Genomic DNA, 114,706 nt, shown 5'->3' with positions numbered 1-114,706 from the left:
TACGAGCGCTTCCTGCGGGCGGTGGGCAAGTTCCCCGCCTTCTGCGGCGACTACACGGACGGGCGCAATGCGGACGCCATCTGCAAGAAGTCCATCATCACCGCCTTCGCCCACTTTGCCCAGGAGACCGGCGGCCACATTGCCAAGGAGAATGTCTCCGACAACCCCCTGGGGCTGGAAGAGTGGTGCACGTGCGGGAGATGGGCTGGTCTGAGGGGCAGACCGGCTACACCACGGGGTGTGGCCAGAGTGACTGGCAGAACCGGCGCTGGCCCTGCAGCACCGGTCAGGGCTATTTCGGTCGCGGCGCCAAGCAGCTCTCCTACCACTTCAACTACGGCGCCTTCTCCGAGGCCATGTTCGACGGCGACGCCTCTGTGCTCCTCAACAACCCCGGGCTGGTGGCGGACTCCTGGCTCAACCTCGCCTCCGCCATCTGGTTCTTCCTGACGCCCCAGGCTCCCAAACCCGCCATGCTGCACGTCATCGACCGGACCTGGGTGCCCTCCCAGCGTGAGCTGGCGGCGGGCATCGGCTACGGCTTTGGCACCACCATCAACATCATCAACGGTGGCATCGAGTGCGGCGAGCAGAACAAGAACAAGGGCCAGCCGGTCAACCGCATCCGCTACTGGGAGGGGCTCGCGGCCCACTACGGGATCCCGCTGCTGGCGGACGAGAAGAACACCTGCTGGCAGCAGACCCCCTATGGCAGCCTCAACCTCAACGGCGCCACCGACGTGCTCTACACCAACTGGGACGGCAACTGGAAATACTACCCGGACAGACCCGGCGGCTACTCCTTCGAGTGCGATCTGGTGGGGTACCAGACCGCCTATTCGGCCCTGGTGCCGGGGGATTACGAGAAGTGCGTGACCAACTTCTACGGCTCCCACGCCAGCTGGCCCAAGGTACGGGTGGTGGCCGCGCTGGATCCGGCCCCGGTCGACCCCGGCACGCCGCCGGTGGACGGGGTACCGGCCTGGGAGGCAAGCAAGGTCTACACCGCGGGCAACAAGGTGAGCCACAAGGGGGTCATCTATCAGGCCAAGTGGTGGACCCAGGGCAACGAGCCGGGCAAGGGGGATCCCTGGGCACCGGTAACCTGAGAGTCAGTACAAGCGCAAGCACTCCGGGGAGGCCGCGCGCCTCCCTTGTTGATCGCCGCGCTGGCTTGCTGCGCCTCTTTTGGCACTGATAGCCTGCGGATTCACACCGAGGGAGGATGACCATGAACATCGCCATTCATTTTGAAATTCCGGTACAGGATCTGGAGAGAGCCATCCGCTTCTATGAGGGGGTCTTCGAGACGGTGCTGGAGCGGGTGCAGATCGATGGCAACGAGATGGCCCTCTTTCCCCTGGAAAGTGGCACGGCGGGCTGCTCCGGCGCCCTGGCGAAGGGGGAGAGCTATGTGCCGAGCCTGGATGGCACCCGGATCTATCTGCGGGTGCCTGACATCGAGGGGACCATGGCCCGGGCACTGGCATCGGGCGGGGCCTGTCTCTATCCCGTCACCCGGGTCGGGGAGGGCCTCGGGGTGGCGGAGTGTCGGGATTGCGAGGGGAATCGCATCGCCTTGCAGGAGGGAACCTGACCATTATTTATCCGGTGCATGGGATATGTTGAGTCATTCACGCGATGAATAAAGAGGGGGATTTTCCCGCTCCGGGAGTCTCAGACCCGCGGTGAGGCCCCGGAATGGTCAGTTGCCGCCCCCCGGATCCCGTGCTACTTCATCTGGTGCGGCAAGAAGGCGAGCACCCGTTCGCCCGGTCTGTCGCCCCAACTCTCAGGAGGCATCATGGAAGGACATTGTCTGTGTGGCGGGATCACCGTGTCGAGCGGCGATCACAAGGAGGTCAACCTGTGTCACTGCGCCATGTGCCGGCGCTGGTCAGGGGGGCCCATGTTCGCGGTGCACGGGGGCAAGGGCGTACGGTTCACCGGGATGACCCCGGTGGCCTACCGCTCGTCGGAGTGGGCGGAGCGCGGATTCTGCCCCACCTGCGGCACCCATCTTTTCTACCATCTGTTGCCGACGGACGAGTACATCCTCTCCGCCGGCCTGTTTCAGGATCAGGGGTTCGAGCTCACCGGGCAGATCTTCATCGACGAGAAGCCCGACTTCTATGCCCTCAAGAACGACACCCCGACCCTGACCGGGCAGCAGGTGTTCGAGCAGTTCGCCCCCAAACCCTGAGCCTGTAATCACCCCGAGGAGAAGCCATCATGGATGAACAACCGAAGGTGAAGGGGCCTGCCTCCTATTTTCCCGCCATCGAGCAGAAATACGGCCACCCCATCGTCCACTGGCTGACCCTGCTGGCGGGGCGGGAGGAGCGCAAACACATGGCCCTGGTGGCCTGGCTCAAGGACGAACACGCCATGGGTCACGGCCATGCCAATGCCCTGGTGGCACACTTTTTGGCGCAGCCCGATGCGCCCGGCGTGGCATGACAGTGCCACAGTGCAAAACGTGCAGGAAAGCCAGAGGAGCAGAGAGATGAAGATAAGCGTCAGCGTCTGGGTTGCCAGGCCGATTGCCGATGTGTGGCGGGGCTGGAACACCCCCGCCAGCATCATGGCGTGGAACGCCGCTTCCCCGCAGTGGCACTGCCCCCAAAGCCGGGTGGACCTGCGGGTGGGTGGGCGTTTTTGCCACCACATGGCGGCGCGGGATGGCAGCACGGGGTTCGATTTCGAGGGGACCTTCACCGAGGTCACGGCGCCGACGGGGCTCGGCTACGTCATGGCCGATGGCCGCGAGGTGAGCGTGCGGTTCGTGGCAGAACAGGGGGGCACCCGGGTGGAGGAGCGGTTCGATGCCGAGTCCCTGCACAGCGGCGAACAGCAGCGGGCGGGGTGGCAGAGCATCCTGGATAACTTTAAGCGCCATATGGAGGCCGCCGGCTGACCCCTGCGGGGTGCCAATAAAAAAACCACCGCAAGCTGGCGGTGGTTTTTTTATGGCGTTCGTCCGGGGCAAGGCGGGGCAGGGGGTCACTCCGCGATGTCCAGCAGCACCAGGATGGCGCTCTCGCCCCCCCACTCCCGCGGCGCCTGGTGAAAGGCGCGCACAGCGGGGTGCTGGGCCAGCCAGCTCGGGATGCGCTGCTTGAGGATGTGCTTGCCGATGCCGTGCATCACCGAGGCGACGTGGATGTTCTCTTTTCGGCACAGGGTGAGCAGGGCCGCCAGCTCCTGCTTGGCTTGGTGCTGGTTCATGCCGTGCAGATCCAGATAAATCTCCGGCGGGTAGCTGCCGCGCTTGAGCTTTTTCAGCTCGAATTTTGACACGTCGTCGCGCACGTAACGGGTCGGCCCGTCCGCCTCGAGATGGGGCTGGTACTCGTCGCTGAAAAAGTAGTCAACCCCAAGCTTTTCGCGGCTCTCGCGCACTTCGCGTTTCTGCTTGACCGGGTTTGAGGAGGCCCTTATGGTATCTTGCTTAATTTTCCGGGTACCTTTGACAGCATCACGAAACAGCAGGCTTTCCTCGTCTGTGAGTGAGGGCGTATTTTTCATCAGGTACTCGTCTTGCTCGCTGTATAAAATTCTCGGGCCGGATATTACTCGACTTGGAGGTGGATTTGGACAAGATATTTATCGATGAGGTGGTTGCCGAAATGCACACCATCCAGGACATGTTGCGCTGGGCCATGAGTCGTTTCAACGACGCCGGGATCTTCTACGGACATGGTACCGACAACGCCTGGGATGAGGCCGTGCAACTGGTGCTGCCCGCGTTACATCTGCCGCCGGACGTGGATCCGGGCATGCGCCACTCCCGCCTGACCACCAGCGAGCGCCACCGCATCGCCGAGCTCATCATCCGCCGCGTGCAGGAGCGCATTCCGGCGCCTTACCTGACCAACAAGGCCTGGTATGCGGGCTGGGAATTCTACGTGGACGAACGGGTGCTCATTCCGCGCTCCCCCATCGCCGAGATGGTGGCCAACCGCTTCGCCCCCTTCCTGAAAGACGAACCGACCCGGATCATGGACTTGTGCACCGGCTCCGGCTGCATCGCCATCATCATGGCCCACGAGTTCCCCCATGCGGAAGTGGATGCCATCGACATCAGCGTCGATGCCCTCAACGTGGCCGAGCGCAACATCAACGATCACGGACTGGAGCAGCAGGTTATCCCCATTCGCTCCGATCTGTTCCGGGATCTGCCGGCCGGTGACAAGTACGATCTCATCGTCTCCAACCCGCCCTATGTTGACTCCGAGGACATGTCGGATCTGCCGGAGGAGTTTCGCCACGAGCCGGAGCTGGCCCTGGCGTCGGGCTCCGACGGCCTCAAGCTCACCAAACGTCTGCTGGCCAATGCCGCCGACTTCCTGAAAGAGGATGGCGTGCTGGTGGTCGAGGTGGGCAACAGCATGATCCACCTGGAAGCCCAGTTCCCCGAGGTGCCCTTCACCTGGGTCGAGTTCGAAAACGGCGGCCACGGCGTCTTTGTGATGACCCGCGCAGAGCTCGAGCAGCACCAGGCCCATTTCGCCATTTACAAGAACTAAGCAGCAAGGAGCATTCATGGCAGGGAACAGTTTCGGCCAACTCTTTCGGGTCACCACTTTCGGCGAGAGCCACGGTCTGGCGCTGGGCGCCGTGGTCGACGGCTGCCCGCCGGGGCTGGAGATAAGCGAAGACGATTTGCAGGGGGATCTGGACAGGCGCAAGCCCGGCACCTCCCGCTACACCACTCAGCGCCGCGAGGCGGACGAGGTGAAGATCCTCTCCGGGGTGTTCGAGGGCAAGACCACGGGCACCTCCATCGGGCTGCTCATCGAGAACACCGATCAGCGCTCCAAGGACTACTCCGAGATCAAGGATCTGTTCCGTCCGGGTCACGCCGACTACACCTATCACCAGAAGTACGGCCAGCGTGACTACCGTGGCGGCGGCCGCTCCTCGGCCCGCGAGACCGCCATGCGGGTCGCGGCGGGGGCCATCGCCAAGAAGTACCTGAAACAGGTGCACGGCATCGAGATCGTGGGTTTTCTCTCCCAGCTCGGCCCCATCAAGGCGGAAGGGTTCGACGAGAGCCAGATCGAGCAGAACCCCTTCTTCTTCCCCGATGCGGGCAAGCTGGAGGCGCTGGATGAATACATGCGTGCCCTCAAGAAAGAGGGCAACAGCGTGGGGGCCAAGGTGTGTGTCGTGGCACGCAATGTGCCGGTGGGCCTGGGGGAGCCGGTGTTCGACCGCCTCGACGCCGACATCGCCCACGCCATGATGGGCATCAACGCGGTGAAGGGGGTGGAGATCGGTGACGGCTTCGCGGTGGTGGAGCAAAAAGGCTCCGAGCATCGGGACGAGATGACTCCGGCCGGCTTTGCCAGCAATCATGCGGGGGGCATCCTGGGGGGCATTTCGTCGGGTCAGGAGATCGTGGTGAGCATGGCCCTCAAGCCTACCTCCAGCATCACGGTGCCGGGCAAGACCATCACCACCAGCGGTGAGGCCACCGAGATGATCACCAAGGGTCGTCACGACCCCTGCGTCGGCATCCGTGCCGTGCCCATCGCCGAGGCCATGCTGGCCCTGGTGCTGATGGATCACCTGCTGCGCCACCGCGCCCAGAACCAGGGCGTGCACACCCAGACCCCGCAACTGCGCTGATCATGCTGCAGGCAGGGTGAGTGATCACCAAAAACCACAAGGCGACCCCAGGGTCGCCTTTTTCATGGTTTTTTGCCGGCGTCGGCGTCAGGGGGCCGATGGCGTCGAGAGCGATGACAGCCGGGTTGCGTCCAGGCGGCAGCGGGGCGGCGCAAAGGCGGGATCCGGTGAGGGCAGGGCGGCGATGGCGGAATCGATGCGGGCGAGCGCGTCCTCGTTCACGGCCTCTTTGGCAAACATCAGGCGCACCGGCTGCTGGTGCAAGAGCACCTGACACTGGATGGCATCGCTCGCCCCGAGCTGGCCGAGCCGGTAGCGGGCGTACTGCCACTCCATGATGACGCCGTCGAGGCGGCGCGCCAGCAAGAGGGTGAGCAGCCTGTCATCGCTGTTGTATTCGCTCGCCTGCCCGAGGGCGGGGCACTCCTCGCTCATCGGCAGGGGGCGGGTGCCTCGCAGCTTGCCAAGGCGCAGCCCCTTGGCCTGGCACAGGGTTGCCAGCTCCGTGATCTCTCGCCAGCCCTCGGGCTCCCCGGCCTGCGGGCGCTGGCTCAGCAGCACGAAGCTGGCGCGCCGATAGGGGGCGGAGAAGCGGGCGAACCGCTCCCGCTCGGGGGTTTTCAGGGCGCCCATGGCCACGTCCAGCTGCTGGCGCTCCATGAGGTAGAGGGCCCGGGCCCAGGGGAGGTTGCGAAAGGCGGGCTCCACGCCTGCCTTGCCCAGGATCTGGCGGGTCAGGGTCACGTCCAGTCCACCGAGGGTACCGTCGGCAGCGATTTGGCTGAAAGGGGGCCAGTGGCTCCAGGCCACCGACAGGGTCTCCCTGGCGGCGAGGGGCTGGGCGAAGAGCAGGGGCAGGACGAGGCCCAGCATGCGCCGGGCGGTGGGGGTGAACTTCCGTTTCAATCAAAACCTCCTGTTCCGTGTATCGCGCCGTCCCCGGCAGGCTGCGCAGGGGCATTGATACATACGGCGATTCGGGCCATTTTGTCCTGCCTTCGTCCCTATTTCCAGCCGTGCTGGGAGGCGCATCACATTTTCCTCGTCTAAGTGCGCCAACTCCGTTAGACTGCGCCTCTATTCTTTCCCCTTTGCTCTGCTCCCCGGGGAAATCGTTGTTTTCTCTATAGGCCCGGATCCTGTGAGATGGCATCGGCTCAGCAGAGGAGCCCCACCACGATCTTTGGCGCCCCTATCCCTAGCAGGTAACTATGAGTTTTACTTCCCTCGGTCTGGCCGAACCCTTGTTGCGTGCCGTTGCCGAGCAAGGCTACGACACCCCGTCTCCCATCCAGCAACAAGCGATCCCGGCGGTACTGGCTGGCCGTGATCTGATGGCCGCCGCCCAGACCGGGACCGGCAAGACCGCAGGTTTCACCCTGCCGATGCTGCAGCGTCTGACTGAAAGCAAGCGCAAGGTCTCCCCGAATCGCATCCGTGCCCTGGTGCTGACCCCGACCCGCGAGCTGGCCGCCCAGGTGGGCGAGAGCGTGCGCAACTACGGCAAACACCTGCCGATCCGCAGCCACGTGGTATTTGGCGGCGTGAGCATCAACCCCCAGATGATGGCGACCCGCCGTGGTCTGGACGTGCTGGTGGCCTGCCCGGGCCGCCTGATGGATCTCTACAACCAGAACGCCGTCAAGTTCGATGAAGTGGAGATCCTGGTACTGGACGAAGCGGATCGCATGCTCGACATGGGCTTTATCCGCGACATCCGCCGCATCCTGGCCCTGCTGCCGAAGAAGCGCCAGAACCTGCTCTTCTCCGCCACCTTCGCCGACGAAATTCGCGAGCTGGCCACCGGTCTGCTGGACAACCCGGCGGTGATCGAAGTGACCCCGCGCAACAGCACCGCCGAGCGCATCGAGCAGCTGGTACACCCCTGCGACAAGGCCAACAAGATTGCCCTGCTGAGTCACCTGGTCACCAGCAACGACTGGCAGCAGGTGCTGGTGTTCACCCGTACCAAGCACATGGCCAACCGCGTTGCCGAGACCCTCGACAAGAACGGCGTCAGCGCCGCCGCCATCCACGGCAACAAGAGCCAGGGTGCCCGTACCCGCGCCCTTGCCGGTTTCAAGGATGGCAGCGTCAAGGTGCTGGTGGCGACCGACATCGCCGCCCGTGGCCTGGACATCGACAAACTGCCCCAGGTGGTCAACTTCGAGCTGCCGAACGTGGCGGAAGATTACGTGCACCGTATCGGCCGTACCGGCCGTGCTGGCGCCGCTGGTCACGCCATCTCCCTGGTGGCCGCCGATGAGGGCAAGCTCATCAAGGCCATCGAGCGGCTGACCAAGCAGAACATTCCGTGCGAGCAGGTGGCCGGTTTTGAAGCCTCCCGCGAGACCCTCGACAACATCGCCCGTGGCATCGGCGCGCCGCTTCGCAAAGAGCCGCGGGATCCGAGCGAGCAGCGCCGTGCGCCGCGTCCGCAAGGTCAGGGCCAGCGTCAGGGTGCCGGTCGTTCTGCCAACGGTGGCAATGGCGGCGGTAACCGCTCCGGCAACGGTGGCAAGCCCAAGCCCCAGGGCGGTCAGCGTCCGGAAGGCGGCGCCGCCAAACCGGCCCAGGCCCGTCGTCCGCGCCGCGCCAGCCACAACCAGTAAGCGGTCAGGGAGCCAGGCTCCCCCACTGTTCGGTTGATACAAAAAGCCCCGCCAATCTGGCGCAATGCTGTTCACTTAAGCGGAGCCGCATTGCGATTTACCGGAAAACGGGTCTTTGATATCTTCACCGCCCTGGGTCTCGATGGCCTGGGGCGTTTTTCTATGAACATGACGCCTATGCAGCCCCGCAACTCCGCCAACCTCCGTGGCGTATGGGCTGGCGATAACGCGCCCGCCATCACTGCCATCTGGTTCGCGATGAACTGACAGGCAAACTTAAAGCTCACCTCATTGGGCGCTCGCTGATGGGCTATGGCGGCCTGGCTGGCCTCCCGCCTGACCAGATTGTATCCAAGCAGCAATCCCCACAGCTCCTGATAGACCAAGTCCACTTTCTTGCTTCTCAGCGTGATGGCGTTGTGCTGCATCGCGCTTTTGATATCCCGGTATCCCAGCTCGATTTCCCAGCGCTCGTGGTACAGGGTCGCCACCTGAGCTGCACTGAATCGCGCCACGGGCAGGGAGGTAAAGACCGTTTTCTCCTTGCCTGCCACCTCATAGGTCACTGCGCGAACTTGCCAGTGTGTCGGCAACGCCGGGTTTTTCTTGCGAGCCTGAGGCGAGACCGTCATTTGCAACAGACGGTCACCGTCGCCATAGCGCTCAAGTTCCGTGTATACCAGCCCCTTGCGTTCCGGGATGAGCCAGTGACGGTCGGTGTCTTCGGCCTGAATACGCAGCAACAGGTCGGCACCGAAGAAGCCTTTATCCAGCAGGGTCACTGACTTGTCCGGCAATGAGTGAATGAACTCGCTGGCCAGGGGGATTTCCCCTTTGCGGTACGGGCTGATGGCCGCGTTGGCAATGACATGCGAGCGGACATTCATGAGCGTGACCAACCGCAGCATCGGGTAGGGTGTCTGCCGGTTGGTTGAGGTGTTACCCGAGCCGAAATGTGCTCTGAGTTCAGGCATATCCTGGGTTCGGAACAGGGCCCCATCGATGGCAAAGACCTGTAAACCGTGCCAATGGTCTTCAGGATAACGTTCCCGCCCCCACACATCGGCGCACTGTTTGAACAGCCACTCGAGCGGCTGTTTGCCGAGTCGCTGACGGGCCTGAGACAGGGCACTGTCCGCGAGCAAGGCATCATTGGCCAACCCTTCTGCACAGATGTTGAGGCGCCGAGCGACCTCGGAGATGGGCTCATTGCGGAAAAAGGCCATCCCCACGACGAGCCACAAGACCATATCAGAAGGTAAGCGGCGTCGGCGGATAGTGGCCTTTTCAGACAAGGCGGCAGCGGCAGTAATCCATTCGTCGGGAATATGGTCGGCAAAAATGGCCAGCCGAGCCAGCATGTCGCCAGATGCCTCAACAACATCGTTCAGATCGTTTGCAATAGACATAAAAAATCCGGAACCAGTGATTGGTTCCGGATTGTCCTACAGCAGAAGGATCGGTCAATGGATCCTTAACTGATCAGCATTGCGCCAATCTGGCGGGGCTTTTTTGTCCTGGTAGACGCTATTCACCGTAGAGGCGGATCTCCAGCACATGGGTGATGGCCTCGCCGCTCCAGTGGTACTCCAGATGACGGGCGTGGTCCACCCGGCTGACCAGACGGGGGCGATAGAGCACGTGGCAGCCGTGACCGGGGTGGCGCACCGAGCGGTAGTGGATGCCGTCCGCCCCGGCAACCTTCTGCTCCCGGGCGAAGGCCTGGGCGGGGCCGTAATCGGTGGCGTGATAGAGGGGGCCTGGCAGAAACGCCGGGCCCGTGATGTCGATGAGGCTGGCGCTGAACTGCGCCTGGATCACTCGCATCTGCACCTTCTGGGCCGGCTCCCGGGTGTACCCGAAGATCCGCTCCCTGTGGTAGACCGTCTCCTTGATGCCGGTGTCGAGGGAGGGGGCACAATAGTAGCCGCCAAAGTCCCCCGTGGTGAAACGGCCACCCTCGGGATTGAGGTGGGTGAAGGCGGCCATCACATAGCTGCCGCCGGGCAGCCCCACCAGCCAGTCTTCCCTGGGCACCCGCATCAGCTCGCCCGCCTCTTCCCTCAGCCTGTCGTTGGTCAGGGCCTCGACGGCCCAGACCGCCTCCAGCTCGTCGGCGGTAGCGACGTCTTCATAGAGGCAGATGGGGGGAAAGCGGCTCGGGATGATGCGATAGGCGCAGGCATTGTGGAAGGTGCGCAAGGGCGGGGAGGACATCAGGCCATCTCCCCGCGCCAGGCGTGCAGCCGGGTGGCCACTTCGTAGAGATCGGCCACCCGCCCACCCTGCATGACCTCCATGGCGCTGCGCCCGGCGAAGAAGGGGTGGCTGTTGGGTTTGCGCACCCAGCCATAGATGCTCTCATCCAGGCTGAACAGCAGCCGCAGGCTCTTGTGGATGTTGAGCAGATAGCTCATCCGCTCCTGGAGATCGGCGCTCAGCCGAATACCGCCGCTAGCCTCCTTGTACTTGTTCAGGGTGGAGCGGGAGGTAATGCCAAGCAGCCTGAGCTGTTCATCCGTGCTGCACTGCCATTTGTCCAGGATGCGAAACACCACGGGCAGGGCCTTGCTGGGATCGACGGCGGGCTGTTGCCGGGGAAGAGATGCGGTGGCGGCCATGTTGCCTCCCGGGTTGGCGTGCCAGACGGGCACGGGATCGTGGGTTGTCTGCTAAGCAGTGTAGGGCAGGGGCGCAGTCATGTACATATCTATACATGGTTGTACTCAAATGTTCATTGTTGGATGAGCTTCGCGAGGAGGGGCGCGGGTCGGCCAAGTGAGCCCGTGCCAATGAAACGCCCCGCCAACTGGGTTGGCGGGGCGTGTCTCTTTGCGGCGTTTCTGCTTGTCGGGTCGGGGAGATCAGAGGGCGGGCAGCAGCCCCATGCTGACGCTGACCTGCACCCCGACGATCAGTACCCCCATGGCACCGGCCAGACCCAGGGCCAGTACGCCGCCCGGGACGCGGTAGTGGTTTGCCTCGGCCTGCTTGCGGCTCTGCCACACCAAGGCCACTGGCAGCAGCACCGCCAGCACCGCCAGCGCAATGGCGGCGTAACCGAGCGCCATGATGAAGCCTTGCGGGAAGTAGAGGGCGAACAGCAGGGGCGGCACGAAGGTGATGAGGCCGGTCTGGGTGCGGCCCTGCCAGTTGTCCTTGCGACGGGTCACCTTGGCCATGAAGTCGAACAGTCCCAGGGTCACCCCGAGGAAGGAGGTGGCGAGCGCGAGATCCGCAAACAGATGCATCGCCTGGTTGAAGGCGGGCCAGCTCACCAGGCCGCCGACGTTGGCCAGCAGGCTGTCCAGGGCGCCGCCGGTCTGGATCAGGGATTGCTGGCCCAGCAGCCCCAGTATGGCGACCTGCCACAGTACGTAGAGCACGAGCGGCAAGGCGGAGCCCCACACGAAGACCCGGCGCAACTGCCTGGGGTTGTCCCCGAGGTAGAGCATGACGCTCGGGATGGAGCCGTGGAAGCCGAAGGAGGTGAAGATGACCGGCAGGCCCGCCAGCAGCAAGCCTTCCCCGAGGGGCATGGAGAGCAGGTGCTGCCCCTGGGCGCGGGGCAGCAGCAGCGCCAGCACCGCCACCATGATCACCAGCTTCACGGTGAACATCAGGCGGTTGAGGTAATCCACCTGCCTGGTGCCGACGCACACCATGCCGCCAAACAGCAGGGTAAAGACCCAGGCCGCCTGCTCCTGGCCGAGGGGCAGGCCGGCATCGGCCAGTGCCTGGGCCAGCAGGCTGCTGCCGCCGCTGATGTAGGCGGAGGCCAGGGCGTAGAACAGCATCAGGATGCAGAAGGAGGCGATGCCCTTGCCCCAGGGGCCGAGCAGGTGATCCGCCAGCTGGTGCAGGTACCACTTGCCGGTGCTGAGGCTGGCTTCCACCTGCAGCATGGCGGTGAAGGCCATCAGGGCCCAGAGGCCGATCATCAGCATCAGGGTGGCGGGGCCGCCCAGGGACGAGGAGGCCAGCGGCAGGGCCAGCATGCCGGCGCCTATGGTGGTGCCGGCAATCAACAGGGTACAACCCAGGGTCTTGGTATTCATGTCATCCATCCGAAAGTGAGGGGCGCTGTTGCAAACAAGAGAGAGCCAGTTGGCTGTGTCGGGAGACGCCTCCGGGGAAAAGCCGGAGGCTAGCAATATCGGAGTGGAGACATCGTTACGAACAGCCGCAGGTTGTAAAACAGGGTTGCCACGTTAGCCGATTAAAATATCGAAAACAAGCGGGAGTGAGCGAAGGTTCTACTGTGAAAGGCGCTTGTGTGGAAATAAATGATGACAGTTGTCTGGAGTGGATGGCGTAAAAACACGCAAAGGCGACCGTGGTCGCCTTCGGCACGTCCGTTTCGCGTCAGCGGCGGCGTTTGAGGGTACGGCTCACATAGTGCAGGCCGCTCTGGTAGTCGCCATTGACCGCCTTGAGGGCCAGCGTCAGGGCCTGGCTTGCCAGGGCGTCGTGCTGCTGGGGCAGGGAGTTGATGCCAAAGGGGAGGAAATCGAGCAGGCGGTCATCCCCGAAGGTAGCCATGGCGAGCTGGCTCATGTCGGCCTCCTGCTCCAGCAGGTAGTCGAGCACCCCCTCCATCAGGATGTAGGAGGTGGTGATCAGCGCCTCGGGCAGTTGGCCGAGCTGCTGATGGAGCGTCTTGATCAGGCGATACCCTTCGGTGCGCGAGAAGTGGGCCCCTTCACACAGGTGGCGGGTCGCACTGTGACTGGCAATCGCCTGTTCGAAGCCCGCTTTTCGCTCCTGGCTGATCGTCAGTTCCGGCAGTGCAGTGATCAAGGCGATATGACCGATGGCCGGGGTGAGCAGGGAGGCGGTGAGGTCCAGGCTCGCCTTCTGGTTTTCACTCGCCACGGTGACGAAGTGCTCGGTGGCCATGGCACGGTCGATGGCGAGGATCTGCACGCCCCGGGACTGCTGCTCCAGGTAGAAGGGATCCGCCGGGGGGAGGCAGCTTGCCACCAGGAGCGCGTCCACATGGCGGCTCACCAGCATCCGGGCCAGCTCCTTTTCGGTGTCCGGATCGTCCTCCGAGCAGACGATGAGCAACTGATATCCCTGGGTGCGGGCCCCTTGCTCCAGGCGCTTGGCGAGCTTGGCGTAACTGGCGTTTTCGAGGTCGGGCAGGATGAAGCCGAGGGTGCGGGTCTGGCCGCCGCGCAGGGAGGCGGCGCGGCTGTCCGGCTGATAGTTGTGGGCATGGACCACGGCCATCACCTTGTCGCGGGTTGCCTGGCTGATGCGGTATTGATCGGCCTTGCCATTGATCACATAGCTGGCGGTGGTGCGAGAGACACCGGCCAGCGCGGCGATTTCATCCAGTTTCATCATGTTGGCTCTGTTTGAGTTGCAAGGCCCGCGCCGGTTCCTGGTTGGGGCGCCGAAAAGTGTGCGCGGGATCATATCATTGAAACGTACTTTCTGCGGGATCTTGAACAATGCGCTGAAACGATTCAGTCTGAGTGTAAGTGAAACGATTCAGCTTGTCAGTAACGGATGATTATCTGCACTTGGAAATGGGTTCCGGCTCACCAAAGCGAGAGATCACCGTCTATTGTCAGCAGGCAAGTTACCCGAAAATCGAGTTGAGTTGCGCCGGTACGCCGCGAGGCGAAGCCGGACCTGATGGAGAATCTCTATGTTGAAGTTGGCGCGACAGCAAATCCTGTTGGGACAATCGGTGACGACCAAGGCGGACGCCATCGCCCTGCTGGCAAGCAAACTGACCGACGCCGGTCTGGTTGAAGCAGGTTACGTGGACGGCATGCTGGCGCGGGAAGCGCAGCACGCCACCTATCTTGGCAGCGGTATCGCCATTCCCCACGGCACCACGGACACCCGTCATCTGGTGAAGAGCACCGGTGTCATGGTGGCCCAGTTCCCCCACGGCATCGAGTGGGACGAGGGGCAGATTGCCTACGTCGCCATCGGCATCGCCGCCAAGTCCGACGAGCACCTGGGGATCTTGCGCCAGCTCACCCACGTGCTGGGTGACGAGCAGGCCGCAGCCCAGCTCAAGGGGGCGACCGACGAAGAGACCATCATCAATATCCTGACTGGCGCGACTGCCGCCAAAGAGGTGCAATACCTGACCCTGGCGGACTTCCCGGCCGACGACCAGGACCAGTTGCTGCTGGGGGCTGCGGCCCGCGCCAAATCCGCAGGCTGGGGAGACGCCGCCATGGTGAGCGCCCTCCTGGCCAGCCAGCCTGTTCACCTGGGGGAGGGCATCTGGCTGGCCCGTGCGCAAGCGGCCCAGACCGGTTGGGTGCTGGCCACCCCGAGCACCCCGCTGAACGTCGGTGAATTGCCGGTCAGCGCCCTGCTACTGCTGTGTGCCGCAGATAGCGGCCATCTGCCGCAACTCGAGAATCTGGCCAAGCTGGCCGCAGCCGGCCAGTTGGCCACCCTTTCTGGCAGCGACGGTCTGGCCATGTTGCAGGCGGGTCCGGCGAGCGGGCTGTCCGAGACCTTCACCATCATCAACCCCCACGGTCTGCATGCCCGTCCGGGCGCCATGCTGGTCAAGGTGGCCAAGGAGTATGAATCCGACATCCGCGTCGCCAACCTCGATGGCAGCGGTGAAGCCGTCTCTGCCAAGAGCCTGATGAAGGTGATCGGGCTTGGGGTCAAGTGCGGTCATCGTCTGGCGTTTCGCGCCGAAGGAGCGGATGCCGAAGCAGCCCTCAAGGGCATTGGCGAAGCCATTGCCGCCGGCTTGGGCGAGGGGGCGCACTGATGGACATCGTCACCATCACCCTTAATCCCGCGCTCGATCTCACCACCCGTCTGGAGGCCATGCACCCTGGCGAGGTCAATCTGGTGAGCGAGGCCAACTTGCGCGCCGCGGGCAAGGGGATCAACGTCGCCATGGTCTTGAAAGATCTCGGCCGTGACGTAGGCCTGACCGGCTGGCTCGGCGAGGGTAACCAGCAGAGCTTCGTCTCCCTGTTCGAGGAGCGTGCCCTTGCCGATCACTTCGTGCGCGTGGCGGGCGACACCCGGATCAACGTCAAGATCTCCGAACAATCCGGCCGGGTGACCGATCTCAATCTGCCGGGACTCGCGGTGCAGGAAGGCGATGTCAGCGCCCTGGAAGCGGCGCTGGAGCGACTGGCACCCCACACTGACTGGTTCGTGCTGGCGGGCAGCCTGCCCAAAGGGGTGGCCCCCGATTACTGCGGCCATCTGATCCGTCTGCTCAAGGCCAAGGGCAAGCAGGTGATCTTCGATTGCAGCGGCGCGGCGTTGAGCGAAGGGATCAAGGCGGCGCCGACCCTGGTCAAACCCAACCTGGAAGAGCTGAGCCAGTGGGCGGGTCGCCCCGTGAAGACCCTGAGCGAGCAGGCCGAGTGCGCCCGCGCGCTGCAGGCCAGCGGGATCCCCAACGTGGTGATCTCCAATGGTGCCGACGGCCTCATCTGGTTTGCACCGGATGCCACCTGGCAGGCGATTCCGCCGCGCATGGAGGTGGTCAGCACCGTGGGTGCCGGCGACTCCCTGGTGGCGGGCCTGGTCCATGGCATGAGCCTGGACTGGACGCCGGAGCAGACCCTGCGGCTGGCCACCGCCGTCTCGGCACTGGCGGTGAGCCAGGTCGCGGTCGGCTTCAACGATATCAATGTGCTCAAACCGTTACTCGAGCAGGTGCGCGTACAGCGTCTGGATGATCTGGCACCGACTCAACCCCAACCCCATTTGATGGCTAACTCAGGAGATGCCCAATGAAAGCAATTCTGGTTACGGCTTGCCCGGCGGGCATTGCCACTAGCTTTCTCGCTGCAAAACGGATAGAACAGCAGGCCAAACTGGCTGGCTGGGAGCTCACCCTCGACGTCGACTCCAGCGTGCAGCCCCGTCAGGTTCCCTCGAAAGAGCTGATTGCCGCCGCCGACCTGGTGCTGGTCGTTGCCAGCGCACCGGTGGATCTGGCCGCCTATGATGGCAAGTCGCTCTATCGGGGCGACATGGATCTGGCGCTCCAGGATCCCGCTGCCCTGCTGGACGCCGCGCGAAGCGGTGCCAGCGTCTATCGCCATGAGGCGACGCCTGTGGTTGCCAAACCGGCCAGCGGTGCCAAGCGCATCGTGGCGGTGACGGCCTGCCCGACCGGGGTGGCCCACACCTTCATGTCGGCCGAGGCCCTGGAGACCATGGCCAAGCAGCTGGGTCACCAGATCCGCGTCGAGACCCAGGGATCGGTCGGTGCCCAGAATGCCTTGACGGCGGACGAGATTGCCGCCGCCGATCTGGTGTTCCTCGCCACTGACATCGAGGTGGACATGGCGCGCTTTGACGGCAAGCCGGTCTATCGCACCAGCACGGGGGCTGCCCTGAAGAAAACCCGGGCCGAGCTCGACAAGGCCTGGACCGAGGCGAAGGTCTATCGCCACAGCGGCGCGGCTGCGGTCAAGAAAGAGGAAAAGGCGGGCCCCTACAAGCACCTGCTGACCGGTGTCTCCTTCATGCTGCCCATGGTGGTAGCGGGGGGCCTTATCATCGCGCTCTCCTTCATCTTCGGCATTGAAGCGTTCAAGGAAGAGGGGACGCTGGCCGCGGCCCTGATGAAGATCGGTGGCGGCTCCGCCTTCGCCCTGATGATCCCGGTGCTGGCAGGCTACATCGCCTACTCCATCGCCGACCGTCCGGGTCTGGCGCCCGGCATGATCGCCGGTATGCTGGCAAGCTCGCTCGGCGCCGGTTTCCTTGGCGGCATCGTCGGCGGCTTCCTCGCCGGTTACAGCGCCAAGTTCCTGAGCGACAAGGTGCGCCTGCCGGTCACCCTGGAAGCCCTCAAGCCCATCCTCATCATTCCGCTCTTTGCCAGCCTGTTCACCGGTCTGGTGATGATCTACGTGGTGGGTGGCCCGGTGGCGGGCATCATGAATGCCATGACCGAGTTCCTCAACAACATGGGCTCTGCCAACGCCGTGCTGCTGGGTGTCATCATCGGCGCCATGATGTGCTTCGACATGGGTGGCCCGGTCAACAAGGCGGCTTATGCCTTCGGTGTCGGCCTGCTCGCCTCCAAGACCTATGCCCCCATGGCAGCGGTCATGGCCGCCGGCATGGTGCCTGCACTGGGGATGGGGATCGCGACCTTCCTGGCCAGCAGAAAGTTCATCAAGGCGGAGCAGGAGGCGGGCAAGGCCTCCTTCGTGCTGGGTCTGTGCTTCATCTCCGAGGGGGCCATCCCGTTTGCCGCCAAGGACCCCATGCGCGTCATCCCGGCCTGCATGGCGGGCGGTGCCCTGACCGGTGCGCTCTCCATGCTGTTCGGCTGCGAGCTGGTGGCACCCCACGGTGGTCTGTTCGTGCTCTTCATCCCGAACGCCATCAGCCATGTGATGATGTACATCCTGGCGATCGCGGCCGGTTCTCTGGTGACCGGGGTGGCCTACGCCATGCTCAAGCGTGGCGAGGAGCAGGCCAAGCTGGCGACCGCCTGAGGGCGTCACGGCGTGACACACTCTTAATGACAAGGCGGCCCTGGGGCCGCCTTTCTTGTTGGGGGGAGGGGCAACGTGGGATTTAAAAATCCCAGCCCGGCGGGGGCGGCGGATCGGCCGCCTCTGCGGCCTGCGCCTTGCGGCGAGCGGCCTCGACCCTGGCCTTGCGGCTGCGGCACAGGCGCATCACCTCCTGCTGCTGGGCAGGGGTCATGGCAAGCCAGTTGAAACGCTCCTCGCGACTTCGCAGGCATCCCTTGCAATACCCCTTGTTGTTCAGTTCGCAGACCCCGACACAGGGGCTCTGGAGCGGGAAGATTTCGAGCTGTTCCATCCATGACCTCTCACACCTTGTCACCTTGTTATAACCCAGAAGATCACGGCAGGAGAAATCCGTCGTCGGGGGCGTGAAGGCGTTTGCTTTCCCCGGGCAATTTTGGCATCTTCCCCGCCGTGCAAGACACTCGGTGTTATATGAGGACATATGAATAGACATGCGTACTGGTTGGCCGCCGCCGTGGTGGGGCTGGCCGGTTGTGCGGGCAATCCTGAACCGGTCAAGGTGCCCCAGAAGAAGGCGGAATCCGGATGTTTTCTGAACTGCGAGATCCCTGAGAATCTGGGCAAGCAGTATCTGGATGGTGCCCTGCCGGGGGATCTGGTGCGGGTGGAGCGGGTCAACAGCCGCGTCCGCGCCGATTACAGCAAGTTCGGTCCCCAGAGCCGGCTGGTGATGGAACGCTCCGGCCGCATGGCGAGCCGCTATGGGGAGCTCTACCGTCAACTCTCACGCTGGGTCGCCAATGGGGGCAATCCCGCCCATATCACCCAGTACGGCATCAGCCTGGCGCAGCTTGGCGGTGCCGACCGCATGGGCAACGTGCTTTTCACCGGTTACTACTCGCCGGTGCTGGAAGTGCGCCATCGCCCGGACGCCCAGTACAAGTATCCCATCTATGCCATGCCCAACTGCGGCGACCGCTGCCCGAGCCGGGCCGAGATCCACCGGGGGGCGCTGGCCAACCGGGGGCTGGAGCTGGGCTACAGCAAGTCCCTCATCGACAACTTCCTGATGGACGTGCAGGGTTCCGGGTTCGTTCACTACGGCGATGACGACCGGTTGCAGTACCTCGGTTACAGCGGCAAGAACGGCCACGGCTATGTCAGCATTGGCCGGGTGCTCATCGACCGTGGCGAAGTGCCCAAGGAGCAGATGTCCATGAAGGCCATCAAGGAGTGGGCCAATCGTCAGCCGGAAGAGAGCGTGAAGGAGCTGGTGGAGCAGAACCCCTCCTATGTCTTCTTCGAGCGCCGTCCCACCAATGACGTGGTGGGGGCCGCCGGCATTCCGCTCTTGCCCATGGCGGCGGTGGCTGCCGACAAGACCCTGCTGCCCATGGGCACCCCCATCCTCGCGGAAGTGCCGCTGCTGGACAAAGCAGGCAACTGGACCGGCAAGCACCAGCTGCGGCTGCTGATTGCGCTGGATGTGGGGGGCGCGGTGAAGAAGGGCCACCTCGATCTCTACCACGGTATGGGTGAGAAGGCCGGTGTCGCGGCCGGTCACTATAAGCACTTTGGCCGGGTCTGGAAGCTGGGTCTGCACCACGGGCCGACCGCCGCCCCCTGGTTGTAACGCAAGAGGGTCATGGCCCCTCATTTAAGAGACGGGACATTCCCATGAAAAAAGCCGCCGGAGCAATCCGGCGGCTTTTTGTTTGCGGGGCAGATCTGGCGATAAGGGCCGTCAGCCCTTTCGGATATCGAGCTTGATGGCGCCCACCGGCTGACAGCAGCAGGGGAGGCACTCCCCCTGGGAGACAAAGGCGAGCGGGACGGCGGCGTAGTGCACCTTGCCCGCCAGCAGCGGGGTGCGGCAGGCGCCGCAATAGCCGCTGCGGCACTGGAATTCCACGTGATGGCCGTGGCGCTCCAGGGTCTCCAGCACGCTTTCGCCGGGATGGGGGTGCAGCACACCGTCCAGGGTCTGTACCTGGAGGGCTTGCCCCTCCGACGCCGTGGTGGCGGAATGCAGGGGCGCGTTCAGGGTGGCGGTGGCGTCACTCACGGACGTCACTCTCCCGCATCATGGTCTGCCAGCAGAGGTTGCCTTGCATCACAGCTCGAAGTCACCCAGATCGTCGGCGTGCACTTCACTGTCGATCTGACCCACCAGATAGGAGCTCACTTCCACTTCCTGGGGCGCCACCTGCACGTTGTCGGAGGAGAGCCAGGTGTTGATCCAGGGGATGGGGTTCTGCTTGGTGCCGGCAAAGGCCGGTTGCAGGCCGACGGCCGCCATGCGCAGGTTGGTGATGTATTCCACGTACTGGCAGAGGATGTCCTTGTTCAGGCCGATCATGGAGCCGTCCTGGAACAGGTATTCGGCCCACTCCTTCTCCTGCAGGGCCGCTTCCTTGAACAGCTCGAAGCAGGCCTGCTCGCACTCGACGGCGATCTCCGCCATGTCGGGGTCGTCGTTGCCGCTGCGCATCAGGTTCAGCATGTGCTGGGTGCCGGTCAGGTGCAGCGCTTCGTCACGGGCGATCATCTTGATGATCTTGGCGTTGCCCTCCATCAGCTCGCGCTCGGCGAAGGCGAAGGAGCAGGCGAAGCTCACGTAGAAGCGGATTGCTTCGAGGGCGTTGACGCTCATCAGGCACAGGTAGAGCTTCTTCTTGAGCTCCCGCAGGCTGATGGTGACTTCGCGATCCCCGATCCGGTGGGTTCCCTCACCGTGCAGGTGATAGACGGAGGTGGCCTCGATGAGATCGTCATAGAAGTGGCTGATTGAGCCGGCGCGCTTCAAGATCTGCTCGTTGGTCACGATGTCGTCGAACACCTGGCCCGGGTTGTTGACGATGTTGCGGATGATGTGGGTGTAGGAGCGAGAGTGGATGGTCTCGGAGAAGGCCCAGGTCTCGATCCAGGTCTCCAGCTCCGGAATGGAGACCAGGGGCAGCAGGGCCACGTTGGGGCTGCGGCCCTGAATGGAATCCAGCAGGGTCTGGTACTTCAGGTTGGAGATGAAGATGTGCTGCTCGTGGGGCGGCAGAGCCTGGAAGTCGATGCGGTCGTGGGAGACATCCACCTCTTCCGGGCGCCAGAAGAAGGAGAGCTGCTTCTCGATCAGCCGCTCGAAGATGTCGTGCTTTTGCTGATCATAACGAGCCACGTTGACCGACTGGCCGAAGAACATCGGCTCCTTGAGCTGATCGTTTTGGGTCTGGCAAAAAGTAGAGTAAGCCATGGTTCGAATGCCGTGAAATAGGGAAAACAGGAGGGCGGGAGCTTGATGCTCCCGCCCGGTTTATCAGTGCGTTTCGCGGTTAGATCTTGCAAGCCCCGCCAGCGCAGCCGTCATCTTGCAGATCGGTCTGGGTGTCGTCGGCACCATCACGGGTGTTGTGATAGTAGAGGGTCTTGAGACCGTATTTGTAGGCGGTCAGCAAGTCTTTGAGCAACTGCTTCATCGGCACCTTGTTGCCTTCGAAGCGGGCAGGGTCGTAGTTGGTGTTGGCGGAGATCGCCTGATCCACGAACTTCTGCATGATGCCGACCAGCTGCAGGTAACCGTCGACGCTCGGCTGTTTCCACAGCAGTTCGTACTGATCCTTCAGGCGGTGATACTCCGGCACCACCTGCTTGAGGATGCCATCCTTGGAGGCTTTCACCGACACCAGGCCGCGGGGCGGCTCGATGCCGTTGGTGGCGTTGGAGATCTGGCTGGAGGTCTCGCTCGGCATCAGGGCGGTCAGGGTGGAGTTGCGCAAACCCACGGTCTTGATCTCTTCGCGCAAGGTTTCCCAGTCCAGGTGCAGGGGTTCATTGCACAGAGTGTCCAGATCCTTTTTATAGGTATCGATAGGCAGGATACCCTGGGCATAGGTGGTCTCGTTGAAGGCCGGGCAGGGGCCGAACTCGCGGGCCAGTTGCACGGAGGCCTTCAGCAGGTAGTACTGGATCGCCTCGAAGGTGCGGTGGGTCAGGGCCAGACCGGAACCGTCGGAGTAGCGGGCACCGTTTTTCGCCAGGTAGTAGGCGTAGTTGATGACGCCGATACCCAAGGTGCGGCGGTTCATGCTGCCCTTCTTGGCTGCCTTGAGCGGGTAGTCCTGATAGTCGAGCAGGGCGTCCAGAGCGCGCACGGCCAGCTCGGCCATCTCTTCCAGATCTTCCAGCTTCTCGATGGCGCCCAGGTTGAAGGCGGAGAGAGTGCACAGGGCAATTTCGCCGTCCTCGTCATCCACGTTGTTGAGCGGCTTGGTGGGCAGCGCAATCTCGAGGCAGAGGTTGGACTGGCGTACCGGCGCCACGCTCGGATCGAACGGGCTGTGGGTGTTGCAGTGATCCACGTTCTGGATGTAGATGCGGCCGGTACCTGCGCGCTCCTGCATCATCAGGGAGAAGAGATCCACCGCCTTCAGGGTCTTCTTGCGAATGGCCGGATCCTGCTCGTACTTGACGTAGAGCGCTTCGAACTTGTCCTGGTCCGCGAAGAAGGCGTCATAGAGACCTGGTGCATCGGACGGGGAGAACAGGGTGATGTCACCGCCCTTGATGAGGCGCTGGTACATCAGCTTGTTGATCTGCACGCCGTAGTCCATGTGACGGACCCGGTTCTCTTCCACGCCGCGGTTGTTCTTCAGTACCAGCAGGCTCTCCACCTCGGTGTGCCACAGCGGGTAGAAGAGGGTGGCCGCACCGCCGCGCACGCCGCCCTGGGAGCAGCACTTCACCGCAGTCTGGAAGTATTTGTAGAAGGGGATGCAGCCGGTGTGGAAGGCTTCGCCGCCACGGATGGGGCTGCCCAGACCACGGATGCGGCCGGCGTTGATGCCGATGCCGGCGCGCTGGGACACGTAGCGCACGATGGCGCTGGCGGTGGCATTGATGGAATCCAGGCTGTCGTCACACTCGATCAGCACGCAGGAGCTGAACTGGCGAGTCGGGGTGCGCACGCCGCTCATGATCGGGGTCGGCAGGGAGATCTTGAAGGTCGAGACCGCATCATAGAAGCGCTTGATGTAGTCCAGACGAGTATCTTTCGGATACTTGGAGAAGAGGCAGGCCGCTACCAGGATGTAGAGGAACTGCGGGCTCTCGTAGATCTCGCCGGTGACGCGGTTCTGTACCAGGTACTTGCCTTCGAGCTGCTTGACCGCCGCGTAGGAGAAGTCCATGTCGCGCCAGTGATCGAGGTAGCCGTTCAGCTCCTCAAATTCCGCCTGGGTGTAGTCTTCCAGCAGGTGCTTGTCGTACTTGCCCATGTCCACCAGTCTGGCGACGTGCTGATACAGGTGGGGCGGCTCGAACTGGCCGTAGGCCTTCTTGCGCAGGTGGAAGATGGCCAGACGGGCAGCCATGTACTGGTAGTCCGGGCTTTGCTCGGAGATGAGGTCAGCAGCAGCCTTGATGATGGTCTCGTGGATGTCGGCGGTACGGATACCGTCATAGAACTGGATGTGGGACTTGAGCTCCACCTGGGAGACCGACACGTTGTCGAGCTTCTCGGCAGCCCAGTCGAGCACACGGTGAATTTTATCCAGATCGATGGGTTCTTTGTGTCCGTTACGCTTCGTCACAAACAAGTTCATTGGCTGATGACCCCTTTCATTGATACCTGCCGGTATCGGTTGATTCCCGAAAAGCCATCGCACAATGGCGCAACCCGGCTCCGTCTGTCGAGGGAAACTGGGCAGGGATTGTGCGATGAATCACAAGATGTAGTGTTATTTTTAATGCGAACTACAAGATAGTGAGGTCGATGCGGTAATGCAATCTGTGGATAACGCATTAGCTGTGGATAAATTGTGGGTGTCGGGACGGGAGTTAGTGGACGCTCACAGCGAACGGGTTTTCATCCGTCCGATCCGTCAAATGCAAGTCCGGAGATCGAAGATGGAAAATTAAAATAACTTTTTTTGCTTGCGAAAGCAGGGTGTTTTTACTAGCAAATCCGGCCTGCTCATCCCTTGTGCAGTCAGGGTCAAAAGGTGTCCTGTTACGCCGTTCGGGGGGTTGCCAAGCCCGTAAAAAGAGGGATCGTCCGGGATCCCTCTGGTGCGCTGCTGGGGGAGCTGCGCGCCGGGGCAGATGCCCACATGGCCATCGGGACAACATCAAAGTTGCCCCGCAGATCCACCTCTATCCGGATGCCTTGTCGGTCATGGGCAATGAACGTGTCAGCTCAGTTCGTAACGCAGCCAGTGGTGCAGGGCCTGCACGGTATCAAAGTGAAGATCGGCGCCCCAGAGGGCCGGATCCTCGTCATCATTGAGATAACCCCAGCCAGCCACTGCGGTACGCATGCCGGCATTGCGGCCGGCCTCGATGTCGCGCACGTGATCCCCCACATAGAGACACTGGCTCGCCGCGATGCCGAGGCGCTCGCAGGCAAAGAACATGGGGGCTGGGTCGGGCTTGCGCACCGGCAGGGTGTCGGCGCTCACCGTCACGCCGCAACTGGCGAGTTCAGGCAGGGCTGCCAGGAGCGGTTCGGTGAGAAAGCCCGGCTTGTTGGTGACAATGCCCCAGGGCAGCTTTTTCTCGTCGAGCCACTCGATGAGATCCACCATGCCTTCATAGGGGCGGGTGCCGACGCAGAGGTTGGCGGCGTAGTAGTCGAGCAGGGCGGTGCGAAGGCGGGTGGCCCCCAGCTCCTCCAGCAGCTCGTCCCCAAGACCTGCCCTGAGCAGCCCGAGGGCCCCGTGGGAGGTGGTCTGACGGATGATGTCCTCAGAGAGCGGGGCAAAGCCTTCGCTTATCAGCACGTGATTGACGGCGGCGCCAAGGTCTGGGGCGGTGTCGAGCAGGGTGCCGTCCAGATCAAACAGCACGCAGCCAAGGGGCATCGGGTGAGGTGTGCTCATCAGCCTTGCTCCGGGCGCTCGAACGCCACCATGTAGTTGACGTCGACATTCTTGCCGAGCTTGAAGCTGTTGGAGAGCGGGGCGTAGTGAACGCCGCTCATGTCCCGCACCAGGAGGCCCGCCGCTTCCCCCATGCGACACAGTTCGGCGGGGGTGATGAACTTCTTGTGATCGTGAGTGCCCTTGGGGACCATCTTCATCAGGTACTCGGCCCCGAGGATCATCATCAGATAGGCTTTGGGGTTGCGGTTGATGGTGGAGACGAACACCTTTCCCCCCGGCCGTACCAGGGTGGCGATGGCGCGCAGCACCGAGGCCGGGTCCGGCACGTGCTCCAGCATCTCCATGCAGGTAACCACGTCATACTGGCCAGGCGCTTCATCGGCGTGGGCTTCGGCGGTGATCTGGCGGTACTCGAGCTCCACACCTTGTTCCAGCGCGTGGAGGCGGGCGACGCCGAGGGGTTCCTTGCCCATGTCGATGCCGGTGACCCGGGCCCCCCGGCGGGCCATGCTCTCGGAGAGGATGCCGCCACCGCAGCCGATGTCGAGCACGCGCTTGCCAAACAGGCCGCCGCTCTTGTCGGTGATCCAGTCAAGGCGCACCGGGTTGATTTGATGCAGCGGCTTGAATTCGCCCTCCATGTCCCACCAGCGGGAGGCGATGGCTTCAAATTTGGCGATTTCTGTCAGATCGACATTGGCATCACTATTCATGTTTTGATGATCCTGTGGCAAGGCGCGCAGCGGGCTGGGCGCGCGCAATCTATTGTCCTGGCGCGCATTATAACGGACCGACCTCGTCGCACCAGCCCGATGTGCTCATCGGATTTGTGGCTTAATGTATTTGGCTCAGTGTGTTACCATGTCGCGCTGTTTAAGCCAAAGAACAACTAATTAGGGATTAAGGCTTTCTATGAGCGATCTGGCCAGAGAGATCACGCCGGTCAACATCGAAGAAGAGCTCAAGAGTTCCTATCTGGATTACGCCATGAGCGTGATCGTAGGACGAGCTCTGCCGGATGTGCGTGATGGCTTGAAACCGGTTCACCGCCGCGTTCTGTATGCAATGAACGAGCTGGGGAACGACTGGAACAAGCCCTATAAAAAATCGGCCCGTGTGGTCGGTGACGTAATCGGTAAATATCACCCGCATGGCGACATCGCCGTGTATGACACCATCGTCCGGATGGCGCAGGATTTCTCCATGCGCTACATGCTGGTCGACGGTCAGGGCAACTTCGGTTCGGTGGACGGCGACAACGCCGCGGCCATGCGTTACACCGAAGTGCGGATGGCGCGCATCTCCCACGAGCTGCTGGCCGATCTGGACAAAGAGACCGTGGACTGGGTGCCGAACTACGACGGCACCGAGATGATCCCGGCTGTCATGCCCACCAAGGTCCCCACCTTGCTGGTCAACGGCTCCTCCGGTATCGCGGTGGGCATGGCGACCAACATCCCGCCTCACAACCTCACCGAGATTGTCAACGGTTGCCTGGCGCTGATCGAAAACGGCGACCTCACCATTGACGAGCTGATGACCCATGTCACCGGCCCGGATTTCCCCACCGGCGGCATCATCAACGGCCGTTCCGGCATCGTGCAGGCGTACCGTACCGGTCGCGGCTCCGTCTATGTGCGGGCCAAGGCTGAAGTGGAGGTGGACGAGAAGACCAGTCGCGAGACCATCATCGTCCACGAGATCCCCTATCAGGTGAACAAGGCTCGCCTGATCGAGAAGATCGCCGAGCTGGTCAAAGAGAAGAAAATCGAGGGCATCAGCGCCCTGCGCGATGAGTCCGACAAGGACGGCATGCGCATCGTCATCGAGATCAAGCGCGGCGAGTCCGGCGAGATTGTGCTGAACAATCTCTACAAGCACACCCAGATGCAGACCACGTTCGGCATCAACATGGTGGCGCTGGACAACAACCAGCCCAAGGTGATGAACCTCAAAGAGATCCTGGATGCCTTCCTGCTGCACCGCCGTGAAGTGGTGACTCGCCGGACCGTGTTCGAGCTGCGCAAGGCGCGGGATCGGGCGCACATCCTGGAAGGGTTGGCGGTGGCATTGGCCAACATCGACCCCATCATCGAGCTCATTCGCCACAGTGCGACCCCGGCGGATGCGAAAGCCGCCCTGGTAGCCAAGGGCTGGGAGCTCGGCAACGTGGCCGCCATGCTGGAAAAAGCGGGCGACGACGCGGCTCGCCCCGAGTGGCTGGAGCCTGAGTTCGGCATCCGTGAAGGGCAGTACTTCCTGACCGAGATCCAGGCCCAGGCCATCCTTGACCTGCGTCTGCACAAGCTGACCGGCCTCGAGCACGAGAAGATCCTGGAAGAGTACCAATCTCTGCTGGATCTCATCGCCGAGCTGCTGCACATCCTGGCAAGCCCGGAACGCCTGATGGAAGTGATCCGTGACGAACTGCTGGCCGTGCGCGAGCAGTACGGCGACGAGCGTCGCACCGAGATCAGCATGTCCAGTGCCGAGATCAACATCGAAGATCTGATCACCCCGGAAGACGTGGTCGTTACCTTGTCTCACCAGGGATATGTGAAGTATCAGCCGCTCTCCGACTACGAGGCCCAACGCCGCGGTGGTCGTGGCAAGTCGGCCACCCGGATCAAGGAAGAGGACTTTGTGGAGCGTCTGCTGGTGGCCAACACCCACGACACCATTCTGTGCTTCTCCACCCGTGGCAAGGTCTACTGGCTCAAGGTGTATCAGCTGCCGGAAGCGTCCCGTGGCGCCCGCGGTCGTCCGATCATCAACCTGCTGCCGCTGGATGAGGGTGAGCGCATCACCGCCATCCTGCCGGTGAAAGAATATGACGCCGACAAGTATGTCTTCTTCGCCACCGCCAACGGCACCGTGAAGAAGACCAGCCTGTCCGACTTCAGCCGTCCGCTCTCCTCCGGTATCCGTGCCATCAACCTCAAAGAGGGTGATGAGCTGATCGGGGTGGACATCACCGATGGCAGCAACGAGATCATGCTCTTCTCCGATGCGGGCAAGGTGGTTCGCTTCGCGGAAGGCAGCGGTCGCGCCGATGCCGATGCCACTGACGAAGTCGACACCGACGACGACGCCGGCAACGATGATGATGGCAGTGACAACGGCGAAGGCACCGAAAGCAAGGGTACCTTCAAGGGCGTACGTCCCATGGGTCGTACCGCTGCTGGCGTGCGTGGCATCAAGCTGGGCGCCGGTGACAAGGTGGTCTCCCTCATCGTGCCCCGTGGTGATGGTGCCATCCTCACCGCCACCGAGAACGGTTACGGCAAGCGCACCGCGCTGGACGAGTACCCGACCAAGAGCCGTGGTACCCAGGGCGTCATCTCCATCAAGGTGGACGAGCGCAACGGCAAGGTGATCGATGCGATCCAGGTCGAAGATACCGACCAGATCATGCTGATCACCAACGGCGGTACCCTGGTTCGTACCCGGGTGTCCGAGGTGAGCGTCATCGGCCGCAACACCGGGGGTGTGCGTCTGATCCGTACCGGTGAAGACGAGACCGTGGTCGGCCTGCAGCGTGTTGCCGAGAGCGACGAAGAGGAAACCGAGGCCCTGGCTGTTGAAGGGGAGGTGTCTGAAGGCACCGACACCGCAGCGGACGCTGGCGCCGTCGATACCGGAGAGGCGAGCGACGAGTAATCGTCCCCCTTTGTCCGGTGCAAAAGAGCGACCTTGATGGTCGCTCTTTTTTTGTCCGCCTCACCGCAGGCTCTCCCCGTCCTTGTGCTTGCCCTGGCGCTCTCTTCTCTGGTGCCCGGCTCCGTCTGCCGTGCATGCAGCCCTGCCTGCCACGGCGTCATCTTCCTGATATGCAGGGTTGACCCCATCGCATCAACACGATTCCTTCACTCGGCTGTCATGGCCCTGTCATGACTGCCAGCCATGCTGCCTGCGTTGAATGAGGCCACCACAGAGGCAGGCATCGCTTGCCAGGAGCACTGTTATGACGAGCTGGGTAATGTGGGAGATCTGGTGGAGCCGGATGTGGGGAGGGCAGGAGAAGGCGCGCCTTAGGGTGGATGAGGAGGAGGTGGCGCACGAGCCATCACGCCTGCCTGCGGAGCTGATTGCACAGCGCCATCCAGCGGGGAGCTGCCCGCCGAGACCACGGGGCTGACGGCGCTCAGAACAGACGCAACTGCTCGCCCGGGCGGATGAAGGCGGCTGTATTGAGTGCTACATGGCGCTTGCCCAGTTGCAGCCGCCTGCTGATCAGGCGAAAGCGCTGGGCGAGCAGGTCGGCAAACTGTCCTTCACCTCGCATGCGGCTGCCAAAGGTGGCGCTGTTGAGTGCGCCACCCCGGCTCGCCCGCAGCTGGTTGAGGATCGCCTCTTTCTGGCCGGGATAGTGCGTATCGAGCCAGTCGCAAAAGAGGGTGGTGAGCTCGTGGGGCAATCTCAGCAAGATGTAATCCGCACAGCCCGCCCCGGCGTCGACGGCGGCCTTGATGATCTGTTCCAGTTCCGGCTCGTTGAGCCTGGGGATCATGGGGGCCGCCAGCACCCCGACCGGCACACCGGCCTTGGCCAGTCGTTCGATCACCTTGATCCGACCAACCCCCGTGCTGGCCCTGGGCTCCAGCTGTCGCCTCAGCGTGTCATTGAGGGTGGTGACCGACACCATCACCTGGCATAACCCTTCTCGGGCCAGCTCGGTCAGCAGATCGAGGTCGCGCAGGATCATGGCGCTCTTGGTGATGAGCCCTACCGGATGGCGATGAGCCAGCATCACCGTCAGGAGTTCACGAGTCAGGCGATAGTGGTGCTCGATGGGTTGATAGGGATCGGTATTGGCCCCCAGCACGATGGTTTGTGGCTGATAGGCTGGCTTGGCAAACTCCCGTCGCAGCAGCTCGGCAGCATTGATTTTGGCAAACAGCTTGCTCTCGAAATCCAGCCCGGGGGAGAGCTCAAGGTAGGCGTGGCTGGGTCTGGCATAGCAGTAGATGCAGCCATGCTCGCACCCCTGATAGGGATTGATGGAGCGACCGAAGGGAAGATCCGGCGAATCGTTGTAGCTGATAATGCTGCGGGCGCTGATCTCCGTCACCTCGGTGCGGGGAGCGCTGGCGGCAAATGCCGCGTCCCAGTCGCTCTGACTCCAGCCGTCGTCAACGGTTTCGATTTGCGGGCCGCTGAAGCGGTGCTCGACATTGTGGTTCGCGCCTCGTCCTGCCATCACATCACCAATTCACTGTTTATATATACAGTTATTTTGCTGTGTAGCCCGTTAAACTGCAAGTTCGCAAAGAGCGACCCCATGAAAGAGGGTGAACCCGGGTGATCTCCTGCTTGATCTGTTGCTACATTTCGTTTACATAGACGAAATGCGAACCAGATCACGGAAAATGTCATGCAACCTACTACCGCCCGCTGGCTCTTCATCGCCCTCATTGCGCTGGTCATCTGGCGTCTGATCCCGCTCTCCACCGAGCAGGAGCTGGCGGCGGCCAACCGCGCCTGGCGGACAGGGCACTTTGATGAGGCGACCCGGATCTGGTCGCCCCTGGCGGAGCAGGGCCAGCCACGGGCACAGGCGCTGATGGGTTGGAGCCATGAAGTGGGGCAGGGGAGCGAGCAGGATATGGATCGCGCCATCCGACTCTATCGTCAGGCTGCGCAGGCGGGGGACGCTTTCGGCCAGTATCGGCTGGGAGAGGTCTATCTGCGCGGGGCCGGGGTGAAGCGGGATCTGCACGAGGCGTTTCGCTGGATGGAGCTGGCAGCCAGGAACGGTGATGTGCCCGCCATGCTGAAGGTGGGCATCCTGCACCTGATGGGGGTCAACGGGCGGGTTGAACTGGCCGAGGCGAAGCAGTGGCTCTATCAGGCCTCGCAAAAGGGCAACAAGATGGCACTACAGGTATTGCAGGAGATGGCGCTGGCCGAGGAGGGACGCAGCGCCTTCGATTTCAATGGCCACTCTTTTCTGAACGCCGGTTAGGGATCAACGGCTGGCGGTGACTTTGCCGGGCGTCACGTCCGTGACATAGAGGGTACTGCGCTCGGCACTGTGGACGATGCTGCATACCTCCCGCTTGCTGCCATCACCCAGGATCACCAGCTCACCGATATGGACGGGACAGTGAGTCGTGAGAAGGTGATCCGGATGAACCAGCTTTTCTGCATGCTCCGGAAATGAAATATCGTAGGTGTACATCATGCTCTCCTTGCTTTGGCTGACGCCTCAATCTGGTACAGGGTATGGCAGCAGAAGGGCGCCCTCGCAAGTAGGACAGGTTGACACCCGCGCTTAAGCGGTATGCAAAATCGCCAAGACAGCTTGTCTGGGTTGTCGCGTCTGATACAATCCCCCGCTGTACCTCTCAATGGATGGCCTTGCACACGCCATATGGTGTGCCACTGCCGTGTACCAACCGTATTGTGAACGGTGAAACTCGGGAGTGAACAGCTGGACATGAAAGGGTTTCTCCAACCTGCATGTGGCCTTTGGTAGGGGTCACCACTGTATAAGGAAACACCTAATGCCAATCATTACTCTGCCTGACGGCAGCCAACGTCAATTTGCCCACGCCGTTTCCGTCATGGATGTGGCCGCGGACATCGGTCCCGGTCTCGCCAAGGCGTGCATTGCCGGTCGGGTAAACGGTGAACTGGTGGATGCCTGCGAGCTGATCGAAGCCGATGCCTCCCTGGCCATCATCACCGCCAAAGACGAAGAAGGTCTGGACATTCTGCGCCACTCCTGTGCTCACCTGCTGGGTCATGCCATCAAGCAACTCTGGCCCCAGACCAAGATGGCCATCGGTCCCGTTATCGACAACGGTTTCTACTACGACATCGATCTCGACCGCACCCTGACCGACGAAGATCTGGCTGCCCTGGAAGAGCGCATGCTGGCGCTGGCCGCCAAGGATTACGATGTCATCAAGAAGAAGGTCTCCTGGCAGGAAGCGCGCGACGTGTTCGAAGCCCGTGGCGAGACCTACAAGGTCGAGATCCTGGATCAGAACATTGCCCGTGATGACCAGCCCGGTCTCTATCATCACGAAGAGTACATCGACATGTGTCGCGGCCCGCACGTGCCCAACATGCGTCATTGCCACCACTTCAAGTTGCAGAAGATGTCCGGTGCCTACTGGCGCGGCGACTCCAACAACAAGATGCTGCAGCGCATCTACGGCACCGCCTGGGCTGACAAGAAGCAGCTCAAGGCCTATTTGCAGCGTCTGGAAGAGGCCGCCAAGCGCGACCACCGCAAGATCGGCAAGCAGCTCGACCTGTACCATATGCAGGAAGAAGCGCCGGGCATGGTGTTCTGGCATAACGACGGCTGGACCATTTTCCGCGAGCTGGAAACCTTCATCCGCGGCAAGCTCAAAGAGTACGACTATCAGGAAGTGAAAGGCCCCTTCATGATGGATCGCGTGCTGTGGGAGCGTTCAGGTCACTGGGAGAAATACGCCCAGGCCATGTTCACCACCCAGTCCGAAAACCGCGAGTACGCCATCAAGCCGATGAACTGCCCGGGTCACGTGCAGATTTTCAACCAGGGTCTGAAATCCTACCGCGATCTGCCGCTGCGCATGGCCGAGTTCGGCTCCTGCCACCGCAACGAGCCGTCAGGCTCCCTGCACGGCCTGATGCGGGTTCGGGGTTTCACCCAGGATGACGCCCACATCTTCTGTACCGAAGAGCAGATCATGGAAGAGGTGTCTGCGTGCATCCGCATGGTCTATGACGTCTACGGTACCTTCGGCTTCGAGAACATCGTGGTCAAGCTCTCGACCCGTCCGGAGCAGCGTATCGGCTCTGATGAAGCCTGGGATCGTGCCGAGGCCGCGCTGGCCGAGGCGTTGGAACTCAACGGCCTGAAGTTCGACCTGCAACCGGGCGAGGGGGCTTTCTACGGTCCCAAGATCGAGTTCACCCTGCACGATTGCCTTGATCGTGCCTGGCAGTGTGGTACCGTGCAGCTCGACTTTGCCCTGCCGGGCCGTCTTGGCGCCACCTATGTGGGCGAAGACAACGAGCGCCACATCCCCGTGATGATCCACCGCGCCATTCTGGGCTCGCTGGAGCGCTTCATCGGGATCCTGACGGAAGAGTACGCCGGTCTGTTCCCGACCTGGCTGGCGCCGACCCAGGCCGTGGTCATGAATATCACGGATAACCAGGCCGATTATGCTGTGAAAGTTGCCAAGGCATTGAATGATGCGGGCCTTCGCGCAAAAGCGGACTTGAGAAATGAGAAGATTGGCTTTAAAATCCGCGAGCATACTTTGAAGCGAGTACCCTTCATGCTGGTCTGCGGCGACAAAGAAGTAGAAGCCGGCAAGATTGCAGTGCGTACTCGTAAAGGGGCTGACCTGGGCTCTTATCCTGTTGAAGAGCTGATTGCTCTGTTGACCCAGGAAGTTCAGACCCGCGGACAAAAGAAAGTGGAGGAATAAGCTATAAAAGGCGGAAAAAAACTGGGCAAGCAACCGCAAGCCCGCGCTCACCGGATCAATGAAGAGATCCGTCTGAAAGAAGTTCGTCTGACTGGTCTGGATGGTGAAGCCATTGGCATCACCTCCATTCAGGATGCGCTGAACTTGGCCCTTGAGGCTGGAGTGGATCTGGTCGAGATCAGTCCGAACGCTGAGCCGCCCGTTTGCCGGATCATGGATTACGGCAAATTCCTCTACGAAAAGAGCAAGACCACCAAAGAACAGAAGAAAAAGCAGAAAGTCGTCCAGGTCAAGGAAATCAAATTCCGTCCTGGCACCGACGAAGGCGACTATCAGGTAAAACTACGCAACCTGGTTCGCTTTCTGGAAGACGGGGACAAGGCAAAGGTCACCCTGCGCTTCCGTGGTCGTGAAATGGCCCACCAGGATCTTGGTATCAAGGTTCTCGAGCGCGTCAAGAACGATCTGGAAGAGCTGGCCGTAGTCGAATCGTTCCCGAAAGTCGAAGGCCGTCAAGCTGTGATGGTTCTCGCACCCAAGAAGAAATCTTAAGGCCCACAAGAAATTGACTCATGGGGCTGGCCCCATGAGTCGGTTCGCCTTGCGATTTTGTTGTCACTCACAATGCGGAGTATGAAATGCCGAAGATGAAAACCAACCGGGGCGCCGCAAAGCGCTTCAAGAAGACTGGCTCAGGTCGCTTCAAGTGCAAGCATAACCACCTGCGTCACATCCTGACCAAGAAGAGCAGTAAGCGTAAGCGTCAGCTGGGACCGAAGTTCTTTGTTTCTGCTGCCGACCACAAACGTGTTGTCGCTTGTCTGCCGTACGCATAAGGGGGGATGTGAAAAATGCCAAGAGTTAAACGTGGTGTGACCGCTCGCGCTCGTCACAAGAAAGTAATGAAAGCCGCCAAGGGTTACTACGGCGCCCGTTCCCGTGTCTACCGCGTAGCGGTACAAGCGGTAACCAAAGCTGGTCAGTATGCCTACCGTGACCGTCGCCAGAAGAAGCGTCAGTTCCGTCAACTGTGGATTGCACGTATCAACGCTGCAGCCCGTCAGAACGGCCTGTCCTACAGCCGTCTGATCGACGGTCTGAAGAAGGCTTCCATCGAGATCGATCGCAAGATCCTGTCCGATATCGCCGTTCACGACAAGCTGGCTTTCACCGCCCTGGTTGAAAAAGCTAAAGCAGCTCTGGTCTAATCCAGCTCTGTTATAAAAATAAAGGAGGCTCAGGCCTCCTTTTTTGTTGCTCATTTTTGAGCGTTGGCAGGTAGCATGCCACGTTCATGAATGCTTTATCCTTCCATATGCCAACAAACTAGAACAAACGACGCTTGTCTTAATCCTGTTGCATCTGGCTTGTGGCTTTATCCATATAACAAAATGATTTGCAGGGAGAAAAGCCCGTCATAACTATGGTCAGCCAAGGGGCTTTTTTTGTATTATTCCCCTCTTGACCTTATTTAGCCTAAAGGCTCCTGTTCCGGGAGTGGTGACGAGGAAGACATGCAACAGCTTGAAGAAGTAGTCGGCCAGGCCAAGGCCGAAATTGAGGGCGTGAGCGACATCGCCGCCCTCGACGAAATCCGGGTCAAATATCTGGGTAAAAAGGGCTTTTTTACCGAGCAGATGAAGGGACTGGGTGCCCTGTCCGCTGAAGAGCGTCCCGCAGCGGGCGCCGTGATCAACCAGGCCAAACAGCAGGTTCAGGATGCCCTAAACGCGCGTCGTGAAGCCCTCGAAGTCGCCGTGCTGAACCAGAAGCTGGCCGCCGAGACCATCGACGTCAGCCTGCCGGGCCGCCGCATCGAGAATGGCGGTCTGCACCCGGTGACCCGCACCATCGAGCGCATCGAGCGCCTGTTTGGCGAGATGGGCTTCAAGGTTGCCCGTGGTCCCGAGATTGAAGATGGCTTCCACAACTTCGATGCGCTGAATATCCCGGCTCACCACCCGGCGCGTACCGATCACGACACCTTCTACTTCGATCCTGATCTGATGCTGCGTACCCACACCTCCGGTGTGCAGATCCGCACCATGGAACATCAGCAGCCGCCGATCCGCATCATCGCGCCGGGCCGCGTCTATCGTAACGACTACGACATGACCCACACCCCGATGTTCCACCAGGTCGAAGGCCTGCTGGTTGACGAGCATGCCAGCTTCACCGAGTTGAAAGGCATCCTGCACGACTTCCTGCGCAACTACTTCGAGGAAGACTTGACGATTCGCTTCCGTCCTTCCTATTTCCCGTTCACCGAGCCGAGCGCCGAAGTGGACGTGATGGGCAAAAACGGCAAGTGGCTGGAAGTGCTGGGCTGCGGCATGGTGCACCCGAACGTGCTGCGTTCGGTCGGCATCGATCCGGAAAAATACTCCGGCTTTGCCTTCGGCATGGGCGTTGAGCGCCTGACCATGCTGCGTTACGGGGTCAATGACCTGCGTGCCTTCTTCGAAAACGACCTGCGCTTCCTCAAGCAGTTCAAGTAAGGGCGAGAGAACATGAAATTCAGTAAATCCTGGGTGATGGAGTGGGTCCGCACCGAGTTGAGTGACAATGCACTGGCCGAGCAGATCACCATGGCCGGTCTGGAAGTGGACGCCGTGGAAGCGGTAGCCGGCCAGTTCAACAATGTGGTGGTGGGTGAAGTGGTCGAGTGCGCCCAGCACCCGGACGCCGACAAGCTGCGGGTGACCAAGGTCAATGTGGGCGAGGCCGAGCTGCTGGACATCGTCTGCGGTGCGCCGAACTGCCGCGCCGGCCTCAAAGTGTGCGTGGCCAAGGTCGGGGCGACCCTGCCGGGTGATTTCACCATCAAGAAAGCCAAGCTGCGCGGCCAGCCGTCCCACGGCATGCTCTGTTCCTTCAGCGAGCTGGGCATCGACGTCGAAGCCGATGGCATCATCGAGCTGCCGCTGGATGCCCCCATCGGGACCGATATCCGTGAATACCTCGCGCTCAACGACGTCAGCATCGATGTGGATCTGACCCCGAACCGTGCCGACTGCCTCGGCATCGCGGGTCTTGCCCGTGAAATCGGCGTGCTCAACAGCGTGGACGTGGTCGAGCCGACCTGGGCGCCGACTGTTGCCACTATCGATGCAACATTCCCGATCCGGGTTGAAGCGTCGGCAGATTGCCCCCGTTATCTCGGCCGTGTCATCAAGGGGCTGAACCTGCACGCCCAGAGCCCGCTCTGGATGCAGGAGAAGCTGCGCCGTGGCGGTATTCGTTCCATCGACGCCATCGTTGACATCACCAACTACCTGCTGCTGGAATACGGCCAGCCGATGCACGCCTTCGACCTGGCGACGCTTGAAGGGGAACTGGTGGTGCGTCGCGCCAAGGCCGACGAGCCCATGACCCTGCTCGATGGCAACGAGGTGAAGCTCAAAGAGACCACGCTCGTGATTGCCGATGCCAAAGGCCCTGCCTGCATGGCCGGCATCTTCGGCGGCGATCGCACCGGTGTCTCCGAGACCACCACCGACATCCTGCTGGAGTGCGCCTTCTTCGCGCCGCTCTCCATCACCGGCCGTGCCCGTGCCTACGGTCTGCATACCGATTCTTCCCACCGCTTCGAGCGCGGGGTGGATCCCGAGCTGCAGGCCAAGGTGATGGATCGTGCCACCCGTCTGCTGCTGGACATCTGCGGCGGTGAAGCGGGTCCGGTCATCGAAGTCAAATCCGATGCCCATTTGCCCAAGGCTGCCCCCATCAAGCTGCGCCGCACCAAGCTCGACAAGGTGATCGGCATCAGCGTGGCGGATGCGCAGGTGGTCGAAATTCTGACTCGTCTGGGCATGCAGGTAACCGTGGATACTGACGGCTGGACCGCGCTGGCTCCCTCCTGGCGTTTCGACATCGCCATCGAGGAAGACCTCATCGAGGAAGTGGCCCGCATCTACGGCTACAACAACATCCCGAACCTGAAACCCGCCGCCTCTCTGGCGATGGTGGAGCAGGCTGAAGGGCAGGTGACCCTGAAGCGGGTACGCGACCTGCTGGTTGATCGCGGTTTCCAGGAAGCGATCACCTACAGCTTCGTCGATCCCAAGACCCAGCAAACCCTGTTCCCGCAGAGCGATGCCATCGTGCTGCCGAACCCGATCTCGGTCGAGATGTCCGCCATGCGCGTCTCTCTGTTCCCGGGTCTGGTGCAGGCGGTGGTCTACAACCAGAACCGTCAGCAGCCACGCGTGCGCCTGTTTGAGCAGGGCCTGCGTTTCATCAAGGACGAGAATGCCGAGAACGGCATCCGTCAGGAACCCATGCTGGCCGGCATCATCACCGGCAACCAGGGGGACGAGCACTGGGATGTCAAGGCCCGTCCCGTCGACTTCTTCGATCTGAAGGGTGACCTGGAAGCGGTACTGGATCTGACTGCCGAAGGGGCTACCTTCACCTTCGAGCGCACCGAGCACAGTGCCCTGCATCCGGGCCAGAGCGCAGCCATTCTGCGTAATGGCGTCGTGATCGGCCACATCGGCGTGATCCATCCGAGCCTCGAGAAGAAGCTGGGGCTCAAGAGCCGCGCTGTCATGTTCGAGCTGGAGCTGGACAAACTGACGCCGGCCAAGGTGCCGGTTGCTGCCGAAGTATCCAAGTTCCCGGCCAACCGTCGCGACATCGCCGTGGTGGTTGACAGACAGATCCTGGCAGGCGACGTTCTGGCAGTAATTAAAAAAGTTGGCGGAAATCAGTTAGTTGGAATAAACTTGTTCGACGTATACCAGGGCGCTGGTATGGCAGAGGACAAGAAGAGCCTGGCCATCAGCCTGGTGTTGCAAGACACCCAGCGCACCCTGGAGGAGAAAGAGATCGCCGAGACCGTGGACAATGTCGTGCGGGCCCTCGGTGAAGAGTTGAATGCATCCTTGAGGGATTGATCTATGGCGCTTACCAAAGCCGACATTGCAGAGCACCTGTTCACCCAGCTCGGGATGAGCAAGCGTGAAGCCAAAGATATGGTGGAAGCCTTCTTTGAGGAGATCAGACAGGCGCTCGAGCGTGGCGAACAGGTCAAGATTTCCGGCTTCGGTAACTTCGATCTTCGCGAGAAGAACCAGCGTCCCGGACGCAACCCCAAGACGGGGGAGGATATTCCCATCAGCGCCCGTCGCGTGGTGACCTTCCGGCCCGGCCAGAAGCTCAAGGCCAGGGTAGAAAATGTTGAACCCAACGAGTGACAAAAAGCCAGGCAATCGCCTGGCTTTTCCATTCCGATGATAAAAATCCTTCTGTTGTCCGGCGCGCTGCTGGCCTTGCCACTGCGTGCCGCCATACTCCCGCTGTCACCGGGTGCCCAGGCTTATGCCGATTCGCTCACCGGACTGACCTTCTGTTACCCGGCCCTGCAACGTTCTCCCTATCTGGAGGCGGAGGGGGGCCTGCTTATCGATCGCCTGACGCGGTTGGCAGAGCTGTTGCCGGTACCGGTGCGCTTCGAGAAGCGGCCGAGCTGGGCAGCCATGACGCAGGATCTGCTGAACGGGCGCTGCGATCTCATTCCTCACGTCGGGCCTGCCCGGTCGAACTCGAGCGATACCGTCTTGAGCCGGGCCATGATGGAGGCGGAGTCCGCCATCCTCTATCGGGGTGAGCTCGATCAGGCGCAGTTTCTGGTGTCACCTATCTGGCAGGCCCAGGAGATCCTGAAGCGTCTCTATCCTGGTTCATCCCAGCAACAGCTGACCGATGCCGAGAACTGGTATGGTGCCCTGGTGGCCGGCAAGGGCAGCGCCTATCTCGGCGATTATCTGCAACTGCGCTACCTGATGCGGGAATTCCCGGATGAAGGGCTGCGCCTTCGCCGTCTTCGCAGCGATGATCTGGTCATCAGTTACCGGCTGATGATGCGCAACCAGCCCGAGTTGCTGGAGCTGGTGGATACGGCCATCCGCTATTTGCCGCCGGGCAGTCTCTACCGGGATCTGGGCAAGTATCTGCCTCAGGGTGAGCAGGATGTGAATCCTCTGCATTTTAACGACAAGGAGCAGGCCTGGCTGGTCGGCAAGGCCCACACCATCAAGATGGTGGCGGATCCCGGCTTCATGCCATACAGCGGTGTCAACCAGCAGGGAGAGCTCATTGGCTGGAGTGCGGATGTCTTGCGGGAAGTGAGTCGGCAGACAGGGCTGCGCTTCGAGCTGGTACCCGCCGCCAGCCGGGAGGAGGCGTTGGCATTGCTGCGCAGTGGCGATGCCGCCATGATGGTCGGGCTGATGGAGTCCGCCGCCCTGAACAAGGAGTTCGACTTCACCCGGATGGTGGCGACCAGCCGCTATGCTCTGGTCAGTCGCAGCAAGAGGGGGCCTGCCTCCCTCGCGGACGTCAGTGGCAAGGTGGTGGTCCCGAGAATGCTCTATGATCCCGGCCTGCTTGCCCGGTTCGGCCAGCATGAGTGGGAGGTGACCGACAACCTGCTGCAGGGATTGGCGGCGGTGCGGCATGGGGATGCCCAGGCCATGCTGGCGGAGTTGTACCAGCTCCAATATCCCATTCGAAACAACCAGTTGAGCGAGCTGACCATCACCGAATTGCCGGAGCGTTTCGGCCTCGGTTTTGCCATCCGGCCGGAACAGACCAGCCTGGCAGGGGTGCTGGATCAGAGCCTGATGACCCTCAATGATCGGCAGGTGGACGAGCTGGTGCAACGCTGGCGTCGCCTGGTGGTCAACCAGCAGGAAGGGGTCAGCTACGGTTTCTGGCTTGGCTCCGTGTTGCTGGCACTGCTGATCAGCATGGCGGTGATCTGGTCAGTCTGGCGTTCCCGCCAGCAACTGGCCCAGGAGGCCCGCGAGCGTCACAAGGTAGAGCAGGCGCTGGCGCTGGAAAGCAAGTTCAGGGAGTCTCTCTTCCAGGCGCTCCCCGTGCCCGTGTTCTTGCGCAATGACAAAGGGGAGGTGATCAAGCGCAACAAGCGGGCCAAGCGCATGGAGGCGCGCTACGCCGCCGATCTGGTGCTGCCCGCGCCACAGTTGCAGGGCGCCGAAGGGGAGCTGGCGCTGCACGAGCAGGTCTACTCCTATGCCCAGATCCCCTTGCGACTGGGCCCCCAGGCACCGGCAGGGGATCTTATCGCCCTCTCCGACATCAGCGCCCTGCGCGAGCGTACCCGCCTGCTGCGTCAGGCAGAGCGGCGCCTGCGCGCCCTCACCAATACGGTGCCCGGTGTGGTGCTGCAATTCACCCTGCTGGGGGGAGCCATCACCCGGGTGGAGTTTGTGAGCCGGGGCAGTCACGAACTGCTGGGGCTGGCGAGCCAGCAGATCCGGGTCAATCCCAACGAGACCCTGACTCGCATCTCCCACCAGGACAGGCGCGAGATGCGAGCCCCCATGCTGGCCATGCTGCAAGCCGGGCGACCTTTCTCCCATCTGCTGCGCTATCAGCACCCCGCCAAGGGAACCCGCTGGCTGCAATTTTCCGGCAGGGGGCGCCGTCAGGGGGAGGGGTGGCGGATCTACGGGGTGGTGCAGGATGTGACGGCCAGGGTGGAGCAGGAGCACTCCCTGCAGCTTTCCCACGAGCAGGCCCAGCAGGCCGTGCTTGCCAAGGGGCGCTTCCTGGCCGCCGTGAGCCACGAGATCCGCACCCCCATGAACGCCATGCTCGGCTTGCTGGAGTGGCTCGAGCAGACCGGACTCAATGCAGAGCAGGCCTCGGCTCTGGCCCATGTCAGGCAGGCGGGCAATGAACTGCTCGGGCTGCTCAACGACGTGCTCGACTTCAGCCGCAACGAGACGCGTCAGTTGCGCCTCTCTGTACAGCCCACGGATCTGGTGGAGCTGTGCGAACACGTGGCGGCGGTGCACTGGTCCAAGGCGCGATCCCGCCATCTGCAACTGCGCCTGGCGCTCGACCCGGCGCTGCCCGCCTTGATGGAACTCGATCCCCACCGGGTGCAGCAGGTGCTGCACAACCTGCTCTCCAACGCCATCAAGTTCAGCGAGCGGGGAGAGGTGGTGATCTGGGCCCGGCGACAAGGGGAGTGGATTTTGTGCGGGGTGGACGACGAGGGGCCCGGGATCAGTGCCGAGCTGTTGCCCCGGTTGTTCCTGCCCTTCGAACAAGGGGAGGAGCCTGGCCAGCCCAGAGCCCAGGGAACCGGGCTTGGGCTAGCCATCTGCCGCCAGTTGATGGAGCAGATGGGGGGCGAGATCCGGGTCGAGCCTCTGGCTCGCGGGGGTAGCCGTTTCCTCTGCTCGTTGCCCCTCAGGCATGCGCAGGAGAAGGCGCCCTGGCAACCGCGCGTCAAGACGGTCTCCCTACAACTGTTGCCCGGGGAGCTCGAATATATGCGGGCCTGGCTCGCAGAGTTTGGCGTGGCCGAGGATCCGGCGGCACCTTGCCTTGGGGCCATGCAGGACGATGGGGGCTTGCGCGCCTGGTACTGGCAGGGGGAACCCTGGATCCCGGGCTCCGTGGTCAGCCTGCTGCAGCCCAGACTCGTCCGTGGCGCCGAGGAGATCACGGACCTGCCGGGGGCAGGCAGGCGGGTGCTGCTGGTGGAAGATCACGAGGTGAACAGAATGCTGATTAGCATGCAGCTGGGTCAGCTGGGGGCCCGGGTATTGAGCGCGGCCAATGGCCGTCTGGCACTGGAGATCCTGCAATCGGAGTCGGTGGATCTGGTGCTGACGGATCTGCAGATGCCGGTGATGGACGGCGCCGAGCTCTGCAGGCAATTGCACGCCGATGAACGCTGGCAGCATCTACCCGTCTACGTGATCACCGCGGATCTCAGCGAGCAGGCGGCGCAGCGACTGGCGGAATGCGGCTGTCAGGGCCATCTGGACAAACCCGTCTTGCTCAGGGATCTGGCCGTATTGCTTCGTACCGTCTTTGGCCCCCATGACGGGGGGAAGGCACCGCAGCCAACGGCAGCCCTTTCCCTGCCCGTGTCCCTCAGCCCGGCCCTCGTAGACATCTATCTGGCATCGGTTCACCATGATCTGGCCGACATTGAGCGGTGTGTCACACAAGGGGACGAGAAGGCCCTCAATACGGCTTTACACAAGATGAAGGGGGCCGCCAAAATGGTGGGGGCTACCCCCCTGGTAGAGGTGATCGACCGTTGGCAGGAGGCCCCCGGACATCCCTTTGCAGCCGCCTTGAGGCAGTGCGTGGAAGAGGTCTGCCGACAACTGGGCGAGAGAGCATGACATGATCATCACAGATGAAGAGTTGATGGCCTTGCTGGAGTCTGATGACAGCCAGGAGCCAACGTTTTACCCGGTCAGCGTCTATGCCCTGGACGCCGTCTCCCATCTGGCGGTCAAGGGAGCGGGCCTGCCGGCCTATGCCAATCTGCACCGCACCCGACCCGATGCCGGCTGGCAATGGGAAGGACTGTTTGCCGCCGGGGCCATCGCCCTGTTTGATCCTGCCTCTCATCAGGGGGCCGACTATCTGCCTCATCTGTTGGCTCCCGGGGCAGGGATCTATCGCCTCAGCGATCCCTGGCTCGAGGGGTTGCAGGCACGGGAGCAGGGGTGGCGTGCCTGGCTCGCCCAGTGCCAGATCCTGCTGCTCGAAGATCACCCCTTCCAGGGAGCCTGCATTCAGCAGGAGATCCAGGGACTGGGGTTGCCCTGCCACTGGGTTCAGGATGGCGAAGGGTGCCTCAAGGCGCTGGAAGAGGGGGGCGTGAGATTGCTTATCTGTGATCTCAGCCTAGCGGAGCAGGATGCCATCAGCCTGCTGATGAGCCATCCCCAGTATCACCACAGCGGTCTGCCCATCATCCTGCTCTCCGCTCATGATCAGACCCTGATAGACGGCGCCCGGCGTCTCCTGCACGATGCGGGTTTCAACGTGCTGGCCGCCCTGGCCAAGCCGCTGCAAAGCGACGATCTGCTGCGTCTGCTCAAGATGCTCTATCTTGGCCCCCAGCGTCAGCGCAGGCTGGGCGGGCTCAAGCGCACCGTGCGTAGCTGGCAGGGAGAGGCGAGAGGACAGCTTGGGCTGCTGGCAGATGCGGCTTCCTGCACGCTGCCGATCTGGCTGAGCCTGAGCGGTCTTTCCCCTCACTGGGAGCCGCTCAAGCTCTGGCTCGAGCAGCATGGACGAGAAGCAAGCGAACTCACCCTGGTCATCCACCGACGGGATCACCTGCTGAGCCAGGCGGACCGTTTCGCCCTGGTGCTGCAGGCGAGCCTCGCGGGGGCCAGACTCGCGCTGCTGCTCGATCATGCCCAGCACCTGCCGTTTGATCTCATCGAGCGTCTGCCGTTGCAATCCTTGCTGCTCGGGCAACACCTGCTGCCCGAACTGGAGGCGATGGCTGCCGACTCCTTGCTGGCCCGCTTCATCCAGCGCTCCCGGGAGCTTGGCATCGCGCTCTACCTCGACGACCCCTTCAACCTGCAGGATGCCGCCCAGTGGCAGGATCGCGGCGTGGCAGGGCGCTGGTAAATGGCTCGCTATCTTTGCTGGCCGCTCGATGAGCCGCGCTTGTGGCAGGGAATGTCGGGTTGGACGGCTCCCGCCTCACGGGCCGCCTTGCCGATGACGATGGTGGTGGGGGGGCTGACTTGCCGCTTGCAGGAGCTGGCGGGCAGCGACCCGAAGCGAATAAGCGCGGCCTATGACGCCCTGAGCGAGCAGAGCGTCTATTTGCGCTTCATGCGGGCCAAGCAGCCTGCGACGGCCGAGCAGCTCGCCTTCTTTCTCGACTACCCCAGAGAACCCCAGATAGGATTGCTGCTGACCGACGAGCAGGGGGGGCCGCTTGCCATGGCCCAGTCCGTTCGCCGGCGCCTGCACCCGGACAGGGCTGAGTTCTCCTGCATCGTCGCGGATCATTTTCAGCATCGCGGCGCCGGGCGTCGCATCCTGCTGGCGCTTGCGCGGCTGGCATACGGGGAGGGGATCCGGGAGTGGACGGCGGAAGTGCTCGGCCAGAATCGCCCCATGCTGGCTCTGCTCAAGGGGCTCGGGTTGCCGCTTACCCTGGTGACAGGACGGGAGATGGTCTTTGCCAGGCTGGATCTCGCGCCCATGGCGAGCTTTGTGCTCCCATCGGCCTAAGACCAAGGGCGAATGGGCCGCCTCTTGCTCCTGTGCTAAGGTCAGCCTGTTACCCGTTGGAGGAGAACAACCATGGTGCAGTCAGCCAAACATATCGTGATCCTCACCGGTGCCGGCATCTCGGCCGAATCCGGTATCAAGACCTTCCGGGCCTGTGATGGCCTGTGGGAAGAGCACATGGTGGAGGACGTGGCCACCCCTGAAGGCTATGCGCGGGATCCCGAACTGGTACAACGTTTCTACAATGCACGGCGCCATCAGTTGCAGCGCGCCGAGATCCACCCCAATCCGGCCCACTATGCATTGGCCCGTCTGGAGCGCCTGCTGCCGGGGCGCGTCACCCTGGTCACCCAGAACATCGACAACCTGCACGAGAGTGCCGGCAGCAAGAACCTCATCCACATGCACGGCGAGTTGCTCAAGGCCCGCTGCCCGGGCTCTGGTCAGGTGATCGAGTGGCGCGGGGATCTCCATCAGGAAGAGCTGTGTTCCTGCTGCCAGTTTCCCCACCCGCTGCGCCCCCATGTGGTCTGGTTCGGGGAGATGCCCCTCGGACTTGACCGCATCTACTCGGCCCTGGCTCAGTGCGATCTCTTCATCTCCATCGGGACCTCCGGGGCGGTCTACCCTGCCGCCGGATTCGTCCATGAGGCCGGCCTGAACGGTGCCCATACGGTGGAGCTCAATCTGGAGCCGAGCGAAGTGGGCAGCCAGTTTGATGAAAAACGTTATGGTCCGGCTTCCTTGCTTGTGCCCGCTTTTGTGGATGAACTCCTGCAAAGTTGCGGAGTGCATCAGCCTCTCTCCGTCGAGGGCCATAACTGGATGGAGATGCGGGGCCCCTAATTATTGATTTTTCACACAGTTGCATTGACCCACTGAAATCGCCACACTGGCTCCTAACTTCAAGATGCAGTTGGCACAACATGTCATGAACTTTCCAACGCGCGGGATGGCCTCGCTCCTGCTGGTGCTTTTCTCGTTCGGTACCCAGGCTTCCTCCTCTTCGCTATTGCAACTGATCCTGCCGGACAAGCGGGAAATCACCCTGGATGAGGCGGCGTTGGCAGCCTTGCCACAAGTGGAGTTCGAGACGGCGACGCCCTGGACCCTCGGCACTCACCGCTATCGTGGACCGACCCTGAAGAGCGTGCTGGCGCAGCAGCAGGTGGATAGTGCCAGCGCCATCGATGTTGCCGCACTCAATGGCTACCAGCAGCGGGTCGATCTCTCCCTGTTTGCCAAGGTGCCGCTGACCCTGGTGCGTTACCAGGATGACAAACCGCTCACCCGTCGCAATAAAGGGCCGCTCTGGCTGCTGGTCCCCCTCTCGGCCCATCCCGACATGGATGTGTCCGCCATCCACAACAACATGGTCTGGCAGGTGATCCGCATCGAGGTTGTCCCGTGACGCGACGACAGCGAGATAACCTGCTGCTTGCAGCCATCTTAAATGCGAAAGGGGACTCCCTCCGACGTAGGTGGGAGGGGAATTTCGCCGGGGCGTCAGCCCCGCTGGTTTTGAATGTATTGCTTGATCACCTCCAACGGTGCTCCGCCGCAAGAGCCCGCAAAGTAAGAGCGTGACCAGAGTACGGGTTTGCTGTAAGCACCTCTCAAGTCCAGAAATTCATTACGCAGTCGCCTTGATGTGACCGCCTTTAACGAGTTCACCAGTACCGATAGCTGCACCGTTGGCGCGTACTCTATCAGCATGTGAACATGATCAGCCTCTCCGTCACACTCTTTCAGTTCCGCACCAAAATCTCTGCAAACCTCTGCCGCACACTGACCGAAGGAGGCGTGATGCAGATCCCCCAATATCGGCTTTCGATACTTGGTGATAAACACCAAATGTACGTGCAAAACGTAGGCCGCATGGCGTGATTTATTAATTTTAGTGAATTGCATTCTGTCACTCAATCGGGCTTAATAGATATGGCAATAATGCTACACACTGAGCGATAAATGCAAATTCTGAAAGCCTACAAATTCCGACTCGAACCGACCGAACAACAAGCGCAACGCCTGCGCCAGTTGGGCGGTTGTGCTCGTTATGTCTGGAATCACGGGCTGGCAGAAACCAAACGCATTCTGGATGCTGGCGAAAAACTGCCTTCTGCCTTTGAGCTGAACAGGATGCTCACCAGTTGGAAGAAAGACCCAGAAATGGCCTTTCTGGCCGAGGCATATACCGACAACCTCCAGCAGAAGCTCAAGGATTTGCATGGCGCGTGGATGCGCTGCTTTGATAAGAAACTCGCCGCCAAGGCACCCGTATTCAAGAAAAAAAGCGACAACCGCGACGCTATCCGGTTCGTCAACTTCGACAAGTATTGCCGCCTTGAAAAGGGTCGAGTGAAGCTGCCTGCCTGCCGGGCTGGCGTGGGTCAAGTTCCGTCAGTCCCAGCCAGTTGAAGGGAAAATTAAAAACGCGACCGTCAGCCAAGCAGCCGGGCACTGGTATATCTCCTTTCAGGTCGAGCAGGAGACGCTTGAGCCAATTCACCCCTCCGGCTCAATGGTCGGGCTGGATGCGGGGATCGCCAAGCTCGCAACCCTGTCAGACGGCACGGTGTTTGAGCCCGTCAACAGCTTCAAAACCAATCAGAACAAGCTGGCAAGGCTCCAACGCCAGTTGAGCAAAAAGGTAAAGTTCAGCAGCAACTGGAAGAAACAAAAAGCCAAGATCCAGCGGCTGCACTCACATATCGCCAATACCCGCCGCGATTACCTTCACAAGGTCACAACGACTATCAGCAAAAACCACGCGATGATCGTCATTGAGGATTTGAAGGTTGCCAGCATGTCAAAATCAGCAGCGGGCACGACCAGCCAGCCGGGGCGCAACGTCCGGGCAAAATCAGGGCTGAATCGTTCGATATTAGATCAGGGCTGGTTTGAGCTGCGCCGCCAGCTCGAATATAAGCAGGCATGGCGAGGCGGTCAGGTGTTGGCGATAAACCCGGCCTACACGAGCCAGCAGTGCGCCTGTTGTGGGCATACTGCGAAGGATAACCGCCAGACGCAAAGCCAGTTTAAATGCGCTGCGTGTGGTTATGAGGCGAACGCCGATGTGAACGGCGCTCGCAATATTTTAGCGGCGGGACACGCCGTTTTAGCCTGTGGAGGCGTGGTGCAATCAGGCCGCCCGATGAAGCAGGAACCCGGTACTGCGCGAGCAGCTATCACCCAGTAATGGGGATCCCCCTCCTGTGACGCGAAGCGCTAAGGTGGGGGAGGATGTCAAGGTGAGTCTGTTGCAGTTTGAGTTTGTGACCCGGGAAAGCAGCTTTGATCTGGCGTGTCGCTTCGGAGTGGCCAGGCGCGAGGGTGGCGAGGATGCCGATGAGCTATTGGAGCAAGCCATATTGGCATTGAACGAGGCCAAGCGTGAGGGGACCACCCTGGTGTGGTATCAGAGTGCGATGAAGGCTGATCTCCACATGGCCCAGCGGCAGCTGCACCAATTGCGGGAATGGCTGGCGGGGGCCGCCCCTTCCCCCCTGGAGACCCTCTGCGAGGCGATGAGAGACGAGCAGGGCGTGCCGGTGACGGCGGTCAGCCTGCGCTGGCGGGTGAGCCAGCAGCCCTGTGACGTGGGCTGGATGCAAGAGCGTGGTGTCCTTGGGCCCGTGATGGCACGATGGCTGACAGAAGAGCCATGCAGTGGCACCTTGCTGGTAAGGCTTCATCAGCCTGCCCAGCTGGCCCCTCTGCTGGCGAGCCTGCCCCCCTTGCCACAGGGGAGACTGATCCTGGCATTGCCTGCGCTGATACCGGATGCCACCCTGCTTGAGAAGATGCGCGAGTGTGGCTGCATGCTGGCGCTGAGCGAGCTTGGCAGCTGCGCCCCCGAACTGCTGCAAGCGGGCTGGCCAATTCGCTACTGGCTGCCAGCACCCTCCGGGTACGAGGCGCTGCTCCAGCCGTTGGCAACGGCGCTGGGGCTGCTGCGCCTGGCTCCCCTGGGAGAGGCGCAGCAAGAGGATGATCTCAAGCTGAGTTGAGTGGTGGCTTGTGCAGTCTCGGGGCCGATGCCAAGGAGACAATACACAGAAGAGCGGCTCATGGCCGCCCTTCTGCTGCTTGCTGGCACTTAAACTGGTTTGCTGTCCGGTGAGGAAAAGGGAGCGCAGGAGTGTCTGATCACCAGGTCCGGATCCACGGTGATCATGCGGTTTGCGATGGGCTCGCCGTTGATGCGCGCCAGCAGCCGGGTGACGGCGAGGCGGCCCAGCTCCTCTTTCGGTTGATTGACCGTGGTGAGCGGGGGGGACATGAACTGGGCCAGCGCCACGTTGTCATAGCCGACGATGGAGAGATCGCGGGGGATCACCAGCCCTGCCTGATGGGCGGCACTGATGACCCCCATGGCCATCATGTCGTTGCAGACAAACAGCGCGGTGGGACGCTCTGGCAGCTCCAGCAGGCGGGTCATGGCGGCGGCGCCGCTGGCGCAGTCAAAGTCTCCCTCCTGGATCCAGCCCGGATTGACGGTGAGCCCGGCCTCCTGCATCGCTTGCTCGAAACCCGCCTGGCGCTGGTTGGCCGGGGCGCGGCTGTGGGGGCCCGTGATGCAACCGATGGCAGTGTGACCCAGCCCCAGCAGATGGCGGGTTGCCAGGTAGCCTCCACGATGGGAGTTGTCGGCGATGAGATCCACCTCGCCATTCTCCATGCCCCAGTCCATCACCACGACCGGCAGGCTCTTGAGCCAGTCGAGCTGGTTGAACACCTCCTGCTGCCCTTCACTGCACATGATGAGCAGGCCGTCGACCCGTTTCCTGAGCATCATCTTGAGGTAGGAGAGCGCCGTCTCGGCCTGTCCTTCGGTGTTGCCCAGCATCAGGTTGTAACCCTGCTCGAAGCAGTAGCGCTCCACCCCGCGCACCACCTCGGCGAAGAAGGGGTTGCTGGAGGTGGTAACCAGCATGCCGATGCTGTTGGTCTCCTTTACCTTGAGGCTGCGGGCCACCAGGCTCGGGGCATAGTTGAGATCGCGCATGGCGGCGAAGACCCGCTCCCGGGTCTCTGCGGCCACGAAGCGGGTCTCGTTGATGACGTGGGAAACGGTGGTGGTCGACACTCCCGCCAGCGCAGCCACCTCCTTGATATTGGCCATCAGTGCCCCTGCGCAGTCTGTTCAAGGAGGAAAGCATCGACCTCCTGCTTGCTCGGGATGGAGCTCTGGGCACCAAACCGGGTGACGGAGAGTGCCGCCGCCCCGTGGGCAAAGCGTACGGCTGCGTCAAAGTCGGCGCCGGCGAGCTCGGCCGCCAGGAAGGCGCCGTTGAAGGTATCCCCGGCAGCCGTGGTATCCACCGCCTTGACCCGAAAACCCGGCATGAGCGCCTGTTTCTGCCCCTTGCTGCAATAGACCCCTTGAGACCCCAGGGTGATCATCACCTCACCGATGCCCATCTGGTGGAAGCGGGTGGCAGCCTCCCGGGCGCTCGCTTCGTCCGTCACCTTGACGCCGGTCAGCAGCTCGGCCTCGGTCTGGTTGGGGGTGATGAGATCCACCAGCGCCAGCAGATCCCTTGAGAGCGGGCGCGCGGGGGCGGGGTTGAGCACCACCCGGGTGCCGTGGGCACGAGCCAGACGGGCCGCTTCCTGCACGCTCTCCAGCGGCACTTCCAGTTGCAGCAGCAGGGTGTGGGCGGCGGCGATCATTGCCTCGTGACCTTGCACTACGGCCGGGGTGAGGGCGCCATTGGCTTCGGCGGAGATGCCGATGCTGTTCTCCCCCTCGTCGCTCACATAGATGATGGCGATGCCGGTGGGGAGCCTGGGGTCGAGTTCGACGGCGCTGACATCGATGCCGTCGTTGGCAAACCCGGTTTTCATCTGGTGGCCGATGGCATCATCACCGATGCGGGCGATGAAGGAGACAGGGGCGCCGAGGCGGGCGGCGGCCACCGCCTGATTGGCGCCCTTGCCGCCGGGAACGACCTGATAGCTGTGGCCGGTCAGGGTTTCACCGGGGCGGGGAAAGTGGGGGACGCGCAGCACATGATCCGCATTCACGCTGCCGAGGACTACGAGACGATTCATTCCTATCACCCTTGGTTGAGTACATCCTGGTCTGGGTGGACCCAGACCAGGCGGCACTGGCGGAAAAAGAGAGGGGAGGCGAACCTCCCCCCGTCAACTTACTTGTTGACGATTTGCAGCGGTACCGGGATGGATTTTTCCACCGGTTGACCCTTGAGCACCTTGTCGGCGGTTTCCACGCCGATGGCGCCGATGAGGGCAGGCTGCTGTGCCACGGTGGCGGCCAGTTTACCCTTGGCCACGGCGGCTTTGCCATCGTCGGTGCCGTCAAAGCCCACGATCATCACCTCTTTGCCAGCGGCCTGCACGGCGCGGATGGCACCCAGCGCCATCTCGTCGTTCTGGGCGAACACTGCCTGCACGGTCGGATGGGCGGCCAGCAGGTTCTCCATGACGTTCAGACCCTTGGTGCGGTCAAAGTCGGCGGGTTGGGAGGCCAGCACCTGCAGTTTGTTGGCGGTGACCGCCAGGGCGAAGCCTTCGCCGCGATCACGGGCGGCGGAGGTACCTGCGATCCCTTCCAGCTGGATCACCTTGGCACCGCTGCCCAGCTTCTCGGCGATGAAGTCGCCAGCCAGCTTGCCACCGGCCACGTTGTCGGAGGCGATGTGGGCCTTGACGTCACCCTGGGCTGCGCCGCGGTCCAGGGTCAGCACCGGGATGTTCGCCTTGTTGGCCAGGCGAATGGCGTTGCCCACGGCTTCGGAGTCGGTCGGGTTGATCAGGATGGCGTTGACCTTGCGCACGGTGAGATCTTCCACGTTGGAGAGCTCCTTGGCCGGGTCGTTTTGGGAGTCCAGCACCACCAGCTCGTAGCCAAGCTCCTTGGCCTTGGCTTCGGCCCCCTCCTTCATGGTGACGAAGAAGGGGTTGTTGAGGGTGGAGACCACCATCGCCAGGGTGTGATCCGCGGCCTGGGCGGTGCCCAGCACGGACATGATGGCGGCAGCGAGCAGGGTATTGAGCTTTTTCATCATTTCATTCCTTGTGTGTGGCGTGGCTTGTTAACGGTTGCTTTTGTTATCGATCATCACAGCAAGCAAAATCACGCTGGCCTTGGCGATCATCTGGTAATAGGAGCTGACGTCGAGCAGGTTGAGGGCATTGTTGAGGAAGCCGATGATGAGGGCACCGATCAGGGTACCCATGATACGGCCCTTGCCCCCCATCAGGCTGGTGCCCCCCAGCACAACGGCGGCGATGGCATCCAGCTCGTACCCCATGCCGGCTGTGGGCTGGGCGGAGGAGAGGCGGGATGTGACGATGAGCCCGGCCAGTGCCGACAGCATGCCGCACAGACCATACACCGCGAGCTTGACCCGATCCACATTGATACCAGAGAGGCGGGTGGCCGATTCGTTGCCGCCGAGGGCATAGATGTGGCGGCCCAGGCGAGTGTGGTTGAGCAGGTACCAGGCCAGCAGGAAGACGATGGCCATCAGCCAGATGGGCACCGGCAGACCCAGCAGGTAGCCGGTCCCGAGCCAGGCGAAGTGATCGGCGCCGTCACTGAAGCCGGTGGAAATGGGGCGCCCCTCGGTGTAGACCATGGTGACGCCGCGCAGGGCGGTCATGGTGACCAGGGTAGCGATGAAGGCCTGTACCTTGCCCTTGGCGATGATGAGGCCGCTGATGCTGCCAAGCAGGGCGCCGGCCCCCAGGGTGAGGGGGATCACCAGGCCGATGGGCAGCTCCATGGCCACCATGGTGGCGGCCAGGGCGCCGCACAGGGCCAGTACCGAGCCGACCGACAGATCGATGCCGGCGGTGAGGATGACCAGCGTCATGCCGACCGCCATGATGGCGTTGACCGATGTCTGGCGCAGGATGTTGAGCAGGTTGTCGGCGGTGAAGAAGTTGGGGCTCAGGAAGGAGACCACGCCGATCAGCACCAGCAGCGCGACCAGGGACTTGTTCTCGATCCACCAGGCCTTGCTCATGACGCCGCGGCGGGAAAGGGTTTGGGTTGTCATTGTGCTGCCTCTTGCTCTGCTTGCCACTGTTTACCGACTGCCGCTGCCATCAGCTTCTCCTGATTGGCATCGCGGGTGTTGAATTCTGCGCTAATGCGCCCTTCGTGCATCACCATAATGCGATCACTCATGCCGAGCACTTCCGGCATTTCGGAGGAGACCAGGATGATGCTCATCCCCTCCTTCTTGAACTGGTTGATGAGCTGATAGATCTCCTTCTTGGCGCCGACATCGACGCCGCGGGTCGGCTCATCCAGGATCAGCACCTTGGGCCGGGTCAGCAGCCCCTTGGCGATGGCCACCTTCTGCTGGTTGCCGCCGGAGAGGAGCTTGATCAGCTGATCCTGACTCGGGGTCTTGATGTTGAACAAACGCACATAGTCCCCTACCGCCTGGCGCTCGGCCTTGCCGTCAATCTTACCGCCACGAATGAACTCGCCGAGGGCGCACAGGCTCATGTTTTCGCGCACCGACAGCTCCAGCACCAGGCCGTCGCCCTTGCGATCCTCGGAGATATAGGCGATACCAGCGGCCAGACCATCGGCCGGGCTTCTGGGTACCAGGGCGTGGCCATCCACCGTCACCTGGCCAGCGCTGATGGGGCTGGCACCGTAGATGAGCTTCATCAGCTCGGTGCGGCCGGAGCCCATCAGGCCGCTAAAGCCCAGAATTTCCCCCTGACGCAGGGAGAAGCTCACCCCGCGCACGCCGGGACCAGCCAGATCGTTCACCTGCAGGCTAACCGGGCCAAGCTCGCGCTCAAGACGTGGGTACTGCTCTTCCAGCCGGCGGCCCACCATCATCTCGATGATCCTGTCTTCATCGAGATCGCTCACCGCCTGCTCGCCGATCCACTTGCCATCCCGCAGCACGGTGACCCGATCGCAGATCTCGAAGATCTCTTTCAGGCGGTGGGAGATGTAGACAATGCCGCAGCCCTGCTCGCGCAGTTCACGAATGACGGTGAAGAGCTGCTCGGTCTCGGTGTCGGTCAGCGCATCGGTGGGCTCGTCCATGATGATGACGCTGGCATCGAACGACAGCGCCTTGGCGATCTCTACCATCTGCTGTTCACCGATGGAGAGATCCCCGAGTCGGGTATCCGGGCCGTGCTTGACGCCAAGTCGCGCCAGCAGACCGCTGGCACGCTCACGCAACTGCTTGTGGTCGATGCTGCCAAAACGGGTGCGCGGTTCGCGGCCGAGGAAGATATTGGCGGCAATCGACAATTCCGGCAGCAGGTTCAGCTCCTGGTGGATGATGCTGATCCCCTGATCCTGAGAGTCGCGGGGGCCCTTGAAGTGCACCGGCTGGCCGCGATAGTTGATGTAGCCCGCATCGGCCTGGTAGATGCCGGTCAGCACCTTCATCAGGGTCGACTTGCCAGCGCCATTTTCGCCGAGCAGGGCCATCACCTGGCCCGGATAGACCCGAAGGCCCGCTTCGTCGAGGGCGCGTACCCCGGGGAAGGTCTTGACGATCCCGGTCAGCTCCAGAATGGGTGAGAGGGGGGAGGTTGTGCTCATTTGCAGCTTCCTTGAAGAGGCCTTCTTTGAAGAATTCAGAACGCCACACCGGCGCAGAGGATCAGGTTGGCGTAGGGAGTCACCTCGCCGCTGCGCACGATAGCCTTGCTCTGGCAGGAGCGAGCCTTGAACGCTTCGTGCAGGCAGTACTCGATGGTGATGGGCTTGCCCTGGGCGGCTGCGTGGGCCTCCAGCTGATCCACCAGCGCCTGATGGGCGGCGGGACTGATCTGCTTGATCTCGCTTGCCATGATCACCTTCTCCACCACCAGGTCGGTGAGTAGGGCGGTCAGTACGGTTTCAAGGCTGGGGGTGCCCGCCATCAGCGCCAGATCGATGCGCTCGGGGCCTGCCGGAATGGGCAGGCCAGCGTCGCAGACGGTGATCTCGTCGGTGTGGCCCATCTGCGCGACCAGCGCGCTTAAGGGAGCATTGAGCAGCTTGCCTCGTTTCATACAGCACCTCGGCGGCCTGGGACCGCATATGAATATTGAGTTGGGCAATCGGTTACGCAACCGGTTGCGTCATTAGGGCGAAAGATAGGTGTTAACCGTTAACGGGTCTAGGCAGTGATGACGAAAATGTGAAAACGATCTCAGTGACAGGGCAATTTCAGAAGAAACGGGTGCCATAAGAGCACCCCGTCTGAGAGGCGTCGCCGGATGTTGCCCGCACAAAAAGGCGTACCCGGCGCGAGGAGATCAGAGGGCGAGCGCCGCCTGCACTGCGGGGCGGGGCGGGCCAGCATGCGCTGATAGTGATCCGCCACCTTGGGAAACTCGCTGATGGCAACCCCGTCGCTCTCGAGCCAGCCTGCAATCACGAAGAGGTAGATGTCGGCCAGGCTAAAGCGCTCCCCCAGTACCCAGGGGCCGGCCAGATAGTGGCGCTCAATCTGGTCAAAGCCATCGCGCATGTTCTGGGGCATCTTGGCCTGCATGGCAGCCATGGCCTGTTCATCGTCGGCCCAGCGGCCGGGACGGCGTCCATGGGCATGGGCGACATGGACGGTGGAGACGAGGAAACTGTGTACCTCCTGCATCCTGGCCAGGAGGAAGGGGTCATCCAATGGGGCCAGCCCGGCGTTAGGAAAACGCTGGGCCACGTAGAGCAGCAGAGCCGGTGTTTCGGTCAGCACGCCATGCTCCGTCACCAGTGCCGGGACTCGCCCCTTGGGATTGATGGCGAGGTAGTCGGGGCTGCGCTGTTCACCAGCGGCCAGATCCAGGCGCTTGACAAGGTGAGGGGCACCGGCCTCCACCAGAGCGATGCGTACCGCCATGGCACAGGTACCCGGGGCAAGATAGAGCGTCAGTTCGGACATGACCGTTTTCCTTGTGTGAGAGAGAAGAGCCAGTGGACATCTCGTCCGCCAGCGCGCGCCATCGTTGGACAGAGGGGCCAAGGGTGAGGGGAACTTCATCAAGTAGGGCTGCAAGGCCTTTGGTATCAATGGCTTTCTGAACGGAAGATAACAGGAAAAACGGCTACGCATGCCGGTTCAAACCGCTATAATGTGCCACCTTGGATCAGTCGTCAGTGAATGTTGGACAGTCAATTGAGTAATAGAATGCGGATCGGTGGAACCCTCGAACAGTCCCTCAGCCAGGGATATCGTCTGGACCTGCAAGGGGTGTTGAAAGAGGGGTGGCAACAGACTCGTCGCACCGGTTTCGGATTGGCGCTGGCCATCGCCGGGGTCATGGCAATCTGGATCCTGCTGAGCAATACCTTGCTGACACCCTATGTCGCCCGTGAAGGGGGGGGTATGGATATGGCCCTGATCCTGAGCCTGCTGGTCACGGTGATCATGTCACCCATGACCTCCTCCCTCGACATGCTGGGGTTGCAGCAGTCGGTGGGGGTGCGCGCCCGGCCGAGCCAGGTATTCGACTTCTTCCGCCACTTCCTGCGCCTGGGCAGCCTGAGTCTGCTCGGCAGCCTCATCACCAGCCTGTTTGGCCCCCTGTTCGAGCTGCTGGGCGTGCCGGTGATGCTGGCCTTCATCCCTTCCGCCCTGGTGGGCATGGGGCTGGTGTTTACCGTACCTCTGGTGCTGGAGCGCGGTCTTTCCCCGGCTCAGGCCATTCTGGTATCCCTCAAGCTCTTTGCCCGGGGATGGCCCAGCATAGTGCTGCTGCACGGGGTCATGCTGGCACTCTTCTTCCTGGCGCTCATCCCCATGGGGCTGGGACTTATCTGGGTGGCGCCGCTCTACTTCAACTGCAAGGGCATTCTCTACCGGGATCTGTGTGGGGTGGCAGTCGAAGTGACCGAGGTTGCCAGTGGCAACGGCGGGCAGGGCCCGGATCATTTCAACGCATAACGGGATACCAGGGGGTCAGCCGGTGTCGACCCGCCCGGAGCGTGATGCAAAAGGATGGCATATGAACAAGCGATACGGGATGGCGGCGCTCCTGCTGGTACCCATGCTGGGACAGGCTGAGCCGTCCCTTGAACTCGACTACGGCACCTTCTACAGCCAGATGAAGACCTTCGCCAAGGGGGAGTTCGGCCACGCCAGACTGGGCTTTTATCTGGCCAGTCAACAGAACGGTCGGCGCTGCGGGCTCACCTCGGCCCGGGTCTCGACCCCGGACAGGGATGTGCCCGCCGAGGTCACGGTGGATGGCGAACTGCGTCTGCCCTATGACGAAGATCTCAACCTCGACAAGGCGATCGTGGTGGTGGGGCTCACCGAGGCCCATGCCGCCTGCGATCTGTCGGTACAGGTGATGGCCGACGCCCCCGCCACACCCGAGGTGCCGCTGGCCGAGCTTGTCTCGCGCCAGCAGCAGATGCAGCGATTGCTCGACAAGATGGCCGGCATGGTCGGCCAGTATTTCCTGCCCAAGATGGAAGGGGTGCGGATCTCCATGGTGGCGCCCGCAGGCACAGCCTACCTTGTGGAGGGTGCCCGTCAGGAGGCCGTCTCCTGGCAGCAGGGGCAACTGCTGCTCAGCAATGCGCAGCTGAAGGGGTTTGCCCAGGGCAAGCTGCAACTGCAAGGGGAGATCCTGCGTCTGACCCCCTGGCTGCACAAGGGGTAGCGACCCGAGTCCGCAGATTGCCAGAATGAAAAAAGGAGCGCCTGGCGCTCCTTTTTTGTGGGTGACGGGGCTTAGCGCACCTCAATCACGTCCAGCATGTCCATCTCGTCGATGTCCAGCAGCGGCGCCTTGGGCAGCTCGGGCGGATCAAATGCCTTGTCGCCACCGTCGATGATGCCGGAGTCGCGGTTGATGCTCTTGAAGTCAAACAGCTGGTGATCGAGCAGGTGGCTCGGGATCACGTCCTGAATGGCGGTGAACATGGTTTCGAGACGACCCGGGAAGCGGCGATCCCACTCCTGCATCATCTGTTTGATGGCCTGGCGCTGCAGGTTCTCCTGGGAGCCGCACAGGTTGCAGGGGATGATGGGGAAGGCCTTGACCTCGGCATAGCGCACCAGATCTTTCTCCTTGCAGTAGGCCAGGGGGCGGATCACCACGTTCTTGCCATCGTCGCTCACCAGCTTGGGGGGCATGGATTTGAGCTTGCCACCGTAGAACATGTTGAGGAACAGAGTCTCGAGGATGTCGTCACGGTGATGGCCAAGGGCGATCTTGGTGCAACCCAGCTCCTGGGCGGTGCGATACAGAATGCCGCGGCGCAGGCGGGAGCAGAGCGCGCAGGTGGTCTTGCCCTCCGGTACCTTCTCCTTGACGATGGAGTAGGTATCTTCTTCCACGATCTTGAAGTCGATGCCGAGGGTGCTCAGGTATTCGGGCAGCACGTGCTCGGGGAAGCCGGGTTGCTTCTGATCCAGGTTGACGGCCACCAGATCGAAATGGATGGGGGCGCTGGCCTTCAGGCTCATCAGGATGTCGAGCATGGCAAAGCTGTCCTTGCCGCCAGACAGGCAGACCATGATCTTGTCACCCTCTTCAATCATGTTGAAGTCGGCGATGGCCTGGCCCACGTTGCGCCGCAGGCGTTTCTGCAGCTTGTTGAAACTGTATTTCTCTTTGGCGTTAAGCTCTTCTAGCATGGCCTCAAACCCGGGACAAAAATAAGCGGCTTATTATAGCCATGTCCCGGGGGAGGGCAAGAAACGCTTATGCAGGATGACGCCTGTCATCCACAGGGCTGCTGTAATCGTCGGGTTTGAGGATGAGAATGTCGCAGTTGAGCCTGTCCACCACGTGCTCGGCGGTGTTGCCAAGCAGGGCGGCAGAGAGGCCGGTACGGCCGACGCATCCCATGATCATCAGGGTGGCATTCAGATCGTCCGCCATGTCCGGCAGCACCTCCTCCGGCAAGCCTTCCGCCACCTTGGTCCACATGTGGTTGATGCCGAACTGATCGGCATGCTCCCGCAGCAGATCTTCATGGTGTTTGCGAATGGCATCGTTGTAGGCGTTGGGATCGAACTCTGGCAGTTCGATGGCGACATTGACCGGGGTGCCCGGGTAGGTGTTGACCAGATAGAGACTGGCACCAAGCAGCTCGGCGATGGCGATCCCCTCGCGGGTGATCCGCTCGTTGAGCACCTTCTGCTCCTTGTCATCGCTCGAGCAGTTGATGGCGGCAATCAGGTTGCCCCCCCGTTGCCAGTGCCCTTCTTTTACCAGCAGAACCGGACAGGGGCATTTGCGCAGCAGGTGCCAGTCGGTGGGGGTGAAGATGAAGGTTTGCAGGAAGGAGTGCTTGTGAGTCGCCTTGACGACCAGATCGTGACGCTGTTCCAGCACTTCCTGAATGACGCACTCGAAGGGACGGTTGTGCCAGAGCACTTTCACTTCGCATTCCAGTCCTCTGGCCCGATAGGGAGTGAGGATCTCGTCGAGCCACTCCCGACGCTGGGCGATGACACCATGGCGCATCTCTTCCCGCTCGTCTGCCGAGAGCATGGCGGTCATCTCGTAAGAGAAGTCGTAAATCGTCAGGAGCAGGGTCAGCTGGGCGCCCTCATCCAGCTCGGCGACCTTGACCGCGCGCTCGAGCGCGATCTGGCGCTCCTCCTCGGGATTGATCACCACCAGAATGTTTCGGTACTTGACCATGTTCTCCTCCTTGGTAAAAAGGCCAATGATGGCAACTCTTTAGCTATTACAGCTTAGTCCAAGGGGGGAGACGGGAAGGTGTGCCGGATCAAATTTCAGGGTGATCCGATCCGGCAAAAAAGGGAATAAACGGGGATTAACCGCAGGGAGGACGAGTGGCTCCGGCCATGACGCCCAAGGCAACGTTGTCCAGTACAGTAATGTATTTGCCTTTGACGCTGATGAGACCGGATTTCTGGAAACGGCCCAGCAGGCGGCTGATGGTCTCGACGGTGAGACCGAGGTAGTTGCCGATGTCTCCACGGGTCATGGAGAGGCGGAACTCCTTGGCGGAGAAGCCGCGCTCGGAGAAACGAACCGAGAGATTGTGCAGGAAGGCAGCGAGGCGCTCTTCGGCGTTCTTTTTGGAGAGCAGCAGTATCATCTCCTGGTCGCCCATGATCTCGTTGCTCATCAGCCGCATGATCTGCTGGCGCAGTTTGGGCATCTTGCCAGAGAGGTCGTCGAGCACATCGAACGGTATTTCGCACACCATGGCGGTTTCCAGCGCCTGGGCGAAGGAGGGGTGGGCCTGCTTGTGGATGGCGTCGAAACCGACCAGATCACCGGCGAGGTGGAAGGCGGTGATCTGTTCGTCACCCTGTTCGGTGATGGTGTATGACTTGATGGTCCCGGAACGTATGGCATAGAGCGACTTGAGCTCATCGCCGGCCTTGAACAACTCTTCACCCTTCTGGAACGGCTTTTTGCGCTCGATGATGCTGTCGAGCTGATCGAGCTCGTTATCGTTCAGGGTGAAGGGGATGCAGAGCTGGCTGATGCTGCAATCCTGGCAATGAATTGCACAGCCACCGCTCTGAATACGTCTGCCAGGTTTCTTGTCCGGGATCATAGGCTCAAATGAATAATTGATTTATATCAAACAAGTTTACCACCATCTCATCCGTTTTGGATAGGGTTTCAAAAGGACGCCATCCCGATCCAGAGGGTGTGGATCCCGTAGGCAATAAGCAGCAAGGCGCCCCCAAGGCGCAGGCTGCGCAGGGTGAGCCAGTAGCGCAATCGGTCTGCCAGCCCCCCTAGCGCAAACAGGGTCGGCAGGGTGCCGAGGCCGAAAAAGAGCATGATGAGTGCCCCGCCACTCGCGGAGCCTGCGGCAGCGCTCCAGGTCAGCATGGAGTAGACGAGGCCGCAAGGGAGCCAGCCCCATATCATGCCAAAGGGGAGGGCCTGCCTGGCTGATGTAAACGGGAGAAACCTGCCTGCCAGCGGCTTGATGAGAGGCCAGAACTTCGCACCGATGCGCTCGAGCAGCAAGACGCCATGCCACCAGCCAGCCAAGTAGAGGCCGAGCGCTATCATCAGCAGGGCGGCGATGAGGCGAAGCCCTGCCAGGGCGTGTTTGCCAGCGCCTATCTCCGTGGTGGTGGCGAGCAAGCCGCCCACCAGCGCGCCCGCCAGCACATAGCTCAGGATGCGCCCCAGGTTGTAGTTGAGCAGATAACCGAGCCTGCCCCAAAAATGCTGCTTCTCGGCAGGTATGGCCATGGAGAGCGCTGCGGACACGCCGCCACACATGCCGATACAGTGGCCGGCACCGGCAAGCCCGACCAGCAGGGCGCCCATGAGGTCAAGGCTGCTGGTCATGGGGCCTGTTTTCCTGTTCTGCTTGTTGTTCAGAGGGGGGCAAGGGGCGCTGCTCCTCGTCAAACAGGATGTTGGAGCCCTGCCTGTCGAGATCCTCGAACTGCTCGGAGCGGATGGCCCAGAAGAAGACGGCGCCGGCAATGACAACGAACAGGATGGCGATGGGGATGAGGACGAAGATAATGTTCATGGCGTGGACCCTGTGGTGAAAGGGGGATGATAACCCGGCGAGGCAAGAGGTGCCGCCACCCGGGAGGATGCCAGATGGCTGCTCACCGGTTGAGCCGCATGGAGTTGGTGACCACGATGAGGGAGCTCAGGGACATGCCAGCAGCCGCCAGATAAGGGGGGAGCCAGCCACTTGCAGCCAGCGGCAGCACAAGCAGGTTGTAGCCGATGGACCAGGCAAAGTTCTCCTTGATGATCTTGCGAGTTCGCAGGGCCAGGGCCCGGGCGGCCAGCAGACGGGAGAGATCGTCGGCCAGCAGGATGGCGTCGGCACTGTTCTTGGCCAGATCCGTGCCCCCCGCCATGGCAAAGGACGCGTGGGCGCCGGCCAGCACAGGGGCGTCGTTGATGCCATCTCCCACCATGATGCTGATATCCCCGGCCGCTTCCCGGGCCTTGAGATAGGCCAGCTTGCCGTCCGGGGTGACCCCTTTTACCAGCTCATCGACCCCCAGCTCGCGGGCCAGCATGTCCGCCTGGTCCGAACCGTCGCCGGTGAGAATGGTGGTTTGCAGGCCTGCCTCCTTGAAGGCCTGGATCAGTGCACCGGCATCGGGGCGCAGCGTGTCGGCCAGGATGAAACGGGCCAGCAGTCCGTGTTCATCGGCCAGATAGATGGTCAGCCCTTGAGCGGCATTCTCTTCTTGCGCCAGTTCGAGCCAGCGTGCACTGCCGATGCGGTAATGCTTGCCCTCAATTACTCCCTGCACGCCGTGGCCGATGACGGGGGTGACGTCGCTGGCGGCGAGCGGCACCCCGTCCGCCAGTGGTTTGCTTCGAAACGCACGGGCGATGGGATGCTCGGAATAGGTCTCCAGGGCCTGGGCGAGGGCGAGGCAGCGGGCTGCGTCGAGCTCGCCGAGGGGCTGGGTGCTCACCAGGCTGATGTTGCCCGTGGTCAGGGTCCCCGTCTTGTCCATCACGATGCGGTTGGCCCGGGTCAGAATGTCCAGCACGTGGCCGCGGCGCAGTAGGATGCCGCTGCGGGTCAGGTTGGCAGTGGCCGAGGTCAGTGCGGTCGGGGTGGCCAGCGAGAGGGCGCAGGGGCAGGTCGCCACCAGCACCGCCAGGGTGACCCAGAAGGCCCGCTCGGGCTCATGAAAATGCCAGAAGGTCCAGACCCCGGCCGCAATGATCAGGAGCACCAGGATAAAGTGGCGCGACAGCACGTCCGCCAGCTGGGCGATGGCGGGCTTGTCGTCCAGAGCATGATCCTGCAGGCGCATGATCTGGGCCAGGCGCGACTCTTCAATGGAATGGCTGACCCGGATCTCCAGGGGGGCATCGGTGTTGATGGTGCCTGCATAGACGGGATCTCCGGCCTGTTTGAGCAGAGGCAACTGTTCGCCAGTCAGCATGGATTCGTTGAGGCTGGCCTGGCCCAGGGTGACGATGCCGTCTGCCGGCAGGGTGGCCCCCGCGAGTACCCGCACCCTGTCTCCGACTCGCAGCGTCTTGGCGGCCACCTCGTGTTCGCCGTCATCATCGATGCGGGTTGCCATGATGGGTACCAGGCGCGCCAGGTTGGAGCTCGACTCCGACGCCTTGCGCCTCGCTCGCAGTTCCAGCAGACGGCCCAACAGCAGGAAAAAGACGAACATGGTGATGGAGTCGTAATAGACCTCACCCGTGTTGAAGACCGTGGCCCAGATGGAGGCGACGAAGGCGCCGATCAGTGCCAGCGACACCGAAACATCCATGGAGAGGTGCCCCTGCTTCAGGCTGCGCCATGCCCCCACGTAAAAAGGCTGGGCCGAGTAGATCATGATGGGGGTGGAGAGCAGAAGGCTTATCCACTTGAAGTAGATCATGAACTCCTCTTCCACGCTGATGAAGAGGTCCATGTAGAGTGCTACGGCGCACATCATCACCTGCATGGAGCCAAGGCCGGCCAGCGCCATGCGGAACATGTAGCTGCGCACCTCTTTGGCGTAGAGCGCTTCCTGCTGATGAGTCTGGAAGGGATAGGCGCGATAGCCGACCCTGGCAAAGCCCTTGAGAATGTCGCTCAAAGAGAGCTGGGCCGGATCCCACTTGATGCGGGCGCGATGGGTGGTGGTATTGACGTTGATGTAACGCAGACCGCGCAGGGTCATCAGGTGCCGCTCGATGAGCCAGGCACAGGCGGCGCAGGTCAAACCTTCCACCGTCAGTTGGATCTCGCGCGTAGTTTCGCGACCCGTACCGGTGTCGGTGACGAACTCCTGCTGCACCTCCGCCAGATCGTAGTGGGTGAGGGCGGCGAGCTCTTCGGGCACCAGTTCCCCCTTGATGCCGGGAGCGGTGCGGTGTTCGTAATAACTGGCGAGGCCGCATTCGAGAATGGTCTGTGCCACGGCCTGACAGCCAGGGCAACACATCGGCTGAACGATGCCTTTGATCTCGAGAGTAAAGTTACTGCCAGTGGGAACCGGTTCACCACAGTGAAAACAGCCGGTCATGGTGATCATCCCTCTTTGATGCAGCCCAGCAGGCCGGGTCGGGGAGAAGGGTGGCTGACCGGCGTGCCGATCACCCTGCCTTCGTGATTCAACGTCCCTTGGGATCGAGCTCAATCGCTGCCTGAGTCGGCAGTTGTGCCGTCTCCTGGAGGCGCCATTCATGGTTGAAGGCATCGACCCGCACGTGCCACTTGCCGGTGAGGGGCTTGTCCAGCATCAGGCGATAGACTCCCTTGCCATCGGCCGTCAGCAGATGTTCGCTGTCCAGGCCCGCCAACGTGGGATGAAACAGGGAGAGGTGCAGTGCCTGCCCGAGGGGGAAATCCCCGGACAGTGGATTTAACGTCAGCTCCTTGTCGCTGACATTGAGGGCGATACGGATGCCGAGCGCCTCGGCGCGATCGAACTTGCTGAGATCCTGATTAATCTCCTTGCCCTGCTTGTAGTAGTCCTCCGCTACCAGGTTGACCCCATCCTTGCTGGCAATGATGGCGGTGGCGATGCTGCCTACCACGGCGGCGCAGGGGAGGGCGATGATGAACCAGGGCCAGAATTGGCGATACCAGGGTTGGGTCATGATGCTACCGAAACAAATGGTTAACGAAATGGCGGTAATTCAGCCAACACAAGATAACAAAAAGCCTCGAAGAGTCGAGGCTTTTTGCTGATTAATCACGTGCTTATCACATGTTACTGCTGATTTTGCCGATCGTTGTGGGACAAGCTGTAAACGTAGGAGGCGAGCAGATGTACCTTGTCTTCCCCCAGAATGTCCTTCCAGGCCGGCATCACGCCGTGACGACCGTGGGTGATGGTCTGTTCGACCACCTGACGGGAGCCGCCATAGAGCCAGATGTTGTTGGTCAAGTCGGGGGCGCCGAAGGCGATGCCGCCCTTGGCATCCGGGCCGTGGCAGGCGGCGCACATGGCAAAGCGTGCTTCCCCTTTCTTGGCTTCCACCAGATCAACCTTGCGACCGGAGAGGCTCAGCACATAGGAGGCCACCTCCTTCACCCCGTCCTGACCCAGGATCTCGCCCCAAGCGGCCATGATCCCCTGACGACCGCCCATGATGGTGGTCTTGATCTGGTCGGGTGCGCCGCCCCACTGCCATTCGCTGTCGGTCAGGTTCGGGAAACCGCGGCCACCGCGGGCATCGGAGCCATGACACTGGGAACAGTTTTGCAGGAACAGGCGCTGACCCACCTTCAGGGCTTCCGGATCCTTGGCGATCTCGGTGATCTCCTTGTAGCTCTTGCCGTCAGCCTGATAGGTCAGCTCGCGGAACTTGGCGCCGTAGATCTCGTCGGCCTTGGCAAGTTCCCGATCGTATTCCACCGCGCGTCCTTCGGCCTTGGCGGAAGCCGCCGCTGCCTTGGACTCGGCCAGGGAACGTACATCCTGGTTGGAGCTCTGCCAGCCCAGCAGACCCTTGAAGTTGCCAAGGCCCGGGAAGGCGAGCAGGTAGATGAGCCCGGTGACGATGAAGAAGAGGAACATATAGGACCACCACTTCGGCAGGGGATTGTTGATCTCCTCGATGCCGTCGAAGGTGTGACCCATGGGTTTGCCCTCTTCGGCCCCCATCTTGTCCTTCATGCACCAGGCCAGCAGCAGGAAGCAGCCGAGAATGGTGCCAAGGCTTATGACGGTCACAAAAATGCTAAACAGAGTGCTCATTATTGCTTCGCTCCTGCGTTCTTGTTATCAGCACTGGGTTGCTCGTCATCGGCAAAAACCAGGTTGGCGGCCTCGTCGAAAGAAGCCTTGCGGCGCTTGCTGTAGGCCCAGACGATGATGCCAATCATGATGACCATCAGCAGCAGGGTGTACAGGCCGCGAAATGTGCCGTAATCCATATCCCGACTCCTTATTTCAGGGCATGGCCCAGTGATTGCAGATAGGCGATCAGCGCATCCAGCTCGGTCTTGCCCTTGACGGCCTCACCGGCACCGGCGATGTCGGCATCGGTATAGGGCACGCCGAAGTGATCCCGGAACAGAGCCAGCTTCTTGCCGGTCAGCTCGCCGCTCAGCACATTGGTCTCGAGCCAGGGGAAGGCCGGCATGTTGGACTCGGGCACTACGTCGCGCGGGTTGATGAGGTGGGCGCGATGCCAGTCATCGGAGTAGCGGCCGCCGACCCGGGCCAGATCCGGGCCGGTACGCTTGGAGCCCCATAGGAAGGGGTGCTCCCACACGCTCTCGCCGGCAACCGAGTAGTGGCCGTAGCGTTCGGTCTCGGCGCGGAACGGGCGGATCATCTGGCTGTGGCAGACGGTGCAGCCTTCGCGGATGTAGATGTCGCGTCCTTCCATCTGCAGGGCGGTGTAGGGCTTGAGGCCCTCCACCGGCTCGTTGGTCTGCTTCTGGAAGAACAGGGGGGTGATTTCCACCAGGCCCCCCAGGCTGATGGCGAAGATGATGCCAATGACCAGCATGGGGACGCTTTTTTCAAAAATCTCGTGACGGTTGTTGTTGCTCATGCTTTAAACCCCTTCAAATCAGGCTGGCTGTGCGACGGGTTCCAGAGAACCCTTGGGCGCAGTGACGGTGCGATAGGCGTTGTAGGCCATCAGCAGCATGCCGGTGACGAAGAAGCAGCCACCCAGGAAGCGCACGAAGTAGAAGGGATAGGAAGCTTGCAGCGCCTCCACGAAGCTGTAGGTCAGGGTGCCGTCGTCGTTGACCGCACGCCACATCAGACCCTGCATCACACCGGAAATCCACATGGCGACGATATAGAGCACGGTGCCCACGGTGGCCAGCCAGAAGTGGACGTTGATGAGCTTGATGCTGTACATGCGCCCCTGCCCGAACAGGTTCGGGATCAGGTGGTAGACGGCACCGATGGACACCATGGCAACCCAGCCCAGGGCACCGGAGTGAACGTGACCGATAGTCCAGTCGGTGTAGTGGGAGAGGGCGTTGACGGTCTTGATCGCCATCATGGGGCCTTCGAAGGTCGACATGCCGTAGAACGACAGGGAGACGATCAGGAAGCGCAGGATGGGGTCATAACGCAGCTTGTGCCAGGCACCCGAGAGGGTCATGATGCCGTTGATCATGCCGCCCCAGGAGGGCACGAACAGGATGAGGGACATCACCATGCCCAGCGACTGGGCCCAGTCAGGCAGGGCGGTATAGTGCAGGTGGTGCGGACCGGCCCAGATATAGAGGGAGATCAGCGCCCAGAAGTGCACGATGGAGAGGCGGTAGGAGTAGACGGGGCGACCCGCCTGCTTGGGCACGAAATAGTACATCATGCCAAGGAAGCCCGCTGTCAGCAGGAAGCCCACTGCGTTGTGGCCATACCACCACTGCACCATGGCATCCATGGCACCGGAGTACATGGAGTAGGACTTCATGCCGGAGAGCGGCACTTCCATGTTGTTGACGATGTGCAGTACGGCCACCGTGATGATGAAGGCACCGAAGAACCAGTTCGCCACATAGATGTGGGAGGTGGTGCGCTTGACCAAGGTGCCGAAGAAGACGATGGCATAGCTCACCCAGACCACGGCGATGGCGATGTCGATGGGCCACTCCAGCTCGGCGTACTCTTTGGAGGTGGTGTACCCCAGCGGCAGCGAGATGGCTGCAGACAGAATGATCGCCTGCCAGCCCCAGAACACGAAGGAGGCGAGGGGACCACCAAACAGCCGGACCTGACAGGTGCGTTGCACCACGTAGAAGGAGGTGGCCATCAGGGCGCTGCAACCAAATGCGAAGATGACCGCATTGGTATGCAGGGGACGCAGACGGCTGTACGTCAGCCAGGGGGTGTCGAAGTTGAGGGCAGGCCAGATCAACTGGGCTGCAATCAATACACCCACCGACATGCCGACGATACCCCAGACAATCGTCATGACGGTGAACTGGCGCACAACGGTGTAGTTGTACTCAGGGTGGTTTGTTGTATGGCTCATCGTTGTATTCCGCTTCCGATGCTGTTGTTAGTGTTGCCCGGTGTCCTGGGCCATTTTCACCCCGGTTTTGCAAAATCCCCTCGTTAACATCTGTTAATAAAAGGAAAAGCAAAAGGTGGTTAAATGAAAATCCATTGAGAATGATACTGAAATGACCGGTAAAATAACAGTACAAACAGTGATATATTTGGCTCCAGCGGGTCTCATGTCCGCCAGTTTTTACCTTGAGCCAGATCACGAAAATTACATTTTCTACGTACCTTACAGAGCTGTTTTTTCATGAAAGAGAGACTCACTTCACGCAAAATCGTCCACCTGTCCATGGTGCTGGTCATTTTGCTCTCCCTGATGGCCTATCGAACCTGGTTTTCAGGCACAGGAAGCGACCATGCAGAGGGCTCCAATGTTCAGATTTGTGATCTGTCCCACAGCCCCTGCCGCCTCATCGTCGGGGATCGCCCGCTGACGGTCAGCATCGATGGCTTGCCGATCCGCCCTGAACATGACTTTGTCCTGCGCCTTCAAGGGGGTGTGCCGGCCATTACGCCGGTCAAGGCCTGGCTCGAGGGCAAGGAGATGTTCATGGGGCTCATCCCCGTGCTGTTTGAAGCCAGCGATGCGGGGTGGCGAGGGGTGACCCAGGTGGGAAGTTGTACGGCAGAGGCGATGGACTGGCTCTTGACCATCGAGTGGAGCAATGGCCAGCGCCATCAACTGACGTTGGGCGCGGCACGTTGAACGGACTCTCATCGGGCCCCAGGAGGGGGGATAAATGAAAATTGATTTGAAATTTTCAGGCAGGACGGTACCTTGCATTGATTATCAAAGAGTGAAGTTCATTTAATCATGATTGAAAAACAAGCATTTTATCGCACGCTCAACCAGCAGGCCCAGGCATTGCTAGAGGGCGAACCCGACATGATCGCCACCCTGGCAAACCTGTCTGCCCTGCTCAATCAGGAACTGGCTGACATCAACTGGGTTGGTTTCTACCTGCTGCAGGGCGAGACCCTGGTGCTCGGCCCGTTCCAGGGCAAGCCGGCCTGTGTGCGCATCCCGGTCGGGCGCGGCGTCTGTGGCACTGCGGTTGCCGAGGGCAAGACCCAGCTGGTGGACGACGTGCACCAGTTCGCGGGGCACATTGCGTGCGACGGTGCCAGCAACTCGGAAATCGTGATCCCGCTGCGCCGTGGCGGGGAGATCATCGGGGTGCTGGACATCGACAGTCCAATCTTTAACCGCTTTGACGAGCAGGACCGGATTGGCCTCGAAGAAACGGTGCAAATTTTGGAAAGCATGCTCTAAGTCATTGCTAGATGGTTCGCAAAAGGTCCCAAGCTCTCTATAATGGGGCCTTTGTTGTGTTCGGGCATGCCCGTGCGTCTATATGAAAGCCAAGGTTATACATGGAAAACACTGAAAAGCTGAAGAACAGTAAAGAGATCGTCGCCTACCTGGTCGAGAAATTCCCGGCCTGCTTCATCGCTGAAGGAGAGGCCAAGCCACTCAAGATTGGCATCTTCCAGGATCTGGCCGCGCGTCTTGCTGATGACGAGAGAGTCTCCAAGACCATGCTGCGCTCTGCTCTGCGTCAATACACCTCCAGCTGGCGTTACCTGCATGGCCTCAAGGCTGGCCAGGCCCGTGTCGATCTGGACGGCAACCCGGGCGAGCTGCTCACCGAAGAGCACATCGAGCATGCCAAACAGGCGCTCAAGGAGAGCAAGGAACGTGTCTTTGCCAGCCGCCGCACCAACACCAAGGAGAAGGAAGACAAGCCCAAGCAGCCGCGTCGCAACGCGCCGCGCAAGGCTGACGCTCCCCGCTCCGACAAGCCCAAGTCCGCCCCTGCTCCCAAGGCTGCACCGGTCGCCGATGCGCCGCTGGTGAAAGTGGATGCCGCTACCCTGAAAGTCGAGCAGGGCGTGCGCGTCGTGCTGGGCAAGTCCCCTGTGCCTGCGACCATCAAGGAAGTGACCAAGGATGACGTACAGGTTCAATTGCAGACCGGCATGATGTTGCGGGTCAAGTTCGAGCATCTGGTTCTCTAAGGAGACGAATGTTGAAGCATGGCGTGATTCGTTTTTCACTCGTTGCCTGTAGCCTGGCGCTTGCCGGGCTCGCACAGGCCATCGAGCCGGTGCTCAAGGAAAGTGATTTGCCTGTGTTGGCTCAAGAGAGCCAACATGCTACGGCCAGCAAGCGAATTGCCAATCTGTTTACCCGCTCCCACTACAAACAGTTCAAGCTGGACGACGCCTTTTCCTCCGTGATCTTTGACAAGTATCTGGAGAATCTGGACTACAGCCGCAACCTGTTTCTGGCCTCTGACATCAGCCGTTTTGAGAAATATCGTACCGGTTTTGACACCGACCTCGAGCGAGGGCGACTGGCTCCGGCCTACGAGATGTTCAACCTGAGTCAGCAGCGGCGGTACGAGCGGTTCGAATACGCCCTCAAACTGCTCGACACTCCCTTCGATTTTACCCAGAAAGACAATTACGTCTTCGATCGGGAAGGGGCTCCCTGGCCCAAGGATGAAGCCGAGCTCAACGAGCTGTGGCGTCAGCGGGTCAAGTTCGATGCCCTGAGCCTCAAGCTCAGCGGCAAGGAGTGGCCCGAGATCAAGGAGCTGCTTGGCAAGCGTTACAACAACGCCATCAAGCGGATGTCCCAGACCGAGAGCGAGGACGTGTTCCAGCTCTTCATGAACTCCTTCGCCCGCGCCATCGAACCGCACACCAGCTATCTGTCTCCGCGCAGCGCCGATCGGTTCAACACCGAGATGAACCTCTCGCTGGAAGGGATTGGGGCCGTGCTGCAGGCGGAAGATGACTTTACCGTCATCCGCTCCCTGGTGCCAGGCGGCCCGGCGGCCAAGTCCAATCACCTGAAACCCGATGACAAGATCACCGGTGTGGGGCAGGACGACGGTAAGATCGTGGATGTCATTGGCTGGCGTCTTGACGACGTGGTCGAGCTCATCAAGGGGCCCAAGGGCAGCAAGGTGAAGCTGGAGATCCAGCGCGGCAAGGGCGCGACCGCCAAGACCGAGCTGGTGGAGCTGGTGCGTGACAAGGTGCGTCTGGAAGACAGAGCCGCCAAGTCCAAGGTGATCACCGCCGAGGGCAAGAAGATCGGCGTGCTCGAGATCCCGAGCTTCTACGTCAACCTGCACGACGACGTGATCAAGGAGATCTCCAGCCTCAACAAGCAGAAGATCGACGGCCTCATCGTCGATCTGCGCGGCAACGGTGGCGGTGCCCTGACGGAAGCTTCCGCCCTGAGCGGTCTCTTCTTTGCCAGCGGCCCCGTGGTGCAGATCCGTGATCACATGGGTCGCATCACCGTCAATGGCGACGACGACGGCAATGTCTACTACGGTGGCCCCATGTCGGTGATGATCGACCGCTACAGCGCCTCGGCCTCCGAGATCTTCGCTGCCGCCATGCAGGACTATGGTCGTGCGCTGATCCTCGGCGAAAACTCGTTCGGCAAGGGGACGGTGCAGCAGCATCGCAGCCTCGCCAAGGTCTATGACTTCTACGAGCAGCCGCTGGGTCACGTGCAGTACACCATCGCCAAGTTCTACCGTATCGATGGCGGCAGCACCCAGAACAAGGGAGTTGCACCCGATATCGCCTTCCCGACTGCGGTAGCGCCGGGGGAGACGGGGGAGAGCCGCGAGTTCAACGCCTTGCCCTGGGACAAGATTGCCTCGGCCAGCTACGAGCGACTGGGGGACTTCTCCAGCCTGCTGCCCAAGCTGAAAGCGGCCCACGAGGCACGGATCACCAAGGATCCGGAATTTGCCTATGTGCTGCAGGACATCAAGGAGTATCAGGCGGACAAGGACAAGAAGTCGGTCTCCCTGAACGAAGCCGAGCGGCTGGCTGAACAGGCCAAACAGGACGAGAAGGCGCTGGCGCGAGCCAATGAGCGGCTGACCCGTCTTGGCAAGCCGACGGTGAAGAGCCTGGATGAACTGCCGACCGATTTCGAGGCACCTGACGAATACCAGGTGGAAGCGGCCAACATCACGGCGGATCTGGCCACCCTCAGCAAGAAGAGCTGATGCTGGCAACGAAATGACAAGGGCGACTCGGGTCGCCCTTTCTTTTGCCTGAATGCAAACTATTTGACCCTGTCCGAGCCTTGTGACAGCCTCTGACACGTCAATAACAAAGCGTGGAAGCACACAATAATGACTGAACAACCTCAGGCCATGACGGCCAAATATCGCCAGGATTACCAGGCTCCCCTCTATTGGTGTGACAGCCTGGATCTCGATTTTCAGCTGCAAGAGCCCCTGACCCGGGTCACCGCCATTTCCCGTTTGCGTCGCAGCGGCGATCACAACGAACCCCTGGTGCTGGACGGCGAGGGGCTTGACCTTGTCAGCGTCATTGTGGATGGCGTGCCCTATCAGCAATACGAGCAGGGAGAGAGCAGCCTGACCCTGTTCAACCTGCCGGCCGAGTGCGTGCTGACCGTGGTCACCGACATCGATCCCGCCGCCAACACGGCGCTGGAGGGGCTCTACAAATCCGGCGATGCCTATTGCACCCAGTGCGAGGCCGAGGGCTTTCGTCGTATCACCTATTACATGGACAGGCCGGACATCCTGGCCCGTTACAGTACCCGCATCACCGCCGACAAGGCCAAGTACCCCTATCTGCTCTCCAACGGCAACAAGGTCGCGAGCGGCGATCTGGACGACGGTCGCCACTTCGTGCAGTGGCAGGATCCCTTCCCCAAACCGAGCTACCTCTTCGCCTTGGTGGCGGGGGACTTCGATGTGGAACGCAACCACTTCATTACCAAAAGCGGCCGCCAGGTGGCGCTCGAGATCTTCGTGGACAAGGGCAACCTGGACCGCGCCGGTTTCGCCATGGAGAGCCTCATCAACTCCATGCGCTGGGACGAGCAGCGTTTCGGCCTCGAGTATGACCTCGACATCTACATGATCGTGGCGGTGGACTTCTTCAACATGGGGGCCATGGAGAACAAGGGGCTCAACATCTTCAACTCCAAGTTCGTGCTGGCCAACCCGGCCACTGCCACCGATGCGGACTACCACGGCATCGAGCGGGTGATCGGCCACGAATATTTCCACAACTGGACCGGCAACCGCGTCACCTGCCGCGACTGGTTCCAGTTAAGCCTCAAAGAGGGACTGACGGTGTTCCGGGATCAGGAGTTCTCCTCCGATCTGGGGTCGCGCGGCGTCAACCGCATCAACAACGTGCGCACCGTGCGCGGTCCGCAGTTTGCCGAAGATGCCGGCCCCATGGCCCACCCCATCCGCCCGGATGTGGTGATCGAGATGAACAACTTCTACACCCTGACCGTCTACGAGAAGGGCTCTGAAGTGATCCGCATGATGCACACCCTGCTGGGGGAGGACGCCTTCCAGGCGGGTATGCGACTCTACTTCGAGCGTCACGACGGCTCTGCTGCCACCTGCGACGACTTCGTGCAGGCGATGGAGGATGCCTCCGGGGTGGATCTCGCTCGCTTCCGCCGCTGGTACAGCCAGTCCGGCACCCCCGAGCTCACCGTGACCGACGAATACGATGCCGAAAGCGGTGTCTATCGTCTGCACGTGAGCCAGCACACGCCGCCGACCCAGGATCAGCCACAAAAGCTGCCGCTGCATATCCCCCTCGACATCGAGCTCTACGATGCACAGGGTGCCGTCATCCCGCTGCAATACCAGGGCAAGGCCATCGGCAATGTGCTGGACGTGCTGGAAGCACAGCAGACGTTCGAATTCGATCGAGTGCCGGTCAGACCGATACCCTCCCTGCTGCGAGACTTCTCCGCCCCGGTCAAGCTGCACTATGACTACAGCGACGAGGCCCTGGCCTTCCTGATGCGTCATGCCCGCAACGAGTTTGCCCGCTGGGACGCCGCCCAGATGCTGATCAACAAGGCGGTGATCGACGGGGTGGCCCGGGTCCAGCACGGGCAGGGGGTTGAACTCTCCCACACCCTGCTGGCGGCCTTTGTCGCCATTCTGGACGAGGCTGCACTGGATCCCGCCCTCAAGGCAGAGATCCTGGCCCTGCCGGGGGAGGCGACCCTGGCCGAGCTGTTCGAGGTGGCCGACATCGACGCCATCCACCAGGTGCGCAACGGGATCCAGACCGCATTGGCCCACGCCTTCGGCGACCGCCTGCTGGCGTGCTACGAGAGCCTGCGTCTGCCGGCTTATCAGGTGGTCCATGCCGACATGGCCAAGCGGGCCCTCAAGGGTGTGGTGCTGGGTTATCTGGCGGCGCTGGATGCCGCGAAGGCCGATACCCTGGTGCGCGAGCAGTACGAGGCTGCCGACAACATGACCGACACCCTGGCGGCGCTCCAGGTGGCCAACAGCCATCTGCTGCCGTGCCGCGCCGCGCTCTTGGCCGACTTCGAAGGCAAATGGGCCCATGATGGCCTGGTACTGGACAACTGGCTGCGGTTGGTGGGGGCCAAGCCGGCCAAGGATGTGCTCCATGACGTGAAGCAGGCGATGGCGCACCCGACCTTCAGCATCCGCAACCCGAACCGGCTGCGGGCGCTCATCGGCAGCTTCGCCATGAACAACCAGGTGCAGTTCCACGCCGCCGATGGCAGCGGCTATCGCTTCCTGACCGATCTCTTGATCGAGCTCAACGAGGTCAATCCCCAGGTGGCGTCCCGCCTCATCACCCCGCTTATCCAGTTCAAGCGGCTCGATGAGGGGCGCAAGGCGCTGGTTCGCGCCGAGCTGACCCGCCTGGCCAACCTGGACGGGCTGGCGCGGGATCTGTTCGAGAAGGTGAGCAAGGCGCTGGCACAGTAAGCGCCGCGACGGCGGGCAGGGGAGCCTGGCTTTCCTGCCCGTTTTTCATGGATGACCAGGAGGTGACATGAGGCAATACACTTTTCGGCTCTCCCTTGGCCGCGACGAGATCATGTTGATGTACCAGGGGCAGGTGAACCGCCTGGTGGTACGTACCGAGCAGGGTCTGACCCTGGAGCTGGGATTGGAGAAAATCCGGCGTTTTGTGTCGGAGAGCGGCGTTCACGGCTACTTTCGACTGAAAACCCAGGACGATCATCGCTTCATTTCCCTGGAGCGCATAAATTAACAAAACTTGAACATCAATCCGGGTAATTATCTGCTTTAAGTCACTATCTATCCGGCAAATGGCGCGGCATCCAGTGGGATTTTCTGAATTTTGCCAACTTGGCAAAATTTATCACAACCCAAGCCGTGATCTGTCCCTTGTTTTTAACATCCCGTTATCACCTTTGCTCGCCTTCCTTGATCCAAGCCATTACACTTCGCTGCAACTCTGTACCGGTGGGCATCCTGGGTGGATGTCGCCGTGTCTGTGATGTCGTCCGATAAGGAAACTAGCAATGGCATTGAAAGACGCCCCTACCTCCGTTCTGCTCGAAAACGTTCTCAGTCTGATCCACCAGAAATTGCCGAAAAACAGTGCCTCCCTGGTCGAATGTTTCGTTGCCAAGTTCTACGGCAACATGGCCAGCACTGATCTGCATGACCGCAATGACAGCGATCTCTATGGCGCCGCCCTCAGTCTGTGGAATGCCCTCAACCACCGTACCGGCATCGAGCCCTATATCCGGGTCTACAACCCCGAGCTGACCCGCCACGGATGGCAGTCTCCCCATACCATCGTCGAGATCATCCTGCAGGATTCCCCCTTCCTGGTGGACTCCATCCGCATGGCCCTCAAGCGTCTCAATATCACCGCCCACATGATGCTGCACCAGCCGCTGCACCTGATCCGCGGCGAAGGCGGCAAGATTGGCGCCATCCTGGATCTGGACAACACCGCAGAGCAGACCTCGGTGGAAACCGCCTTCCTCATCGAAATCGATCACCTGACCGGTGAAGAGGAGATGGACGCCCTGACTGCCGAGCTCAACTCGGTGGCGCGGGAAGTGGCCCTGGCGGTGGGAGACTGGCAGCCCATGCTGACGCGCCTGAACGAGATCATCGAGGAGCTGCCCAAACGCAAGAACCCGGTCAGCCAGGCCGAGGTGGACTCCTGCGTCGCCTTCCTCAAATGGGTGGCCGCCCACAACTTCACCCTGATGGGTTATCGTCGCTACGACGTCAAGGCGGTGGAGGGGATCACGAGATCCTGCCGCAGCCCGAGTCCAGCCTGGGGCTGATGAAGAACTCCATCAAGGACGAAGGCCAGCGCCTCGGCACCATGCCCGCCAGCGCCCGTCACGCGGCCCTCAGTTCCGACTTGCTGATCCTCACCAAGTCCAACAGCAAGTCCCGGGTGCATCGTCCGGCCTATGTGGATTACATCGGCATCAAGCGCTTCGACGAGCACGGCAAGGTGGTGGGAGAGGATCGCTTCATCGGCCTGTATGCCTCCTCCATCTACAACACCAGTGCGACCCAGATCCCCCTCATCAGCCACCGCCTCGAGCGCATCATGGCCGCCTCCGGCTTTGAATCGGGCTCTCATGCCTACAAGGCGCTGCTGAACGTGCTGGAAACCTACCCGCGCGACGAGCTGATCCAGGCCCGTGAAGAGGAGCTGCTGGCCACCGGTCTCGGCGTGCTGGAGATGCAGGAGCGGGACATGCTGCGCCTGTTCGTGCGCCGCGACGTCTACGGCCGCTTCTTCTCCTGCATGGTCTATGTCACCAAGGAGCGCTACAACACGGCGCTGCGGGTCAAGACCCAGCAGATTTTGCAGAAATATTTTGGCAGCAGCATCGATGTGGAGTTCAACGTCTACTTCACCGAGGGCGTGCTGGCACGGACCCACTACATAGTGCGGGTCAACAACAACAACGTGGATGTGGATGTGAACGAAGTACAGAACAACCTGATTGAAGCGGCCCGCAGCTGGGATGACCGCCTGGATTCCGTGCTGCTTTCCCACTATGGCGAGGCCCGCGGTAACGAGCTGCGCCGCCGTTTCAGCACCGCCTTCCCCCGTGCCTACAAGGAAGATGTGCTGCCGGGCTCTGCCGTCGCGGACATCATGGCCCTGGATGGATTGAGCGAGGCCGAGCCGCTTGGCATGCTGTTCTACCGCGCCCAGGAGGAGGAGAACGATCGCCGGGTACGCCTCAAGCTGTTCCACCGAAGCGAACCCATCCACCTCTCCGACGTCCTGCCCATGCTGGAAAACATGGGACTGCGCGTCATCGGCGAGACCCCGTATCAGGTACGGACCCCCACCGGCGAGGTGTTCTGGATCCTCGATTTCTCCATGCTGCTGCGGGGCGAGCAACCGTTCGATCTGGAGCAGAGCCAGCAGCGCTTCCAGCAGGCCTTCGCCGCCATCTGGAACAAGACCCTGGAAGATGACGGCTTCAACCGTCTGGTGCTGGGGGCCGGCCTCACCGGTCGTCAGGTATCCGTGCTGCGGGCCTATGCCAAATACATGCGCCAGACCGGCGTCTCCTTCAGTCAGTCCTATATCGAGGAGACCCTGACCCGTTATCCGGATATCGCAGAGCTGCTGTTCACTCTGTTCGAACAGCGTCTGGATCCGGCCGGCAAGCAGGACGCCAAGGTGCCATCGCAAGATGCCAAGGCATCCGCCAAGCTGCATGAGCAGCTCGCCGCCAAGCTGGATCAGGTCGCCAACCTGGATGACGATCGCATCATTCGCCGCTATGTGGAGATGATCGACGCCACCCTGCGCACCAACTACTACCAGCTGGACAAGGCGGGCAACATCAAGCCCTACATCTCCTTCAAGCTGGCCCCCTCCAGCATCACCGACATGCCGCTGCCGCTGCCGAAGTTCGAGATCTTCGTCTACTCCCCGCGAGTGGAAGGGGTACACCTGCGCTGGGGCAAGGTGGCCCGTGGCGGCCTGCGCTGGTCCGATCGCAAGGAGGACTTCCGCACCGAAGTGCTGGGTCTGGTGAAAGCCCAGCAGGTGAAGAACACCGTCATTGTGCCGGTGGGCGCCAAGGGTGGCTTCTATTGCAAGCAGATGCCGGCAGGCGCCCCCCGTGCCGTCATCCAGGAGGAGGGCAAGGCCTGCTACCGTCTGTTCATCCGCGGCCTGCTCGATGTGACCGACAACATCATCGGCGGCGAGGTGATCCCGCCAAAATCCGTGGTGCGTCACGACGAGGATGACTACTACCTGGTAGTGGCGGCCGACAAGGGCACCGCCACCTTCTCCGACATCGCCAACGAGATAAGCCTCGAATACGGCCACTGGCTCGGCGATGCGTTTGCCTCCGGCGGCTCGGTGGGCTATGACCACAAAAAGATGGGCATCACCGCCCGCGGCGCCTGGGAATCGGTCAAGCGCCACTTCCGTGAGATTGGCATCAACTGCCAGACCACCGACTTCACCTGCGTGGGTATTGGGGACATGGCCGGCGACGTGTTCGGCAACGGCATGCTGCTCTCCGAGCACATCCAGCTGGTGGGCGCCTTCAACCACATGCACATCTTCGTCGACCCGACCCCGGATGCGGCCAGGAGCTTCGTCGAGCGCAAGCGCCTGTTCGAGCTGCCGGGCTCGAGCTGGGATGACTACAACCGTGAGCTCATCTCCAAGGGGGGCGGCATCTTCCTGCGCTCGGCCAAGTCCATCAAGCTGAGCCCCGAGATGCAGACCCTGCTCGGCACTGACAAGGCCAGCATGGCGCCGAACGAGCTGATCAAGGCCCTGCTCTGTCTGAACGTGGACCTGCTCTGGAACGGCGGCATCGGCACTTATGTGAAGAGTGCCCGCGAGAGCGACGCCGACGTCGGGGATCGCAGCAACGACGTGCTGCGAGTCAACGGTCGCGATCTGCGTGCCCGCATCGTGGGCGAGGGTGGCAACCTGGGCTTCACCCAGCTCGGCCGGGTGGAGTACGCGAGCCAGGGTGGTCGCATCAACACCGACTTCACCGACAACGTGGGCGGCGTGGACTGCTCCGACAACGAGGTGAACATCAAGATCCTGCTGAACCAGCTGGTGGCCGCCGGGGATCTGACCCTCAAGCAGCGCAACCAGATGCTCTACGAGATGACGGATGCGGTGGCGCAGGTGGTCATCACCAACGCCTATCGCCAGTCCCAGTCCATCTCGGTCACGGCGTTCCGTGGCGCCGAGCAGCTCAAAGAGCAGCAGCGCTTCATCCAGGGGCTGGAGCGGGAAGGCAAGCTGGACCGCGGCCTCGAGTTCCTCCCCACCGACGAGGAGCTCTCCGAGCGGATGGCGGCGGGGCAGGGGCTGACCCGTCCCGAGCTGGCGGTGCTGGTGGCCTACGGCAAGATGGTGCTCAAAGAGCAGCTCAACTGCCCGGAAGTGACCGACGAGCCCTTCCTGGCCAACATGCTGGTCACCAGCTTCCCGACCCAGCTGCAGCAGCAGTTCGGTGCGGCCCTTGCCCAGCATCCGCTGCGCGGCGAAATCATCGCGACCCGGGTGGCCAACATGCTGGTCAACGACATGGGGCTCAACTTCGCCAGCCGGATGAAGGACGAGACCGGTGCCTCGGTGGCCGAAGTGGCCTGCTGCTTCGCCATGGCCCGCGAGGTGTTCGGCCTCAATACCCTGTGGCGCGACATCGAAGGGTGTGACAACCAGGTGGATGCCAACACCCAGCTCGAGCTGATGTTCTACAGCCGCCGCATTGTACGCCGCGCCACCCGCTGGTTCCTGCGTGCCCGCAACCGCAGCTGGAGCATCGGCGAGAACATCGCCTTCTTCCGCCCGGCCTTCGAGACCCTGGCGGAGCACCTCTACGAGGTGATGGACGAGAGCGAAGTGGCCGAGCACCAGCAGGCGGTCGCGGCCCTGGTGGCCAAAGCGGTACCCGAGCAGATTGCCCGTCAGGTAGCCCACATGAGCAGCCTGTTCTCCTGCCTGGATCTGGCGCAGATCGCCGCGGAGCACAAGACCGACATCCTGCGCGCCGCCAACGTTTACTACCGTCTCGGTGCCAAGCTGGATCTGCACTGGTTCCTCGAGCAGATCAACCATCAGCCGGTGGGCAACCACTGGCAGGCGATGGCGCGGGCCTCCTTCCGCGAAGATCTGGACTGGCAGCAACGCAGCCTCACTTCCGTGGTACTGGAAGGGTGCAAAGAGCAGGGGGAATGCGCTACCATACTGGCCGACTGGATTTCGGAGCATGAGCAGCTCTTGTCCCGTTGGACCCATATGTTGGCCGACTTCAAGACTACCAGCACCCACGAGTTCGCCAAGTTCTCGGTGGCCTTGCGAGAGTTGAACCTGCTCCAGTTGAATTGCCGAACCTCGGCATAACCCCAAAAGCCCCGGCCAGTTGCCGGGGCTTTTTTTAAGGAGCAAGCATGCTGTACCCACTCGCCAGGCATTTCCTGTTCAAACTCAATCCGGAGCAGGCTCACGATCTCTCCATCAAATATTTGCCCCGCCTTCTCGGTACACCGCTCGATTGTTTCTTCCGCAACACCCTGCCAAAACGCCCCGTCACCGTCATGGGGCTTAATTTTGCCAATCCGGTGGGCCTGGCCGCGGGATTGGATAAAGACGGGGAGTGCATCGATGCCTTCGGCGCCATGGGGTTCGGTTTCATCGAGGTCGGTACCGTGACCCCCAGACCCCAGAGCGGCAATGACAAGCCACGTCTCTTCCGGGTGATCCCGGCCGAGGGGATCATCAATCGCATGGGATTCAACAACAAGGGAGTCGATCACCTGGTGGCCAAGGTGAAAGAGGCCAAATATCAGGGGGTGATCGGCATCAATATCGGCAAGAACAAGGACACCCCCATCGAGCAGGGCAAGGATGATTACCTTCTCTGCATGGACAAGGTGTATGACCACGCCGGTTATATTGCGGTCAATATTTCCTCGCCAAACACCCCGGGTCTGCGTCAATTGCAATATGGCGATGCACTGGATGAACTGCTGGCCGCATTGAAACAGCGCCAACAGGAGCTGGCCGAGAAATATAAAAAGTATGTGCCGCTGGCCGTGAAAATTGCCCCGGATCTGTCACTCGATGAAATAGATCAGGTAGCCGCCTCTTTGATCAAGAACCGTATTGACGGTGTCATCGCCACCAATACCACTCTGGAGCGGGAGATGATATATGACATGCCCCATGCCGCAGAGGCTGGCGGGCTTAGCGGTCGTCCGCTCCAGCACAAGAGCACCGAGGTTATTCGCCACCTGGCCAAGGCCCTCGACGGCGCCCTGCCCATTATCGGTGTGGGTGGTATCGACAGCGCCATGGCGGCTCGGGAAAAACTGGCAGCGGGTGCCAGTCTTGTCCAGATTTACAGCGGCTTTATTTATAAAGGGCCGAGTCTGGTCAAAGAGATCGTTACCCATATTTAAAAAATAACCGGTTGCCCTTATTTAACGTTGCTCAAATTCTCGACATGGAATAAAGTCGAGGGACGGCTTAGATAAGGGCACCACCATGTGTATTCAACCCAATGACAATTGGCAGTGGCATTATGACGCTCAGGATGATCGCCTTATGCTGGATTTGTCCGATCGCATGATATTTGCCACCGAATATAAAGGTCGACAACTTGTTCCCTGTTCTTTCACCACCCAGCCTTTTTGCGTGGATGATGCCGCCCTCTATTACCAGTTGATGGACAAGGCCGCTGAACTCGACTGGAGTACGCCCCACCAGGTCCAGCTGGTCCTCAATGCCATCGCCGTCAGCCGTTTTTATAAACCCCTGATGCCGCAAAGCTGGTTCTTTCATGAACAGCAGGCCCATGTTATTCCGGATATGGGATCCCTGGTGTGGATGGATACGCCCCACGGTAGGGGGGAATTCATGGTCATCGAAGCCGGCGATCAGGCGAGTGTTTGCCTGAACCTGACCGACGAGCTGGTGCTGACCAACAGCAAGACGCTGCCGCGCTTTGCCGTGATCAAGGTGATGAATAACCGGATGCAAGCCAGAGTTCGGGCACAGACACAATATCGGGAAGTGGGCTGACGACGGGGCCGTTATATGGCGACGAATAAGTCCGTTATAGGCCTGCTATATTGGTCTGATATTTAAGCGCTCAGTCTCTCTCTTGTTCCATTATTTGTCTTTTTCCTTCGTCTGGTCGTCACGACCATTTTCTGCCTGGTCCGGGCAAGATTTTCGAATTCTTTACGAATGTGATGGTAGACAACTGCCAGCCAAGAGCGGGATCCTGTCGCCCGCAAGGGGGAGGGGAGCGTTTGCCGCGCCTCTTGCCGTTTATATGGCGCCTTTGTCCAAGGTTCGAGTGCCGAGCGCGGGCCGATAAGGTATAATGCGGCACTATTTTTATGGCATCCCCGTGAGCGTGATGAAAGAATTTTTTGCAACCTGCCCCAAAGGGCTGGAAAACCTGCTGGCCGTTGAGCTGACCAATCTGGGTGCAGAGCAGGTCCGTGAGACCGTGGCCGGCGTCCACTTCAAGGGCGAACTGGCCATCGGCTACAAGGCCTGTCTGTGGAGCCGCTTTGCCTCCCGAATCGTGCTTGTGCTCTCCGAGTTCCAGATGAACGACGATCTGGACCTCTACCTCGGGGCCCATACCATTCCCTGGGAAGATCACTTCTCCGGTACCGCCACCATCGCGGTGGACTTTACCGGTACCAACGCCTCCATTCGCAATACCCAGTACGGTGCCCTGAAGATCAAGGACGCCATCGTCGATCGCTTCACCAAGCGCGGTCACGTGCGCCCGGATGTGGACAAGAAGTCCCCGGACATTCGCATCATGGCGCACCTTGGCAAAGGCAAGGCCAATATCACGCTGGACTTGTCAGGCCCGGCGCTGCACCAGCGCTTCTATCGCCAGGGCACCGGCGAGGCGCCCCTCAAAGAGAACCTGGCGGCGGCCATGATTGCCCGCAGCGGCTGGGCCGGCGAGCCCATGATGGACCCCATGTGCGGCTCCGGTACCCTGCTGATTGAAGCGGCCTTCATCGCTGCCGACATGGCGCCTGCGCTGCGCCGTGAGCGCTTCGGTTTCGATCGCTGGCTGCAACACGATGGTGAACTGTGGCAGAGTCTGATGATGGAAGCCCAGGTACGTGCCAAGCGCGGCATGCAGCGCTGCGAGGTGAAACTGTTCGGTTGCGATGCGGATACCCGGGTCCTGATGAAGGCCCGTGACAACGCCAAGGCCGCCGGCGTGGATCATCTCATTACCTTCAAGCAGGCCGATGTCACCAAGCTGGAAAATCCGCTGCCAATGCCGGCTGTGGAAGGAGAGAGCCGTCAGGTCGGCATGCTTATCTCCAACCCGCCCTATGGCGAGCGTCTCGGTGAATTCCCGGCGTTGCTGGAAGTGCATCAGGCCCTTGGCGATGCCCTGCGCCGCGGCTTCCAGGGGTGGAAGGTCACCATTCTCTCCGCCTCTCCCGAACTCCTGAGCTGCCTGCGCCTGCGTGCCGACAAGCAGTATCGCCTGTTCAACGGCGCCCTCGAGTGCCAGCTGCGCAACTACCAGATCGCCCTCGATGCCGTCGCTTCCCAGAAAGAGGTGGCCCAGGACTTTGCCAACCGTCTGCGCAAGAATCTGAAGACCCTCGAGAAATGGGCGAGCAAGGAGAACCTCGATTGCTACCGCCTCTATGACGCGGACTTGCCGGAATACAACGCCGCCATCGACCGCTATCAGGATTATCTGGTGGTACAGGAGTACGCGGCGCCCAAGGACATTCCCGCCCAGAAAACCCGCCAGCGTCTGCTGGACATGGTGCAGGCCGCCATCAAGGTGACCGGCATGGACGGCGAGAAGGTGATCCTGAAGGTGCGCGAGCGCCAGGAAGGCAAACAGCAGTACCAGAAGCTCTCCGAAGAGCAGCACCGGATGGAAGTGCAGGAGTACGGTGCACGCCTCTGGGTCAACCTCTACGACTATCTGGACACCGGCCTCTTCCTCGACCACCGTCAGACCCGCCGCATGCTGGGCCAGATGGCTCGGGGCAAGCGCTTCCTGAACCTGTTCGCCTACACCGGCAGTGCCACCGTGCACGCGGGGCTCGGCGGCGCCCGCGAAACCACCACGGTGGACATGTCGCGCACCTACCTCAACTGGGCCCAGGACAACATGCGCCTCAACTCGCTGGTGGGCCGCGAGCACAAGTTCGTGCAGGCGGACTGCCTGAAGTGGTTGTCGGAAGCCGACGAGCAGTACGACCTCATCTTCATCGATCCGCCCACCTTCTCCAACTCCAAGCGGATGGACGAGAGCTTCGACGTGCAGCGGGATCACCTGCTGTTGATGCAGCACCTCAAGCGCCTGCTCGCGGCGGACGGCACCCTGGTCTTCTCCAACAACAAACGCCACTTCAAGATGGACTTGGCCGGCCTTGACGCCATCGGTCTCAAGGCGCAGAACATCACGAACAAGACCCGGCCCAAGGACTTCGAGCGCAACCAGCATATCCACAACTGCTGGATCATCACCCACGCCGAGGCACAAGGCTGATGCTGACCCTGTTTCACACCGACGGCTGCCACCTGTGCGAACAGGCGTGGACGCTGGTGGAACAGGCCGGGATGGCCGCGCAGACCCGCCGCTGCGACATCCTGGAGGAGGAGGCCTGGCTCGAGGCTTACCGGGTGCGCATCCCGGTGCTGCAAGACAGTGCCGGCCGGGAGCTGGGCTGGCCCTTCACCCTGGGGGAGCTGCAAGGCTGGCTGGCACAGGGGTGAGCAGGATTTGACGACAAAACGGGGGCAGATTCACGCTGCCGCCCGTTTTTTCATAAGCAATAAGGAACAAACATGGCTCTTTTGACATTGCACGGCGCGTCCCTGTCGTTCAGTGATTTTCCGCTGCTCGACCATGCCGAGCTCACCATAGAGCGGGGCGAGCGCCTCTGTCTGGTGGGTCGCAACGGGGCGGGCAAGTCCACCCTGATGAAGGTGATTGCCAGCGAACTGCCGCTGGACGACGGCCGTCTGGTGTTGCAACAAGATTTGAAAGTGACCCGCCTCGAGCAGGATCCGCCCGCCTCGAGCGAGATCACCGTGTTCGATTACGCCGCAGAAGGGCTGGCCGGGGTAGGGGAGCTGCTCAAGCAGTACCACCATGTCTCCCACGCCCTGGCGCACGACCCTTCCGATGCCAACATTCGCACCATGAGCCAGTTGCAGGAGCAGCTCGACTATCAGAACGGCTGGCAGTACGAAACCCGCATCAATCAGGTGCTGACCCTGCTCGATCTCGACCCTGATGTGACGCTCGACAGTCTGTCTGGCGGCTGGCTGCGCAAGGTGGCTCTGGCCCGCGCCCTGGCGTGTGACCCGGACCTGTTGCTGCTGGACGAGCCGACCAACCATCTGGACATCGATGCCATCAACTGGCTGGAAGAGTTCCTCAAGGACTTTCGTGGCGCCATCGTCTTCATCTCCCACGACCGGGAGTTCATCCACAAGCTGGCGACCCGGATCATCGATCTCGATCGCGGCGTGATCACCTCCTGGCCCGGTAACTATGACGAATATCTGCAAGGCAAGGAGGAGTGGTTGCGGGTCGAGGAGCTGAAAAACGCCGAGTTCGACCGCAAGCTGGCCCAGGAAGAGGTGTGGGTCCGCCAGGGGATCAAGGCGCGTCGTACCCGCAACGAGGGACGGGTGCGGGCCCTCAAGGCGATGCGCATGGAGCGCACCCAGCGCCGGGAACTGCAGGGCAAGGCCAAGCTGCAACTGGACGAGGCGGGCCGCTCCGGCAAGCTGGTGTTCGAGACCGAGGGGCTGGGGCTGGACTTTGGTGATCGCACCCTGTTCCAGGGACTGGATCTGCAGGTGCTGCGCGGGGACAAGATTGCTCTGGTTGGCCCCAACGGCTGCGGCAAGTCGACCCTGATCAAGCTGCTGATGGGCCAGCTCGAGGCGAGCCGTGGCTCGGTGCGCCAGGGGACCAACCTGGAAGTGGCCTACTTCGATCAATACCGTGAGCAGCTCGATCCCGAGAAGACGGTGGTGGACAACGTGGGGGAGGGCAAGCAGGAGGTGATGGTTCGCGGCCGCTCCCGCCACATCCTTGGCTACCTGCAGGACTTCCTGTTCGAGCCCAAGCGGGCGCGCACCCCGGTCAAGGCCTTGTCAGGGGGCGAGAAAAACCGTCTACTGTTGGCCAAACTCTTCCTCAAACCCAGTAACTTGTTGATTCTGGATGAACCAACCAACGACCTGGATGTCGAAACGCTGGAATTGCTGGAAGAGCTGCTCACCGATTATCCGGGCACCCTGCTGCTGGTCAGCCACGATCGCCGTTTCATCGACAATACCGTGACCGGCTGCTGGCTGTTTGAAGGGGATGGACGGATCAGCGATTATGTCGGGGGCTACGCCGACATGATGGCCACACGAGCCCTGCAGGCCGCCCAACAGACGGCCAAGCCGGCCCCGGTCAAGGTGGCAGAGCCTGTCGCATCGGCAGCGGAGCCTGCGAAAAAAACACGAAAACTCTCTTACAAGTTGCAACTGGAGCTGGATAATCTGCCAGCCCGGCTGGAACAGTTGGAAATGGAACTCGATGCCCTGCAGGCCGAGATTAACCACCCCGGTTTCTTCTCCCTGCCAGCAGAGCAGACCCAGCCCAAACTGGATGCATTGAATGCGGCAGAGGCCGCATTGGAACACGCCTTCTCCCGTTGGGAGGAGTTGGAAGCGTTGAAACATCAAGACTAAGGAAGTAGATGAAAAAGCAATTATCCATGCTGGCCATCCTGGTCGGCGCCAGCCTCAACGCGCAGGCGGCACAAAGCTCCTTTTTCACCATCGTCGATGACGAAGTCAAAGGCTATGCCAGCGGGATCAGCGGCGATGCCAACGGCCTCATCGGGCTCAACACCAAGAACAACATGGCGGAATACTTCTCCACCGTGCGGTTTGCCGACTTCCTGGTGGATCGTTTCCGTTTCGAGCAGGGTTGCATGCTCTCCAACTCGGTCTGCAACTCCTTCTGGAGCGACAACTCGGGCTTTGCCTACCAGTGGCGTCGCGACTTCCTGGACAAGGTGGATCAACGCAGCAACCTGGGCTACGTGACCAGCTCCGAGGTCGATGGCCTGGTGACGGCCCTCGGGGATGTTCCGGAGGATCGGGTCGGTTACAAGATGAATGGCAAGCTGCGCACCGCCTTTGCCGTGGTCAATGACGGCAACCCGGTCGAGCTCAAGGATGCGGCCAGCACCCACGGCCTGAGCGTACCCACCTCCATCAAGAAGCTGGACAACGGTCAGTATCTGGTGACCGGTACCGCGGCCAGCGACAAGTATCGCCACAAGGTGGGCGGTGATTTCTACAAGTGGTGTTTCGAGACGGGCAATGACAGCCAGTACGGTGACTTCCGCTACTGCCCCGGGGTCGATACCCAGGCGAGTTTCTGGCTGCTCAACAGCTCGGGCGGGTTCAACAAGCTGATGCAGGCCGGCACCTATGGCCATCAGCGTGACGAGGTGCTGCAAACCGCTTCTGCACTGGGCGTGGCCAAGTACAACGGCACCCTCTACGGCGTGGGCTACAGCTCTACCGGCGAGGTGGGCACCGGTGATCTGGATGGCCGCAACCTCGCCAGCTACTGGACCCTGGATACGGCTGCCGGCACCGTGGGCACCACCAAGATCATCCCGCTGCCGGATGGCGAGCCTGGCAAGGACGATGCCAAGCTGCAACACAGCTGGGCCGTGGCCGTCAACGACAACGGCTACGTGATCGGCAACCAGCGCTATCGCATCAACAAGGGTCAGAACCGCCCGGTGGAGATGTTCCTGTTCAACCTGAGCAAGCCGGGTACGGCGGCCAGCCTTCCTCTTCAAGACAAGCCGGTCTCGGGGGCAGGCTCGGAAGCGGCCGCCATCAACGAGCACAACATGGTGGTTGGCTGGCGCGACTCCCGCCATCAGACCCAACCGGTGGTCAATGGCACCAACCGCATGCAGGAAGCCTTCCTGCTGAACGCGGCCGCCCCGGCCAACAGCTGGTATCTGAACGATCTCATCTGTGGCAAGGATGACGCCGGCAACAAGCAGTGTGCCCAGAACGGCAAGTACTATCACATCGCTTATGCCAGCGGCATCAGCAGCGACGGCACCATTGCCGCGACGGCGTATCGCTATGACAGCGAGAGCGACCTCAACAAACGCGCCAACGCCACCGTGGTCGCCGTCAAACTGACGCCGGCCGTGGCGGATTATCAGGGCAATGCCCCGGCCAGCTATGTGGTCAGCAATGCGCCGGTCAACAACCAGACCGGTCAGGATGGTGGCGAGGGCGGTGGTGGCAGCCTGTTCTGGTTGACTCTGCTGGCGCTGCCCTTTGCCTGGCTGCGTCGCTATCAGCGATAAATAAGTGTCATCAAAAATTAATGCAGTTCAGTATCTTGTGTCACAACCCCTGAATAGCATGGAATTTTTGTTTGACCCTGCCTCCCCCCTGGGGTAAAGATGAAGGCGACCGGTGAAAAACTGGTCGCTTTTTTTGTTCCACGAAGAGGGTCGTAGATGATGAAGAGACAGAAACGGGACCGTCTGGAGAGAGCTCGCGCTCGTGGTTATCAGGCTGGCGTAGTCGGCAAACAGAAAGAAGCGTGTCCGTACCAGTGCCTGGATGCCAGGGGCCATTGGCTTGGTGGTTGGCGCGATGCCATGGAAGGGCGAGGCTCAGGCCTCTTCATGAAGTAACCGATACTTCATCACTCATTACAAAAGGAAAGGGGCCATCGTGGCCCCTTTACGTTGTCTCTGCTCACCCAGGAGCAGGATCAGAATGCGGTGGTGTCTTTGAACAGGCCCACTTTCAGATCGGTGGCGCTGTAGATGGGGCGACCATCCACTTCCACGACGCCATCGGCAATGCCCATGACCAGTTTGCGGTTGATGACGCGCTTGAAGGTGATTTTGTAGGTGACCTTCTTGGCCGTCGGCAGGATCTGGCCGGTGAACTTGACTTCACCGACACCCAGCGCACGTCCCTTGCCAGGACCCCCTTTCCAGCCCAGGAAGAAGCCGACCAGTTGCCACATGGCATCCAGGCCCAGGCAGCCAGGCATGACGGGATCGCCGGGGAAGTGGCAGTCGAAGAACCAGAGATCCGGCGTGATATCGAGTTCAGCCAGGATTTCACCCTTGCCGTGCTCGCCGCCATGGTCGTTGATCTTGACGATGCGATCCATCATCAGCATGTTGGGGGCGGGCAGCTGGCTGTTACCTTCACCAAATAATTCGCCACGGCTGCAGGCAAGCAGCTCTTCACGGGTAAAGGACTCTTTGCCTTGTTCGCACAGGGAGAGGCGGGGATCAGTGGTGTCGTTATCTAGGGTCACGCTGTTTATCCTTCATATGGGTCAAAGCCGGGCCAATTTAGCTTACAGATGTTCGCCAAACAACTCCGATCACTTCATTTAACGGCCAAGCAGCCGGTCCAGCAGGCTGCGCAGCAGGCCGCCACTCTTGGTTGCCGTGCCATTGAGTTCGTCCAGTCTCTCCTGGATGCGGCCAAACAGGGTATCCGGCATGTCAGGCTCCCCAGCAACGCAGCCGGTGAGCAGCTCGATTGCCTCTTCCACGTGATCCACCGGGTGGATGTGGAACTGGCCGGCCTCTACTGCCGCGATCACTTCATCAGAGAGGTTGAGCTGCTGGGCGTTGGTGCCTGGCAGCAGAATGCCTTGCTTTCCGGTGAGACCGTGGATCTTGCACACCCGGAAGAAGCCCTCAATCTTCTCGTTCACGCCGCCCACGGCCTGCACATTGCCGAACTGGTCGACCGCACCGGTCACGGCGAAGTGCTGATAGATGGGCTGGCGGGCGAGGGCGGAGAGCAGGGCACACAGGCCGGTCAGGGAGGCGCTGTCACCATCGATCTCGTGGTATGACTGCTCGAACACCAGGTTGGCCGAGAGCGGCGAGGGGTTCTCTGCGCCGAACTTGTTGGAGAGGTAGCCGTGGATGATCATCATGGCCTTGGCGTGAATGTGCCCGGCGAGCTCCGCCTTGCGCTCGATGTCAGCAACATCGCCATCCCCGAGGTGGACGGTCGCGGTGAGGCGTACCGGCTCCCCGAAGTCATAGGGATGGCCGGCCACCTGGATGACGGAAAGCCCGTTGATCTGGCCAACCTCTTCACCGTCGGTCTGCAGCAGGATCTGGCCGTCGATGACACCCTGATCCGATTGCTCCACCAGATAGTTGAGGCGGTAATCCTGTTCTTCCAGGGCGAGCAGGATATGTTCGTCAGTGACGCAGATCGCTTCCAGCTCGCGGGCCAGGCTGTCGGCCATGCGCATGATGGCGCCGAGCTGTACCTCGGAGAGGGATAGCCACTCCTGGTGGTCACACAGGCGGCTGGCATGGCGACAGAGGGCGAGGAGGGCACCTGGGGTGAAATCCAGCAGCGCCCAGCGCGCTCGCAGCCAGGCGAGATATTGCAGGAAGGCGGGGAGATCTTCCTCGATGTTCACTTCGGAGACCAGATCGGCACGCAGGAAGATGCGCTCCGCCATGTCCCTGTCCAGCATCTGGAATTCCGCCACGTCCAGCCTGTCACCGACCAGGATCAACTTGAACCGGATGGGGGTCGCCTCCGGGGTGAAGAACGGCGTCAGCGTCTTGCCTTCCTGATAGGCATTCCAGTCCAGCTCGCCTTTTTGCATGGCGTTCTTGAGCTTGAACCAGAGATGAGGCTGATCCAGCAGCTCATCAAGCTGCAGTATCAGGTAACCACCGTTGGCTTCCCGCAGCAGACCAGGTTCCAAAAGGTGCTGGTTGGCGTAAACGGAGCCTTGTTCCGTCTGATAGTTGATGGAACCGAACAAGGTATCCCAGTTCAGGTCACGGCCGTAGACGACAGGGGCTTGCTGATCCTCATGATGGATCAGCAGGTTGATGAGCACCGGGTGCTGGAACTCGAGGCCCTGGGCGACATGGGCGGCCAGATCGGAGAGGAAATCCACGATCTTGGGGTCGTTGTTCTGTTTGCGGATGATCCGGGTGACCAGCCGCTCGGCGTCGAGATGGTGGCTCATCAGCTTGAGCAGCTCACCGACCATTTCGCAGAACTCGAAACCCGAGCCCGGTTGCAGGCGCAGCCAGATGGGCTTGAAAGGGTTGTTGAGATTCTCGGTATAACAGAGATCGAACAGGTCGCCATCCTTGCCATTCGAAGAGGCGATCAGGGTCTGGCAGACATTCTCGTAATCTGCACCGGGGAAACCGTTGAGGATCATGACCGGGCAGTCACCATCAAAACTGGCCAGCCGTTTGATACCCGAAATCGCTCTGGGTTGCAGGGCGGCAAACGGAATGGGGTCGAGTTCGCCAAGTGTGGGGAACTGCTCAATCGAGAAAGCGGGTTTTAATTGTTCTGATGTTAATTCAGCCACTTAAGACATCCGGTCGGGGATAGGATCAATTGCCACCATTATACACAGTTCGGTTGAGGGTGACAGAATACCAAGATATCTGATTTAACATAATATGCATTATGCGCGGTGTCGGAATTATGAGTCCCAGGGCATGGTCAATCAAGGATTGTCTTTAGGTCCCGCGTCTTGGTTATGAGTGCAGTTTTATTGTTCACCACTGGTTATCAATCATATGTTCGGTTCTGGTCGAGCAAGTGGTCCAGCGGCTTGCGGCTGGCACTCTCGTGACGTTCCCGGTTGCCGGTGTGCAGGTACTTGGAGGTGGTGTCGATGCTGTCGTGTCCCGCATCGGCTTGTACGTGGGATAAAGGCCGGCCGTGCAGATTGATGTCATGGGTGATACCGGTATGGCGAATGGAGTGCGGCGTCAGGGTTCGCATTTCAGCGGCATCCTGATCAAAACCGTCTTGTTCGGCGAGGCTTGCGGCCTGTTCAAATACCGCCATTACCAAGTCTCGTAGCTGGCGGATACCCAGATTGGCATTGAGTTCGCCTTGTTCGCGGCCATGGGCCGCCGCCTTGTGGCGTACGAACAGCGGGGTCTGCTCCCCGGGGGCCGGCAGTGGCGAAAGTCCAAGAAAGGTACGATAGCGAGCCAGGGCTTCGAGCAGAGCTTGAGAAACGGCTACGGTGCGACGTTTACCGCCTTTGCTGCGGGGAATGTCATAACCCCAGACGCCCGTTTTGGCGTCACGTCGAAACTGGCCCATGACGGGGCTGAAACCCGGCCTGGCCGCCACCTCGGAAATCCGCAGATAACAGGCATACATCAGACTGATGAGAAAGCGGCTGCGCTCATGTTGTGCCGGGCATTCGGCAGCGAGCTGTTCGGCGGCTTGCATCACATAGGACCATTGCAGTTCGGTGAAGGATTGCGCGTCTTCACCAGCCTCCTGGGGGCCCGCACGTTTAACCCGCTGCAGCAGGAGCGCCGGATTGCGATCCATGTACTCCTCCTGGATGAGAAACTGGAAGAAGGCGGACAAAATGGCGAGTTTTGTCTTCATCGCCTGCTCACTCAGTCGATACGGCAGCTCCCGGCCCAGTTCCCGCTTGCCAAGAAACGGACGCCACAGGGGGTTTGGCAACCGTTCCCCCCACTCCTTGTCGAGCACGAACTGGGCGACGTTGCGATAGGCAATCAGTCCGGACGGTGGCGCCTGGCAATAGTCGAGATAGCGCATCATGATGCGCCTGGTGAGATCCCTGGGGCTGATGGCCACCTCGCAAAAACACCAGTGCAAAAAAGTGGTCAGCTCACTGCGATAGGTCTTGTAGTTGTTTTCGCTGTGGCGCTGCTCCAGCAGCCAGTCGACGGCCAGCTCATACACGATCCCCGCGTCGGGGACCTTGCCAAGACTCAGGGTGGCGAGGTATTGGTTGACCTGGGGATTGCCCGCCTCAAGGTGGTCCACGTTATCGAACAGTGGCATGGCGGGTGGAAGTGCTGGATGAGTCATGATGGTGTGTGATGTCGGTTGAATGTTTTGAACGGGGCCGCCCCCCTGATGCCGATAAATGGGGTTATCGGCATCAGGGCTTGCAGTGCGCCTTGGGGGCAACGACCTGAGGCATCTTGCTGTGATACCCCATGATGACGAGCAATCGGCATATTCAATGAATATGCAGTGTGGTTAGAAAGTTCTCGGGGAAAATAGTCGTGATAATGACTTAAGTTGCACTTTTCATGAATGAGAGAGCGGCTTCTGCCTCACATCCCCTTCCCCGCCCTTTCGTCTCAAGCCACGCTCTTCAGGGGCTTCCCCTTTGGCAGTTCAGTATCCAGCTTGTCTTCTTTGGGGGGATTCCCCTGCCCTTTTCCACCGCGCAATACCTGCTGCAACTGATCCCGCTGCTCGGCCAGATAAAAGGCCAGACTCTCCTGCTGCTCCGGTGCAAGCGCGACCGGCGCACCCGCCAGCAGTGTCATCAGCTCATCGGCGGTGTCCAGCAGTTTGTCATAGGCATCCGCCTCTTTCTTGCTGGCAAAGGTCATCTTCTCCACTCCCCCACGTACCACAACATACTTGATCTCAACGGCCATCGCGGCGCCCTCCTGATGATAGTGATTACAAGTATATGTACGTATATACAGTATTGCAAATACCCTCAGCATGTCGGCGTGCATCGCCAGCTCCTGCTTGGCTAGCGGCGGCCAGTTCACAGCGGAAAACACGTCTTTTCAAAGGGGGCTGTGCAGCGCGGCAAGACAGGGCAGGCGTTTTAAGGTAAATTTCATCAATTCCTTCAACAGGTTGAATCGTATGTCGGATCCGCACTCGGTGATTGTCTGTCCGGCCTGTGACTTGCTGATCGAACGCAAGTTGCTGCCGTTGCGCCGTCACGCCCATTGCCCCCGCTGTCATCAGCATCTCTATGGGCGCTATGCCTTTCGCCCTTCCCAGTTGATGGCGCTGACCATCACCGGATTCCTGTTGCTGCCTTCCGCGTTTTTTGAGCCTTTGATCTATCTTCGTCTGGCGGGCGTGAACTCGGACGCCAACCTGATCAAGGGAATTATGATGCTGTATGCCGAGAGCGAGCTCTGGGTGGCAACACTGGTGCTCTGGTGCGCCGTGCTGGCGCCGACAGGGCTGCTGCTCGGGATCTTTGCCCTCGCCTCCGGCCTGGCCAAGCGCTGGCATCTGCTGGCGTGGACCCTCAAAGCGGTCGAGGTATTTCGCCATTGGGCCATGCTGGAGGTGTACATCGTCAGCCTGCTTGTCGCCCTGTTCAAGCTTATCGACATCGCCGACGTGCGCCTGGGAGGCGGTCTGCTGAGCCTGGGTTGTCTGATGCTGCTCAACATGACGTTGCTGATCCTCTTTGATCCTGCCCCTTACTGGGAGCGGATTCCGCTGCAACACGCCTCCCGGGAGCCGGACCATGTCCCCGATCAGCGCCCGTGAACTGGGGCTTTGCCGCTGCCATACCTGCGGGTTGCTGGTGCGCCATCAACATGGCATGAGCTGCCCTCGTTGTCACACCCCCTTGCAGATGCGCATTCCCCATTCCCTCGCCTGGTCATGGGGCCTGCTGGCGCTGGCCACCTTCATGTTGTTGCCTGCAAACCTGCTGCCCATCACCCACTTCTACAACAAGGGATTATTGCAGTCCGATACCATTTTCAGCGGTATCATGGCGCTCTATCGCAGCAAGATGTCCGGCATCGCCACCATAGTGCTCACCGCGAGCATCATTGTGCCCATCGGCAAGATCCTGGGTCTTGGCTGGATCTGCTGGCAGTTGCAGCGCAGCAAGCCGGTGCGCCGCAAACGCCAGCTCGTCATGTACCGCATCATCGATTTCATCGGACGCTGGTCCATGCTGGACCTGTTCGTCATCTCGCTGATGGTGGCCCTGGTGGATCGCGGCGTGCTGCTCAACGTGCGTGCCGGCCCCGGGGCGACGGCGTTCGCCGGCGTGGTGGTGCTCACCATGATGTCGGCCAGGATGCTCGATACCCGCCTGTTGTGGGACAAGGCGGCCCGTTAATGTTTTTTGTGTCGAACGCGCTGTGCATCACAGCCAATGTAAGGAGTCGGTATGGTCGGGGCTGAGCCCGTCATTGAGAAGCACCGCTGGTTATCCCCGGTCTGGTTGCTGCCCTTCATCGCCCTCTTGCTGGCGGGAGGCTTTCTCTACCAGCAGTGGACGAGCAGTGGTCAACTCATTCGCATCAACTTTGCCCAGGGCAACGGTATCTTGCCGGGCAAGACCCAGTTGCGCTATCAGGGGGTCGCCATCGGCGTGGTCCAGGAGCTGGAACTGGCACAGGATGGTCGCAAGATTGCGGTGCTGGCCAAGGTGGACAGCCGTGCCCGCTCCCTCATACGCAAGGGCTCCGACTTCTGGCTGGTGAGTCCCAAGGCGTCACTGACCGAGATCTCCGGCCTGGACACCCTGGTGTCCGGCAACTACATCAACCTGCAACCCGGACGGGAGAACAACCCGCTGGAGGATGAGTTCGATGCCCTGGATGGCCCTCCCCCCGGTTATCAGGCCCAGGGGCGCACCCTGCACCTGACAGCCGATTCTCTGGGGTCGGTGGGCATCGGCGCCAAGATCTATTTCCGCGGGCTGGAGGTGGGCAGTGTCATCAACACCCGTCTTGGGGAAGAGAACCAGAACGTGATCCTGGATCTGGTGATCGAGCCGCGCTTCGAGCACCTCGTCAAGGCGGATACCCGCTTCTGGAACATCAGCGGCATCAAGGGCTCCTTCAGCCTGGCTGGCGTCAGCGTGGAGGCGGGCAGCCTCACCTCCATCCTGAGCGGCGGCATTGCGTTTGACTCCCCCAAGGATTCTCCCGTGGCGCAAAAGGGGGTCAACTTCATCCTCTACAAGGGGCTGGCCGAGGCCGCCCGGGGTGAGCGCATCACCATCCAGGCGGGGACTCTGCCCATCAAGGAAGGGATGCCCATCCTCTATGAGGGCATCGAGATTGGACGAGTCGACCCCATTCGCCTCACCGAACAGGGGCGGAGCGTGACGGCCCTCATCAACCCCGAACAGGCGTTCCGGGTGACCGGCAAGAGTCGTCTGGTGTGGGAGACGGTCTCTCTCTCCCCTGCCGGGATCAAGCATGCGGATCGCCTGCTGGCCGGGCCCGCCATTCGTCTGGACTATGAACCCGGTAAACGGGTCAACACCATGACCCTGGAGAGCCAGGCACAGCGCGGCGGCATCAAGCTGACCCTGCAGGCAGAGGATCTCGCTGGTTTGAGCGAAGGGGCTCCGCTCTGGTTCAAGGGGTTGCAGATAGGTCAGCTCGGGGCACTGACCCTGGATGTCGGCGGCAATGCCAGTGTCGAGCTGCTGGTGAACGAGCGTTATCGCCATCTGCTGCAACGGGCTCGCTTCTATCGCGCCGCCCCCTTGCAGGTGGAGGCGGACCTCAGCGGTATCAAGGTGGAGACCAGCCCGGCCAGTGCCTGGTTGGCGGGGGGCATCAAGCTGGTACAGGCTGCGAAGGGTGACAGGATTGACCGCCTCTACCCCAGCCAGGAGCTGGCCCTGCTTGGGAGCCGCCATGCCAAAGCGGTCAGCTGGACGCTGCGTGCCGCTCAGGCTGATGGTATCGGTGTGGGCTCCCCCGTCTTCTACCTGGGACTGGAAGCGGGCAAGGTCAAGGCGCTGGATGCCGATGGTCGCGGTGTGGCCATCACCCTGGAGATCGATGCCATCTATGCTCCTTTGCTCAAGCAGCAACCTCAGTTCTGGAAGAAGGCCGCCATCGACGGCAAGATCCGGCTCGACGGCGTGCAGGTCAAGATGGGGAACCTCGCCACCCTGCTGCGTGGTGCCATCGAATTCGACAAGCTGGGGACAGGTCGCAGCAGTCATCAGCTCTTTGACAGCAAGGAGCAGGCAAGCTCCCAGGTGCGCACCCTCACCCTCACGGCGGATCACAACCCGGGTCTCGGGGTCGGCAGCCCCATCCGCTATCGCGGAGTGGACATCGGCAAGGTGGAGCAGGTGGAACTGGATCCGACCCTGGGCCAGGTAAGCTTCAAGGCCGAGCTGAATGAGCAATATGCCGCGCGCTTCCTGCAATCCGGGGCGCGCTATGCCCTGGTGCAGGCCAAGGTCGGGCTGGGGGGCGTTGCCCACCTCGATACCCTGATCAAGGGGGCCTTTGTGGAGGCGACACCGGGCCGGGGGGCTGGCAAGGAGACCTTCCCCTTGAGCCAGAGTGGCCCCGCCGGTCTTGCCCTGACCCTCAAGAGCCCCTCCGTCGATGGCATCAGCGTGGGCAGCCCCCTGCTGTTTCGCAAGATGGTGGTGGGCAGCGTCACCGGCGTGACCCTGGCCCGGGATGGCAGCGAGGTACTGATCGATGTGAATGTGGATGGACAGTACGCCCATCTGATACGCGCCAACAGCCGCTTCTGGAATGTCTCCGGGGTCAAGGCCGATATCGGTCTGACCGGTGGCACCATCGAGGTCGAAACGGTGCAAAGCCTGCTGGCGGGCGGAATTGCCTTCAATACGCCGGAGCGGGAGATGGGCGCGACCGTCAAGGCGGGCCATCGTTATCCGCTTCATGCCAAGGCGGAAAAAGAGTGGCTGGAGTGGAGTCCCCGCATCTTGCCCTGAGTTATTCCCCTGCTCGTCAAAAACCGGCCTTGTGCCGGTTTTTTTATGGCCTCATGGACTCCCCCATCAAGAAGGGCCGCGCACTGTGGTAAGATGTCGCCCCTCATTTTGGGTCAGCGAGATTGCGCCGTGCACGACAACACCTACCTCCCCGATCACTTCCTGCGTCACATTGCGGAGTTCATGCCATCCCATCTCTCCATGGAGGCATTCGTGGCGAGTTGCCGGCAGCCGCTGCGGCGCAGCATCCGGGTCAACACCCTCAAGGTCACGGTATCCGAGTTTGTCGCCCGCATGGCGCCGCTTGGCTGGCAGCTGGATCCCGTGCCTTGGTGTGAAACCGGCTTCTGGCTCACCCGCAGTGATGAGAGCGTTCCCCTTGGCAACACGGCCGAGCATCTGTGCGGCCTCTTCTATATTCAGGAAGCGAGCTCCATGTTGCCGGTGACGGCGCTCTTTGCCAGTGAGCAAACCAGAGGGGATGGCATGTTGCTGGACGCGGCCGCCGCCCCTGGCTCCAAGACTACCCAGATCGCGGCGCTGATGGAGAACCGCGGCATGCTGATCGCCAACGAGTTTTCCAGCAGCAGGCTGAAAGTGCTGAGCGCCAATATCCAGCGCTGCGGTGTGACCAACGTCGGCATGACCCATTTCGATGCCAAGGTCTTTGGCCAATGGCTGCCGGAAACCTTCGACGCCATCCTGCTCGACGCCCCCTGCTCCGGGGAGGGGACAGTGCGAAAAGATGAAGACGCACTGCGCAACTGGAGCCTGGAGAGCATCGAGGAGATCGCCGCGGTGCAGCGTGGCCTGCTGGAGAGCGCTTTTCACGCCCTCAAACCCGGCGGCGTACTGGTCTACTCCACCTGCACCCTGAGCCTGCAAGAGAACCAGGACGTCTGTCAGTCACTGCAAGAGAAGTTCGGCGATGCCTTCAGCTTTGACTCGTTGGCCGATCTCTTTCCGGGAGCGGAGAAAGCCTGTACGCCGGAGGGATACCTGCATGTGTGGCCCCAGATCTTCGACAGTGAGGGCTTTTTCGTTGCCCGGTTGCACAAGCATCACTCCGTGCCCAACACCATGTTCAAACCTGGCAAGCTCGGCAAGTTCCCCTTCTCACCGCTGCCAGAGAAAGAGGCCGGCCCCATGCTGCGGGAGATTGAAGGGCATTTTGGCATCGTGCCCCATGGCCAACTGTTTGGCCGCAATGACGAGATCTGGCTCTTCCCTCATGCCTTCGAGCAGGTACAGGGGAAGCTGCGTTTCGATCGCATCGGCATCAAGCTGGCTGAAACCTTCAAGAAGGGATATCGATTGACCCATGAATGGGCTCTGGCTTACGGCCATGAGGCGAGCAAGGGATGCGTCGAGCTGGATGCCGCCAATGCCCGTGAATTCATGATGGGACGAGATGTCTGGCCAGAGCAGGATGCCGGGAGTGGGGAAGTGATCGTTCGTTACCAGGGGCACCCGCTCGGCATGGGGAAATGGGTGGGGAGTCGCATCAAGAATGCCCTGCCCCGGGAGCTGGTACGGGACAACAACCTGTTCAATGCGTGAGAGTGGGGTCGCTCGAGCAAAAACAGCGCCTGTTCGAGTCTGAAAAACCCCCACTCTGGTTGAACTTTTATCCGGTTCTTGAAATGCCTAGAGCCTTGTCTAAGCTTAAGGCTATCCGCATACCAGTTAGCGCACGGCTCTGCAAGGAGCCAATTCCCCTATGCCAGGTACAAGGAATTCGTACCTGGCTTTTTTTGTCTTCCTTTTTCAACCATGCCGGCACGATACCATCGTCTATTCGAGCATGTCTGCCGACTCGGGGACATCGCTCTGCTGCGCGTTGGTCGTTTGTTGCAGTTCGTGCTGATAGAGCAGATCGATCGCCTGCTCGATGAGGGATGCCTGACTGTCTTCCAGATGCAGGCCGAGTTCATGCAGCCGCTCGGCGTGACGGTTGCTTATCCAGCATTGCAACCGGCTGTGGGTTTCCTGCTTGCGCTTTACATGTTGACGCTGGCGTTCGGCGTTCTCTTGAGCGGCGCTTTTCTTCAATTCCTGGCTGCCGTGCCCCTCTGACATATCATTGTCGCGAATGTTATCTCTCATTTTTCGTTGGCATCTTCTACGAAAGTAAATCGGATTACGACTCTCCCACCGTCATGATGTCTGTGGAGGACGGATTGAATATACCATCAGATCAACAGGATATCATTTAACATAAAAAAAGCAGGGGCGCGGTTTGCTATAACAACCCATCCAGGGCGTGATCGGAGAACTTGTGTGCATCATCGAAATATTCCTGCAAGGTGCGCATGTCCTTGTGCCTTGTCACCTCGATGATCTTGTTCATCGGTTTGCCCGCCGTTACCGCAGAGGTGATGAATCCCCGCCGCAAACTGTGGCCACTGACGTGGAGATCGTCGATGGCCTGGCCGGTTCGCCGCTTGATCATCAGGTTGATACCTTGCGGCCCCAGGGGGTCTGCCATCAGCTGTCCCCAGCGATTCATCCGGCGAAACAGGGGGCCCTCAGCAATCCGGCTTTTTTTCAGCCATTGTTGCAGTGCAGAGACCGGGCAATACCGGGTACCTGGAATGAGTGCTATCTCCGATTCATGGAGCTGATGTTTGCTTGGTTTGAGACGAAGGCGTATCCCCTGCCCCACAAACTGCACGTCATTCACCTCGATCCTGGCCGCTTCCGATCGGCGCAAGGCGCCACTGAACATCAGGAGCAATAGGGTGTAATCCCGAAGTCCCGCCAGGTTGCAGGTATCTATCTCGTCCAGCACGCAGGCCAATGGTTTCAGGGTCAGCGCCCCCGTTTTGCGTTTGCGGTTATCACCGAGCCGTACTATGCCCCGCATCATCTCCTTTATCTCCGCATGCTCAGTCGGCATGGGGTGGATCCCCTTCTGCTTGAAGGCATAACGAATGCCGGCAAGCCGTCTTACTAGGGTGGCCGGTTTGCGAGGCTCCCCGTTGCGAAGCTCCCCCTTCCCTTCTTCCTTGTCGAGCCAGACCCAGTTGGCCAGGATGCCGTCGGCCTGATCCGCCAAAAAATTCATGATGTCGTGGTGTGTCGTCTGCAAGGGATCCAGCCCGTGGAGTTGGCACCAGGAGACAAAGATGCGGGTATCTGCCTGATAGGCATTGAGGGTGGAGTCGGCTTTGGCGCTGCGCAGGAAGCGTCTTGCCCGGCTGTTCAGCTGAGGATCGAAGACGCTCTGCAAGGATTGCTGAACTGGGTTTTGAAGGCTTGGGTAGTTCACTTAACTCTATGATTTAAAGCGGAGTTTCGGTGGATCTTACAGGATCATCCAGATCTATCAAGTATCGATAATGAATATTATCGATACTTATGAAGAGTGCTTTAACCCATTTCAGCTCCCTCATTTATTTCTCAAGTACCCTGTCATCTCTACTCCGTTTTATCAGGATTGTGGATTTAATCTCATCAGTATCCACCGCAAAAAAAAAGTGAGAGATAACAACTTGGCGTGATTGTTTTTGGATGGGTAATGATAATGCTGATTGTCATAGTAAAACGCCCCGCTATGCGGGGCGTTGTCTGTTATCGCTTTGCCAACTTGAACAATTCGAAGAAATTGTGGCTGGTGGCCTCCGCCAATTCAGCGAGCGATATCTGGCGAAGATCCGCGATAAATTGGGCGACGTCGCGAACAAAGGCCGGCTCATTCTCCCTCCCCCGGTGCGGAACCGGTGCCAGATAGGGAGAGTCGGTTTCAACCAGCAGTCGCTCCAGGGGCAACGCCTTGACCACGGCCTGCAGGGCTGAGGCGTTCTTGAAAGTGGCTATTCCCGAGATGGAAATGTAGAACCCCATGGCCATCGCGGCCTCGGCCATTTCGAGGGACTCGGTGAAGCAGTGCAGCACTCCGCCCACCTGTTCGGCCCCCTCCTCTCGCATGATCCGCAGCGTGTCTTCCTGGGCATCCCGGGTGTGGATGATGAGCGGTTTGTTCAGTGCCCGGGCTACACGAATATGTTCGCGGAAAGAGGCTTGCTGTACATCCTTGTTTTCCGGTGAATAGAAGTAGTCGAGCCCGGTTTCGCCGATGGCCACCACTCTCTCATCGGCCGCCTGAGTCAGCAGCAAGGCAGCATCCACCCCGGGATCCTGATTGAGCGGGTGGACACCGCAGGAGGCAAACACCTGGGGATAGGGAGCGATGGCCTCCATCATGGTCGGGAACTGGGCCTGGGTCACACTCACGCAGAGAAAATATCCCACGCTCTGCTGCGCCGCCTTGGCCAATACATCGGCCATGTCGGTCTGCTTGGAGCCATAACTCAAGCGATCGAGATGGCAATGGGAATCAACGAGTAACATAGACAACCTTGTTTATAACCAGCGATTGAGCCAGTTCATCAAATGGATGGTGGGATTGGAAAGCTGCCCTGGCTGACAAGCCTCTTTCAGCATAACCAGCTGCTGTTCGGCTTCCAGGAGCCGTTCGCTGGAGTGTTTCTCTGCCAGTTGCTGGCTGAGTGATGCAAGATCCGGCATTGCCAGTTGATGATGGCCGCAGCCAGCCTGAAGCTTGAGGGCATCACACAGGAAGAGCTGCAACCAGTGCTGCCGGACCTGAGTATCCTCGGCCAACTGGGCACAGACATTCGCCGCACGGGTGGGGGCCGATGCCAGCGAGACAAATCCGTCGAGCAATGCCCGTCTGGCATCATCTTGCTGTGCTTCGATGTAGCTCAGCACCCGCAGCGGCGCACCCTGGCAGATCCGCACCTGGGCCTGGGTGGCCTGATGGCCCTGCTCGGCGAGCCAGGCAAGGGTCTCCCCCTCAGAGGGGAGCTGGCAGACATGCTTGTGACAACGGCTCAAGATGGTGGGGAGCAGGCGAGATACCCGGGATGCGATGAGCAGCAACAGACTGTCGCCAGCCGGCTCTTCCAGCGTCTTCAGCAAAGCATTGGCGGCAGACTCCGTCATGCGCTCCGCCTCCTGAATGATCACCACCTTGCCGCGACCGAGCTGGGATGTGCTCTGGAGGCGGCTGCAAATCTCCCGGATGGCTTCGACACCTATGGTCTTGCCCTCGGGCCCCAGGGTGCCAAGATCCGGGTGATGCCCCTTCTCAAACAGTTGGCAGGAGTGGCACTGACCGCAAGGCTCACCTCGTTGTGGATGCTGACACAGGTGCAGTCGCGCCAGTCGCTCTGCAAGCTGCTCCTTGCCAAGACCAGGATCTCCTAGCAGCAACCAGGCGTGCCCGAGCCGTCCGGCCCGGGCCGTCTCGCTCAGGGCATGCCAATCCGGGATCAGCCAGGGATACATAGCCCCTCGCTTGCCAGATAATGCTCAAGGGCAGCCTCGATGGCGGCTTTGACTTGCGCCGGGGGCAACCCGGCATCGATGATCTGGATGGAATCATCGGCGGCCGCCAACTCGAGGTAACGCTGGCGGGTACGTTCAAAGAAGCCGATCTGCTCCAGCTCAATCCTGTCCAGCTCGCCGCGATGGCGGGCCCGCTGCAGGCCGATGGCAGGATCGATGTCCAGATAGAGCGTCAGATCCGGCTTGAAATCCCCGAGGACCGCCCGTTTGATGGCGCCGATGAGGTTCGCATCGATGCCGCGGCCACCCCCCTGATAGGCCTGGGAGGAGAGATCGTGGCGATCGCCCACTACCCAGATGCCGTCTGCCAAGGCAGGCTTGATCCGGGTCTCCACCAGTTGTACCCGGGAGGCGTACATCAACAGCAGCTCGGCCTCGACTGTCAGGCGCTCGTCGTGCACTTCCTTGACGATGGCCCGCATGCGTTCCGCCAGCGGCGTGCCGCCCGGCTCCCGGGTGCACTCGATCCGCGCAACTCCGTGGGCTTGCAGATAGTCGGTCACATAGCGCACCGCAGAGCTCTTCCCTGCCCCTTCCAATCCTTCAATCACGATAAATTTAGACATTAGGGTTTCTTCAATATGTATTCACGCACCGCCCGATTGTGTTCATCGAGGGTCTTGGAGAAGTAGTGGGCACCGCCCCCCTTGGCAACGAAGTAGAGATAGTCGGTCGATTTGGGGTTGAGCGCCGCCTCGATGGAGGCCTTGCCCGGCATGGCGATGGGCGTCGGAGGCAGACCGTCGATCACATAGGTGTTGTAGGGGTTCACGTCGGTTAAATCGCTGCGGCGAATGTTGCCATCGTACCTCTCCTTCACCCCGTAGATGACGGTAGGGTCGGTCTGCAACTTCATGCCAAGGCGTAGACGGTTGACGAACACAGAGGCAATCTGGGCTCGTTCATCCGGTTGGCCCGTCTCTTTTTCGATGATGGAGGCCATGATGAGCGCCTCATAGGGTGTCTTGTAGGGCAGATTGGCCTGACGCTTCTCCCAGGAAGCCTCCAGGAACGTTTTCATGTCCTGATAGGCGCGGCGCAGGATGGAAAGATCGCTGGCATGAGTGGTATAGGCGTAGGTTTCCGGCAGGAACCACCCCTCCAGCTTGCCATTTTCGATGCCGAGTTCCTGAGCCAGCTCGGTTTCGCTCTGCTCCAGAGTCAGGCGCTCCAGATAGGGGGCGCTGGAAAGTTGCTTCAGCCAATCCTCAAAACGGGACCCTTCGACAAAGGTCAGGCTGAAGTGAAACTCCTTGCCGGAAGCAAAGAGAGAGAGAGTCTCCTTGAGCGGCGCCCCTTCCTTGATTTCATAGGTGCCGGACTTGATGGCCACCAGTTCGGGATGACCGCGCAACCAGAGGCGCACCGCCCAGGGGCTGGTTTCCCCCTCTCCCAGTTCGGCAATCAGGCGCGCCGCATGGGCGCCTTTTTCGACGGTAAAGAGGCGGGTTGGCCCCTTGTTGGTGAGCGTCTCCACCTGTTGCCACTTGTGATACACGTACCCTCCGGCAACGGCGACAGAGAGTGCCGCCCCCGCGAGCAGGGTGTAAAGCCGATTAAACTTCAATGACCAAGCGCTCCTGTAAACGGCGGATCAATACCGGACTGGGATAGTGCATATCCCCGATGCTGGTGACCGGGACAATCCCCATCAGGGTATTGGTCAGCCAGACCTCTTCCGCCTGCCAGAGTGACTCCAATGGAGCTTCAACGACACGCAGTTCAATGCCCATCTGTTTAAGCATCGTCATCACGCGCTTGCGCATGATGCCATCGATCCCGGCGCGGGTGAGATCCGGTGTGAACACCGTCCTGCCGCGACGCCAAAACAGATTGGCGCTGACCCCTTCTACCAGAAATCCCCGGCTGTTCAAGACTATACCTTCGACCCCGCCGCGCGCAGCAAGTTCGCGCTTCAGCATCACTTGTTCGAGGCGCCCCAGCGTCTTGAGACCGGCGAGCATGGGACTGTCCCCAAGATGCTGCTGGCATACCAAGGCATTGATGCCGGTTTGCTGCCAATCATGATAATGCTCAGGATAAGGTGCCAAAGAGACGATGCGAGTGGGCGTGTCACAGCCTGCGCCGTCATATCCCCGCCCACCGGCGCCCCGGGTCAGCATTATCTTGACGACAGCCTGTGCCTGCCCAGAAGCCAGCTGCGCCGCCTCGTCGGCAAGCAGGTCCCAGGAGTGCTCGCCAAAACCAAGCCGGGCGTTGGCATGTTGCAGCCGGGCCAGATGGTCCTGCCACCAGAGTACCTTCCCTTCCCTCACCAGTATGGTTGTGAAATGACCATCACCGTATGCCAGCCCACGATCCCTGGCTGACAGTGTTTCTGTGGGTATTCCATTAATCAGCAAGGGGATCCCTCCGATAAAAAAGGCCCGATACTGCCGTATCGGGCCTTATCATTCGCCCAGAGCGAATTATACGCGTTTGAAGATCAGGGAGCCATTGGTGCCGCCAAAACCGAAGGAATTGGAGAGGGCATATTCGAAGCTGCCAGCCTTGGCAACATGCGGCACCAGATCCAGGTCGCACTCATCATCCGGCTTGTCCAGGTTGATGGTGGGAGGCACCATCTGGTCACGCAGAGAAAGCACAGTGATGATCGCCTCGATGGCGCCAGCCGCACCCAACAGGTGGCCTGTCATGGACTTGGTGGAACTGACCATCAGGGCGCTGGCATGGTCACCAAACACCTTCTTCATGCCGCGCAGCTCTGCCACATCCCCAAGGGGCGTGGAGGTACCGTGGGCATTGATGTAACCGATCTGCTCGGGTGCGATGCCAGCATCCTTGATGGCGTTCTTCATGGCGCGTGCGCCACCATCGCCGTCCGAGGGAGGGGCCGTCATGTGATAGGCATCCCCGCTCATGCCAAAGCCGACCAGCTCGGCATAGATCTTGGCGCCGCGGGCCTTGGCATGTTCATACTCTTCCAGCACCAACACGCCGGCACCGTCGCCCAGCACGAAACCGTCGCGATCCTTGTCCCAGGGGCGGCTCGCCTTCTGCGGTTCGTCATTACGTGTGGAGAGCGCCTTGGCAGCGGCAAAGCCGCCCATGCCCATGGGGGTGGAGGCTTTCTCGGCACCACCGGCAACCATCACGTCCGCATCGCCATAGGCGATCATCCGGCCAGCCATGCCGATGGCATGGGTACCCGTGGTACAGGCGGTAGTCACGGCGATGTTCGGGCCCTGCATGCCTTTCATGATGGAAAGATGACCGGACACCATATTGATGATGGTGGACGGAACGAAGAAAGGGCTCAGCTTGCGAGGGCCGCCATTGATGAGGCTGCTGTGGTTCTGCTCAATCAGACCCAGACCGCCGATACCGGAGCCGATGGCAACGCCTACCCGCTCCGCGTTCTCTTCGTTGATGATCAGGCCGGAATCTTCCAGGGCCTGAACACCCGCCGCCACGCCATACTGGATGAAGAGATCCATCTTGCGGGCTTCTTTGCGGTTGATGCCGAACTCTTCGGGGTCGAAATCCTTGACCAGGCCTGCGAAACGGGTTGCGAACTCGCTTGCATCAAAGTGGTCGATGAGGGAAATGCCGCTCTGCCCGTTGAGCAGGGCTTGCCAGCTGGATTCGGCAGTGTTGCCTACCGGGGAAAGCATCCCCAAGCCGGTCACCACGACTCTGCGTTTTGACACTGAGGTAGTCTCCGAGAGGTGTTTTGAAAGGGGTAAACATAAAAGAAGCGGCCCTTGGGCCGCTTCTTTCAGAACAGGAACTTATTCCTGATTAGCGGTGATGTAGTCGATAGCCGCTTGAACAGTGGTGATCTTCTCGGCTTCTTCATCAGGAATTTCGGTATCGAATTCTTCTTCCAGCGCCATTACCAGTTCAACGGTATCCAAAGAGTCAGCGCCCAGGTCGTCGACGAAGGAGGCAGCGTTCTTCACGTCTTCTTCTTTAACACCCAGTTGTTCGATGATGATTTTCTTTACGCGTTCTTCGATGTTGCTCATGACCTGAATTTTCCTTTAAAAATACGCTATTGCGTCTGGTTGGGGTAGTGTATTCAATTGACGTGAGTTTGCAAGTGACTTGCCGCTGGTCAAACCACGAAATTCGCCAAACTTCGGCGTATTATCGCAAATTTGAACAGAACTCACGACAAATTGATTACACCATGTACATCCCGCCATTAACATGCAGGGTTTCGCCGGTAATATAGGCGGCATCATCCGATGCCAAGAATACCACAGCGGCAGCAATTTCTTTCGGATCGCCCAAACGGGCAGCAGGCACCTGATTCATGATGCCGGCGCGCTGCTCTTCATTGAGCGCCTTGGTCATGTCGGTCTCGATGAAACCGGGAGCAACCGCATTCACCGTGATGCCACGAGATGCCACTTCACGGGCCAGCGACTTGGTAAAGCCAACCAGACCAGCCTTGGCAGCAGCATAGTTGACCTGACCGGCGTTGCCCATGGTGCCGACCACGGAACCGATGCTGATGATGCGACCGTTACGCTTCTTCATCATGGCACGCAATACCGGCTTACTCAGACGGTACAGGGAGGTGAGATTGGTGTCGATGATCTCGTTCCACTCGTCATCCTTCATCCGCATCAGCAGGTTGTCGCGGGTAATGCCGGCGTTGTTGATCAGGATGTCGATGTCGCCAAAACGCGCCTTGATGGCGGCGAAGACGGTTTCGATAGATTCCTGACTGGTCACGTTCAGTGCCATGCCGCAGCCTTGTTCACCCAGGTAAGCACTGATCGCCTCGGCACCGCTCTCGCTGGTCGCGGTCCCCACGACTTTGGCGCCACGAGCAGCAAACATCTCCGCAATCGCACGACCAATGCCACGGCTGGCGCCAGTGACCAACACAACCTTATCGGTAAAACTCATGACTTGCTCCTGTTTACTTGATCTGGGCCAGTGCCTGCTCGAACGAGGCGGCGTCGTTGGCGTGAATACCTTCCACTCGCGCATCGATACGCTTGGCCAGGCCGGTCAATACCTTGCCCGGGCCCATCTCGATCTCGAGGGTAACACCGTCGTTTGCCATGCGCTCTACCGTTTCAGTCCAGCGAACCGGGCTGAACAGCTGACGCACCAAGGCTTGCTTGATGGCGGCAGGATCCTGCTCACAAGAGACGTCAACATTATTGATGACGGCGATGGCAGGAACCTTGATCTCGATCCCATCCAGGGCGGCGGCCAGCTTTTCTGCGGCCGGTTTCATCAGGGCGCAGTGGGAGGGCACGGAGACCGGCAGCGGCAGGGCACGCTTGGCACCTGACTCTTTCATCAGCACGTTGGCACGCTCGACCGCCTCTTTGTGGCCGGCGATGACCACCTGACCCGGAGAGTTGAAGTTGACCGGAGAAACCACCTGCCCCTGGGCCGCTTTCTCACAGTTGGCAGCGATGCTTTCGTTGTCCAGACCGATGATGGCAGCCATGGCGCCAGTGCCTTCCGGTACGGCTTCCTGCATGGCCAAACCACGCAGCTCGACCAGCTTGACGGCATCGGCAAACGCCAGCGCGCCGCTGCACACCAGGGCGGAGTATTCCCCCAGGCTGTGGCCGGCCATCACGGCAGGGGTTACCCCGCCTTGTTGTTGCCACAGGCGCCACAGCGCGACGGAGGCGGTCAACAGCGCTGGCTGGGTACGCCAGGTTTTGTTGAGATCCTCGGCCGGGCCTGCCATCACCAGGGCAAACAGGTCATAGCCCAGCACCTGGCTCGCCTCGGCGAAGGTCTCTTTAATCACTGCGTGTTGCTCGGCCAGCTCGGCCAGCATGCCGACGCTCTGGGAGCCTTGTCCCGGGAAGGCAATGGCAAATCGGGTCATCATTGATTCCTTTAAGGTAAGACGAATTCGGTAAGCGGGCGCCCGAGGACCGGGCACCGCTCGGTATCAGAGGCGAACCAGCGCAGAGCCCCAGGCAAAACCGCCGCCGAAGGCTTCCAGCAGGACCAGCTGGCCGGGTTTGATGCGACCATCGCGCACCCCTTCATCGAAGGCGATGGGCACGGAGGCCGCGGAGGTATTGCCATGACGATCCAGGGTCAGGATCACCTTGTCGAGCCCCATGCCGAGTTTCTTGGCGGTGGCATTGATGATGCGGAAGTTGGCTTGATGGGGCACCAGCCAGTCCAGCTCGCTCGGCTCGACGTTGGCCGCAGCCAGGGTTTCGGTCACGATCTCGCTAAGGCGTGTCACCGCCACCTTGAAGACATCGTTGCCCTTCATGTACATGTAGGCTTCGAGCTCAGCACCCGGCATGCCGCGACGGGGCTGCGGCAGTTTGAGCAGCTCGCCATAACGGCCATCGGCATGCAGATGGGTGGAGAGGATCCCAGGAGTGTCGCTGGCACCGATGACCACGGCCCCTGCCCCATCCCCGAACAGGATGATGGTGCCGCGATCCTCGGGATCGCACATGCGTGACAGCACGTCCGCACCGACAACCAGCACGTGGCGAGCAGCGCCGGATTTGACGAACTGATCGGCGATGGCGAGAGCATATGTAAAGCCGGCACAGGCGGCGGCTACGTCAAACGCCGGGATCCCCGGTACGTCAAGCAGCCCCTGCAGTTCACAGGCAGCAGCTGGGAAGGCATTCTCTGCGCTGGTAGTGGCCAGCACTATCATGTCCAGATCGGCGGCAGTCAGACCTGCCGCATCAAGCGCACGCAAGGCCGCTTGATGAGAAAGGGTCGCGACGGTTTCGTCGGCTCCGGCGATACGGCGTTCACGGATCCCGGTGCGTTCCACGATCCATTCGTCACTGGTTTCAACCATCTGTTCAAGATCGGCGTTGGTACGAACCGAACTCGGCAGATAACTGCCAGTACCCAGAATTTTGCTATGCATAGAGTTTTATAAATCCCTGTCGGAAAAGACAGATTCAAGGCGATCTGCAATTTGCAATGGAAGTTGATGTCTGGCTTCTTGTGCGGCCAGCAGAATCGCATGACACAGAGCGCGGCGCTCGGCCCGCCCATGGCTTTTTACCACAATGCCGCGCAATCCTAACAGACTCGCGCCATTATACTGGTCGGGGTTCAGGTAAGAGAAACGCCGTTTGAACATAAATCCGGCGAGTCGACCAAGAAAACTGCGTTTTTTGCGCGGATATCCGGCCAGTTCGGCCATCATCCGCACCACCCCCTCCGCGGTCTTGAGCGCCACGTTGCCCACGAAACCGTCGCAGACGATCACGTCGCACTCGCCGCTGAAGATCCTGTCCCCCTCAATGAAACCGACAAAATTCAGGGCGGAGCATTGGCGCAGCAACTCGGCGCTGTGGCGCACCAGGTCGTTGCCCTTGATCTCCTCCTCCCCTACGTTGAGCAGTGCCACTCTGGGTGAAGGTATCCCCTCCACCTTCTCTGCGACTACGGCGCCCATCACGGCAAATTGCAGCAGGGTGTCGGCATCGCAGCTCACGTTCGCACCCAGATCCAGCATCACGGTCCGCTTTCCACTCAATGTGGGCAGCGCCTTGATGAGGGCTGGCCGGTCAACACCGGGCAAGGATTTGAGCACGCACTTGGCCATGGCCATCAAGGCACCGGTGTTGCCTGCACTGACACAGGCATCGGCAGCGCCGCTCTTGACCAGATCCAGGGTCACGCGCATGGAGGAGTCTTTCAGGGTACGCAGCGCCACGATAGGCTTTTCGCCCATGCCCACGACCTGGGAGGCATGCACGAGACGAACGCGAGGGTGGTTGAGCAAGCCATGTTGCTGCAGAAGAGAGGCGGTCTGGTGTTGATCACCGACCAGAACAAGTTTTAGCTGGGGTAGAAGAGACAGTGCCTGCACGGCGGCAGGCACTGTTTCCGAGGGGCCGATATCTCCCCCCATTATGTCTAGCGCGACAGTTTGCGTAGACAAAGGCAATCCTTAAGCGATTACCTTTTTACCGCGGTAGAAACCATCGGCAGTCACGTGGTGACGACGATGAATTTCGCCACTGGTCTGATCAACAGTCAGGGCAGCGGTGGTCAGCGCATCGTGGGAACGACGCATGCCACGCTTGGCGCGGGTTTTACGGTTCTGTTGTACGGCCATGGTAGGCTAACTCCTAAAATTCACTTACGTTTGAGCGCTTCAAGAACTGCAAAGGGATTCGGCCGCTCATCAGCAGGTTCGATTTCACCCCAGGTCATCTCCATGTTTCCTCTGGGACACACATCCACCGGATGCATGGCTACCTGAGGCAACGAGAGGATGAGTTCATCCTCCAGGATTTGATGAAGATCTATCTCGCCGTTTTCGTCCAACTCAATGGGCTCATAAGCTTCCGGCAGTTCTTCCTCGTTTGTTCTTTCGAACAGCGGAGTGTAAATAAAACTAGCTTCACAAAGGTGTTCAAACGTCTCACCACAACGCTGGCAAACCAGGTCGACCTTGGCATGGGCAGTGCCTTTCATAACGGTCAACTTCTGGACATCTTTGCCAAAGTGCAGTGTGACATCCACATCACTTCGCAAGCCTTCGGTTGATTCCTCCAGCCTGGGCATCTGCGACTTTTCCACTATCCCGACATAATCGAGTAGCTTCAAGGCATTACGGACTGGATCAACCTTAACGGGCAACTTCACCTTTTGCATAGGGCGCGAATAATATAGGTCCAACAAGGGATAGTCAAAGGAAAAAGTCCTTACCGCCGATGATTTTACCTTCACAGGCCCCTGCAAGAGGAACTTGTGCTCATCGGTGGCCGATTATGCCATATCGTGCAGGATCTGGCACAGGATCCTGTTCCCCTCTCCTGTCTGTCCACCGGATGTGCTCCTTGGTGTCTCATCAGGTGGCAGAACAGCGCGGGTCTCTCCCCAGCAGGCCTGGTGTCGCAGCCACTCTGGGCTCGGCTTCCATCAGTCTGCGTATGGCTTTGAAACTGCCCACGGCAGCCTTGATGGCAATGGGATTGACCAGCCAGCCCGGCAAGTTGTTGCCCGGGTTGGTATAGGTTTCGAGCCGAACGAGTGTGCTGCCATCCCGTTGGGGTAGCGCCTCCCACCGTCCAGCGCTTTCCTGGATCCGGAACAGCCCTGCATGCAATGGCAGGGCATTCGGCTCTGCCCACACCTCGAGAGTCAGGCCGCAATCGATGCGTCGACTCAAATGGGAGCGGGTGATGAGCTCCCTGTCTTGCACCGGCCAGGGAGACGCCAGGCGGGTATAGACCAGATCATCGTCGGGACCCGATCTGGCCAGCACCCTGACTTCACGGCTCTGGGGCAACCACTCTTCATGGCGCACCGTGTTGCGCAGTACCGTGATCAGCGCGCCAGGATCGGCATTCACGCGCATCTCCAGACGTAAGGCCTGAAAAGATGTCGGAGGATGTGGCTGGGTCCAAAGCATCACCCCCTCATCCCCCTGACGAAGTTGCCATGTCCCTGCCCAGCTGGCGATTGTGTTTGTGCTGTGGTTCCATCAGCATGCATGCTTCCCGCTAATTAGGCGAGTCCCACTGTAGACATCTCCTGTTTGCGTGGCCCCATCTGCACAGATAGAATCAACCAATTGATTTATAAATGGATATCATCAAAACATGCAGCCTTCCTTGATCCTCGCGTCCACCTCGTCCTACCGCAAAACCTTGCTGGAAAAACTCGGTCAGCCATTTCACTGTGCTGCTCCTCAAGTCGATGAGACAGCGCGACACGGGGAGACCGCAGAAGCCCTGGTCAGCAGATTGGCATTTGCCAAGGCGAATGCCGTTGCTACTGACCGTGATCAAGGATTGATCATCGGTTCAGATCAGGTGTGCGTCTGTGACGGGCAGATCCTCGGCAAGCCCGGCACGGTGGAGAAGGCGGTCGAGCAGTTGCTGCGGGCACAAGGCAAGCGCGTCATCTTTTACACCGGGCTCTGTGTGATCAATGCTGCGAATGGCCATGCCGAGCAGCTCGTCGAGCCTTTCACCGTGTATTTTCGCTCGCTCGACGAAGCAGCCATCCGTCGCTATGTGGAGGCCGAACGTCCTCTGGATTGTGCCGGCAGCTTCAAATGCGAGGGAATGGGCATCGTCTTGTTCAAGGCGCTGGAGGGGCGCGATCCCAACGCCCTTGTCGGTCTTCCCCTGATAGGCTTGGTTGATCTCCTGGGTCGCCACGGCCTGGCTCTGCCATAACAAGAACTCTGCCATGAAAAACGGGAGCCTGGCTCCCGTTTTTCATGGTTGTCAGCGTGGCAGCTTGGCGAGAAACGCCTCAAGCTCCGGTGACAATGGCGCTTCCACCTGCATCTCCCGCTCATCCACCGGATGAGTAAAGGTGAGCTTCCAGGCGTGCAGGAACAGACGCTTTAGCCCCTGCCCTCGCATTTTTTCATCAAACCCGGTCTCACCATATTTGTCATCGCAGGCGATGGGATGGCCGGCGTGCTGGGTGTGGACACGGATCTGGTGAGTACGGCCAGTGATGGGGCTGCACTCGACCAGGGTAGCCTCGGCAAACTGACGGGCAATCCGGAACCGGGTCTCGGAGGGTTTGCCATCGCTGCTGACCCGCACCACCCGCTCGCCGGATTGCAGATCATTTTTGCGAAGTGGCGCATTGACCACCTTGACGTGGGGTTGCCACTGGCCGCGCACCAGCGCCAGATACTGCTTGCGCATGGTTTTGACCCGCAGCTGCTCGTGCAGGCTCCGCAGGGCACTGCGCTTCTTGGCAACCAGCAGTACGCCGGAGGTGTCACGATCCAGCCGGTGCACCAGTTCGAGGAAGCGGGCTTCGGGGCGCAGGGCACGCAGCCCTTCGATGACGCCAAAACTGAGGCCGCTGCCGCCGTGAACTGCCATGCCGGACGGCTTGTTTAGCACTATCATGGCGTCGTCTTCAAACAGGATCTGACTCTCCAGACGCTGGATGCTGCCGAGGTTGGCAGAAGGCAACTCATTCTTCTCGGCCACACGCACGGGGGGCACCCGCACCTCGTCACCGGCACAAAGCTTGTATTCCGGTTTGATGCGCTTCTTGTTGACCCGCACCTCCCCTTTTCGAAGGATGCGATAGATCAGGCTCTTGGGGACGCCCTTTAACTGAGTCTTGAGAAAATTGTCGATGCGCTGCCCGTCATGCTCAGCTTCGATGGTGAGCAGCTGCACTTGTTGATGTATCTGTGTCATGGCGCGGATTTTAACACCGCAGACAGCCCTTGGCTCCATGCTTTGTTAAAAAATGGCGTCTTGCTATAAAAGTGGTTTAAATGGGATAATAAACAAGGTTTTGGCATTGTGTTCAAGCCTTGTACTAAGTGGCCAAAATGTATGCCACCCAATCCCGAAACACCGTGTATACAAGAACATGACGGTTCCCGGGTGCGAGGTACAACGCATGGAGAACACAAACAGAGCCGACGTAAATTGTCTCCACATCGGTATCCTTAATTCACGCCCTCTCGAGAAGGCTGAACCAGAGTGCCCTTAGTTTGCGCCTCATGCATACCCCAACCGGGAGGTTGCCCCAGCATGCTGAAGACCCGAGGCCGGCGCCGGCAGGACCCAGTGGAGGAATCAAAATGACAAAATAATGAGAACTCAATGAAAAGAATGCTAATCAACGCGACTCAGGAAGAGGAGTTGCGCGTAGCGCTGGTTGACGGACAACAGCTCTACGATTTGGATATTGAAAGTCCGGGACACGAGCAGAAAAAAGCGAACATTTACAAGGGCAAAATCACCCGAGTAGAACCCAGTCTCGAAGCTGCTTTTGTTGACTATGGCGCCGAACGCCACGGTTTCCTGCCGTTAAAGGAAATCGCCCGCAATTACTTCCCCTCCGGTTACTCCTATCAGGGTCGTCCCAACATCAAAGAAGTGGTCCGCGAAGGCCAGGAAGTCATTGTCCAGATCGACAAGGAAGAGCGTGGTACCAAGGGTGCAGCCCTCACCACCTTCATCAGTCTGGCTGGCAGCTACCTGGTGCTGATGCCGAACAACCCTCGTGCCGGCGGCATCTCCCGTCGCATCGAGGGTGACGAGCGGACCGAGCTGAAGGAAGCCCTGAGCGGACTGACCGTGCCGGACGGCATGGGCCTCATCGTGCGCACCGCCGGTGTGGGCAAGTCCCCGGAAGAGCTGGAGTGGGATCTGAACGTTCTGCTCAATCACTGGGACTCCATCCACAAGGCGTCACAACAACGTTCCGCTCCGGTGCTCATTCACCAGGAAAGCAACGTCATCGTGCGCGCCATCCGTGACTATCTGCGTCGCGATGTGGGCGAGATCCTGATCGACAACCCGGTCATCTTCGAGCGCGCCAAGTCACATATCGAGCTGGTCCGTCCCGATTTTCTCAATCGCGTGAAGCTGTACAAGGGCGATGTCGCCCTGTTCAACCACTTCCAGATCGAGAGCCAGATCGAATCGGCCTTCCAGCGCGAAGTGCGCCTGCCCTCCGGCGGCAGCATCGTCATCGATCCGACCGAAGCACTGACCTCCATCGATATCAACTCCTCCCGCGCCACCAAGGGCGGCGATATCGAAGAGACCGCCCTGCAGACCAACCTGGAAGCAGCAGACGAGATTGCCCGTCAATTGCGTCTGCGTGACCTGGGTGGCCTGATTGTCATCGACTTCATCGACATGACCCCGGTTCGCCATCAGCGCGAAGTGGAAAACCGTCTGCGTGAAGCGGTGCATCAGGATCGTGCCCGTATCCAGCTGGGCCGTATCTCCCGTTTCGGTCTGCTGGAGATGTCTCGCCAGCGTCTGCGTCCCTCCCTCAACGAGTCCAGCAGCCATATCTGCCCCCGTTGCCAGGGTCAGGGGGTCATCCGTGACAACGAATCCCTCGCCCTGTCCATCCTTCGTCTCATCGAAGAAGAGGCCATGAAGGACAACACCGAGCAGGTTCATGCCCAGGTGCCGGTCGATGTGGCCGCCTATCTGCTCAACGAGAAGCGTACCTCCATCGCCAATCTGGAACAGCGCAATGATGTGCGTGTCTACATCATTCCG

General features: G+C 60.7%; 105 protein-coding genes and 3 pseudogenes (2 of these 108 running past the window's edge). 52 read left to right on the top strand and 56 right to left on the bottom strand.

The window, feature by feature from the left end:
• The 5 genes and pseudogenes from C2U47_RS23680 to C2U47_RS21665 all read left to right on the top strand — a co-directional run.
• Positions 1-1,109 (top strand): annotated as a pseudogene (locus C2U47_RS23680) (chitinase) (it extends 324 nt beyond the left edge of the window).
• Positions 1,110-1,231: 122 nt separating this feature from the next.
• Positions 1,232-1,597, top strand: coding sequence for a VOC family protein (locus C2U47_RS21680; protein ID WP_010674835.1), 366 nt, complete (start codon positions 1,232-1,234; stop codon positions 1,595-1,597).
• Positions 1,598-1,804: 207 nt separating this feature from the next.
• Complete coding sequence (locus tag C2U47_RS21675) at positions 1,805-2,203, top strand: GFA family protein (RefSeq protein WP_010674834.1); 399 nt, start codon at positions 1,805-1,807, stop codon at positions 2,201-2,203.
• Between the two features lie 29 nt (positions 2,204-2,232).
• Positions 2,233-2,460 carry a DUF4287 domain-containing protein gene (locus tag C2U47_RS21670; protein WP_010674833.1) on the top strand — a complete coding sequence of 76 codons (228 nt, stop codon included), beginning with the start codon at positions 2,233-2,235 and terminating at the stop codon, positions 2,458-2,460.
• Between the two features lie 46 nt (positions 2,461-2,506).
• Positions 2,507-2,917, top strand: a complete 411-nt coding sequence (locus C2U47_RS21665) for an SRPBCC domain-containing protein (protein WP_010674832.1) — start codon at positions 2,507-2,509, stop codon at positions 2,915-2,917.
• 86 nt (positions 2,918-3,003) lie between these two features.
• Here C2U47_RS21665 and smrB read toward each other — a convergent pair whose 3' ends face one another.
• Positions 3,004-3,528 (bottom strand): endonuclease SmrB, encoded by a 525-nt coding sequence (smrB, locus tag C2U47_RS21660; protein WP_029314568.1) that lies wholly within the window; start codon positions 3,526-3,528, stop codon positions 3,004-3,006.
• Between the two features lie 65 nt (positions 3,529-3,593).
• Between smrB and prmB the strand changes: the two genes are divergently transcribed.
• Positions 3,594-4,529, top strand: a complete 936-nt coding sequence (prmB, locus tag C2U47_RS21655) for a 50S ribosomal protein L3 N(5)-glutamine methyltransferase (RefSeq protein WP_010674830.1) — start codon at positions 3,594-3,596, stop codon at positions 4,527-4,529.
• Between the two features lie 16 nt (positions 4,530-4,545).
• The gene (gene aroC / locus C2U47_RS21650) at positions 4,546-5,634 is read left to right on the top strand and encodes a chorismate synthase (RefSeq protein WP_010674829.1); all 1,089 of its coding nucleotides are present in this window, start codon (positions 4,546-4,548) and stop codon (positions 5,632-5,634) included.
• Between the two features lie 87 nt (positions 5,635-5,721).
• Here the strand turns inward: aroC and C2U47_RS21645 are convergent, their stop codons facing one another.
• Positions 5,722-6,540, bottom strand: a complete 819-nt coding sequence (locus C2U47_RS21645; RefSeq protein WP_010674828.1) for a substrate-binding periplasmic protein — start codon at positions 6,538-6,540, stop codon at positions 5,722-5,724.
• Between the two features lie 305 nt (positions 6,541-6,845).
• Between C2U47_RS21645 and C2U47_RS21640 the strand changes: the two genes are divergently transcribed.
• Entirely contained in the window at positions 6,846-8,246 is a 1,401-nt protein-coding gene (locus tag C2U47_RS21640) for a DEAD/DEAH box helicase (protein ID WP_010674827.1), read from the top strand.
• A gap of 71 nt (positions 8,247-8,317) precedes the next feature.
• Here the strand turns inward: C2U47_RS21640 and C2U47_RS21635 are convergent, their stop codons facing one another.
• From C2U47_RS21635 to cra, 5 genes are all read right to left on the bottom strand, one after another.
• Positions 8,318-9,655 (bottom strand): IS4-like element ISAeme15 family transposase, encoded by a 1,338-nt coding sequence (locus C2U47_RS21635; RefSeq protein ID WP_103261422.1) that lies wholly within the window; start codon positions 9,653-9,655, stop codon positions 8,318-8,320.
• Between the two features lie 118 nt (positions 9,656-9,773).
• A complete protein-coding gene (locus C2U47_RS21630) occupies positions 9,774-10,463 on the bottom strand; it encodes an RES family NAD+ phosphorylase (RefSeq protein ID WP_043155504.1) in 690 nt (229 codons plus the stop codon).
• Complete coding sequence (locus tag C2U47_RS21625) at positions 10,463-10,867, bottom strand: antitoxin Xre-like helix-turn-helix domain-containing protein (protein ID WP_039040750.1); 405 nt, start codon at positions 10,865-10,867, stop codon at positions 10,463-10,465. The genes C2U47_RS21630 and C2U47_RS21625 overlap by 1 nt, the downstream gene beginning before the upstream one ends.
• Before the next feature lie 243 nt (positions 10,868-11,110).
• Positions 11,111-12,304, bottom strand: coding sequence for an aromatic amino acid transport family protein (locus tag C2U47_RS21620; RefSeq protein WP_039040751.1), 1,194 nt, complete (start codon positions 12,302-12,304; stop codon positions 11,111-11,113).
• 307 nt (positions 12,305-12,611) lie between these two features.
• Positions 12,612-13,598: a catabolite repressor/activator gene (gene cra / locus C2U47_RS21615; RefSeq protein ID WP_010674823.1), complete on the bottom strand. Its 987-nt coding sequence runs from the start codon at positions 13,596-13,598 to the stop codon at positions 12,612-12,614.
• Between the two features lie 307 nt (positions 13,599-13,905).
• On the opposite strand from cra, the gene fruB reads away from it, so the two are divergent.
• The 3 genes from fruB to fruA are packed head-to-tail and all read left to right on the top strand — an operon-like array spanning position 13,906 to position 17,716.
• Positions 13,906-15,006, top strand: a complete 1,101-nt coding sequence (fruB, locus tag C2U47_RS21610) for a fused PTS fructose transporter subunit IIA/HPr protein (protein WP_010674822.1) — start codon at positions 13,906-13,908, stop codon at positions 15,004-15,006.
• The gene (pfkB, locus tag C2U47_RS21605) at positions 15,006-15,995 is read left to right on the top strand and encodes a 1-phosphofructokinase (RefSeq protein WP_010674821.1); all 990 of its coding nucleotides are present in this window, start codon (positions 15,006-15,008) and stop codon (positions 15,993-15,995) included. The genes fruB and pfkB overlap by 1 nt, the downstream gene beginning before the upstream one ends.
• Positions 15,992-17,716: a PTS fructose transporter subunit IIBC gene (gene fruA, locus C2U47_RS21600; RefSeq protein WP_010674820.1), complete on the top strand. Its 1,725-nt coding sequence runs from the start codon at positions 15,992-15,994 to the stop codon at positions 17,714-17,716. The genes pfkB and fruA overlap by 4 nt, the downstream gene beginning before the upstream one ends.
• An 82-nt stretch (positions 17,717-17,798) precedes the next feature.
• Here fruA and C2U47_RS21595 read toward each other — a convergent pair whose 3' ends face one another.
• Complete coding sequence (locus C2U47_RS21595) at positions 17,799-18,050, bottom strand: DUF1289 domain-containing protein (RefSeq protein WP_039040754.1); 252 nt, start codon at positions 18,048-18,050, stop codon at positions 17,799-17,801.
• Positions 18,051-18,200: 150 nt separating this feature from the next.
• On the opposite strand from C2U47_RS21595, the gene mltA reads away from it, so the two are divergent.
• A complete protein-coding gene (gene mltA, locus C2U47_RS21590; RefSeq protein WP_041211455.1) occupies positions 18,201-19,352 on the top strand; it encodes a murein transglycosylase A in 1,152 nt (383 codons plus the stop codon).
• Positions 19,353-19,463: 111 nt separating this feature from the next.
• On the opposite strand, the gene yfaE is transcribed toward mltA, so the two are convergent.
• From yfaE to ubiG, 5 genes are all read right to left on the bottom strand, one after another.
• Positions 19,464-19,784, bottom strand: a complete 321-nt coding sequence (gene yfaE / locus C2U47_RS21585; RefSeq protein ID WP_041211579.1) for a class I ribonucleotide reductase maintenance protein YfaE — start codon at positions 19,782-19,784, stop codon at positions 19,464-19,466.
• A 48-nt stretch (positions 19,785-19,832) separates the two neighbouring features.
• Positions 19,833-20,966, bottom strand: a complete 1,134-nt coding sequence (gene nrdB, locus C2U47_RS21580) for a class Ia ribonucleoside-diphosphate reductase subunit beta (RefSeq protein WP_010674816.1) — start codon at positions 20,964-20,966, stop codon at positions 19,833-19,835.
• 79 nt (positions 20,967-21,045) lie between these two features.
• Entirely contained in the window at positions 21,046-23,313 is a 2,268-nt protein-coding gene (gene nrdA, locus C2U47_RS21575; protein ID WP_010674815.1) for a class 1a ribonucleoside-diphosphate reductase subunit alpha, read from the bottom strand.
• Positions 23,314-23,901: 588 nt separating this feature from the next.
• Positions 23,902-24,588, bottom strand: coding sequence for an HAD family hydrolase (locus C2U47_RS21570; protein ID WP_041211454.1), 687 nt, complete (start codon positions 24,586-24,588; stop codon positions 23,902-23,904).
• On the bottom strand, positions 24,588-25,304 hold the full coding sequence (gene ubiG, locus C2U47_RS21565) for a bifunctional 2-polyprenyl-6-hydroxyphenol methylase/3-demethylubiquinol 3-O-methyltransferase UbiG (protein WP_041211453.1): 717 nt from the start codon (positions 25,302-25,304) through the stop codon (positions 24,588-24,590). Before ubiG ends, C2U47_RS21570 begins: the two co-directional genes overlap by 1 nt.
• A gap of 199 nt (positions 25,305-25,503) precedes the next feature.
• Here ubiG and gyrA point away from each other — a divergent pair, with 199 nt between their 5' ends.
• Both gyrA and C2U47_RS23125 read left to right on the top strand, forming a co-directional pair.
• Positions 25,504-28,251, top strand: a complete 2,748-nt coding sequence (gyrA, locus tag C2U47_RS21560; protein ID WP_103261895.1) for a DNA topoisomerase (ATP-hydrolyzing) subunit A — start codon at positions 25,504-25,506, stop codon at positions 28,249-28,251.
• Positions 28,252-28,555: 304 nt separating this feature from the next.
• Positions 28,556-28,729, top strand: a complete 174-nt coding sequence (locus C2U47_RS23125) for a hypothetical protein (RefSeq protein WP_164882096.1) — start codon at positions 28,556-28,558, stop codon at positions 28,727-28,729.
• 6 nt (positions 28,730-28,735) lie between these two features.
• Here the strand turns inward: C2U47_RS23125 and C2U47_RS21555 are convergent, their stop codons facing one another.
• Positions 28,736-29,791, bottom strand: a complete 1,056-nt coding sequence (locus C2U47_RS21555) for a PA0069 family radical SAM protein (RefSeq protein ID WP_103261894.1) — start codon at positions 29,789-29,791, stop codon at positions 28,736-28,738.
• 174 nt (positions 29,792-29,965) lie between these two features.
• On the opposite strand from C2U47_RS21555, the gene C2U47_RS21550 reads away from it, so the two are divergent.
• Complete coding sequence (locus C2U47_RS21550) at positions 29,966-30,556, top strand: tetratricopeptide repeat protein (protein WP_042017101.1); 591 nt, start codon at positions 29,966-29,968, stop codon at positions 30,554-30,556.
• 3 nt (positions 30,557-30,559) lie between these two features.
• Here the strand turns inward: C2U47_RS21550 and C2U47_RS21545 are convergent, their stop codons facing one another.
• The gene (locus tag C2U47_RS21545) at positions 30,560-30,775 is read right to left on the bottom strand and encodes a hypothetical protein (protein ID WP_124245003.1); all 216 of its coding nucleotides are present in this window, start codon (positions 30,773-30,775) and stop codon (positions 30,560-30,562) included.
• 322 nt (positions 30,776-31,097) lie between these two features.
• On the opposite strand from C2U47_RS21545, the gene thrS reads away from it, so the two are divergent.
• The 12 genes from thrS to C2U47_RS21485 all read left to right on the top strand — a co-directional run bounded on the left by thrS (position 31,098) and on the right by C2U47_RS21485 (position 45,480).
• Positions 31,098-33,026, top strand: coding sequence for a threonine--tRNA ligase (gene thrS / locus C2U47_RS21540; RefSeq protein WP_042017100.1), 1,929 nt, complete (start codon positions 31,098-31,100; stop codon positions 33,024-33,026).
• A 3-nt stretch (positions 33,027-33,029) separates the two neighbouring features.
• On the top strand, positions 33,030-33,578 hold the full coding sequence (infC, locus tag C2U47_RS21535) for a translation initiation factor IF-3 (protein ID WP_026139078.1): 549 nt from the start codon (positions 33,030-33,032) through the stop codon (positions 33,576-33,578).
• 86 nt (positions 33,579-33,664) lie between these two features.
• Positions 33,665-33,862, top strand: a complete 198-nt coding sequence (rpmI, locus tag C2U47_RS21530) for a 50S ribosomal protein L35 (RefSeq protein ID WP_005300673.1) — start codon at positions 33,665-33,667, stop codon at positions 33,860-33,862.
• 15 nt (positions 33,863-33,877) lie between these two features.
• Complete coding sequence (gene rplT, locus C2U47_RS21525; protein WP_010674800.1) at positions 33,878-34,234, top strand: 50S ribosomal protein L20; 357 nt, start codon at positions 33,878-33,880, stop codon at positions 34,232-34,234.
• Positions 34,235-34,540: 306 nt separating this feature from the next.
• The gene (gene pheS / locus C2U47_RS21520) at positions 34,541-35,524 is read left to right on the top strand and encodes a phenylalanine--tRNA ligase subunit alpha (RefSeq protein WP_041211447.1); all 984 of its coding nucleotides are present in this window, start codon (positions 34,541-34,543) and stop codon (positions 35,522-35,524) included.
• A gap of 12 nt (positions 35,525-35,536) precedes the next feature.
• Positions 35,537-37,924, top strand: a complete 2,388-nt coding sequence (pheT, locus tag C2U47_RS21515) for a phenylalanine--tRNA ligase subunit beta (RefSeq protein ID WP_103261893.1) — start codon at positions 35,537-35,539, stop codon at positions 37,922-37,924.
• A 3-nt stretch (positions 37,925-37,927) separates the two neighbouring features.
• Positions 37,928-38,224: an integration host factor subunit alpha gene (ihfA, locus tag C2U47_RS21510; protein ID WP_005300715.1), complete on the top strand. Its 297-nt coding sequence runs from the start codon at positions 37,928-37,930 to the stop codon at positions 38,222-38,224.
• A 36-nt stretch (positions 38,225-38,260) separates the two neighbouring features.
• The gene (locus tag C2U47_RS21505; protein ID WP_373875505.1) at positions 38,261-42,202 is read left to right on the top strand and encodes an ATP-binding protein; all 3,942 of its coding nucleotides are present in this window, start codon (positions 38,261-38,263) and stop codon (positions 42,200-42,202) included.
• A gap of 1 nt (position 42,203) precedes the next feature.
• A complete protein-coding gene (locus C2U47_RS21500; protein ID WP_010674796.1) occupies positions 42,204-43,454 on the top strand; it encodes a response regulator in 1,251 nt (416 codons plus the stop codon).
• Positions 43,455-44,069 carry a GNAT family N-acetyltransferase gene (locus C2U47_RS21495; protein ID WP_103261891.1) on the top strand — a complete coding sequence of 205 codons (615 nt, stop codon included), beginning with the start codon at positions 43,455-43,457 and terminating at the stop codon, positions 44,067-44,069. It abuts the gene before it with no gap.
• 72 nt (positions 44,070-44,141) lie between these two features.
• A complete protein-coding gene (gene cobB, locus C2U47_RS21490) occupies positions 44,142-44,915 on the top strand; it encodes a Sir2 family NAD+-dependent deacetylase (protein WP_041211443.1) in 774 nt (257 codons plus the stop codon).
• Between the two features lie 85 nt (positions 44,916-45,000).
• Positions 45,001-45,480 (top strand): hypothetical protein, encoded by a 480-nt coding sequence (locus C2U47_RS21485; protein WP_041211442.1) that lies wholly within the window; start codon positions 45,001-45,003, stop codon positions 45,478-45,480.
• A gap of 95 nt (positions 45,481-45,575) precedes the next feature.
• Here C2U47_RS21485 and tnpA read toward each other — a convergent pair whose 3' ends face one another.
• Positions 45,576-45,980 carry an IS200/IS605-like element ISAs26 family transposase gene (tnpA, locus tag C2U47_RS21480; protein WP_010674034.1) on the bottom strand — a complete coding sequence of 135 codons (405 nt, stop codon included), beginning with the start codon at positions 45,978-45,980 and terminating at the stop codon, positions 45,576-45,578.
• A 57-nt stretch (positions 45,981-46,037) separates the two neighbouring features.
• On the opposite strand from tnpA, the gene C2U47_RS23120 reads away from it, so the two are divergent.
• From C2U47_RS23120 to C2U47_RS21470, 3 genes are read left to right on the top strand one after another with little or no spacing between them, the layout of a single operon-like run.
• Entirely contained in the window at positions 46,038-46,487 is a 450-nt protein-coding gene (locus C2U47_RS23120; protein ID WP_199766828.1) for a helix-turn-helix domain-containing protein, read from the top strand.
• Positions 46,438-47,268: an RNA-guided endonuclease InsQ/TnpB family protein gene (locus tag C2U47_RS21475; protein WP_199766860.1), complete on the top strand. Its 831-nt coding sequence runs from the start codon at positions 46,438-46,440 to the stop codon at positions 47,266-47,268. The genes C2U47_RS23120 and C2U47_RS21475 overlap by 50 nt, the downstream gene beginning before the upstream one ends.
• Positions 47,269-47,284: 16 nt before the next feature.
• Positions 47,285-48,079, top strand: a complete 795-nt coding sequence (locus C2U47_RS21470; RefSeq protein WP_155488285.1) for a hypothetical protein — start codon at positions 47,285-47,287, stop codon at positions 48,077-48,079.
• Positions 48,080-48,168: 89 nt separating this feature from the next.
• Here the strand turns inward: C2U47_RS21470 and C2U47_RS21465 are convergent, their stop codons facing one another.
• From C2U47_RS21465 to C2U47_RS21435, 7 genes and pseudogenes are all read right to left on the bottom strand, one after another.
• Positions 48,169-49,194 carry a substrate-binding domain-containing protein gene (locus tag C2U47_RS21465; protein ID WP_103261890.1) on the bottom strand — a complete coding sequence of 342 codons (1,026 nt, stop codon included), beginning with the start codon at positions 49,192-49,194 and terminating at the stop codon, positions 48,169-48,171.
• Positions 49,194-50,126 (bottom strand): ribokinase, encoded by a 933-nt coding sequence (gene rbsK, locus C2U47_RS21460; RefSeq protein WP_010674791.1) that lies wholly within the window; start codon positions 50,124-50,126, stop codon positions 49,194-49,196. The genes C2U47_RS21465 and rbsK overlap by 1 nt, the downstream gene beginning before the upstream one ends.
• A gap of 98 nt (positions 50,127-50,224) precedes the next feature.
• Positions 50,225-51,100 carry a ribose ABC transporter substrate-binding protein RbsB gene (gene rbsB, locus C2U47_RS21455; protein ID WP_010674790.1) on the bottom strand — a complete coding sequence of 292 codons (876 nt, stop codon included), beginning with the start codon at positions 51,098-51,100 and terminating at the stop codon, positions 50,225-50,227.
• A 30-nt stretch (positions 51,101-51,130) separates the two neighbouring features.
• Positions 51,131-52,099, bottom strand: coding sequence for a ribose ABC transporter permease (gene rbsC, locus C2U47_RS21450; RefSeq protein WP_041211438.1), 969 nt, complete (start codon positions 52,097-52,099; stop codon positions 51,131-51,133).
• Entirely contained in the window at positions 52,096-53,625 is a 1,530-nt protein-coding gene (gene rbsA / locus C2U47_RS21445; protein WP_052814800.1) for a ribose ABC transporter ATP-binding protein RbsA, read from the bottom strand. Before rbsA ends, rbsC begins: the two co-directional genes overlap by 4 nt.
• Before the next feature lie 35 nt (positions 53,626-53,660).
• Positions 53,661-54,080 carry a D-ribose pyranase gene (rbsD, locus tag C2U47_RS21440; protein WP_010674787.1) on the bottom strand — a complete coding sequence of 140 codons (420 nt, stop codon included), beginning with the start codon at positions 54,078-54,080 and terminating at the stop codon, positions 53,661-53,663.
• A 269-nt stretch (positions 54,081-54,349) separates the two neighbouring features.
• Positions 54,350-54,949: pseudogene (locus tag C2U47_RS21435) on the bottom strand (glutathione S-transferase family protein); the annotation flags it as partial.
• A gap of 246 nt (positions 54,950-55,195) precedes the next feature.
• Between C2U47_RS21435 and C2U47_RS21430 the strand changes: the two are divergent.
• Positions 55,196-55,951 (top strand): hypothetical protein, encoded by a 756-nt coding sequence (locus C2U47_RS21430; protein ID WP_010674785.1) that lies wholly within the window; start codon positions 55,196-55,198, stop codon positions 55,949-55,951.
• 61 nt (positions 55,952-56,012) lie between these two features.
• Positions 56,013-56,675 carry a DUF2987 domain-containing protein gene (locus C2U47_RS21425; protein ID WP_010674784.1) on the top strand — a complete coding sequence of 221 codons (663 nt, stop codon included), beginning with the start codon at positions 56,013-56,015 and terminating at the stop codon, positions 56,673-56,675.
• Positions 56,676-56,746: 71 nt separating this feature from the next.
• Here the strand turns inward: C2U47_RS21425 and ttcA are convergent, their stop codons facing one another.
• The 12 genes from ttcA to C2U47_RS23015 all read right to left on the bottom strand — a co-directional run bounded on the left by ttcA (position 56,747) and on the right by C2U47_RS23015 (position 67,152).
• Complete coding sequence (gene ttcA / locus C2U47_RS21420) at positions 56,747-57,655, bottom strand: tRNA 2-thiocytidine(32) synthetase TtcA (protein WP_010674783.1); 909 nt, start codon at positions 57,653-57,655, stop codon at positions 56,747-56,749.
• Between the two features lie 67 nt (positions 57,656-57,722).
• Positions 57,723-58,670 (bottom strand): universal stress protein UspE, encoded by a 948-nt coding sequence (gene uspE / locus C2U47_RS21415; protein WP_010674782.1) that lies wholly within the window; start codon positions 58,668-58,670, stop codon positions 57,723-57,725.
• A gap of 136 nt (positions 58,671-58,806) precedes the next feature.
• Entirely contained in the window at positions 58,807-59,562 is a 756-nt protein-coding gene (locus tag C2U47_RS21410) for an FNR family transcription factor (protein ID WP_010674781.1), read from the bottom strand.
• A gap of 68 nt (positions 59,563-59,630) precedes the next feature.
• Positions 59,631-60,317 (bottom strand): sulfite exporter TauE/SafE family protein, encoded by a 687-nt coding sequence (locus C2U47_RS21405; protein WP_010674780.1) that lies wholly within the window; start codon positions 60,315-60,317, stop codon positions 59,631-59,633.
• A complete protein-coding gene (ccoS, locus tag C2U47_RS21400) occupies positions 60,301-60,507 on the bottom strand; it encodes a cbb3-type cytochrome oxidase assembly protein CcoS (protein WP_041211434.1) in 207 nt (68 codons plus the stop codon). Before ccoS ends, C2U47_RS21405 begins: the two co-directional genes overlap by 17 nt.
• An 82-nt stretch (positions 60,508-60,589) precedes the next feature.
• On the bottom strand, positions 60,590-62,986 hold the full coding sequence (locus tag C2U47_RS21395) for a heavy metal translocating P-type ATPase (RefSeq protein ID WP_029314548.1): 2,397 nt from the start codon (positions 62,984-62,986) through the stop codon (positions 60,590-60,592).
• Positions 62,987-63,074: 88 nt separating this feature from the next.
• Positions 63,075-63,563, bottom strand: a complete 489-nt coding sequence (locus tag C2U47_RS21390) for a FixH family protein (RefSeq protein ID WP_010674777.1) — start codon at positions 63,561-63,563, stop codon at positions 63,075-63,077.
• 113 nt (positions 63,564-63,676) lie between these two features.
• Positions 63,677-64,666, bottom strand: coding sequence for a cytochrome-c oxidase, cbb3-type subunit III (gene ccoP, locus C2U47_RS21385; RefSeq protein WP_010674776.1), 990 nt, complete (start codon positions 64,664-64,666; stop codon positions 63,677-63,679).
• Positions 64,666-64,845, bottom strand: a complete 180-nt coding sequence (locus tag C2U47_RS21380; RefSeq protein WP_010674775.1) for a CcoQ/FixQ family Cbb3-type cytochrome c oxidase assembly chaperone — start codon at positions 64,843-64,845, stop codon at positions 64,666-64,668. The genes ccoP and C2U47_RS21380 overlap by 1 nt, the downstream gene beginning before the upstream one ends.
• 11 nt (positions 64,846-64,856) lie before the next feature.
• Positions 64,857-65,471: a cytochrome-c oxidase, cbb3-type subunit II gene (gene ccoO, locus C2U47_RS21375; protein WP_010674774.1), complete on the bottom strand. Its 615-nt coding sequence runs from the start codon at positions 65,469-65,471 to the stop codon at positions 64,857-64,859.
• An 18-nt stretch (positions 65,472-65,489) separates the two neighbouring features.
• Positions 65,490-66,914: a cytochrome-c oxidase, cbb3-type subunit I gene (ccoN, locus tag C2U47_RS21370; protein ID WP_010674773.1), complete on the bottom strand. Its 1,425-nt coding sequence runs from the start codon at positions 66,912-66,914 to the stop codon at positions 65,490-65,492.
• Positions 66,889-67,152, bottom strand: coding sequence for a hypothetical protein (locus C2U47_RS23015; RefSeq protein WP_125117269.1), 264 nt, complete (start codon positions 67,150-67,152; stop codon positions 66,889-66,891). The genes ccoN and C2U47_RS23015 overlap by 26 nt, the downstream gene beginning before the upstream one ends.
• A gap of 41 nt (positions 67,153-67,193) precedes the next feature.
• Between C2U47_RS23015 and C2U47_RS21365 the strand changes: the two genes are divergently transcribed.
• From C2U47_RS21365 to rmf, 14 genes and pseudogenes are all read left to right on the top strand, one after another.
• Complete coding sequence (locus C2U47_RS21365; protein WP_010674772.1) at positions 67,194-67,652, top strand: hypothetical protein; 459 nt, start codon at positions 67,194-67,196, stop codon at positions 67,650-67,652.
• Positions 67,653-67,760: 108 nt separating this feature from the next.
• Positions 67,761-68,219: a GAF domain-containing protein gene (locus tag C2U47_RS21360; protein ID WP_010674771.1), complete on the top strand. Its 459-nt coding sequence runs from the start codon at positions 67,761-67,763 to the stop codon at positions 68,217-68,219.
• 101 nt (positions 68,220-68,320) lie between these two features.
• A complete protein-coding gene (gene proQ, locus C2U47_RS21355) occupies positions 68,321-68,965 on the top strand; it encodes an RNA chaperone ProQ (protein ID WP_010674770.1) in 645 nt (214 codons plus the stop codon).
• Positions 68,966-68,973: 8 nt separating this feature from the next.
• Positions 68,974-70,989 carry a carboxy terminal-processing peptidase gene (gene prc, locus C2U47_RS21350; RefSeq protein WP_041211433.1) on the top strand — a complete coding sequence of 672 codons (2,016 nt, stop codon included), beginning with the start codon at positions 68,974-68,976 and terminating at the stop codon, positions 70,987-70,989.
• Positions 70,990-71,118: 129 nt separating this feature from the next.
• Positions 71,119-73,743, top strand: a complete 2,625-nt coding sequence (pepN, locus tag C2U47_RS21345) for an aminopeptidase N (protein ID WP_010674768.1) — start codon at positions 71,119-71,121, stop codon at positions 73,741-73,743.
• Positions 73,744-73,810: 67 nt separating this feature from the next.
• Positions 73,811-74,032, top strand: a complete 222-nt coding sequence (locus C2U47_RS21340; RefSeq protein ID WP_010674767.1) for a DUF2835 family protein — start codon at positions 73,811-73,813, stop codon at positions 74,030-74,032.
• Positions 74,033-74,306: 274 nt separating this feature from the next.
• Positions 74,307-79,168: pseudogene (locus tag C2U47_RS21335) on the top strand (NAD-glutamate dehydrogenase).
• A 47-nt stretch (positions 79,169-79,215) separates the two neighbouring features.
• The gene (gene pyrD / locus C2U47_RS21330; protein ID WP_010674765.1) at positions 79,216-80,226 is read left to right on the top strand and encodes a quinone-dependent dihydroorotate dehydrogenase; all 1,011 of its coding nucleotides are present in this window, start codon (positions 79,216-79,218) and stop codon (positions 80,224-80,226) included.
• 85 nt (positions 80,227-80,311) lie between these two features.
• The gene (locus C2U47_RS21325) at positions 80,312-80,848 is read left to right on the top strand and encodes a cell division protein ZapC (protein WP_029314546.1); all 537 of its coding nucleotides are present in this window, start codon (positions 80,312-80,314) and stop codon (positions 80,846-80,848) included.
• Between the two features lie 307 nt (positions 80,849-81,155).
• On the top strand, positions 81,156-83,327 hold the full coding sequence (gene rlmKL / locus C2U47_RS21320; protein ID WP_010674763.1) for a bifunctional 23S rRNA (guanine(2069)-N(7))-methyltransferase RlmK/23S rRNA (guanine(2445)-N(2))-methyltransferase RlmL: 2,172 nt from the start codon (positions 81,156-81,158) through the stop codon (positions 83,325-83,327).
• The gene (locus C2U47_RS21315; protein WP_010674762.1) at positions 83,327-83,554 is read left to right on the top strand and encodes a glutaredoxin family protein; all 228 of its coding nucleotides are present in this window, start codon (positions 83,327-83,329) and stop codon (positions 83,552-83,554) included. The genes rlmKL and C2U47_RS21315 overlap by 1 nt, the downstream gene beginning before the upstream one ends.
• A gap of 72 nt (positions 83,555-83,626) precedes the next feature.
• Entirely contained in the window at positions 83,627-85,537 is a 1,911-nt protein-coding gene (gene uup / locus C2U47_RS21310) for an ATP-binding cassette ATPase Uup (RefSeq protein ID WP_029314544.1), read from the top strand.
• Positions 85,538-85,545: 8 nt separating this feature from the next.
• Positions 85,546-87,195, top strand: coding sequence for a DUF3466 family protein (locus tag C2U47_RS21305; RefSeq protein ID WP_010674760.1), 1,650 nt, complete (start codon positions 85,546-85,548; stop codon positions 87,193-87,195).
• Between the two features lie 156 nt (positions 87,196-87,351).
• Complete coding sequence (gene rmf / locus C2U47_RS21300) at positions 87,352-87,531, top strand: ribosome modulation factor (protein ID WP_005315693.1); 180 nt, start codon at positions 87,352-87,354, stop codon at positions 87,529-87,531.
• Between the two features lie 80 nt (positions 87,532-87,611).
• Here rmf and fabA read toward each other — a convergent pair whose 3' ends face one another.
• The 4 genes from fabA to C2U47_RS21280 all read right to left on the bottom strand — a co-directional run bounded on the left by fabA (position 87,612) and on the right by C2U47_RS21280 (position 92,316).
• Positions 87,612-88,172, bottom strand: a complete 561-nt coding sequence (gene fabA / locus C2U47_RS21295; RefSeq protein WP_010674758.1) for a 3-hydroxyacyl-[acyl-carrier-protein] dehydratase FabA — start codon at positions 88,170-88,172, stop codon at positions 87,612-87,614.
• 78 nt (positions 88,173-88,250) lie between these two features.
• Positions 88,251-90,230, bottom strand: a complete 1,980-nt coding sequence (locus tag C2U47_RS21290; RefSeq protein ID WP_029314542.1) for a Lon protease family protein — start codon at positions 90,228-90,230, stop codon at positions 88,251-88,253.
• Positions 90,231-90,436: 206 nt separating this feature from the next.
• On the bottom strand, positions 90,437-91,732 hold the full coding sequence (locus C2U47_RS21285) for a tyrosine-type recombinase/integrase (protein ID WP_103261888.1): 1,296 nt from the start codon (positions 91,730-91,732) through the stop codon (positions 90,437-90,439).
• 278 nt (positions 91,733-92,010) lie between these two features.
• Entirely contained in the window at positions 92,011-92,316 is a 306-nt protein-coding gene (locus C2U47_RS21280) for a YebG family protein (RefSeq protein WP_039041159.1), read from the bottom strand.
• A 220-nt stretch (positions 92,317-92,536) separates the two neighbouring features.
• Here C2U47_RS21280 and C2U47_RS21275 point away from each other — a divergent pair, with 220 nt between their 5' ends.
• The 4 genes from C2U47_RS21275 to rsmF all read left to right on the top strand — a co-directional run bounded on the left by C2U47_RS21275 (position 92,537) and on the right by rsmF (position 97,931).
• Positions 92,537-93,181 (top strand): paraquat-inducible protein A, encoded by a 645-nt coding sequence (locus C2U47_RS21275; RefSeq protein WP_010674754.1) that lies wholly within the window; start codon positions 92,537-92,539, stop codon positions 93,179-93,181.
• Positions 93,159-93,767, top strand: a complete 609-nt coding sequence (locus C2U47_RS21270; protein WP_010674753.1) for a paraquat-inducible protein A — start codon at positions 93,159-93,161, stop codon at positions 93,765-93,767. The genes C2U47_RS21275 and C2U47_RS21270 overlap by 23 nt, the downstream gene beginning before the upstream one ends.
• A 51-nt stretch (positions 93,768-93,818) precedes the next feature.
• Positions 93,819-96,371 (top strand): MlaD family protein, encoded by a 2,553-nt coding sequence (locus C2U47_RS21265; RefSeq protein WP_103261887.1) that lies wholly within the window; start codon positions 93,819-93,821, stop codon positions 96,369-96,371.
• Positions 96,372-96,500: 129 nt separating this feature from the next.
• Positions 96,501-97,931: a 16S rRNA (cytosine(1407)-C(5))-methyltransferase RsmF gene (rsmF, locus tag C2U47_RS21260; RefSeq protein ID WP_103261985.1), complete on the top strand. Its 1,431-nt coding sequence runs from the start codon at positions 96,501-96,503 to the stop codon at positions 97,929-97,931.
• A gap of 234 nt (positions 97,932-98,165) precedes the next feature.
• On the opposite strand, the gene C2U47_RS21255 is transcribed toward rsmF, so the two are convergent.
• From C2U47_RS21255 to C2U47_RS21180, 16 genes are all read right to left on the bottom strand, one after another.
• Positions 98,166-98,450 (bottom strand): RepB family protein, encoded by a 285-nt coding sequence (locus tag C2U47_RS21255; protein ID WP_103261886.1) that lies wholly within the window; start codon positions 98,448-98,450, stop codon positions 98,166-98,168.
• Between the two features lie 163 nt (positions 98,451-98,613).
• Positions 98,614-99,642, bottom strand: coding sequence for a site-specific integrase (locus C2U47_RS21250; RefSeq protein ID WP_103261885.1), 1,029 nt, complete (start codon positions 99,640-99,642; stop codon positions 98,614-98,616).
• A gap of 302 nt (positions 99,643-99,944) precedes the next feature.
• On the bottom strand, positions 99,945-100,724 hold the full coding sequence (locus C2U47_RS21245; RefSeq protein WP_029314537.1) for a TatD family hydrolase: 780 nt from the start codon (positions 100,722-100,724) through the stop codon (positions 99,945-99,947).
• Positions 100,725-100,736: 12 nt separating this feature from the next.
• Positions 100,737-101,684 (bottom strand): DNA polymerase III subunit delta', encoded by a 948-nt coding sequence (gene holB / locus C2U47_RS21240; RefSeq protein WP_010674747.1) that lies wholly within the window; start codon positions 101,682-101,684, stop codon positions 100,737-100,739.
• Positions 101,669-102,310: a dTMP kinase gene (gene tmk / locus C2U47_RS21235; RefSeq protein ID WP_010674746.1), complete on the bottom strand. Its 642-nt coding sequence runs from the start codon at positions 102,308-102,310 to the stop codon at positions 101,669-101,671. Before tmk ends, holB begins: the two co-directional genes overlap by 16 nt.
• Entirely contained in the window at positions 102,310-103,311 is a 1,002-nt protein-coding gene (gene mltG, locus C2U47_RS21230) for an endolytic transglycosylase MltG (RefSeq protein WP_029314535.1), read from the bottom strand. Before mltG ends, tmk begins: the two co-directional genes overlap by 1 nt.
• Entirely contained in the window at positions 103,301-104,107 is an 807-nt protein-coding gene (gene pabC, locus C2U47_RS21225; RefSeq protein WP_010674744.1) for an aminodeoxychorismate lyase, read from the bottom strand. Before pabC ends, mltG begins: the two co-directional genes overlap by 11 nt.
• A gap of 66 nt (positions 104,108-104,173) precedes the next feature.
• A complete protein-coding gene (gene fabF / locus C2U47_RS21220; RefSeq protein WP_010674743.1) occupies positions 104,174-105,415 on the bottom strand; it encodes a beta-ketoacyl-ACP synthase II in 1,242 nt (413 codons plus the stop codon).
• 81 nt (positions 105,416-105,496) lie between these two features.
• Entirely contained in the window at positions 105,497-105,733 is a 237-nt protein-coding gene (acpP, locus tag C2U47_RS21215) for an acyl carrier protein (protein ID WP_005300909.1), read from the bottom strand.
• 157 nt (positions 105,734-105,890) lie between these two features.
• A complete protein-coding gene (gene fabG, locus C2U47_RS21210; RefSeq protein ID WP_010674742.1) occupies positions 105,891-106,625 on the bottom strand; it encodes a 3-oxoacyl-ACP reductase FabG in 735 nt (244 codons plus the stop codon).
• 13 nt (positions 106,626-106,638) lie between these two features.
• A complete protein-coding gene (fabD, locus tag C2U47_RS21205; protein ID WP_010674741.1) occupies positions 106,639-107,574 on the bottom strand; it encodes an ACP S-malonyltransferase in 936 nt (311 codons plus the stop codon).
• Positions 107,575-107,640: 66 nt separating this feature from the next.
• Positions 107,641-108,600: a beta-ketoacyl-ACP synthase III gene (locus C2U47_RS21200; RefSeq protein WP_010674740.1), complete on the bottom strand. Its 960-nt coding sequence runs from the start codon at positions 108,598-108,600 to the stop codon at positions 107,641-107,643.
• A gap of 6 nt (positions 108,601-108,606) precedes the next feature.
• Positions 108,607-109,626, bottom strand: coding sequence for a phosphate acyltransferase PlsX (plsX, locus tag C2U47_RS21195; RefSeq protein ID WP_010674739.1), 1,020 nt, complete (start codon positions 109,624-109,626; stop codon positions 108,607-108,609).
• 9 nt (positions 109,627-109,635) lie between these two features.
• Complete coding sequence (gene rpmF, locus C2U47_RS21190; RefSeq protein WP_005300935.1) at positions 109,636-109,803, bottom strand: 50S ribosomal protein L32; 168 nt, start codon at positions 109,801-109,803, stop codon at positions 109,636-109,638.
• Positions 109,804-109,823: 20 nt separating this feature from the next.
• Positions 109,824-110,345, bottom strand: a complete 522-nt coding sequence (gene yceD / locus C2U47_RS21185; RefSeq protein ID WP_029314532.1) for a 23S rRNA accumulation protein YceD — start codon at positions 110,343-110,345, stop codon at positions 109,824-109,826.
• Between the two features lie 196 nt (positions 110,346-110,541).
• Positions 110,542-111,105, bottom strand: coding sequence for a hypothetical protein (locus C2U47_RS21180; protein WP_223916170.1), 564 nt, complete (start codon positions 111,103-111,105; stop codon positions 110,542-110,544).
• 190 nt (positions 111,106-111,295) lie between these two features.
• Here C2U47_RS21180 and C2U47_RS21175 point away from each other — a divergent pair, with 190 nt between their 5' ends.
• On the top strand, positions 111,296-111,877 hold the full coding sequence (locus C2U47_RS21175; protein ID WP_029314530.1) for a Maf family protein: 582 nt from the start codon (positions 111,296-111,298) through the stop codon (positions 111,875-111,877).
• 51 nt (positions 111,878-111,928) lie between these two features.
• Here C2U47_RS21175 and rluC read toward each other — a convergent pair whose 3' ends face one another.
• Positions 111,929-112,873 (bottom strand): 23S rRNA pseudouridine(955/2504/2580) synthase RluC, encoded by a 945-nt coding sequence (gene rluC / locus C2U47_RS21170; protein ID WP_010674735.1) that lies wholly within the window; start codon positions 112,871-112,873, stop codon positions 111,929-111,931.
• A 414-nt stretch (positions 112,874-113,287) separates the two neighbouring features.
• Here rluC and rne point away from each other — a divergent pair, with 414 nt between their 5' ends.
• Positions 113,288-114,706, top strand: partial view of a ribonuclease E gene (gene rne, locus C2U47_RS21165; protein WP_029314528.1) — the start only. Its footprint extends 1,728 nt past the window's final position; the window shows 1,419 of its 3,147 coding nt (coding positions 1-1,419); its start codon is at positions 113,288-113,290; its stop codon lies off the right edge, out of view.

Source organism: Aeromonas sp. ASNIH7, assembly GCF_002903485.1.
GTDB lineage: Bacteria > Pseudomonadota > Gammaproteobacteria > Enterobacterales > Aeromonadaceae > Aeromonas > Aeromonas caviae.
Note: the sequence above shows the minus strand (reverse complement) of the source record. Positions and strands in the feature narration are given on the sequence as shown.

What these genes read in the sequence shown, in the direction of transcription:
- C2U47_RS21680 (WP_010674835.1), top strand. Translation starts at nt 1,232, where the DNA reads ATGAACATCGCCATTCATTTTGAAATTCCGGTACAGGATCTGGAGAGA.
- C2U47_RS21675 (WP_010674834.1), top strand. Translation starts at nt 1,805, where the DNA reads ATGGAAGGACATTGTCTGTGTGGCGGGATCACCGTGTCGAGCGGCGAT.
- C2U47_RS21670 (WP_010674833.1), top strand. Translation starts at nt 2,233, where the DNA reads ATGGATGAACAACCGAAGGTGAAGGGGCCTGCCTCCTATTTTCCCGCC.
- C2U47_RS21665 (WP_010674832.1), top strand. Translation starts at nt 2,507, where the DNA reads ATGAAGATAAGCGTCAGCGTCTGGGTTGCCAGGCCGATTGCCGATGTG.
- smrB (WP_029314568.1), bottom strand. Translation starts at nt 3,528, where the DNA reads ATGAAAAATACGCCCTCACTCACAGACGAGGAAAGCCTGCTGTTTCGT.
- aroC (WP_010674829.1), top strand. Translation starts at nt 4,546, where the DNA reads ATGGCAGGGAACAGTTTCGGCCAACTCTTTCGGGTCACCACTTTCGGC.
- C2U47_RS21640 (WP_010674827.1), top strand. Translation starts at nt 6,846, where the DNA reads ATGAGTTTTACTTCCCTCGGTCTGGCCGAACCCTTGTTGCGTGCCGTT.
- C2U47_RS21635 (WP_103261422.1), bottom strand. Translation starts at nt 9,655, where the DNA reads ATGTCTATTGCAAACGATCTGAACGATGTTGTTGAGGCATCTGGCGAC.
- C2U47_RS21630 (WP_043155504.1), bottom strand. Translation starts at nt 10,463, where the DNA reads ATGTCCTCCCCGCCCTTGCGCACCTTCCACAATGCCTGCGCCTATCGC.
- C2U47_RS21625 (WP_039040750.1), bottom strand. Translation starts at nt 10,867, where the DNA reads ATGGCCGCCACCGCATCTCTTCCCCGGCAACAGCCCGCCGTCGATCCC.
- C2U47_RS21620 (WP_039040751.1), bottom strand. Translation starts at nt 12,304, where the DNA reads ATGAATACCAAGACCCTGGGTTGTACCCTGTTGATTGCCGGCACCACC.
- cra (WP_010674823.1), bottom strand. Translation starts at nt 13,598, where the DNA reads ATGATGAAACTGGATGAAATCGCCGCGCTGGCCGGTGTCTCTCGCACC.
- fruB (WP_010674822.1), top strand. Translation starts at nt 13,906, where the DNA reads ATGTTGAAGTTGGCGCGACAGCAAATCCTGTTGGGACAATCGGTGACG.
- pfkB (WP_010674821.1), top strand. Translation starts at nt 15,006, where the DNA reads ATGGACATCGTCACCATCACCCTTAATCCCGCGCTCGATCTCACCACC.
- fruA (WP_010674820.1), top strand. Translation starts at nt 15,992, where the DNA reads ATGAAAGCAATTCTGGTTACGGCTTGCCCGGCGGGCATTGCCACTAGC.
- C2U47_RS21595 (WP_039040754.1), bottom strand. Translation starts at nt 18,050, where the DNA reads ATGGAACAGCTCGAAATCTTCCCGCTCCAGAGCCCCTGTGTCGGGGTC.
- mltA (WP_041211455.1), top strand. Translation starts at nt 18,201, where the DNA reads ATGAATAGACATGCGTACTGGTTGGCCGCCGCCGTGGTGGGGCTGGCC.
- nrdB (WP_010674816.1), bottom strand. Translation starts at nt 20,966, where the DNA reads ATGGCTTACTCTACTTTTTGCCAGACCCAAAACGATCAGCTCAAGGAG.
- nrdA (WP_010674815.1), bottom strand. Translation starts at nt 23,313, where the DNA reads ATGAACTTGTTTGTGACGAAGCGTAACGGACACAAAGAACCCATCGAT.
- C2U47_RS21570 (WP_041211454.1), bottom strand. Translation starts at nt 24,588, where the DNA reads ATGAGCACACCTCACCCGATGCCCCTTGGCTGCGTGCTGTTTGATCTG.
- ubiG (WP_041211453.1), bottom strand. Translation starts at nt 25,304, where the DNA reads ATGAATAGTGATGCCAATGTCGATCTGACAGAAATCGCCAAATTTGAA.
- gyrA (WP_103261895.1), top strand. Translation starts at nt 25,504, where the DNA reads ATGAGCGATCTGGCCAGAGAGATCACGCCGGTCAACATCGAAGAAGAG.
- C2U47_RS23125 (WP_164882096.1), top strand. Translation starts at nt 28,556, where the DNA reads ATGACGAGCTGGGTAATGTGGGAGATCTGGTGGAGCCGGATGTGGGGA.
- C2U47_RS21555 (WP_103261894.1), bottom strand. Translation starts at nt 29,791, where the DNA reads ATGGCAGGACGAGGCGCGAACCACAATGTCGAGCACCGCTTCAGCGGC.
- C2U47_RS21550 (WP_042017101.1), top strand. Translation starts at nt 29,966, where the DNA reads ATGCAACCTACTACCGCCCGCTGGCTCTTCATCGCCCTCATTGCGCTG.
- C2U47_RS21545 (WP_124245003.1), bottom strand. Translation starts at nt 30,775, where the DNA reads ATGATGTACACCTACGATATTTCATTTCCGGAGCATGCAGAAAAGCTG.
- thrS (WP_042017100.1), top strand. Translation starts at nt 31,098, where the DNA reads ATGCCAATCATTACTCTGCCTGACGGCAGCCAACGTCAATTTGCCCAC.
- rpmI (WP_005300673.1), top strand. Translation starts at nt 33,665, where the DNA reads ATGCCGAAGATGAAAACCAACCGGGGCGCCGCAAAGCGCTTCAAGAAG.
- rplT (WP_010674800.1), top strand. Translation starts at nt 33,878, where the DNA reads ATGCCAAGAGTTAAACGTGGTGTGACCGCTCGCGCTCGTCACAAGAAA.
- pheS (WP_041211447.1), top strand. Translation starts at nt 34,541, where the DNA reads ATGCAACAGCTTGAAGAAGTAGTCGGCCAGGCCAAGGCCGAAATTGAG.
- pheT (WP_103261893.1), top strand. Translation starts at nt 35,537, where the DNA reads ATGAAATTCAGTAAATCCTGGGTGATGGAGTGGGTCCGCACCGAGTTG.
- ihfA (WP_005300715.1), top strand. Translation starts at nt 37,928, where the DNA reads ATGGCGCTTACCAAAGCCGACATTGCAGAGCACCTGTTCACCCAGCTC.
- C2U47_RS21505 (WP_373875505.1), top strand. Translation starts at nt 38,261, where the DNA reads ATGATAAAAATCCTTCTGTTGTCCGGCGCGCTGCTGGCCTTGCCACTG.
- C2U47_RS21500 (WP_010674796.1), top strand. Translation starts at nt 42,204, where the DNA reads ATGATCATCACAGATGAAGAGTTGATGGCCTTGCTGGAGTCTGATGAC.
- C2U47_RS21495 (WP_103261891.1), top strand. Translation starts at nt 43,455, where the DNA reads ATGGCTCGCTATCTTTGCTGGCCGCTCGATGAGCCGCGCTTGTGGCAG.
- cobB (WP_041211443.1), top strand. Translation starts at nt 44,142, where the DNA reads ATGGTGCAGTCAGCCAAACATATCGTGATCCTCACCGGTGCCGGCATC.
- C2U47_RS21485 (WP_041211442.1), top strand. Translation starts at nt 45,001, where the DNA reads ATGAACTTTCCAACGCGCGGGATGGCCTCGCTCCTGCTGGTGCTTTTC.
- tnpA (WP_010674034.1), bottom strand. Translation starts at nt 45,980, where the DNA reads ATGCAATTCACTAAAATTAATAAATCACGCCATGCGGCCTACGTTTTG.
- C2U47_RS23120 (WP_199766828.1), top strand. Translation starts at nt 46,038, where the DNA reads ATGCAAATTCTGAAAGCCTACAAATTCCGACTCGAACCGACCGAACAA.
- C2U47_RS21465 (WP_103261890.1), bottom strand. Translation starts at nt 49,194, where the DNA reads ATGGCCAATATCAAGGAGGTGGCTGCGCTGGCGGGAGTGTCGACCACC.
- rbsK (WP_010674791.1), bottom strand. Translation starts at nt 50,126, where the DNA reads ATGAATCGTCTCGTAGTCCTCGGCAGCGTGAATGCGGATCATGTGCTG.
- rbsB (WP_010674790.1), bottom strand. Translation starts at nt 51,100, where the DNA reads ATGAAAAAGCTCAATACCCTGCTCGCTGCCGCCATCATGTCCGTGCTG.
- rbsC (WP_041211438.1), bottom strand. Translation starts at nt 52,099, where the DNA reads ATGACAACCCAAACCCTTTCCCGCCGCGGCGTCATGAGCAAGGCCTGG.
- rbsA (WP_052814800.1), bottom strand. Translation starts at nt 53,625, where the DNA reads ATGAGCACAACCTCCCCCCTCTCACCCATTCTGGAGCTGACCGGGATC.
- rbsD (WP_010674787.1), bottom strand. Translation starts at nt 54,080, where the DNA reads ATGAAACGAGGCAAGCTGCTCAATGCTCCCTTAAGCGCGCTGGTCGCG.
- C2U47_RS21430 (WP_010674785.1), top strand. Translation starts at nt 55,196, where the DNA reads ATGCGGATCGGTGGAACCCTCGAACAGTCCCTCAGCCAGGGATATCGT.
- C2U47_RS21425 (WP_010674784.1), top strand. Translation starts at nt 56,013, where the DNA reads ATGAACAAGCGATACGGGATGGCGGCGCTCCTGCTGGTACCCATGCTG.
- ttcA (WP_010674783.1), bottom strand. Translation starts at nt 57,655, where the DNA reads ATGCTAGAAGAGCTTAACGCCAAAGAGAAATACAGTTTCAACAAGCTG.
- uspE (WP_010674782.1), bottom strand. Translation starts at nt 58,670, where the DNA reads ATGGTCAAGTACCGAAACATTCTGGTGGTGATCAATCCCGAGGAGGAG.
- C2U47_RS21410 (WP_010674781.1), bottom strand. Translation starts at nt 59,562, where the DNA reads ATGATCCCGGACAAGAAACCTGGCAGACGTATTCAGAGCGGTGGCTGT.
- C2U47_RS21405 (WP_010674780.1), bottom strand. Translation starts at nt 60,317, where the DNA reads ATGACCAGCAGCCTTGACCTCATGGGCGCCCTGCTGGTCGGGCTTGCC.
- ccoS (WP_041211434.1), bottom strand. Translation starts at nt 60,507, where the DNA reads ATGAACATTATCTTCGTCCTCATCCCCATCGCCATCCTGTTCGTTGTC.
- C2U47_RS21395 (WP_029314548.1), bottom strand. Translation starts at nt 62,986, where the DNA reads ATGACCGGCTGTTTTCACTGTGGTGAACCGGTTCCCACTGGCAGTAAC.
- C2U47_RS21390 (WP_010674777.1), bottom strand. Translation starts at nt 63,563, where the DNA reads ATGACCCAACCCTGGTATCGCCAATTCTGGCCCTGGTTCATCATCGCC.
- ccoP (WP_010674776.1), bottom strand. Translation starts at nt 64,666, where the DNA reads ATGAGCACTCTGTTTAGCATTTTTGTGACCGTCATAAGCCTTGGCACC.
- C2U47_RS21380 (WP_010674775.1), bottom strand. Translation starts at nt 64,845, where the DNA reads ATGGATTACGGCACATTTCGCGGCCTGTACACCCTGCTGCTGATGGTC.
- ccoO (WP_010674774.1), bottom strand. Translation starts at nt 65,471, where the DNA reads ATGAGCAACAACAACCGTCACGAGATTTTTGAAAAAAGCGTCCCCATG.
- ccoN (WP_010674773.1), bottom strand. Translation starts at nt 66,914, where the DNA reads ATGAGCCATACAACAAACCACCCTGAGTACAACTACACCGTTGTGCGC.
- C2U47_RS21365 (WP_010674772.1), top strand. Translation starts at nt 67,194, where the DNA reads ATGAAAGAGAGACTCACTTCACGCAAAATCGTCCACCTGTCCATGGTG.
- C2U47_RS21360 (WP_010674771.1), top strand. Translation starts at nt 67,761, where the DNA reads ATGATTGAAAAACAAGCATTTTATCGCACGCTCAACCAGCAGGCCCAG.
- proQ (WP_010674770.1), top strand. Translation starts at nt 68,321, where the DNA reads ATGGAAAACACTGAAAAGCTGAAGAACAGTAAAGAGATCGTCGCCTAC.
- prc (WP_041211433.1), top strand. Translation starts at nt 68,974, where the DNA reads ATGTTGAAGCATGGCGTGATTCGTTTTTCACTCGTTGCCTGTAGCCTG.
- pepN (WP_010674768.1), top strand. Translation starts at nt 71,119, where the DNA reads ATGACTGAACAACCTCAGGCCATGACGGCCAAATATCGCCAGGATTAC.
- C2U47_RS21340 (WP_010674767.1), top strand. Translation starts at nt 73,811, where the DNA reads ATGAGGCAATACACTTTTCGGCTCTCCCTTGGCCGCGACGAGATCATG.
- pyrD (WP_010674765.1), top strand. Translation starts at nt 79,216, where the DNA reads ATGCTGTACCCACTCGCCAGGCATTTCCTGTTCAAACTCAATCCGGAG.
- C2U47_RS21325 (WP_029314546.1), top strand. Translation starts at nt 80,312, where the DNA reads ATGTGTATTCAACCCAATGACAATTGGCAGTGGCATTATGACGCTCAG.
- rlmKL (WP_010674763.1), top strand. Translation starts at nt 81,156, where the DNA reads ATGCGGCACTATTTTTATGGCATCCCCGTGAGCGTGATGAAAGAATTT.
- C2U47_RS21315 (WP_010674762.1), top strand. Translation starts at nt 83,327, where the DNA reads ATGCTGACCCTGTTTCACACCGACGGCTGCCACCTGTGCGAACAGGCG.
- uup (WP_029314544.1), top strand. Translation starts at nt 83,627, where the DNA reads ATGGCTCTTTTGACATTGCACGGCGCGTCCCTGTCGTTCAGTGATTTT.
- C2U47_RS21305 (WP_010674760.1), top strand. Translation starts at nt 85,546, where the DNA reads ATGAAAAAGCAATTATCCATGCTGGCCATCCTGGTCGGCGCCAGCCTC.
- rmf (WP_005315693.1), top strand. Translation starts at nt 87,352, where the DNA reads ATGATGAAGAGACAGAAACGGGACCGTCTGGAGAGAGCTCGCGCTCGT.
- C2U47_RS21285 (WP_103261888.1), bottom strand. Translation starts at nt 91,732, where the DNA reads ATGACTCATCCAGCACTTCCACCCGCCATGCCACTGTTCGATAACGTG.
- C2U47_RS21280 (WP_039041159.1), bottom strand. Translation starts at nt 92,316, where the DNA reads ATGGCCGTTGAGATCAAGTATGTTGTGGTACGTGGGGGAGTGGAGAAG.
- C2U47_RS21275 (WP_010674754.1), top strand. Translation starts at nt 92,537, where the DNA reads ATGTCGGATCCGCACTCGGTGATTGTCTGTCCGGCCTGTGACTTGCTG.
- C2U47_RS21270 (WP_010674753.1), top strand. Translation starts at nt 93,159, where the DNA reads ATGTCCCCGATCAGCGCCCGTGAACTGGGGCTTTGCCGCTGCCATACC.
- C2U47_RS21265 (WP_103261887.1), top strand. Translation starts at nt 93,819, where the DNA reads ATGGTCGGGGCTGAGCCCGTCATTGAGAAGCACCGCTGGTTATCCCCG.
- C2U47_RS21255 (WP_103261886.1), bottom strand. Translation starts at nt 98,450, where the DNA reads ATGTCAGAGGGGCACGGCAGCCAGGAATTGAAGAAAAGCGCCGCTCAA.
- C2U47_RS21245 (WP_029314537.1), bottom strand. Translation starts at nt 100,724, where the DNA reads ATGTTACTCGTTGATTCCCATTGCCATCTCGATCGCTTGAGTTATGGC.
- holB (WP_010674747.1), bottom strand. Translation starts at nt 101,684, where the DNA reads ATGTATCCCTGGCTGATCCCGGATTGGCATGCCCTGAGCGAGACGGCC.
- tmk (WP_010674746.1), bottom strand. Translation starts at nt 102,310, where the DNA reads ATGTCTAAATTTATCGTGATTGAAGGATTGGAAGGGGCAGGGAAGAGC.
- acpP (WP_005300909.1), bottom strand. Translation starts at nt 105,733, where the DNA reads ATGAGCAACATCGAAGAACGCGTAAAGAAAATCATCATCGAACAACTG.
- fabG (WP_010674742.1), bottom strand. Translation starts at nt 106,625, where the DNA reads ATGAGTTTTACCGATAAGGTTGTGTTGGTCACTGGCGCCAGCCGTGGC.
- fabD (WP_010674741.1), bottom strand. Translation starts at nt 107,574, where the DNA reads ATGACCCGATTTGCCATTGCCTTCCCGGGACAAGGCTCCCAGAGCGTC.
- C2U47_RS21200 (WP_010674740.1), bottom strand. Translation starts at nt 108,600, where the DNA reads ATGCATAGCAAAATTCTGGGTACTGGCAGTTATCTGCCGAGTTCGGTT.
- rpmF (WP_005300935.1), bottom strand. Translation starts at nt 109,803, where the DNA reads ATGGCCGTACAACAGAACCGTAAAACCCGCGCCAAGCGTGGCATGCGT.
- yceD (WP_029314532.1), bottom strand. Translation starts at nt 110,345, where the DNA reads ATGCAAAAGGTGAAGTTGCCCGTTAAGGTTGATCCAGTCCGTAATGCC.
- C2U47_RS21180 (WP_223916170.1), bottom strand. Translation starts at nt 111,105, where the DNA reads ATGCTTTGGACCCAGCCACATCCTCCGACATCTTTTCAGGCCTTACGT.
- C2U47_RS21175 (WP_029314530.1), top strand. Translation starts at nt 111,296, where the DNA reads ATGCAGCCTTCCTTGATCCTCGCGTCCACCTCGTCCTACCGCAAAACC.
- rluC (WP_010674735.1), bottom strand. Translation starts at nt 112,873, where the DNA reads ATGACACAGATACATCAACAAGTGCAGCTGCTCACCATCGAAGCTGAG.